Raw genomic sequence first — 104,527 nt, 5'->3', positions numbered from 1 at the left:
CCCGGAAGGAAGTGCGATGACCGAAGCCTGGCAGACCATCAACGGCATCACCTGGTCGACCACCTCCGCCGGGACCCGCTGGGAGACCGGCACCGGCTGGTGCCTCGACTACACCGTCATCGACGGTATCGACGGTTGGTACCTCACCGGGCCCGGAGTCGACCAGCGGTGGATGAGCATCCAGTTCGTGGAATCCGCTCGGCAGGCGAGCCACCTCATCGCCGGGGCCACCTGATGGGTGCCCTGCCGGTAGCGATCGCCATCGTCGGCGCCCTGTTCGTGGCGACCGGGATCGCCCGGAGGGCGCTGGCCGAGACGGAAGCCGAGAAGCCTCCAGCCACCTGCTGCTGCTTGCCGTGCCGTTGCGGATGCCGAAAGCAGTCCTAGACCGCCGGGGCGCGGAAACCCTCACCGCGCCCCGGCACCCCAGCCCCGGCCAAGCCGCGACGGTGCCCGAGCGAATCGGGCCCAGGGCACGCACCAGCATCCGATCACCGATCCGAGAGGCATCACATGCCCAAGAAGACCAAGAAGACCAACCAGATGGACCCGCGCGAGGGGATCGCGCGTCGGCTGCAGCAGATCGGCCTCACCGTGGCCGGGGAGCGCGGCAGCCGGGCCGCCAACCGGGTGTCCGAGGCCATCGGCTGCGGACGTATCACCCTCTGCGACGACCCGAACTGCCCGGACTGCGCGCCCGTCAAGCGGGAGGCGTGATCGCTGTGCCGGTCACGTTCCGTAAGAGCTTCCGGATCCTGCCCGGGGTTCGCATCAACCTGAACCGCCGGTCCTGGTCGATCACCGTCGGACCCCGGGGCGGGCCCAAGCGCACCTGGTCCAACACCGGCCAGACCACCACCAGCTATGACCTGCCCGGCCCGTTCGGCTACCGCTCCACCCGCCGCCGCAACCCCCGCTGATCGAAAGGACTTCGACCGTCATGACTGCCAGCCCGCCGAAGGTGAACGGCCACGCCCGGCCGCCGGCCCTGCAAGTACTGGGGGACTGGCAGCCCGTCGCCACAGAGCCGGAGCCCGCCGAGGAGCAGCGCAACCCCGAACCCGAGCCGGCCAACCCCGAGCCCACAGCCGCCGACGTTGAGGTAGCGCGCGCCAGGGCGTGGGCCGAGGCTGAGGAACGGCGCGTCGCCGCCGAAGCCGCCAAGGAAGAGCGGCGGATCAAGGCCGAGGCCGAAGCCGAAGCCATCCGCGCCAAGGCGGAGGAGGACGCCCGCAAGGCCCGCCTCGCCAACGACCGTGCCGAACGCAAAGCCGCCGAGGAGCAGGCCGCCTCGGAGGCGCGGATCGCCGAACACCAGCGGCGCCGCGACGACGCCGACCGGGCCCGCGAGCGCGCCGCCCGCGAGGACGCCGAGCAGCAGCAGACAGAGACCGACAAGGCGGCGGTCGTCGCCAAGTCCAGCAAGCGGTGGCGCCGCGTCGCCCTCGGCTTCTACGCCCTGTGCGCCACCGTCGCCCTGCCCGTGCAGATGGCCGCGTTCTGGGACCCGAACGCCAAGTACCTCCTCGTCGCCCCGATCTTCATCGAGGTCATCGCCCTCGTCGCTCTCGTCGGCGCCGCAGCCGCCGTCACCGACGGCCGCCCGCAGTGGCACTACCGGCTCGTCGCCTGGGCCGGCGCCCTCACCGCCGCCACCATCAACGCCGTCCACGGCCTCGGCGCGTTCGACGCAGCCACCGCGTTCGGCACCGCCCTCGCATCCGTCGCCGGCCCCGGCATGTGGGACCTCCACGAGCACGGCCGCATCCGCAAGCGCGACGGCGTGCCCACCCGCGGAGAGCGGAAGGCGGCCGAGAAGGAGGCCAAGCGGATCGCCGCCGAGAAGGCCGCGGAGGAGAAGCGGCGGGCCGCCGAGAAGAAGGCCGCCGAAGAGGCTGCGGCGGAGGCGGCCGAGATCCTTGCCGGTGCCCGCGCGGAGGAGTTTCCCGAGGTGTGGGACGAGGCCGAGAAGATCGCTGCCGCGGTCGGCGAAGTGACCGTGACCGAGAAGGTCTGGGCGCGCGCCTACCGGAACATTCAGGGCTGCGAGCCGGGCGAGTCCATCGAGTCCATCACCGCCCGCAGCAAGGCCGAGAAGCGCGTCCAGTCAGCCCTCACTGGCACCCCCGTGAGCACCCTCAGCAAGACCACAAACGCGCAGCGTGCTGCTCAAATGCCCCCCGGTCCGAATCGGGTCCTGAAGACGCGCGCGACACGCCGTCCTGGCGACACCCCGAGGTACGTCGGAGCCGCCCGGAAGCAGGCCGCCATCACAGCTCAGAACTCAGTCAAGAGCACTCGCCCGAACGCCAACTAACCCACCTCCTGGAGAAGATCGAAATGACCAGCACCCTTCGTCGTGTCGCCGTGTCGGGCAGTGCCGCGGTCGCCGTCCTCGGCGGCGCCGCCACCATCACGATGGCCGCCCCCGCCCCGGCTTCCGCCGCTGTCTCCGAGCACGTGGTCGAGCGGGCGGTGACCGCCCCCGTCACCCTGCCCGATGGGCGGACGATGCGGATCACCGGCATGGGCGGCTACGGCCACCACGCCACCGACACGCACGTCGCCACCGTCGCCGGGTTCAAGGCGGACACCGAGCCCGGCAGCGGCGACGGCATCACCAACGGCCTCACCCCCGACAGCGGCAGCGGCAGTCAGCTCGTCAACCCGCAGCAGCAGATGCCCGCCGGAACCCAGCAGCAGTACCAGACCCAGGCCGGCGGAGGCGCCATCGGAGTCGGCGTCGTCACCATCCTCATCCTGGCGATCATCGTGTTCGTCAAGGTCAAGCACAGTGGCCTCAAGGCTGGCGACGCGGTCCTCGGTGGCCTGCTCGGGATCGCCCTGTCCGGGACCGTCGTCGGCGCCATGGGCAGCCAGCTCACGAACTCGCTCGTCGGATCGCTGGGCACCATGCTCGGCAACCTCGGCTGACCACACCCCGGCGGGGCCCCAACCCGGGGCCCCGCCCCCGACCCAGGAAAGGACAGCTTGTGGCCACCGAGACCGAACCCTTCGAGCAGATCCCGCCCATGCCCGTCAACCCGCCCACCATCCCCCGTAAGCGGCGGATTGACACCGTGAAGCTGCAGGCCAAGGCCGCCTACGGTGAGCAGAAGCAGAACGTCCGGCAGCGCCTCGCCGGCTGGTTCGCCACCGCCGACATCGACGACCAGAAGCTCGCCGAACAGGTCGTCGACAGCAAGCGTCGCCAGGCGCAGCGCCAAGATGACGAACTCCTGCGCCAGGTCGGCCGAGTCAACAGCCGCCTCGCACAGGCCCGCATCGACGCCGCCCGGCAGGGCGAGGAGACCAGCCCCCAGATCGAGCGGCTCAAGGGCGAGCTCGCCGCGCTCCAGGCCCGCGTCGAAACCCGCGCTGCGGAAGGACCCGCGGTCGCCGTCATGCCGCCCACCAACCGGGAACTGGACCGTGCCCGCTGGACGAAGAAGGCCACCCGCGTAGCCGCCGTCCTCGCGGGAGGCTACGGCTACCTGCACGGCATCGCCGCCGAACCCGCCCTCCTGCTGCTGTCGATCCCGGCCGGCGGCTTCGGCTGGTGGTTCCTGGCCCGCCCGCACGTCGAAGAGGCCAAGGAGGTGGGGGCCCCTTTCGGTCAGGCCCCGGTCAGCCTGCCCGCCACGTTCCTGGCGGACCCGACGCAGGCCGGGGGAGCGATGAGCGTCGGATCGCACGTCGTCATGAACGTCGAGCAGCTCGACGAAGGCGCCAAGCCGTTCCCGCTCAGGAACGTGTCCACGCCGCAGCAGCTCGCTGAATGCGTCCTCCTCGCCGCCCGCGCCGAGAACGTGCCGATCGTCGAGGTCGCCGATGTGCAGCGGCAGCCGTGGGGCTGGCAGTGCGTCGTCCGCGTCGGCGAAGGCACCCCCGAAGCGATCATCGCGAAGAGCGGGGACCTCGAGACCCGCTTCGACCTGAAAGCCAACGGTGTCCGGCCCCAGCCCATCCTGGAGCGACGGGCGTGCGCGGTCCTGCGCCTCGTCGAGGGAGACCCGTTCGCCACCGCCCCCGGGCTGCCCCATCGCGCCCCCAAGTCGATCTCCATCACGGGCAAGAGCCGTCTCGGATCCTCTGTGGGCGGCGAACCCCTCGACGCCGCGTTCGCTGGGGTCATGGGGCTCGTCGTTGCGGCGTCAGGCGGCGGCAAGACCGGCCTGCTGCAGGCCATCGGTGAGATCACCACCGCCTGCTACGACAACATCACCATCGACCTCGACCCCCACGGCGACGGTCTGGAGGACCTCCACGACGCCGTCCGGGTCACCGGGCGCAGCCACGAGCAGATCGAAGCAGTCCTGCTGTTCTTCCTGATGCTGTCCAAGGGTCGCGCCCGGCTGCGGGCGAAGCTCGGCATGGGCAAGAAGTGGAAGGTCAGTAAGGAGCACCCGCACTTCACGATCATCTTCGACGAGTTCCCCAAGGGATCCGAGCTGGCGAAGAAGCTGGCCTTCGATCTGCTGCTGGTCGGCCGCAAGGAGGCCGTCACGCTGATCATCGCTTCGCAGGGCGGCACCAAGCTGTACCTCGGCGAGAACATCGCCCAGATGATCGCCTTCAAGGCGGTCGGGCCCTGCAAGGTCGGCGACACCCGCGCCGTCTTCGGAGACGGGGCAGTCGCCGAGGGCTGGATGCCACACAAGCTGTCTCCCGCCACCGACACCGACCCTAAGGACGCTGGCCACGTCTACATCCAGGGCGTGCCCGGCCGACCGGACGAGCCGATCGAGTACGCCGTCCACGAGACGCCCTCCGCCACGCTGCGCAAGCTGGCGCAGGAGAGGTGCGACGCCGGCCTGGTCGAGCCCGACCAGGACAGCCTCGACGCGATGAAGAACGTCGACCTCCCCGAGTACTGCGAGCCCGAGTACGACAAGGACGACCAGATCAAGAAGCCGGCGCCCGTCAAGCTTCTCACCTGGGAGCAACTGCTGCGCCTGTGCGACGCAGAGCCGCCCGCCGGCTCGGAGCTGACGGACGGGCCGGCACGGGCTGCGGTCGAGGATGCGGTCGACGTGATGGAGAAGGCGGACGTCGACCGGATGATCACCGAGCCGCTTCTTGCCGCGCTGCAGGAGTACGACCCGGATGCCTACGGCGACATGGATGCCGTCGCGTTCAAGGCCCTGATGAAGCAGGCGGGTGCTGGGTCGCCGATCACGCTGGGTCCGATCGGCGAGGAGAAGAATCCGCGCGGCTTCAAGCGTGATCGGCTCCGCCACCTGCTGTGACCGCTATGCGAAGTATGTACCCCTGATCAGGGCCTGCTCAGCCCTGATCAGGCCACAAACCCGCAGGTCACAGCTGCTCAGGCTGCTGCTCACGACCTGCTCAGCGTCTGCTCTGAGCAGCGCCTGATCAGGCGGCTGAGCAGACCCGACCTGCACTTTCTCCCGCTGAGCAGTCCTGAGCAGCGAGAGCAAACCATCCCATACCGGAAACGGAGATCATCTATGTCGAAGTCGTGGAGTGCCAGCCAGGCGAAGAAGTTCGCCCGCGATGTGGAGCTTGGGAAGTCGTACTACGTCGTGTACGACATCAGCCGGCGGGCCGCGCCCTACGAGGACGCGCACCTGTACGGCGAGTACCGGTTCACGTCCCGGCTTCCGTTCACGGGGAGCCCGTGCACGGAGTCCGGGTACAGCGCGGTGACGCTGTGCCAGACCCGCGGCCCGGTGTTCGACGCGCCGCCGCGCGGCATGCGGAACATCGCCGACCCGGCCCCGCAGGTTGCGGGCCCGATGGGCTCGGACAACTACGAGGGGATCTTGGACGAGGCCGAGTTGCGGGGTCTGGAGAAGCAGGCCGCGCAGACGTCCAACCCGAAGACGCGTCGCCGCCTCGGCGGCTGGCGCATCTGACCCACCCCAACCCGAAGGAGATCACCGTGCAGTACACCCACCAGTCCGTCCGTGACCTGGTCGACGCCAAGCAGCGCGGCGACCGAGCAGCGGCCGACCGCATCACAGCCGACGTCACCAGTCGCTACGACGCCGGGCAGGCCACCGGCGACGAGATCATCGAACTGGGTCAGGCCGACGCGCGCGTCCCCTTCGGAACGGGGGAGTGACCGCAATGCCCACCGAGTACAAGCACCAGTCCGTGCAGGACTACGTGGCGGCGAAGCGGCGCGGCGACCGCGCCACCACGGACCGGATCATCCGCGAGGTCACGGCCCGCTTCAACACCCGCGCCACCGACGGCAGCGAGGCTGCCGAACTCCACGAGGCCACCATGACCGTCCGCTTCGGCGAAGACCTGTAGCTCCGCCCGGGGCGCCCCTCGAATGCCTGGCAGCGACCAGGGGCGCCCCGGTCTCACCCGCCCACCAGAAGATCGACGGAGAGATCCCCATCATGCCCACGACCACCCGCGCGCCCGCAACCCGGCAGGCGCCGCCAGTCCTCGACCTGGACGCCCGACTCGCCCTGACCGGCGCCGCCATGACCGCCCGCCTCGACGAAGCCGCGGTCGAGTTCGAGGTCAACACCGCGCACCTGCCCGGCGCCGGGCAGGTTCCGCACATCACCGAAGCACCCCTGCCCGCACCGGCCGCCTCGCCGTCCCCGTACCGGACGCCCGTCGCCGACCTCCTCCACCGGGCCCGCGTTCGGATCGAGACCGCGGGCTGGTGCCGGGACGCCGTCCGCGACGAAGCGGGCGCCGTCTGCCCCATCCAAGCGATCCGCCTCGAATCCCGCGGCGACCGGGATGCCGCGCACGACGCGTGCGTGGCCCTCCTCGACGCCATCCAAGACCAGTTCCCCGCGGCCGAGACGATCCCCAGCTGGAACGCCCAGCAGCGAACCGCCGCACCCGTGCTCGCCGCCTTCGACCGCGCCACCCGACACGCCCACACCCACAACAAGTAGGAGACCCATCATGTCCAAGCCCACCCGTGAAGAACTCGACGTGTACGCCGAAGAGAACCGTCTGATCGCCGACTACCACAAGGCGTCGGCCGCCCTCGCCGAGAGCACCGCCCGTGAAGCCGCCGCCGGAATCACCCACGAAACGCCCGAGTACCAGCGCCTCAACCAGGCCGTCATCGACGCCGAGGAGCAGTTGCCGAAGAGGTTCCGGAAGGCCGCAAGGAAGGGCCTCTGATGGGCGTCAGCATCAGCCACGGCGTGCCGTCCACCAGGTCCGCGACGACCATCGCCAACCTCGGCCAGCACCTCGCCCACGCACTCACCAGCAGCGAGTGGCGGGAGGTCGCCTACCTCTTCGACGGCAAGCTGTACACGCCCGTCCACACCCCGCCGCAGCAGGCCGGACGGGTCGCCGCCCTCCTCGCCAAGGCCGCCAACAGCCGGGCCATGGACCGGGAATGGGCGCAGCTCGCCACGCTCCTCGCCGCATCCGCCCGCCGCGCCCACACCGCCAACGAGACCTGGGAGTGGAACTGACCATGCCCGACACCTGGAACGGCAAGCCCCTGCCCGTCCGCCGTCAGACGCACACCAACCTGCACTACCGGCTGTACGACCGGCGCACCGGCAAGTTGCTGTCGTTCAACTCCACGAACAGCATCGACAGTCTCGTCACCGACGTCCTCCGCACCCAGCAGGAGAACCCGTCCGCCCAGATCACCGCCGTCGAATACGACGGACCCGCCTACCAGTAGGAGACCCATGGCCAGCAGGCAGCAGCTCGAACGCAAGGCGGTCGCCGCCCTCGTCGACTTGAACAAGAAGGAGCGGGCCGGCGAGCGCACCGGCGACTTCTACCGCGGCACCGTGCAGCCCGCCGTAGAAGCCGCCGTCGCCGCCGGAAGCGACCGGACAGGCATCCACGCCGACGCCGACCGCGCATACGGCCGGTGGCTCATCGACAACGCGGGCCGGTGACCCCCATGCCCGCCGCGTTCACTGTCGACGGTCTCGTCCAGCAGCATGCGCACACCGTCGCCTACCTCGCCCACGAACCCGCCCCCGCCACCACCGCGGCCGGGTTCATCGCCCAGTTGGGTGCGGTCGCCGCCCATCTGGAGGTGGCCGGGATCGTCGGACACCACGACCTCAAATCCGCCGCCCGCCTGATCTCCGAAGCCGCCGACGAGCAGTCCCAACGCCGTGAGGTACTCCTGCAGTGCGCGGCACTGTGCCTCGCGGGGCTGGGCGACATGGCCGACGAGTACCGGGACATGGCCACCTGATCAACCCGAAACGACAGGGCCCCGACCGCCACCCGCGGCCGGGGCCTTCGTCGTTGGTGCCGGCACCGCCCGCGCCATCCAGCGGCCGTCGGTGAGGTAGCGGGGCAGCATCACCGGCAGAAACCCGGCATCCACGAGGCGGGCGAGGCCCTCGACGCACTCGTCCTCCGTCGCCGCCTGGACGCTCACCCGGATCGCCATGACGGCAGTCTGCCGGGAGTCGGCTGCGGGCGGAGCGTTACGCGGGAAGTTGGCTGTCGCAGTCGGGGCAGAGGCGAGCTAAGAGTTCGCCTGTGACGCTGCTGCGCACCTCGACGGCGGCAGGATGACGGCAAGTCTGGGAGTCCGGGCTACCTGAAGCGGTGGAGTGCAGACAGGGTGAGGACGACTGATCAATGACTGCCACCCGTTCCATCATCCAGTCGATGGTGACCCTTTCTTGGGCGTTGTCGGGTGTGTCAGCCAGCCCGCTGAGTTCGGCCTGGCGTTTCGCAAGTTGGTCGCGCAGCCACTCAGGAACGCTAGCGGTCACGGCTGCTCCTCGTTCTGAGCCTTCTTGAGTCGTGCTGCCCGTTCTGCGTAGCGCTCGTCGGCCTCGATGCCCGCGTCTCGCGCCATCTTGCGGACGTGGGCGCCGGTCCAGCCGGAGGCTTTGGCGACCTCGGTGGGCTTGAGGTGGCCTTCACGGAGAGCTGTGAGGACGAGTTCCCGGAGGTCGTCGCTGGACTTCTTGAGGCGGTCGGCGTCGCGCTGTCGGCGGGTGCCGGCTGCGGTGATCTCTTCGAGGGTGGGCGGCTCGTCGGCGGGGGTCGGCGTCATGGCATCAATCTAGCGCAAGGGACTTGCGGTGCCTATGCCTCATGGGTACTGTCTGAGGTGTCGCCAGCGCAACACATGATCGCTAGCTAATTGCGATCACGCTCGGTGAAGGGGGAGACCGCACGATGATCCGCTCGAACCGCATCCGCAGGCAGACGCTGAAAGCCCGCGCCCGCACCACCCGCGCCGCCGCCCGCATCAACCGCCGCGGAACCGGCACCCTCGCCTCGCACGCCATCGCCCAGGGACTCGCCCCGCGCGACGCCCGCAGCATGGTCGGCACGTTGCGCAAAGTCGCCGCCAAGCTGGGGGTCGCCGGCATCCCGGGCCGCATCCACCGCGGCCGGCGGATGCGGGACTGCACCCGGTACACGCCCGCCGCCGTCGCCCTCATCGCCGCCGCCTACCGGCCCCGCCGGCTCGCGTTCAAGCTCGCCGCCGCCCGACTCGCCCTCGCCGCCTGACCACGAAGGAGTCGTCATGGGTTTCATCACCGAGGTTGCCGCCTGGGCCCGCACTGGGGAGGTGCAGGTCGCTGCGGTTGTTGCGGTCGCCGTCATGGCCGTCACCGAAACCGCCCGCTGGGCCGCCCGCCGCGCCCGCCGCTGACCCCCGCCCACCACCCCGCGAAGGAGCCCGCCGTGAACCCCGACCTCAACCCCGACTGGGTCGACACGACGCTCACCCCCGCCGGTCAGGCTCTGTACCTGTCCGAGCTGCCCACCGACGACCTGGTCACCCCGCACGACGTGCGACTCATCCGCGAACAGGCGGTCACCGAGTTCGGGTTCGACGGTCTGCGGCGGGCGCAGTTCATCGCGGCGCTCCGCAACGCGGTCCTGATCTCCGACGGGCACGACGCCCGGCACCACTGGGCGCGCACCACCGCCCGATTCGCCGACCCCGAAGGCCTCCTGTAACCACCCGCAGCCGGGCCGAGGGCCTCCAAGGCCCCCACCGCCCGCAATCCTGGGCTCACCGTGCGGTGGGCCAACATCCCAACCCTGATCACGAAGGAGGAGCGATGAGCGCTCCCACGATCGTCGCCCAGCGGCCCGTCTTCCACGGAGACAAGCAGCTCACCGTCTCCACGATCCGGATCGCCGCCGACTACTACGACACCGTCATCTTCGACGCCAGCCCCGACAAGCGACACCGGGGCATGCTCCTCGGCGGCTACGTCATCGACTCCTCGTCGAAGCGAGCCCTCGACCGGGAGGCGGCGATGGAGAACCACCGCGAGGCGCTCATCGCCGCCCGCGAAGAGACGCCCAGGAGGACGTCGTGACCATCGCAGCCTGGCCGTTCGGCACCGATGCCGCCGAACACGACCCGCTGACCAAGCTCCGCATCCCCGTCGTCACCAGCTTCAACCCGGAGTGGAAGTACATCGCCGCCTACATCGACGTCGACACCAGCCGCTACAGCTGGGGCAGCGCCGAACGGCCCACCGGCGCCGAAGCGGCGATGCTGCGGTCCTACATCGACGAGTACATCCACTACTTCCTCGGCGACCGCGAACGGCAGCGGATGCTCAAGCGGCCCCTCGACGTCGAAGGCCGAGTCGTCACCCGCGTCTTCATCAAGTACGGCACCGACGACTGGGGATACCGCGTCGTCACCTGGCAGAACGGGCCCACCTACGTGCCGTCCAGTCCCAAGACCCGGGGCACCGAACACGAGTACACGAAGCACCCCGGCCCGCTCTCGCTGGAACAGGTCATGGACCTCTGCCACACCATCGGCGACGAGCCGATGCCGCACTGGCTGGACTGGAAGGCCGCCCACCCGGAGGTGTTCCCGACGTGACCGCCCAGCCGCCTGCCCCGCTGGTCGAGCCGGGGCCTCCCGCCGACTGGTGGGACGAAACCCCCGCCGAAGCAGCCCGCTACGACCGCGCACACTTCGACCGAGACGAGGACTGACCCGTGACCGTGGACCGCCGCTACGACGTCGACTGGACCGACGAGAACAACCCGCGCATCGTCATCGCCCAACCCGGCGACCAGCACGCCATGACCCTGGCCGAGGCGCAGGCCATCATCAACGAAGCCCGAGACGAGGACTGATGAACGCCCGAGACGAGCTGTACAACTACGCCGACGACGCCCACCTCGGCGGGGAATACCTCGACGAGCTCCTCGACCGCGTCGAGAAGGAAGCGGCGGCGAAGGCGGTCACCGACACCCGAAAGCAGGCCGCACGCGAGATCTTCGCCGAGAAGATCACCGAGACGCCCAAGGGGTGGTCCGAGCGCTACGTTGCCGGATGGAACGACGCCATCGACTCTGCCGCCGACAAGGTGCGATACGGCGGACAGCCATGACCGACACCGAACCCCGCACCGAGGCCGCCTTCGAGGCCGGCGGCCAGCAGTACGCGGCAGGCGACCGGGTGCGGTTCCCGCGCGCCGGGATGCGCAGGAACCGGAAGTGCGTCTACGAGATCACCGAAGCGAGTCCCGGCGGGATCACCACCGAGGCCGACGGATGCCGCTACCAGCTCAGCCGGGGCGACATCGCCGCCATCGGCATCATGCACGCAGACCAGAAACGAGGACACCATGATCGATGATCTGACCCGCCGTGTCGTGACCAACCAAATCAGCGCCGAAGCCGCCGCCGTAGTCCACGACGCGGAGCGCCTAGCCCAGGCGTACAGCCAACTCGCACAGGATGTCGCCGCCGGCCGGACCCTGAGCGGGGAGGCGTACCGCCTGACGCAGACCGCGACCGAGATCCTGCGGCGTGCAGCGCGCCTCGACGGGCTCCGGGAAACCGCCAAGGTCGCCGGGTTGATCGCGCCCGCCGCACCGGACACCGAGAAGTGAGGACCCCGACCATGGCCAGTCACGGCGAGCCCCGGTACCCGCTGCACGTCGCCCTCCCCGGCGGTCGGGTCAGGCACTCCGCCCGGCTCATCGGCGACGGCCCCGCTGTCGCCACCCTGTGCCGCAAGCGCGGTACCCCCGTCGACGACGGAAACACCCTCGCCTACTGCCGGGCGTGCGCCGCCCGCCCCAACCCCATGCCCCTGGTAGGGGCCCACCCCGCCACCGAGGAGTGAGAACCATGACCGTGCTGATCGACAGATGCGTCGACGCCTACGGCAACGAACGCACCGCAGGCCACATCCGCCAAGACGGGCACACCCGCTGCGCCCGATGCGGCAGGCCACTACCCGCCGAGAAGTGACCGCCCCGCCGAGGGCCCGCACCAGACCAGTGCGGGCCCTCACGCATGTCCGACTGTGCCAACGGACCAGTGTGTCAACCGGATCGTGCACTATTGGCTCAAGCGTCACCCTGCTTCCCGCACCATGAGGAGCCTGCCGTGCACGACAACCCCACCAATGGCCTCGACGGATATGACTGGCCGGTCTGTACCGCCCCGAACTGTGGCCGTCAGCTTTGGGTCAACGAGACCGGCCGCTGGGCCTGCCGCCCCTGCGAGGACGCGACGAGCCAGCGGATAGCCGAACTGCCCGCCCTGTTCCGCCGGCTCGACAGCACGGCGATGTTGATGCGGGGTGCGCGCCGGCCCGGCGGATCCGGTGGCACCGGGTCGAAGACGCCGCCGATCCCGCCCCGGCTGGAAGTCCTCGCCCTTGTCGGTCCTGGTGGTGTGGCCGCTCGCTTGTCGGCGATCGAGGATGCGTGGCGGGCCGCGCTCGGCTGGACCGTCGCCCCGTGGCGTGGCTCCCCGGCGCAGTCGGTGCCGCTGCTGATCGGCTTCCTGGCCAACAACCTCCTGTGGGCGTGCTCCAGCTACGAGGAGGTCGGCCAGGACATCGACGACCTGCGGCGGCTGCACGCCGAGTGCAAGGCGATCGTCGACGGTGACCGGCGGCCCGGCCGCGTCAAGATCGGTGTGTGCCCGGTACGTGTCGACGACCAGTCGTGCGGGACGCCGTTGACCGCGACCGCCGCCAGCCACCGCGTCCGATGCGCAGGCTGCGGGGCCCGGTGGGAAACCCTGGGGGAATGGCGGGAACTCCGGGCCGCACAGGATGCTGTCACCGAGCAGCAGCAGCGGGAGCAGACAGAGGTGGCAGCGTGAACGAACCGGACTACATCGTCATCCGTCCCGCGCCCGATCTGCCGGAGGGGTTCCTGCCCGAGCGGGAGAACGGCCGCTGGTACGACCGTGCCGACATGCCGCAGGCGGGTGTCGAAAGCAGCGTGGATGCCCTGATCCGGTACGGCGGTGGAGTGGCTGTGGCGACCGATCGGTTCGAGGTGAGGGACTACGACGGCGCCGTGGCCGAGGTGTACGAGGTTCGTCCGTGACTGCCCCGCTGCCGCATGCGGCGGACAGCATGCCGATCGTGACCGCCAACGACGGGCAGCCGTACCTGCCGTGCGAAGCCGTCACGATCCTGCTGCGGGCCATCGCCACGTCCTGCCGGAACCTCGCCGACGACCCCGACTGCGACCTCCACACCGCCGGGGCCGCCATCGATGTTGAAGCCGACACCCTCGAATTCCGCGCCATCGCAGCCACCCGGGAGACACCGTGAGCGACATCGCCGACTTCCTCCGCGCCCGGTACGCCGAACAGCGGGCCATCGCTGAGGCCGCAGCCGAACAGGCTGGAACCGGAGACTGGCGCTACCAGCCAGGCAGCGACCACGTGGCCGCCGTGCAGACCTTCCCCAACGACGTACCCGCCCGCCGCGAGCTGTGGACGCCGCTCGTCACCGAAGCCGGGTCATATATCGGCGACACCATCGACGCCGAGATCGGCAACCACGTCGCCACCCACGACCCAGACGCCGTACTCGCCGACCTGGACGCCAAGCTCGGCATCGTCGACCTCATGGACCGGACACTCGACGCCGCCGAAGGGGACACCGAAGTCGACCACTACGGCGGACTCGGCGCGGCGGAAGAGACCCTGTGCCGCCTCGCCCAGCCGTTTGCCGGGCATCTCGAGCACAAGGGTCAGGCGTGGACGCCGTAGCGTTGCCATGGACAGACACGATCCCGCCTGGACGTGGCCGGTACTTGACGGACAGTCTTGGGATCTGTAATCGTGATCCTTGATCGTGGAACACGAGTCACCACACGCTTCTGGAGCCCCCGCCGTGAACACCCCGGCGGGGGCCTTCTCGTATCCGGGGGAGGTGTTGTGGTCGCCTACCCCAACCCGCCGCTGGACGAGATCCACTTCGCGCAGGTCGAAGGCAACGACGACATCGGTGATCTCTGGGAAGCCGCCAAGGTTGCCGAGGTGAAGCCCGGAACCATCCGCGTATGGGTCACCCGAGGCAAGATCGAACCCATCCTCGACGGCGAAGCAGGCCAGTACTTCCACCTCCCCACCATCCGACGAGCAGCAGAAGGCGGCGCCAAACACCGGCCCGCCGACCCCGCCGCCAACAGTCGCGGCCCCCACGCCCACGCCGCCTGATGCTCCCTGCGTGACGGCTCCCGCAGGGTTGGGCCTTGCAGCGCCCCTGCGCTCGGCCCACCACGTCCGCCCGGTCCACGTGGGGTGGCCGGGCGGACAACAACCACGTCCCGCCGCCCGATGCCCCCCGTCCAGGCGGCGGGGCACCCCAACCACGCGCCGCGCGGCGCCCCCGCCCGAGGAGGGCAGTCGCCATCGCAGACAACCTTTCGAACACGGCCGAGAACCGCACCGTCGACTGGCTGTTTGGGGTAGACGTGGAAGGGCCCGTCGTTCCCCTGAAGATGGCGCTGGTCACCGCGGCAGGCAGCGACTCCGCCGCAGGTACCGAGGTCACCGGCGGTTCCTACGCCCGCAAGAACATCTCCGTGGCTGCCGCCGTCAACGGCGCCGTCTCCAACAGTGCGGACCTGATCTTCACCGGCATGCCCGCCTGCACGGTCGTCGGCTGGGAAATCTGGGACTCGGCCGGGAGCCCGGTCCGCTGGTCCTACGGCCCGTTCGACGCTTCCAAGACCGTCGCCGCCGGCGACGAGTTCAAGGTCGCCGCCGGGGCGTGGACGTTCTCCGCGTCGTGAGGAGACCCTGATGGCGCTCCTCACCACCCTCGTCGACACCTTCAACGACGGCGTCATCGGCGCCAACTGGGGCAACTCCTACGGCGGCGCGACCGAGACCGGCGGCCAAGCCCGCGTTCCCTGCGCTGCTGGCGTCTATGCCGGCTACCAGACGGGGCGGGCCTGGACCCTCGCCGGCGCCTCCATCTACCTGAAGCTGGTCACCCGGCCCGCAGCGTCGACGGGCACGGACGTGTCCGCAAACTTCTTGATCACTTCGGCTGTTGAGGGCACGAGCATCGGCTTCAAGTACAACGCGGTCACCAGCAAGCTCAGGTTGCAGTCGAACGTCGACTACTACGACGCTGCGGCTGTCGAGCTCACCTATTCGGCGACGGATCATCTGTGGCTGCGGCTCCGTGAAGACGGCACCAACGTGTACTGGGACACCAGCACGAACGGCAGCACGTGGACCAACCGCCGGACGCTCGCCACCCCTGCCTGGATCACCGCAGCCGTCGACACGTGCGCTGTTGACCTGTACGCCTACCGCGACGCCGGAACCACCGACCACGCCGCCTACGACAACGTCAACACCCTCGCCGACGGCGCCGTCGTAACCGCCACCGGCACCGGCACCATGACCACCACAGCCACCGCCACACCCGGGCGGGCAGCCACCGGAACCGGAGCGGGCAGCGCCGACACCGACGTGACCGCCAACTCCTCCGCCATCTACCACGCCACCGGCGCCGGCAGCCTCGATACAGACGCCACCGCCACCGCTGGCGGCACCGACCGCAACGACATCGACTTCCAGCTCGGACGGCCACACAGCGGATGGGTGGTGAGCGCGCCGTGGAGATAGCCGCATCGAGCACCGAATACGTGCGGGTCACCGCCGTCAGCGCCGCCGGCGGCAGCACGATCAGCCCCGCCGCGCCGCCGCAGTTCGCGTTCCAGCCCACCTCGGCCGCAGGCAACCCGGCCGCCGAGGACTGGTGGACGGGGGAGTGGGCCAGCCCGCACGCCCGCATCCTGCTCGGCCCCAACGGCGGGGTCACGAGCCTGGACCCGGGCGAGTACCGGGTGTGGCTCACCTGGGCTGCCGGGCTCGAAACCCCGGTCTACCGGGCCGGAACACTCACCGTCTACTAGGAAGCGCCCGCGCCATGGCCGACGACCTGCTCGTCATCATCCCGACCCGAGGCCGACCCCACACCGTGCCCGAGATCATGGCCGCGTGGGACGAGACCGGCGCTACCGCGCACGTCCTGTTCGCCGTCGACACCGACGACCCCGAGCTGGCCGCGTACAAGAAGCAGGCTGCCGCCTACAAGGCGGACGGGCGGGCGCGGTTCACGTTCAGCAAGCGGCGGCGCCTCGTCGGCACCCTCAACCAGCAGGCCGTGAAGGCAGCCGGCTCCTACCGGTTCCTGGCGTTCATGGGCGACGACCACCGCCCGCGCCCGGCGGCGATGCCGTGGGATGCCCGCATCCGGGAGTGCCTGTCCGGTGGGCCCGGCATCGTCTACGGCAACGACCTGCTGCAGGGCGAGAAGATGGCCACCGCCGTCGCCATGACCAGCGACATCGTCACCGCCCTTGGCTACATGGCGCCCCCGGCCATGGTGCATCTCTGTGTAGACCTGGTGTGGGTCGAATGGGGCCGTGGCATGCAGCGGATCACCTACCTCGACGACATGGTGATCGAGCACCTGCACCCGGCCGCGTCGAAGGCCGAGCTGGATGCCGTGTACGAGGAGTGCAACAGCGAGCAGCAGGTGTCCGCCGACACGGCCGCCTACTACGAGTACCGCGATGCCGGCGGGTTGGAAGCCGACCTGGCCAAGCTGCGGAAGCTCGTCGAGGAGGCATCGTGACCGCCGAAGCCGTCATCCAAGCGTGGGACCGAGCCGACCCGACCGCGATCCACCCGCTGCGGCAGGTCTCCGAAGAGGCGTACTGGGAGTCCGGGAAGGTGCAGGCCGACATGCTCGCCGGCGTCGTCCCCGACGGGGCGAAGGTCATGGACTTCGGCTGCGGTGATGGGCGGGTCGCCATCCCGATGGCCGCACTCGGCTACGAGGTCACGGCTGTCGACTCGTCACAACGGATGCTCGACCGGATCACTGAACGCACCCCGGACGTCACCACCGTGCAAGCGGACGCCGACGGTATGGCCTCGCACCTCGGCCGCCGCCGCATGGACGCCGTGTACGCGCTGGCCGTCCTCATCCACCACAGCTACACGGACTGCCTGCACATCATCAGCCGGCTTCGCGCGGCGACCAAGCTCGGCGGCATCCTGATCCTCGACTGGCCTGTCTCCGGCCAGCCGGCCGAAGCCGACTCGTGGATCGGCGTCACCACCTGGTCCCGGCAGCAGCAGGCCGACGCGTGCGCCGAGATCGGACTGGAGGCCGTCGACAGCGGGCTGCCGTGGGGCGTCTACCGGGCCGTGAAGGTGGCGTCGTGACCGAATGGAAACTGTTCGACGGCGACACCCCGTATGTGGCCACCCTCGACTTCCACCGCGGCCGCGAACGTGCGCCCCACCTCGAGCAGCCCGACCACCGAGCCCGCCTCAAGCGATGCGCCCGGCTCATTCGAGGTATCGCGCCCGCCTCCGTCGTCGACCTCGGCTGCGGTGACGGAGGACTCCTCAGCCTCATCAAGGACATTCCGTCCTGGGGCTACGACTTCCAGCCCAGCAACGAAGCCGCCTGGGCGGAGCGAGGCGTCACCGCCGAACGGCGTGACGTGTTCAACGCCCGCGACGTTCCCCGGTGGGGTGAACTCGCCGTGCTAACCGAGGTGCTGGAGCATCTCACCGATCCGCACGGCACCGTCAAGTGGGTCGCCCGCAACGCGAAGTGGATCGTTGCCTCGTCGCCCCGGCACGAGACGGCCGCCCATCATGGCGACTGCCACGCCTGGGCATGGGACGAAGACGGTTACCGGACCCTCATCGAACCGTACTTCGAGATCACTACACACCTCGGCCTGGACTGGTCGCAGATCATCGTGGGAAGGAGCCGACGCCATGGCGCTGTGGGCTGAGGACGAGACCGGCAACTACATCAACCTCGACCACTTCTTCAAGGTCACGGCGAACGACGAAGGCGGCGGCACCATCCGCCTCTACGCACTGCTGGCGGACGAGACCACCACGACATCCGAGGACTACGTCAAGCTCGCCGGGACGTGGTCCTCGCTGGCTGACGCCAGGGAAGCCTTCCGGCGGCTCTCGCGCGCTGAGGATCCCTCCACCTACGGCGATCTGGACTGAGCCTTGCGAGTCCTGCTGACCGGCGCGTCCGGTTTCGTCGGTCGCCACCTGCACCAGGCGCTGGCAGCTCGTGGCGATGACGTGTTCGCCCTCGACCTGCGGCCCACGCCGGGCGTGGAGTCGGGGGATGCGTTGGACTTCTTCCGCTATGACGACACCCACATGGATCTCGCGATCCACTGTGCGGCGATCGTCGGCGGCCGGGCGTCCATCGACGGCTCTCCGCTCGGTGTCGCCACCAACCTGGCGTTGGACTCCTGGTACATGCGGTGGCTGGTCCGCACCGGCACCCCGCGAGCCGTCTACTTCTCCAGCAGCGCCGCTTACCCGGTGGAGCTTCAGCAGCCCGGCGACGTGCGGAAGCTGTACGAAGAGGACATCGACCTGGACCGGCCTGAGCAGCCCGACGCCACCTACGGCTGGGCGAAGCTGACCGGGGAGAAGCTCGTCAGGTATGCGGAGACGGAGGGCTGCCGCATCCTCGTGCCGCGCCCGTTCTCCGGGTACGGCGAGGATCAGGACAACTGCTACCCGTTTCCGGCGTTCGCCCGGCGGGCCCGCGAGCATCAGGACCCGTTCGAGATCTGGGGTTCCGGCGACTCCACCCGCGACTGGATCCACGTGGATGACCTTGTCGGCGCCACCCTCGCCCTCCTCGACGCCGACGTCACCGGCCCCGTCAACCTCGGCTGGGGCAGGGCGACCAGCTTCAACGACCTCGCCCGGATCATGTGCGCCGAAGCGGGCTACCGGCCGGCGCTCAAGCACCGGCACGACGCCCCGCAAGGCGTCCACCACCGCGTATCCGACCCCTCCCGGATGCTCGACCACTACACGCCCACGATCACGCTGGAAGAAGGCGTGCGACGGGCCGTCAACGTCTGACCCCACGGAAGGCCCGCGCTCATGGCTTCCCCTGTCCCTGACCTGCCCCTCTGGGCATGGAATCTGATCATCGCCATGCAGCAGCACGAAGAGCTGCACGGCAACAGCGACACCTGCCTGAACGGTGTCCTGCACGCCGTCCCGCCCGAAGTCCGCCAGCAGGCCGAAGCGATCAGCTGCTACGTGAAGAAGGCCAGCGGCCAGCAGATCGCCGACAAAGCCGCCGAGACGTGGGGCGACCTCATGGACGCCTTCTTCGGGACACCGAAGGACGAGGCCGGAGCGGAGGCGACGTCGTGATCCGCCGCTTCGCCGGGTGGTGCGTGCTCGCACTGATCCCGCTCACGCTCGTACTCCTCGCTGGCCTTGCCGATCAACTCGCCGAACTCGCCGTCGGCACCGGGATCGCCGTGTTCCTCATGGCGCTAGCCATCGTCGGCAACCACCTGCTGACCGAAGCCGATCGGCGCCGGAACTGACCGATCTTTGACCCCACCCGGAGCCCGCGCCATGGATCTCTACGCCTGGATCACCCAGCAAGTCGACACCGTGGAAGCCGCCGCCCAGGCGGAGCTGGAGTGCCGCCGCGTCGTCTTCGAACCCCACAGTGGCGGGCCCGCCATCACCGGCATCGTCACCAGCGTCACCCAGACCCCCGACGGCATGCAGCTCAACGTCGCCCAGTACGGCGTCGAAGCTCGCGACGACACGCCCGCGCCCGTGCAGGCCGTGGCCGCCATCCTGCGCCGCTGCGAAGCCGACCGGCGCATCCTCGCCCGGCACCGGCTCGACCCCGGGCAGGCAGACAGCGTCACCTACGCGGCAGCCTGCGAAGGCTGCGGGCTGGACGACTGGGGACTCCCCAACATCGACAACCTCAACGACTGCCCCGAACTCCTCGACCTAGCCCACGCCCACGGGCTCACCTACGAGACCCTCACCGGACTCGACCGGCCGCAGCCCAGCGAACCCTGCACCCGCATGCAGACCGCGCCCGCACAGACCGGAATCAGAGGCCTCGCCCACGTCCTCGGCATCAAACCCATCACCACCAGCGACGTGCCCGCCGCACTACGCGGACCCCGCTGGAAACCCTGACCCCACAGGAGCCCGCGCCGAATGGGTACCAACTACTACGTCCAAACCGAGCCCTGCCCCACCGCCTGCGAACACTGCTCCGCCAGCGAACACATCCACCTCGGCAAGGCGTCGGCAGGCTGGCGGTTCAGCTTCCAAGCCCAACCCGACTGGGGCCCCCTCAACGGGTTCACCGAGTGGATGAAGCTCGCCATGAGCGGCGTGATCACTGACGAGTACGGCAGCGCCCACAGCCTCGCCGACCTGCTCCGCCTCATCCACGACCGGCAACAACTGCGAAGCCACATGGAACCCCAGCCCGACCTCGGGGTATTCCGCGCCGATCACGGCTGGTTCGTCAGCGACGGACACGAGTTCAGCACCAACGACTTCACCTGACCACCACCCCGCAGGAGCCCGCGCCATGGCCCAGTACACGATCAACTACATGACTGGCGACGAAGAGATCGTCCACGCCGCCAAGGTCGACAAGAGCATCGACGGAGACGACTACCGCTTCCACGACGCCAACGGCCGCGTGGTCGCCTACGTCCCCAGCGGCAACGTCCTCAGCATCGTCCTCGTCGACGAGCCCCAGGCGGTGACCGACTGATGGCCCGCCTGCAGATCCTCGAACTCCCCGAAGGCAGCAGCGACGACCGGCCGCCGTTCCTGCTCGTCGTCGACCAGGTGCCCGCCAACGGGGACGGATTCGAAGCCCTCCGACGCGACCTGATGGACGACTACCTCGCCGCGCGCACCGGCGCCCGCGCCGTCCTCGTCTTCGAAGACACCATCGACATCCCCGCCAACGACACCAGCGGATACCTCGCCGCGCCCGCCACCAAGCAGGAACTCGTCGTCGAACTCAACGGAGACCCGGTGAGCGCCAAGCCCCGGCGCGACTGGTGCTGCAGCCTCGCCTTCCAAACCCTCGGCAAGCAGCACATCGACGACTGCCGCCAGCCGCAATGAGCGGCGGGTGGGAAGGGTCGGACCGCAAGAGCCGGCTGCCCCGCGGATGGGACAAGATCCGCGCACGGATCCTGGAACGGGATCGGGTCTGCGTCCTGTGTGGGGTCCGACCCAGTCGGTTCTGCGATCACATCGAGGCCAAGGCCGACAGGAACGGGCCCGAGGATCTACAAGGCGTCTGCGGCCCCTGCCATGATCAGAAGTCGTCACGTGAAGGCAACGCCGCCCAGCGCGCCAACCCTCGGCCCGGACGACGACGGCCAGACGAACCGCACCCCGGGATGAGGTGAGCAGCGTGCCCGCCTACCTCGTCATCCACTCCGAACGGCACGGCGACGACACCCTCATCGAAGATCCCAACCTCACCGTCGAGTTCGTCGACGGCTGGGCCCTCTTCAAAGACCGGGACCTCATCCAGTCGAACCGGGTCGCCATCGCCATCCCCGCCACACAAGTCCGCCGCATCGAACGGGTAGACGAACCAGAGGAGCCCGCGCCGCAGAAGGAGTGATGACCTGTGGCATCCAAAGGACGCGGCCGGCGCGGCAACGCCGCCCAGCTGAAGCAGTACTGGGCCACCGGCGCAGGCTCGGCCAAGATCAGATGGAACACGGCCGGTGATCACCGAAGGTGTTCACGTCAGCTGGCGAAGTACCTTGGTCCGCGAGCCAAGGCGTACTGCGCCCGCCTCCACTTCGAACGCACCGGGGTCTGGCCGGGCGACCGGCGCAACGTCGGCCGACGACGGTGACCACACTCCACGTCACCCCGATCGGCGACCAGGCCGACCACGACACCAGCACCGCCGAGTGCGTGTGCGGACCGGAGACCAGACCAGCCCTCCAGGCCGGCGGGTCGGTCGGCTGGCTGCTGGTGCACCACTCCCTCGACGGCCGGGAGCACGCGCTCCGGTAGCCGGCTGCCCACCGGACGGTGCCAGCCCACCAGGGCGCGGCCGACGGGGTAGGGCAGGCGGCCACGGGGTGAGGCGTGGTGACGCGGTCACGGTGATCGTCAGCGTCGTGATGGTGATCGCGAACGGCGACAGGACCAAGATCGATGCGAGCCGATCAGAGCCCTGTGGATCAAGGATGGCAAGATCACCAAGCCTCCAAATCTCATGATCAAAAAGGGCGTTTCAAGATCACGCCAACCATGATCCAACCTGGGGGTGATCACCCCTCCCGGTGATCATTCCGGATCGGGGCCGTGTAGCTCGCCTGGATCTGTACGGGTTCCCTAGGTCCCTGACCTGCGGTGATGCAGGCCGGCCTGTCGGCGGGGCGTGCCGCATGTGCGGCACGGAACGGTAACGGTGCAGGTGGAGAGCCTGTAGCCGTAACGCGGTGGCGCTAGACTGGGGTCATGACCTCGACGACCTGCCGCACTGAGTGCGAGCGCTGCGTGGGTCCGATGCCGTTGACGGCTCGGGCTGATGCGCGGTTCTGCTCGTCGGCGTGCAGGCAGGCCGCGTACCGCGAGCGTCACCGTCTGGAGCGGCAGCGGGTGGTGTCGGAGCAGGTGGCGCGGGTGCCGGTCGAGTTGCGGACGAAGGCGCGGTGGGTTCGGTACTCGTCGCGGAAGGTGCCGCTGCGGGGCGACGGCCGCTTCGCTTCGGTGGATGACCCGTCGTCGTGGTCGAACTACTCGGCGGCGGCGAGGGCGTCGGCTGGTGAGGGTGTTGGCTTCGTGCTGACGGCCGGCGACGGGATCGTCGTTGTAGACCTGGACCACGCTGTCGAGGGCGGTCGGGTGTTGCCGTGGGCGCAGGCCATCCTGGATCGGCTGCCTGCGACGTACATGGAACGCGGCCGTTCCGGCCGAGGCCTGCACTTGTGGTTCCGGGGTGCGGTGTCGCACGGCCGGCGGATCCGCCGCGGGGAGTTGGCGGTCGAGGTGTACTCGGATCGCCGCTACATGATCGTGGGTGACCGGGTTCCTGGTACCCCTCTTGAGCTTGCCGAGCTGCCTGACGCGGCCGGTTTGATCGCCTCGCTCTGACGCCCTGGCGGCGTCCCTGCGAGCGTCGTTGTTTCCAGCCCTTCGTGCGCCCTGGTGGCGTGCATTGACCCTGGAGGTCGTCATGGGCGCACACGGACCTATCCCGAAGCGTTCCGAGGAACGTCGTCGCCGCAACAAGGACGACGGGCCCGAACTGATCCAAGCCCCCTCTGGAGCCCCCAGCGACCTGCCGGACCTGCCCGGCGCAGACCCGCTGTGGCATCCGATCGCCGCGGACTGGTACCTCTCGCTCAGAGAGTCGGGGCAGGCCGCGTTCTACGAGCCGTCGGACTGGGCGGTCGCCCGGTATGCAGCCGACCTGATGTCGAAGGTGCTGCAGTCAGAGCGCGGGCCGAACGGCCAGCTGGTAGCCGCACTGAACTCGGTGATGTCGTCGCTGCTGACGACCGAGGGCGATCGCCGCCGGGCTCGTATGGAGCTGGAGCGGAAGAAGCCCGCTGGCCCTCAGTTGGCGTCGGTGAGCCCGCTGGACTCGTACCGTGACATCGCAGGGGGCTGACGTGGTCAAGTACGTCGTCTGCGCGGGCAGCCAGGACGAGGCGCAGGCCTGGGCCCGACTTCACGACATCCCGCAACAGCAGTGTCTGTACGCCGGTTCGCTGAGGCGAATCGAGGGCCTCCGGGACTTCGCTGTGGTTCGGCTGCGGGGCTTCTTCGATCGGCCGGATCGGGGCGACATTGAGGCATGCCTTCTGCGCAACGAGCTGAAGCGGCGCTCCCCGCTGCGCGACATTCGCGGCGATGGAGGCTGAGGAGCAGGTCCCCGACGTCGTCGAACCCTTCACGCTCGGCCCGACGTGGAAGCGCGGCCCAGATGGAAAGTTCATCCTGCCCGAGTACACGCTGGGCTGGCAGTGCCTCGCCTGGACCAAGACATACCTGCAGCACTACGTCGGGAAGGCCTGGCAGTACACGCCCGAGCAAGCTCGCCTGACCTTGTGGTGGTACGCGATGGACCCGGAGACGAACCGGTTCCTTTGGCGGGACGGCGTGATCCAGCGGCTGAAGGGCTGGGGCAAGGACCCACTGATCGCCACGTGGTCGGCGTTCGAGTTCGTCGGCCCGTGCCGGCTCGCTGGGGTTGCGGACGAGGGCAACGAGTGGGGTGTCCGGGCGGGGCAGCCGCTCGGCACGCAGCATCCGGCGGCCTGGGTGCAGATCGCGGCGGTGTCGCAGGACCAGACGCGGAACACGATGACGCTCTTCCCGAGCATCTTCACTAAGCGGGCCCTCGAGGAGTTCCGGATCGACCTCGGCAAGGAGATCATCTACGCCGACAAGGGACGGGCCCGGATCGAGGCGGTCACGTCCTCGCCGCGTGCTCTGGAAGGTGGCCGACCGACGTTCGTTTCGCTGGGGGAGACGCACCACTGGGTGGAGTCGAATCAGGGGCACGAGATGGCGGCGGTAATCGAGCGTAACGCCACCAAGTCGGCGGATGGCCAAGCGCGGACGCTGGCGAACACGAACGCCTACGAGCCCGGCGAGGACAGCGTCGCCGAGCGGACCCGGGAGGCGTTCGAGTCGGCGGAGGCCGGGCGCGCGGCGGACACCGGACTGTTCTACGACTCGCTGGAGGCTCCGGCCGAGGCCAAGCTGACCGAGGCGTGGATCGTGCCGACGCTGAAGGCGGTCCGCGGGGATTCGGTGTGGCTGGACGTGGACCGGCTCAAGGCGTCGATCCTCGACATCCGTAACCCGCCCAGCAGGTCGCGCCGGTTCTGGTTCAACCAGATCGCGGCGGCCGAGGACGCCTACTTGGCGCCATACGAATGGGATGCCAATCCGCATGAGGGCCTCGCTTTGGAAGAGGGCGACGGGATCGTCCTGTTCTTCGATGGCTCCAAGTCAGACGACGCTACGGGCTTGGTCGGCTGCCGGATGTCAGACGGGTTCGTGAGGACTTTGGGGGTCTGGCAGCGGCCGGCGAACTGGCCATCGGACGTGCCCTATCGGGTGCCGCGAGAGGAGGCCGACGGCGTGGTGGACCAGGTGTTCGCCCGGTACAAGCCGCTGGCGTTCTTCGCGGACCCTGGCGCTGGATATGACGATGCGGATGGAGAACGCTACTGGGATGGCTATGTCGACGCGTGGGCTCAGCGGTATGGGAAGCGGCTGAAGCTGAAGGCAGTGCCGTCTGGGCATGGGCAGCACGCGGTGATGTGGGACATGGGTGACCGTCGGCGCCAGCAGGTGTTCACGGAGGCCGTGGACCGCTTCTACCGGGACGTTTTGGAACGGCAGGTGCCGCATGACGGACACAAGGTTCTGCGACAGCACGTCGCGAACGCCCGACGCCGGACGAACGCATGGGGTTACACGATCGGCAAGGAGCACCGTGAGTCGGCGCGAAAGATCGACCTTGTGGTGTGCGCGATCGGGGCCCGGATGCTGCGTCGCATGGTCATGAACTCGCCCGCGTGGGCCAAGCGCTCGAAGGCTACGGGCAAGGGGAGGGTTGTGGTGCTGCGATGACCCTGTCCATTCCTGAGTTGCCGCTGGTGTATCTCTCGGACGAGGAGCAGGCGCTGATCAACCTGCTGCGGGCTGACATGCTGCGGGACCGGTACGCGCTGCAACTCCGGGACGCCTACTTCAACGGCGAGCAACTGATCCGCGACCTCGGCATCTCCATCCCGCCGCAGCTCAAAGGGCTGCATACGGTGATTGGCTGGCCGCGGGTGGGTGTGGAGTCGCTGGAGGAGCGCCTGGACTTGGAGGCGTTCCGGTGGGCAGATGGCTCGAATTCCAGTGAGCTGACGGAGATCGCCGAGGCGAATGACCTGTTCGACGAGTCGTCGCTGGCTCACCTGGACGCGTTCGTGTACGGCCGGGAGTATCTGGCGGTCGGGTCGGGTGGTTGCGGAACGGACGAGTGCCCGCCGTTGATCACCGCCGAGTCGCCGTTGGACATGACGCTGATGTGGGATGCCCGCATGCGCATGGGTACGGCTGCGCTCCGAGAGTGCGCCGCCGACTCGTACATCGAGGCGGGTCCTGAGGAGCGGATGCTGGTCTTGTATCTGCCGGATCAGACGGTGATGTGTCTGCCGTCGGCGTCTGGCGGCTGGGAGGTCGTCGACCGGGACATGCACGGGCTCGGCGTCGTGCCGGTCGTGCGTCTGGCGAACCGGCAGCGGACCGCAGACCGGGTCGGCAAGTCGGAGATCACTCCTGAGGTTATGTCGATCACGGATGCGGCGTGCCGCCGGCTGATGGGTATGGAGGTGGCTGCCGAGTTCTTCGGCGCCCCGCAGCGCTACATTCTGGGCGCGTCGGAGTCGGCGTTTCAGGACGCGGACGGTACGGCTAAGAGCGCCTGGGAGACGTACATCGGTCGTGTGCTCGCGTTGGAGCGGGACGAGGACGGCAACGTGCCGGACGTCGGCCAGTTCGCTGCGCACGATCCGACCGGCATGACGAAGATCATCGATCTGTACGCCAGGATCATGGCGTCGCAGATGTCGGTGGCCCCGCACGTCCTCGGCTACAGCAGCGACAACCCCGCCTCCGCGGACGCGATCCGCTTCGCCGACAACCGGCAGGTCAAGAAGGCCGAACGGCGTATCCGCCGGTTCGGCGCCGGGTGGCAGCAGGCCATGCGGCTCGCCCTGTGGATCCGAGACGGCGAACCCCCGGACAAGACCCGCCGCATCGAGACGGTGTGGCGGAACCCTGCGACACCGACGGTAGCGGCCCAGGTGGACGCCACGGTCAAGCTGGTGCAGGCCGGGGTACTGCCCGCGGACTCCGACGTCACCCTGGAGATGGCTGGGTTCACGGAGCCGCAGCGGCAGCGGATCGCTGCGGACCGGCGCCGCGGCGTCGGCCGGGCGGCCAGCAGCGCACTGCTGGACCGTTTCGCTGAGATTCGGTCTGGCTCGTCTACGGCGAGTACGGAGCCGTCGGAGGCCGACGTTGGCGTCGACGACCTCGGATAGTTCGCCTGGCGCGGCGCGTTGGCGGTCTGCACAGCAGGGCCTGACAGCGCTGCTGTTGCGGGATTTGCGAACGCTGCGGCGGCTGATCAATCCGCGCCGGTTGCAGGCGACGGTGCCGCCGTGGATTGAGGCGGTGGCCGTTGTGGTGGGCCAGTATGCGGAGGTGTCGGCGGCTCTTGCCGCGGACTTTTACGACGGGCAGCGCGCAGACGCTGATGTGCCGGGTGGGTTCACGGCACGGTTGGCTGATCCGCCGCCGGGCGAGCAGGTGGATGCGTCGATGCGCTGGGCCACGAAGGACGTGTGGGACCGGGACGCCGACGTGGCGACGCCCGCACAGCTGGAACCCCTCGATGTTCGACTGGAGGCCGCGTTCGTAAAAGCAGACATGGCCACACAGCGTCTTGTGGCTGATGTGGGCCGGGAGACGGTCCGGCAGGCGGTCCGGCAGGATCGGCAGGCTGTGGCGTATGCCCGGGTGGCAGCGCTCGGCGCCTGCTCCTTCTGCAAGCTCATGGCATCCCGCGGGTCGGTCTATGCCACGGCAGAAACCGCAGGTCGGGATGCGAATGACCGGTTCTCAGGTGACGCGTCGGTGGTGAAGTTCCACAACAACTGCCACTGCGGAATCCTGCCGGTCTTCCGCGGCCAGCGCTTCCAGTTGTCGCCGCATGCGGCTCGCTGGGATGAGATCTATCGCGAGTACGCGCAAGGTCATCCGGGAGACCAGTTGCGCCTGTTCAGGCGTGCGCTGGCGGAGCACGACGAGTATCCGCTTCCCGGATCTCACTGATCAACGGGTCGCCCTGGTGGCGGCCTTCCCCTTTTCGACAGCCCCTGGAGGGCCGATTCGTCATGCCCGAAGAGACCGAGACGACCGAGCAGCAGACCGACTCCGGCACTGAGGAGACCGTCGACGAGACGGCCACCGAGGAGAGCGGCACCGAGCAGCAGGAGACCGCCCAGGAGGCGGACACCAGCAGCGAGGAGAAGCCGTTCGACCGGAAGCAGGCCGAGGCGAAGATCCGGAAGGCGAACTCAGAGGCCGCGAACCTCCGCAAGCGCCTGAAGGAGCAGGAGCCTCTGCTCGCCGAGCTGCAGAAGCGCAAGGACGCGGAACTCTCCGAGTCCGAACGCCTCAACGAGCAGCTCACTGCCGCGCAGGATCAGATCGCGAAGACCCGGCAGCGACTGGTCCGCAGCCAGGTGCAGGCGCTCGCCGGCACGGCCACCGAGGGCCGGGCGGCGTTCGCCGATCCGGCTGACGCGTTCGGCGAGCTCGATCTGGACTCGTACATCGACGACTCGGGCGACATCAACGAGTCCGCCATCGAGGCGGATCTCCAGGCGCTGTTGGAGCGCAAGCCGCACTGGGCGAAGACCCAGCCCCCGGAGGGCCCGCGGCGACCCGCACCGGACCGCACACAGGCATCCGGTGCCAACAAGAAGCAGGCCCCCAACCCTCGCGACGAGTTCGCCGGGTGGCTGAGTTCGAAGCTCACGTAGCTTCGGGAGAAGAGACATCATGGCGGTCACCGCCCCCCTGACGCTGTCCAACGTGGACGGCGCGCTCCTGCCCCGCACGATCACCGCGCCGATCTTCGAGAAGTCCGTCGAAGCGTCCGCGGTCATGCAGCTGGCACGCCCGGCGCCGCTCGCCCTGGACGCCACCACTTCGGTGCCGATCCCGATGGACGTCCCGGTCGCCGACTGGGTCGGCCAGGCGGCCAAGAAGCCCCTGTCGACCGGCGGCGTGGACGTCAAGCAGATGCAGGCGAAGAAGGTCGCCGTGCTCATCCCGGTCGCCATGGAGGTCGCGAAGACCAACGCGGGCGGCCTGTACGACCAGCTGCAGAAGGATCTGCCGACCGCGTTCGCCCGCGCCTTCGACCACGCGACGATCCACGGCAAGACCATGAAGGGCGCGGCAGGCCCGTTCACCGAGTACCTCGCCGCCACCACCAACTCGGTGGCGCTGGGCACGGCCACCCAGGCGCAGGGCGGCATCTGGGCCGACTTCGTCAACGGCATGGCCGAGGTCGTCGACTCCGACTGGGACTACACCGGCACCGTGGCGGACCACCGGCTGAAGCCGTCGCTGCTGCTGGCGACGGACACCACGGGCCGTCCGATCCTCGTGGACACGCAGACGCCGGGCACGAACATGGCGGCGGCGGGCACGCTGATCGGTGAGCCGCTCGCCTACTCGCGGTCCGTGTCGGGCAAGCAGCGCCGGCAGTCGGCATCGGTGGACTCGGGGCTGCGGGCGATTGGCGGCGACTGGTCGCAGGCCGCCTACGGCGTGGGCATGGACATCACGGTGCGGATCTCCGACCAGGCCACCTACGTCGACGAGGAGGGCGGCGTCCACTCGGCGTTCCAGGAGAACCTGGTGCTGATCCTGGCGGAGGCGTACTACGGCTTCGTCCTCGGTGACGTCGACGCGTTCGTCAAGTACACGGGCACGCCGTCCGGTAGCGCCTGATGAGCAGGGCTGTCTCGGCTTCCGCGCCGGGCGGGGCAGCCAAGCCCCTGAAGGTCGTGGCCCGCTTCCATGCGATGCCGCCGGAGCACAATGCGGGCGCCGAGCACATGCTTGTGTCGATGCTGCGTCCGCTGGTGGAGCGTGGCCACGATGTGCAGGTGTGGCTGTCCCGCTACGGCAAGGCCCACCAGGAGTACGAGTACCGCGGCATCCATGTCGTCCCGTTGGAGTCGCGGCTGGACTTTCCGACTGCGGTGCGCCGGGCGGATGTGCTGGTGGCGCATCTGGAGACGGTGCCGTCGACGGCGTCGTTGGCCCGCGGCTACGGCAAGCCGCTGGTGGTGGTCTGCCACAACACGCACCGGCCCACCTTCCGCGATGCTGCGGCGGGCGGGACGGCACTGGCGGTCTACAACAGCCGGTGGATGGCCCGTGAGGCGGAGCTGTTCTTCGCCGAGTACCCGAAGGCCGTCCGCCCGGCCGAGTCGCTGATCGTGCGGCCTCCGGTGTTCGCCGCCGAGTATGCGACGAAGCCCGGCAAGGCCATCACGCTGATCAACTGCAACCCGGAGAAGGGCGGCAAGGTTCTTCGAGCCCTCGCCGAGCGGATGCCGGATCAGCAGTTCCTGGCAGTGCGGGGCGCCTACGGGGAGCAGATCCTCCCGGACTTGCCCAACGTCGAGGTCGTCGACCACGTCCGCGGCGAGGACATGCGAGATCGGGTGTATGCCCGCACTCGGGTGCTGCTGATGCCGTCGTCCTACGAGTCGTGGGGCCGTGCCGGCTGCGAGGCGTTGGCCTCCGGTATCCCGGTCGTCGCGCACCCCACCCCGGGGCTGTGCGAGTCCCTCGGTGAGGCCGGGATCTTCGTGGACCGGAACGATGTCGACGGCTACGAGGCGGTGCTGCGGAAGTTGATGCAGCCTGCCGAGTTCCGGCTGGCGTCGAAGCGGGCGCGGGCCCGGTCTGCCGAACTGGATCCTGCCGCCGATCTGGCGGCGTGGTGTTCGGCTGTGGAGTCTCTGGCTTGAGGAGGGTGTTATGGCATTCGTCCCTCCGACCGCCGAGCAGCTCGGCCTATACCTGGGCATGGGTGAGATCGACGGTGCGCGCGCTGACCTGCTGCTCTCGACGGCGGCGTCGCTGTGTCAGACGGTCGTGAAACCGCTCCCTGAGGGTGCGGAGGCGGTCGTCCTGTCGGTGGCGGGCCGCGCCTACGTCAACCCGCAGCAGGTGAGCTACGAGACGATCGGCCCGATGTCGGTGCAGCGCCCCCAGGGGTCTGGCGGCCTGTACCTGACGAAGGCCGACAAGTCGGCGCTGAAGTCGCTGGCGGGCCGGGGTGGGGCGTTCACGATCGATCCGACTCCGGAGACGGCTGATCCGTCGCCAACGTGGCCGATCGACGACATGGGCTTCGCCGACGAGTTCGAACCGGGCTGGGGGTACTCCTGATGCCGGCGCCGTACCCGTTCGGGGAGACCGTGCGGATCGTCCGCACCGGCCAGTCGCCAGGCCGGGATCCTCGTGGCCAGCCGCTGCCTGGGCCCGATGAGTCGTTCGACCTACCGGGCTGTGTGGTGACGCCGCGTGCGGAGACGCCGCAGGTGGGCGGCCCGGAGCAGCAGGAGCGGGACACGGTCATCGTCGGCTGGACCGTGTACGCGCCCGCCGACCAGCCCGGCATGCCGCTGCGCACTACGGACAAGGCCCGGATCCGCGGTGTCGACTGCGACATCACTGGCGAACCCGGCGACTGGGGACGGTCCCCGTTCACCGGCACCCGCGGCGTCATCCAGTTCGCCGCCGACCGCGTCACCGGCTGACCGAGGGAGGTACTGGTGGCTGCCAGGTTCAAGCCGAAGCGGAAGGGCATCGGGCAGATGCTGCGCATGCCCGGCATGGAAGCGGAGATGCTGCGCCGCGCGGAGGTCATCAAGAGCGTCGCCGTCGCCCTCTCCCCGGTCGACCAGAACAGTCCTGACCCGGGGCACTACAAGGAGTCGTGGGAGACGGACAGCACGAGGCGCGGCGGCCGACGCCGAGACCGCGCTGTCGGCTACGTTCGCAACACCGCCTACTACGCCCGCTGGGTGGAGTACGGCACCGAGAAAGTCACCGCCCACCACGTGCTGCTGCGGGCCGCGCAGATCGGTGGGCGGAACCAGTGATCGTCGTCGTTGACATCGAGGGCGAACTGATTCCTCGGGCTCAGGCCCGCTGGCCCGCCGCTGTGGTCCGCGACGAGTTGGACAACAGCCTGTTGGACGAGCTGCCGACGATCCAGATCACGCAGGTCCCGGGCGGTGACCTTGCGGCCAGCCGGCTGGCGCGGATGCTCGTCGACATCGACGTGTACGCGGCCACCCGCCAGGCGGCGTTCGACCTGGCCCGCGAGACCGTCGCTTGGGTGGAGCGGGAGCTGCGTGGCTCGACCACCAGCACGCTGACCATCGGCCGCGCCGATGTCGTCACCCTGCCCGCCGCCCGGCCCTACGAGAACACCGCCCTGCGCCGCGTCGGCGGCACCTTCGAGATCTTCTGTCACCCGGTTTCCTGACCGGCTGTTCGGCCCGCGCCAGGCCCCTTTCACCACCCGCCCGTGCGCGGGCTTCACGCATGTCTGGAGACATCATGGTCAACATCACCCGCGCTGCGGATCTGCTGGAGGTCGGCGCGAACGGGGCCGGCTGGACGGCGCCGCTGGGCACGTCGTCGCCCGGGGATCCGGCGATTCAGCCGGTGGGCCCGTGGCTGCCGCTCGGCGCCATCAGCGACGACGGTCTGGTGCAGGGCTTCGAGGAGGACTCGGAGTCGTTCACGCCGTGGGGGTACACGGCGCCGATCCGCACCACCATCACCAGCTCGCTGCGGACGTTCGGGCTGACGGTGTGGGAGACCGGACGGACGACCGTGCAGGCCCTGCAGTACCGACTCGACTCGGCGGACCTGACCCCGGTCGACGGTCTCACGTCGTTCGCGGAGACCGCGTCCCCGGAGCCGGACCGCAGGGCGTTCTGGTTCATCGTCCTCGACGGCGACAACTTCCAGCGCGGCTTCTACGTGCCGGAGGGGGAGATCACGGAGCGGTCGGACGTAAATCACCAGCAGTCTGAGGTCGCCGGCTACGAGTGGACGATCACCGCCTACCCGGACCTCGCCGGGAACACGGTCTATCACTTCGACCGGGTGCCTGAGACCGAGGCGTACACCGGGTCCTGAGCTGGTGGGCGGGCCGATCACCGTCGGCGCGGGCCCGGCCCGCCCACCTTCACCACCATCCTTGCCCGCGCCCTGACATGAAGGAGCCCGCGCCGTGGCCACCACGAGCAAGAGCACCAGCAGGAAGCCGCGCACTGCGGCCCGTGCCGCATCCCGCCCCGCCACCCGGCGGGCGGTCGAGCCGGACGTGGAGCCGGAGACCGATGACGTTGAAGTGTCGGCTGCCGAAGCGCAGGAGATCGAAGCCGACGGCTACGTCACCGCTGACCTGTGCGGCGAGGACGTGCAGGTGGTGCCGCCGTCGATGTGGCGGGCCTCCTGGACACGCGCCCTCAACCAGGGGCAGATCGACACCTTCGCGCAGAAGATCCTCCACCCGGACGACTACGAGTTCTACCTCGACATCGACCCGACGCTCGAGGAGTGGAACGCGTTCGTCGAGGACGCCAGCGCCAAGTCGGGGGAGTCCCTGGGAAAGTCCAGGGGACGATCGCGATCTGGCAGGCCCACCCGGAGGCGGTAGAAGCCGACCTCATCGAGCGGCACTACGACATCGCGGACGTCCTCACCGGCAGGCGTTCGTGGCGGTGGCTGCGCGTCTTCATCGAGCACCTGCCACCCGAATCGCACACCATGACCGCCCTCCGCAACGGGCTCACGCCGCAGCAGCTCGCCGAGCAGGCCGACAAGGGCGAGCCGGAGAAGGCCCCCTGGTCACAGCAGGAGCAGTTGCTGGCCTCCGCCGTGGATGCGGTCCGCCACATGGAGTGGACGCTGATCTGCCTGAACGTCGACAAGAAGTCGAAGCGACCGGATCCGCCCGAGGCGATGCGCCGGCCGGGCGCGGGGCCGCGGAAGAAGGCGCAGCTCACCAACAAGTCCGCGAACACCCTGTTTGAGCTGCTGCAAGGGGGCGCCGCATAGGGCGCCGGGAGGAGGCTCCTGGTGCCTGCTATCTCCGTCGGCTCCGTCGAAGTCGATGTTCTGCCCAATGCGCGCGGTATCCACCGCCGGCTCCGGTCGGCGCTGGTGCCTACGGCGTCACAGATCGGCGACGAGGTCGGCCGGATCATCGGCCAGCAGCTTGCCGCCCGGATCGCTCCGGCGGTTCGTGACGGTGTCCAGAACGGGGCGCGGGCCGCCCGGCCTTCGGCGGCTCGGGGTGGCGAGGAGACGGGTGGGGCGTTCGCCCGGTCGCTGCGGGCCCGGCTGGAGGCCGCGTTCCGCAGCATGCCCAAGCTCAACGTCGGTCTGAACGACACCGGCGTCGACGCGGACCTGGCCCGGCTGCGGGCCAAGCTGGAGTCGCTGGCCGGCAAGACCATCGGCATCGATATCGACGCTGAGACGGCCCGCGCTCAGGCTGCGGACATCGAGGAGCGGCTGCGCCGGATAGGGGCCGCCCATCCGGACGTCGCGGTCAGGGCTGACACGGCGCGGGCGATCGCACAGTTGCGGCTGCTGCGGGAGCAGATCGACGAAGTGTCTGCTGATCCTCTGCGGATTCGCGTAGAGACGGACGGCGCGTTTGGCCAGCGTCTCCGGGCGCAGATTCAGGCGGCCGAGGAATCCCTTCCCAACATCAACATCACGGCCGACTCGTCTCGCGTCGACGTCGAGATCGCCCGGCTGCGCGCCAAGCTGACGGAACTCAAGGACAAGCGGATCGGCATCGACATTGATGCCGCGACGGCGCAGGCTCAGCTCGCTGAGATCCGCGACCGTTTGTTCCGCATTTCGGGGCAGCGCGCCCAGGCCCGGGTGGATGCGGACACAGGTGCCGCAGACGCGGCGCTCTACAACATTGGTGTGCGCCTGGACCGCCTTCGTGGGCGGCGGGCCGAGGTCAACGTGCGGGCGGATGCGGCGTCTGCCTACGCCCAGCTTGCGACGGTCCAGGCGGCCGTCAACCGGTTGGACGGGCAGACGGCGAGCGTCAACGTCCGCGTGAATGGCATGCAGTTGCTGATCGGTGCGGCGGTCGCGCTCGGTCCGGCGCTGCTGCCTGTGCTGCCGGTGGCGGCGGCCGGTTTGGGCGCGATCGCGGCTGCGGCGACGGCCGCCGCGGTCGGTATCGGTTCGATCGCGCTGGTGGCTGTGCCTGCGTTCATGCAGATGAGCAAGGTGATGCAGGCGCAGAAGGCCGCCCAGGATGCGGCGACGCAGGCGTCACTGCAGGGCGGGCAGGCGTCCGCGCAGGGCGCCCAGAAGGCCATGCAGATGGCGGGCGCCCAGCAGTCTTTGGCGACCGCGCACCGCAACGCCGCACGGCAGATCCGGCAGGCCGAGCAGTCCGTCGGCGACGCGGTACGGACCGCGGCGGAGGCCAACGAGCGGGCCGCCGGCCAGGTCGCGCAGGCGAAGCGGGCACTGTCCGATGCGGTGCAGCAGGCTGCGGACCGGCAGCGGCAGGCCGCCGAACAGGTCGCGACGGCTGAGGAGTCCCTGGCGGACGCGCAGCGGGACGCGATCCGGGCCCAGGAGGATCTGACCGATGCCCGCGCGGCGGCGGCTCAGGAACTCGCCGACATGGAGTCCCGGCTCGCCAACGCGAAGCTGTCGGAGCGGGACGCCACGCTGTCGGTGCAGGAGGCGGAGCAGAAGCTTCGCGCCGTGCAGGCGGCGGGCGCCAACGCTTCGGAGCTGGACCGGCAGCGCGCCCAGCTCGCCTACGACCAGGCCGTGCAGCGACTCAAGGACCAGCGGTCCGAGACGAAGGATCTGGCGGCGGAGAAGAAGGCCGCCGACGCTGCCGGGGTCGACGGATCCGAACGAGTCCGGGATGCACAGGAGCGTCTTCAGGACGCCGAGAAGCGCGTCACCGACCAGCAGAAGACTCTGACCAAGGCCCGGCAGGAGGCGGCCCGCCAGCAGGTGCAGGCCCAGCGGGACATCGCCGACGCCCAGGGCAAGGTTGCTGAGGCGCAGCGCAACGTCGCCCGCACCCAGGAAGACGGGGCCCGCTCGGTGGCCCGCGCCCAGGACCAGTTGGCGCAGGCGCAGCAGTCGGCCGCCGACTCGATCGCCTCTGCCCAGCGCCAGATCGCCTCCGCGTCGCTTTCGGCGGCCGGGGGCGTTGATCAGGCTGCCATCGCGCAGGCCAAGTACCAGGCCGAGTTGGCGAAGCTGACGCCGGCGGCCAGGGAAACGTATGACGCGGTCCTCGGGTTGAAGGACGCGTTCTCGGCGTGGTCACGCAGCTTGCAGCCTGCGGTGATGCCGCTGTTCACGCGGGCGATCAACGGGCTGAAGAATAGCTTGCCGGGATTGACGCCGTTTGTGCTGGCGGCGGCGGGCGCGATCGGCCGTCTACAGGACCGGGTGTCGCGGGGCTTCAAGTCGCCCTGGTGGAAGGGCTTCAAGCAGGACTTGCAGGGCTCGGTGGATCCGGCGATCGAGGGCTTGGGTGTGTCCTTCGGCCGGGTCTTCAAGGGCATGGCCGGGGTGGTGCAGGCCTTCCTGCCGCACATGGATTCGATCTCATCGCGGATGCAGGACCTGACGGGCCGCTTCGCGACCTGGGGCACGGGCCTCAAGGGCAGCCCGGAGTTTGAGCGGTTTCTGGACTACAGCGCGGAGATGGGGCCACGGCTGGGGGCTGCACTGCGGGAGTTGGCGGGGGCGGCTGTGTCGGTGGCTCAGGCGCTCATTCCGGTGCAGAGGCTGGTGCTGTCCGCTGTGGAGCAGACGGCTGCGGGTATCGGCTGGATCGCCGATAAGGCCCCGTGGGTCATCCAGGGCATCTACGGGATTGTCGTCGCGATGACTGCGTGGCGGCTCGGCCTCGTCCTGTGGCGGGGCGCTATGACGCTGGCGTCTGCCGCGATGGCCGCCTTCAACTTGGTGACGGCGGCCGGGCCGTGGGGCTGGATCGTGATCGCGGTCGCCGCGGTCGTCGCGGTGATCGTGCTGCTGTACACGAAGTGCGAGTGGTTCCGGGATGCGGTCAAGGCCGTGTGGCTGGCCATTCAGTTGGGCGCGAAGGTCGTGAAGGACTGGTTGGCGGGCCCGTTCGCGACCTTCTGGACGAGGACGCTGCCCGCCGTTTTCAAGGCCGGCTGGGTCCTCGTCAAGACGTGGGTGATCTACCCGATCCGTGACTACTTCACGAAGACGATCCCGGGCTGGGCGAACACGCTGAAGAGCAGGTTCGTCAAGGCGTGGGTGGACGTGTCGGTCGGCGCCCTCAACGCGTGGCGAAACCTGAAGTCGTCGGTGATCTGGCCGATCCGGGACTTCTTCACCAAGACCATCCCCGGGTGGGGTCGGACGTTGAAGAGCAACATGGTTGAGGCGTTCGCGTCGGCCGCGGTCGGCATCAAGAACGCCTTCAACAAGATCCGCGGCTATGCGAAGGATCCTGTCCAGTTCGTCGTCGACACCGTGTATAACAACGGCATCCGCGGCGTCTGGAACAAGATCGCGGGCGCCTTCGGTGCGAAGAAGCTGCCCTGGTTCAAGTTCGCTTCCGGCGGCGTCATGCCCGGCTATACGCCTGGCCGTGACGTGCACACCTTCTACTCGCCGACCGGCGGCGGCCTCGCCCTCTCCGGCGGCGAGGCCATCATGCGGCCAGAGTTCACCAGGGCTGTCGGCTCCGGCTTCGTCAACACCATGAACTCGGTCGCCAAATCGCAGGGCACGCAGGGCGTGAAGGCGGCCCTCGCCCCCGTGTTCGGCGGCAACCCGATGACGCCGACGGACCGGTCCCTGAAGTACGCGTCCGGCGGCACCTACCCGATGCAGCGCTTCGCGGACGGCGGCATCTTCGGCTGGATCAAGGATGCTGCATCGTCGGCGGTCGGCGCCGGATCGAAGGCCTGGAATGCGATCAAGGCGGGGGCGTCGTGGCTGAAGGACGGCCTCGAGAACTCTGCCCGCGCCGGGGTGAAACATGTCGTGGACCCGCTGCTGAAGCGGTTCCCCGGCATGGACACCGGCTTCGGCCAGATGATCCGCAAAGTCCCCGACAAGATCATTGACGCGCTGTTCGGGTACTCGAAGGAGGCGGACAAGAAGGGCGGCGGCGGCATCGGCGGCCCCCGCATCCAAGCCGCCCTGAAGTGGGTGAAGACCCAGAACGGCTTGCCCTACCAGTGGGCGGGCAACGGGAATCCCAGCTGGGACTGCTCGGGCCTCATGTCGGCGATCGAGTCCGTCATCCGCGGCCAGAAGCCACACCGCAGGTGGGCGACGATGGCGTTCTCCGGCCGCACAGCCCCGCCCGGGTGGGTGTACCACGGCAACAGCCCCTTCAAGATCGGCATCACGAATGCCGGTGTGGGCCACACCGCAGGCACCCTCGGCAAAACCAACGTCGAGTCGAGGGGCGGCGATGGTGTCGTCGTCGGCCCCCGGGCCCGCTCCTACAAGGACAGCCTGTTCACCTCCTGGTACGGCTTCCAGCCCGGCAAGTACGACAACGGCGGCATGCTCCAGCCCGGCTTCAACCTCGCCTACAACGGCACGGGGCGGCCCGAGCCGGTGCTCACCGGGCGCCAGTTCAATGACCTGGCCCGGGGCGGCGGAGACAACCCCGTCACCGTCGAAATCCACACCCAGGACCGGGCGCTCGCCGACTTCATCGACGTCCGCGTCCTCGACTCCCAGCAGCAGCTCATCCAGGTCATCAAAGCGAACTGAGGAGGCCCACCTTGGCGATCCCCGGGAACCTCCTCAGCCCGACCACCGAGATGGTCGATCCGAACATCTCCGGCTGGACGACCAAGTCGAACTGCCTGCCCGCGAAGGGGGCAGGCGGCCGAAACGGAGACGGCTGCCTCCTCGTCCGATCTCTCGCAGCAGGCGAGGCACAGGTCCGCACCGTCTCCTCCTACACCATCATCCCTGGCGTCACCTATCAGGCGTTCGCCGACGCTTCCGGAGCCACCGTCCCCGAACGCATCGGCATCCGCTGGCTCACCGCGGCCGGAGCGGAGATCAGCATCACGTGGTCGCTGGTCACCATGGCCGCCGCCGCAGCATGGCACCGCATCAGCGTCGCCGGAACCGCCCCCGTCGGGGCAGCGAAGGCGCAGGTAGTGCTGTCGATGATGACGCCGGCCGCCGCGGGCGTTGTGTCCTACTTCGAGAACGTGTACCTGGGTTTGCCTGTCCGCACGACGGGCAACCTGTTCGGCTTCGGAACCGAATCCACCGAGCTGGACGCGTCCGGCTGGACACCGGAAGTCAACGCGACGATCTCCCGGCAGGTGCCGGTCGTGTCCTGGGCCGTCGACTGGTACTACGCGGGCGGCCACACCCTCGCCGTCACCGCCAGCGCAGCAGGCAATGCCGCGGTCGGCTCCGTGGACCGGCCGACGGTCACCCCAGGCGCCGAGTACCTCTGCTACGCCTATCTGCAGCCGCCGACGATGGCGTCGGCCTGCTGGATCGAGCTGCGGTTCTTCGACAGCAACGGCAACCAGATCCAGGCGACGCGGGCGGCGCTTGCGGCTCCGGGCACCGGCTTCTACCGGCAGCTTCTGTCGGCCGTCGCCCCTGCGGGCGCCGCCAGTTGCGGGTTCGCTGCGGGCATTGACGGTGCCGCCGCAGGGCAGGTGCTGCGCCTGGAGACCGTCGTCGTCCGAGCCCTCATTCCGCTCGTCACCGGCACCGTCCTGCCCTACGCGAGCAGCAGCTTCGAGCAGGGCATCGGCGGATGGACGGTCACCGCAGGCGCCGCAACCCTGGCCCGTACCACACCGTGGGGCGCCGCAGGCTGGGCCGGGAACTACGCGCTGGCCGCCACCACGCCGACCGCAACCACATCGACCATCCGGTCTCCGCTGGCCCCGGTCACGGAGGGCGTGAACTGGCGGGCGCGGATCATCGTCCGGCAAGGCGCCGGATCCTGGACGTCGGTCCGGGTCCGCACCCACTGGTACGACGGCGGCGGCGGCGACCTCGGCACCAGCACCGGCCTCGCCTACGCGCTCCCGGCGGGCAGCTGGTATCAGCTGACATCGGATGCGGTGGCCCCGGCCGGTACTGCGCAGGCGGCCGTGGAGGTGGTCGCCGCTGCGGGGGCTGCAGCGTCGGTGCTGTGGGTGGACGCGGTCGCCCTGTGGCAGGTTCTGCCACTCAGCTCCGTGACGGCAGTCCCGACAGACGGCTACATCCAGCTGACGCTGCGGGAACTGCCCGACGGATACCTGTACAGCGTGTACCGGATCACCCCGGACGGCCTACGGGCCCTGGTCCGAGGCCCGTCGGGGCTCATCGACCAGCAGCCCATCACCAGCGACGCCATGATCCTGGAGGACCACGAAGCACCGCTCGGCGTCCAGGTCTACTACCGCATCGAGCTGTACAGCAGCCCAGGTGTGATCGCATCCACGCGCTCTACGGATCCGGTACTCCTCACCTTGGCCGACATCAACACGGCCTGGATCAAGGACCCGGGGAATCCGCAACGGAACTGCTTGGTCGTGGTCCAGACGGCCCCGGGCTGGGAGCGGCCCATCGAGCAGGCCGTGCATGTGGTCCGCGGGCGACGCAACAAGGTTGTGCTGAGCGGTAGAAGGCAGGGCTTGGAGGGCGACCTTGCCATCTGGACCCGCACCGACGCCGAACGGGCAGCCCTCCACCTATTGCTGGACTCCGGCAACACCCTGCTGTGGCAGGCCGCGCCCGGCATGGGCGTCGCCGACATGTACATCGCCGTCGCCAACGTCTCCGAGGACCGCGTCACCCGGCTCGCCCAGGAGCAGTGGCGGGCCTGGACGCTCCCGCTGACCGAGCAGGACATGCCCGTCACTACCGGCGTCAACGGAGCGGCAGGCCGCACCTGGCAGGACGTGGTCGCCGAGTTCGCCACCTGCGCCGACCTGCTGCCCGTGTACGCCACCAGCGAGGATCTGCTGCTCGACCGCCGAACGGGGTGACCGCATGTACCCCGTCTCGGACCGCTTTCTCGCACGGCTCGCCGAATCGCACCGCGTCGCCACCAGCGTGCAGCTGTTCCTGACAACCGGGGAGGTCGTCGACCTGGAGCACACGGGCGGGTCGGTCACGGTCGACCGCGGACAGGCCATCCGCCGCACCTGCACCGTCACCGTCGCCGACCCCTCCGTCATCCCGAGGACGCCAACCGACCAACTCGCCACCTACGGCGCCCGGCTCCGCATCTCCCGCGGCGTCGACTACGGCAACCCCGACGCCCCGGAGCTGGTGCCGCTGGGCGTGTTCCGCCTCGACTCCGTCGACGGCGACGTCAACGAAGGCCCGGTCAACCTGCAGGGCGTCGACCTGTCCGGGTGCGTCGCCGACGACAAACTCACCGAACCGTGGACGGCCACCGGCACCGTAGTCGGCGCGGTCACCGCCCTCATCCAGCGCAGCCTCCCCGACGCCGACATCATCAGCCTCATCGACGACACCATCATCGGCACCCGCACCTTCGACGTCGAGGCCGACCCGTGGGCCGGCGCCCAGGAGATCGCCGCTGCGGCCGGCGCTGAGGTGTACGCGAACGCGGACGGAGTGTTCGTGATCGCTACCCTGCCGGACCTGCTGGAGACGGAACCGGTGTGGGCGGTGGAGGCCGTCGAGGGCGGCGTCTACATCAAAGGCAACCGGGCCATGAGCAGCGAGAAGGTCCACAACGGGATCTTGGCGCGGGGCGAGAACACGTCGGAGAACATCCCGCCGGTGTCGTGGCTGGCCGTCGACGACGACCCCGGCTCCCCAACGTACTGGGGTGGCCCGTTCGGGCGCCGCCCCGACTTCTACTCCTCCAGCACCCTCACGTCGGAGAACGCCTGCCAGCAGGCCGCCATCCTCAAGCTGCGGCAGGCCAAGACCCCCAACGCCACCGGCGACATCAGCTCGCTGCCCAACCCGGCTTTGGAGCCGGGGGACGTCATCCGCGTCACCCACGAGGACGGCACCAGAGAGTTGCACCAGGTCGCCGCGTTCACCGTACCCCTGTCCGAGGAGGGGGACCTGCCGATCTCCACGATCGCAGCGAAGGAGGACGCCTGATGCCGGAGAAACCCGCCCTGGCAGTGCACCGCGACCTCGCCTGGGCACTCAAACAGCAGGCCACCAGGGCGGGGGAGTCCGCCCCGTCCGTCCGCGGCTCCGACTGGCGACTCGCCACCGTCACCGCCGTCAACGCGGACGGCACCGTCGCCGTCGCCGGTATTCCGGCAGTGCGCTGCATGGAAACATGCCGCCTGCTCGCCGTCGGAAACACCATCGTCATCAGCCAAAACAGTGCAGGAAACTGGATCACCTGGGGGCGTAACGCCACCACCGAATCCGTGTGGACGCTACTCACGCTCGCCTCCGGGTACACCAACCCGGGCCACGGCTACAACGCCGCCTACCTGCGGGAAGGCCGCCGCATCTGGCTCCGCGGACGCATCGGACCCACATCCGGCACGATCGCCAACGCCTCCACCCTTCTCACGCTGCCCGCAGCCATACGACCCGGCGTAGAGATCGGATGGGCCGCAGCCAGGGACCAGAACACCAACCCCGCCGTCGCCCGCGTCGAGATCACCCCGACGGGCGTCATCCGCACCTACGACGCTTCATCACCCCTGCCGTCGTGGATCGCCCTCGACGGCGTCAGCTACACCATCTAGGAGGGGCGCGTGCCCAAACCTGACGGCTGGGGGCAGGGCATCAGCCTTTGGCAGATGACCGATGCCCCCTCCATCCCGGACGCCATCGCAGCGCTCGCAGCAGGCGTCATCCCCCGCGGCGTGCTCCGGTTCGCTTCCGCGTCCGAACGCGGCGCGACTCTCGTCGGCGACTACACGCCCGTCGACGGCATGCTGACCTGGCTGGAGGACGTGGGCCGCCTCGAACTCCGCGTCGACAGCGTGTGGGTCGTCGTCGCCGTCGGCAACCGGGCCTGGACCACCGTGCCGCTCGCATCCGGCTGGACCCAGAACGGCAACAGCCAGGGGACCTTCCAGTACCGGGTCGTCAACTTGTTCGGCGAAGACTCGATCATGTTCCGGGGCGGCATCAGCAGGTCGAGCTACCCGACGACGATCCCCGGCTACTTCGAACTCAACACCACCGCCCTGCCCACCACGGCCCGACCCGCCTCCCTGCGGACCATCACCGTGCCCTGCTCCGACATCGGCTCCAGCCGCATCTCCCTGAAGATGGACGTCACCACCGCCGGCTGGATTCGCCTGTATGGCATCTCCAGGCCGTCCGACCTGCCTGTGTGGGTCGGCTTCAACGGCTGCTTCACCAGCCTCTGACCAGCCCGAGTATCCAGTCCGCCCCCGCAGTGTCGGGGGCTTCCGCATGAGAGGGGGGCCCGTGGCTCGCACCGGTCCTCAGCGCTATCCCGGCGCCAGCACCACCTACTGGTACGGCTCGAAGTACCCGGGTTCGGCGATGGAGTCGAACGTCGTGGTGTGGCACACCACCGAGGGCACCAGCCTCCCGACCTACGGCGGCGGCGGCTCGGCGCCGAACTTCACCGCCAAGCCGGACTTCTCGGCCCAGCAGCTCGTCTGGTACCAGCACTTCGACTTCGACACGTCCGCCCGCGCCCTCGTCAACCAGCCGGGCGGCGTGGAGACGAACACCCTCAACGCGGTGCAGGTGGAGATCGTCGGCACCTGCGACCCGGCCGCCCACAAGAAGTGGGGCAGCACCCCGCACCTGTACACCCCGGAGCTGCCGGACTGGGCGATCCGCGACCTGGCCGCATTCGCCCGGTGGGCGCACGAGCAGCACGGCATCCCGCTGTCGAGCGGCCTCACCTTCAAGCCCTACCCCAGCAGCTACGGCGCCAACGGCGTCCGCATGAGCAACGCCAAGTGGTCCTCCTTCAAGGGCCACTGCGGGCACCAGCACGTCGCCGAAAACCAGCACGGGGATCCGGGCGCCCTGCCGATGGCGGCGATCCTCGCCCGCGCCGCCGGCACCGCCCCCGACACCACGCCCACGAAGGAGGCCGACGTGCCCGCCTACACGAGCCTCGGCATGACGAAGCCGATGACCCTCCAGCCCGACACCTGGAAGACCATCGCGTTCGACACCGAATGGGTCGACGACCTCAAGCAGCACTACGACGGCGGGCAGACCTTCGCCACCAGCGCCCACTACAACGGCGTCCTCTACGTCTACACCGACGACCTGGCCCGCGGCGACGAGCTCCAGATCCGCCTCGTCGAAGACAGCATCGCCGCGGGCCGGACCGTGAAGGCGTTCCCGCCGACCGAGGTCATCGGCTCCAGCGGCGGCACCTACAGCTACATCCCCGCCGTCGGCGTCATCGGCAAGGACCGCCGCGTCAAGTTCCAGGTCGCCCACTACGGCACCGGCCCCCTCGTGCTCAAGCGGGCCGAGCTCAAGGCCCACCTCTGGGCCCTCTGACCCACCCGACCCCTACCAGGAGCAACCATGAAGATCTTCGGCAGAGAGCCTGCCCTCATCATCGCCGGCGTGTCCGCGGGCCTCAGCCTGCTCGTCACGTTCGGGTTCGGCCTGTCCGCGGAACAGGCCGGCGCGATCGTCGCCGTCATCAGCGCCGTGTTCGCCGCCGCCACCGCCGCGATCACCCGGCCGATCGCACCGGCCGCGTTCACCGGCCTCGTCGCCGCCGTCGCCGCACTCCTCGCCGCCTACGGCCTCGACCTGTCCACCGAGAAGATCGGCGCCCTCAACGCCGTCGTCCTCGCCGGACTCGCCCTCCTCACCCGCGGCCAGGTCGCACCGTCCACCCCGAGCACGCCAGCCGCGGCCGAGCCGACACGGACGGTCTGATGGGATGCCGTGCGGCCCGGCGGCTACAGAAGAAGCTGGGCCGCCGCGGCGCATTCCTCGCCATCCTCGGCGTCGGACAAACCTGCTGGGGCATCTCGTTCCTCGTCGACCCTCCCGGCGACCACGGCCTCACCCTGCTCACCAGCGTGTGCAGCCTTCGCCACTGGGCGTGGCTGTGGATCGGCTGCGGCATCGGCACCCTCGCCGCAGCACTCGTCAAAGTTGGCCGGGACTGGCTCGGCTTCCTCGCCGCACTCGCTCCCCCCACCGTGTGGGCCCTCGCCTACACCGTCGCCGTCATCACCGGCGACTACTCACGCGGCGGCTTCGTCGCCATCTGGTATCTGACCTCGCACGTCGGGGTCATCATGTGGGCGGCCACGGTGCCCGAATACTCGGTCCCCCCAGCTCCGCGGCCCCGGAGAGGCAAGGCCGCATGAACGTCGGCGAATGGGCGGGAATCATCACGGCCGCCGGAAGCGTCCTCGGAGGCGGAGGCTGGTTCGTCTCCCGCGCCACCGTCCGCGCCGGCCAGGCCACAGCCGCAGCCACCGAAGCCGCGGCCCGAGCCAACGCCGCCCCCGCACAGCAGGCCGCCAACCTCGCCGTCCTCGAAGCCACCGTCCGCCGCGTCGACGAAGAGAACGGGCAGCTACGCGGCAAGATGTCCCGCCTGGAACGCGTCGTCAGCGCCTTCGCCTGGACCACCGACCGGTGGGCACGCCAGATGCTCCGCGCCGGCATCGACCCTGAGCCTGCGCATCCTCTGGTCGACGAGTACAACCGAACTGGAGTCTGACCATGTCCGACCCGGACCCGATTCCGTTGCAGCCCCGACCCGACCCGGGCGCCGCCGACGCCGGCAGCCTCGAGAGGATGGGCCGCATCGACCCGCAGCCCATCCCCGAACCCGCCACCCAGCCGTTCCAGGAACCGGTCTACCCCGACCTTCCCGACGAGCAGCCAGCATGACAGCGCCCCGCCCTCCATCACGGAGGGCGGGGCGCCTTCGACGTTTCCGGGTCAGTCCCAGCCGCCCAGCAGGCCACTGTTCAGCTGGGCTGTGCAGATGTTGTAGTCGCCCTCCGCGTGGCCCTTCTTCGTCTCGCCGCCGACCGTCACCGAGCAGTTGATATCGCCGCTACCCATCAGCTGCGCCGACACGTGGTAGTAGAGGGCGTCACCATCGAGCTTCAGCGTCTCCTCGAACGGCAGACCCTTACCGGAGCGACTGTCGGAGTCCGAGCCGTAGTTGATGTCGACCCCGGCCGGGCCCGACCCCCACGCCTTGAACACCACCTCACCCGACGGCGCCTCCTCCTTCTCGGCGGGCTTCTCCTCTGCCTTCGGCTTCACCGTCTTCGTCACCGTGACGGTCGGCGCCGGCTTCGCGTCGTCCTTCGCCGGCTTCGCCGGCTTCGCCGCGGCAGCGGACTCGGTGACGGTCACGGTCGGCTGCGGCTTCGCCTCGGCGCTCGTCTTCTCCTCGCCAGCACCTGCGGAGCCGATACCGACACCGATCAGCAGGGTGAGGACCGCGGCCGGGATCAGGATCCGCTTCCGCGCCCACTTCGGTCCTCCCCGCTGCGGGCCGGGCGGCATCGGAGGCTGCCCCGGCAACGGCGGCTGGGCAGACGGCGGCTGATTGAACGACATGGAACCCCCCTAGGTTGCGTGACGACACCGTAGAGCACATGTGATGAAAATGTGCACACGAGTCGCCGAACCGTGACAGGGGGGGGCTTGCCGGCGATAGCCGTGCTCCCGCTTTCAGGTGCGAGAGGCCCCGTCTGTCTGCCGGGGCGAATGGCCGACTGCCATCATCGGCCGATGGAGTACTTCACCCTGGTCGCGAAGAAGACAACGAGCCACGAACCCGGCGCCGTTGAGGCGGCCCTACGCCAGGCCTGGAACGCCTGCGCCGGCGCAGCGTGCCCCAAGTGCCACGTCCCGGCCGGGCAGTACTGCCGGAACAGCACCGCGGGCGTCATGTACGTAACCCGCTTCCACCGGCCCCGCCAAGACGCGGCCGGCGTCCCGCAGATCCTGCCACCGGTAGGGATCCACGGGCTGAACTGGGCGACGGGCAAGGGTCGCTACCGGTGGGACGACCGGCGCGTACCCACCGTGTGAGTCGCAGAGGTAGCGCATAACGTTCCCTAAAGTGCTGGAGTTACGGCCAGCTGGGCACCCTGGGCGCTGTCCGCTGCAGGTGTCGATCCAGTACAGGATGCGTTCGTCCCGCGCGCACACCGTTGATGTGCTCGCAGGTCTTCGCCCCGCCTGTGAATGAGGCCCCAGTACGGACCGCCATCACAGCGAAGAACGTCTTGCCTTCCGGTGATTGAGGGCTCGTCGTCCAGTCATAGGTAGGCCCGTCTCGCAGCGCACGGTCGATCAGGATGGCTCCGAGCCCCTGCCGTTGAACCTCAGGCGAGAGTGAGATCTTGGAGATCACGCCCCTGCGGCAGGTGTGGCAGACCTTCCAGACGAGCCGTGCATAGTCGAGGCCCTGACGGTCATAGACGCGGATGTTCTGGTGGCTTGCTGGCGTGGCGTCGGGCCAGTGAATGAAGAAGCGGTGCGTCCACGGGTGCCGGATGCGGATCCACTGCCACTCGGCGTCGTCCATCCCTTCCGGTGCTCTCACTTACTCCCCCAGGGTCGTGTCTCGGGATGGTGTCCCATAGCCCCGCAGTGTGCGCCAGCCCCGCCATTGGAGCGAGCGTGGGCTTGTGGTTGCGGGCTGGCTCCTCGATATCATGCACAACCGTGGCCCCGCTCCCATCGAGGAGCGGGGCCACGGTGTCGTGCTCAGCGGCTCTCGCGGATCGCGTCCGCCAGATCCTTGAGCGCGGCGCCGACTGTCAGGAGAGCATGCACCTGGGCCCTTGCCAGCATGGCCACCTGGTCCTCGGACCCGGCGTCGCCGGCATAGGTGTCGTCCAGGTTGTTCAGCGCCCGAGCCTGTAGCTGGTCATACCGTCGCTCCATCATGCCCACCCTTCGTCGCGTTCCGGCGTCGCGAGTCTGCCGAATCTGGAGTCGGCTGTCAGCAAGGCCTCCAGGTGGCTGTTCATCAATCGGTCGAGACGTGAATCTGAAGACGATCAGGCGGCAAGTCGCAAACTCCAAGTACCAGTTGTTCAGAAACCCGTTCATCTACTCGCTTCGTTCATCTACTATGGAGGCCCGTTAGATGAACGAAGGAGAGGTTCTATGGCCCTAGTTGGGCTCGTCCGGGTGAGCACCGACAAGCAGAACACCGAGCGGCAGCACGACGCCCTCGACCCGATCTGCATCAAGGTCTTCGAGGAGAAAATCAGCGGCAAGCTCGCCGCCGAAGAGCGCCCCGCCCTTTCGGTAGCCATCGAGTACCTGCGCGACGGCGACATGCTCTGCGTTCAGGAAGTCGACCGGCTCGGCCGCAACCTCCTCGAAGGGCTGATCGTTCTCAACGACCTCTTCGAACGCGGTATCGCCGTCAAGGTGCTCGAAGGCATCGCTGCCGGCGAGCACAAGGAACGTTCACTGATCCTCGACCTCGCCCTAGCGCTCGCCGAGGACCGCAGGCGCGACATCGTCAAGAAGACCAAAGACGGCCTGGAGTCCGCCCGTAAGCGCGGGCGCATCGGAGGCCGCAAGCCCGTCATGACCGAGACGCTCACCGTCCAGGCCGCCGCCCTGCGCGACCGAGGCTTCACCATCCGGCAGATTCAGCCCCACCTTCGCATCGCCGAGGGAGCCAACAGGGGCAAGAACCCGAGCGTTGGAGCCATCTCGCAGGCGCTCCGTCGGCATGACGAAGAGGAGGGGTGCACATGACGGACAACCCGTCGAAGTTCTGGGACATGGTCCCGGAGGCGGCCGTCCACATCGACGCGCTGATGGACCTCTTCCGTCAGGCGTGCCAGCGGCAGGGGTGGACGCTGTGTGCGGAGCGCGGCTTGATCGGCTGGGCCGAGGTCAGATGCGGTGTCGGGCACGAGTTCAGCGTGCGCGCGTGGGACCTCGTATCTGGGAGCAGGCCTCCCTCGATAAGCCCTAGTGAGCCCTGGTGTACGAAGTGCCGCAAGGCAGATTGGGTCGCCGAGTGCCTGGCCATCCTGGAGTCTGCAGCTGAAGCTCAAGGCGTAGAGCTCACGGCCACCGACGAGCAGGACGAGTCCGGGGAAGGGCATGTCGTGTTCGCGGCGACGTGCCCGAAGGGGCACCGCTCCCAGTTGTCTGGGCGTGACGCGAGGAGTTGGCGCGGCGAGCCGGTCGACATCCTGTGCCCCGACTGTCGGGTGGCTGCCAGGGCAGCGGAAGGGTTCGCCAAGATCGAGCAGGTTCTCCGAGAGACTCGATCTACCGTGGTGAAGAGGTATCGCAACGCCGCCGAAGTCAGATGCCGTCGCGGCCACCTGCACACGTTCTACGTCGACAGTCCGGATGGACGCGACGCCATCCGTTCGGACTTCTGTGGCGATTGCGGAAGGCTGGCCCAGTTCCAGGAGTTCCTGGAGCAGGCCAAGGATCTCGGGATCACGGTGCTTGAGTCACAGTGGATAGCCAAGTCCCGTGCCCACCGGGCGGTCTGCTTCGCCGGGCACGAGTTCGGCCTCATCCCGAACAAGATGAAGCGAGGGTGCCCCGAATGCCCGCGCGGGATGTACGGCGGCGCCGTCCCACCCCACGACGTCTACTACGTCGTGAGCGGGCTCGACGTCACCACCGGCAAGGAGACCGTGAAGCCCGGCATCAGCTCCGGCAAGGGCTACAACCGGCTGCGACAGCACGCCGAGGACGGCCTGAAGGCACAGCATCTTCGGATCCAGGGACTACCCCTCGGTATGGCGAGGGCGCTGGAGACGTTCGTCCTCGCCGGGCTCGACAGGAAGGGATGGGTGTCCACGCGAGGCGTCGAGTACTTCCCGGCGGCAGCCCTCACGGACGTCATAGATCTGGTGGGCGAGTGGTTCACGGCCCAGGCTGGGCTCTCCACCCGCCCGATCGTCGTCGACGCCGGCGACATCCTCGAAGCCGCCGGAACGCCTGGGTCGCCTGACGTGGTGGACCTCGACGTAGACACGGCCGTCGTCTTCGACTCCGACGACCTGAGGGCTGTCGCAGCGTTGACGCGCTGAGCGTCAGCCTCACGTGCCAGACTGGCTTTGACCCCGTCGCGCATCCCCCGTCGCGGCGGGGTCTCTGGTGGTCGCTCGCCGGTCTGATGAGTGCCTGCACTTGGGTGACGTGTCGTTGAACCTGCCGCTGGGGATGGCGTGTTCCGATATCACCGACGCATGATCACCGCACGCGGCCTGCTTGCTGCCGCTCTCCTCGCCCTGCCTCTCGCTGCTCCTGCTGCCGCCGCACCTGCGGAGGCGCTGCCGATCGCTGACGCGGTCGCCGCCCTACCGGTGGCCGACGAATCCCGCGACGGCTACACCCGCAGCGCCTTCAAGCACTGGGTCGACGCCGACAAGGACAGCTGCAACACGCGCATGGAGGTGCTGATCGCCGAGTCGCGGGTGCCGGCCACGGTCGGTTCGGGCTGCAAGGTGACGGCGGGGGAGTGGTTCTCGTACTACGACGGCGTGACGGTGACCGCCCCGGGTGGTTTGGACATCGACCACATGGTGCCGCTCGCCGAGGCGTGGGACTCGGGTGCAAGCGCGTGGTCGGCGGAACGGCGGGAGCAGTACGCCAACGACCTCGACGCCGAACGGTCCCTGGTGGCCGTGACTGCCCGCACCAACCGCAGCAAATCCGATCAGGACCCGGCGGACTGGCTGCCGCCTCTCGCGGACGCCCGCTGCACGTACCTCGCCGACTGGGTGGGCACGAAACTCCGCTGGGGCTTGAGCGTCGACGAGCCGGAGCGGGAGGCGCTCGCCGAGCTGGCCGGCGGGTGCGGGCAGGAGACCGTCGACTACGAGCCCGCACCGTAGGGCGCGCGTTCATCCCTCCAGCTTCGGCAGTTCCCCGGGCTTGACGGTCACCTCGTTGATGTCGCGGGCTCCGGCGGTCTCCAGCTCGCGGCGCTGCCGGTCGGCGGATACCCGGTCGTAGGCGACGGCTGAGGCCCGTCGGGTGCCGTCGGGGGCGGTCCAGGTGAAGCCGAAGCTCTGCATCGTTGCGGTCATGGGACGCATCTTGCCCGGTGGCACTGACAGTGGTTCCGGAGGAAGCGCCCGCCCCTTCCGTCAGAGGCGGGCGCTGCCACGGTGCCGGGGGCCGGCTGGCTCAGCTCTCGTGGATGTGGGTGAGGCTGCCGTCCTGCTGCTCGTAGTGGGAGAGGGCGAGGCCGAGGCCGAAGAAGGTGGGCGCCCATTCGCCGACGAAGAGGCCCCAGCGGTCGGCGCGGGCGACGCCGCCGACGGGTTCGGCTTTGAGACTGGCGGCCCAGGCGGCGACGGTGAGGCCGATGGACGCGAACGCGGCGAGGTAGGCGTGCTCGCTTTTGACGCCCGTGTCGTGCAGCTTCTTGACGATCATTGGTGGCTCCGTTCCTGTGGGGTCGGGAGTCGGAGTTCCACGTCTCCCTCACCCCATGCGCCGCTTTTGCGCCTAATCGCCTAGTCTGATGCTGCTCGGGGCTGCCTTGGAGGTTCGTCATGCCCCGCACCATCTGGTCCGGCGCCATCAGCTTCGGCCTGGTCACCGTGCCCATCCACGTCGTCAGTGCAACCGAGGACCGCAGCATCCACTTCCACCGGGTGCACCTGGAGGACATGGCCAGGGTGCGGACCCGGAAGGTGTGCGAGTTGGAGGACCGCGAGGTGTCCTCGGACGAGATCGGCAAGGGCTATGAGATCTCTCGCGACAACGTGGTGCCGATCTCCGACGAGGAGCTGCGGGATCTGCCCCTGCCGACGGCGAAGGCCATCGAAATCACGGCCTTCATGCCGTGGGAGGCGATCGACCCGATCCGGATCGGCGACGGCTACTACCTGGCACCGGACGGGCAGGTCGCCGCGAAGCCGTACAAGCTGCTGCGCCAGGCACTGGAGCGCAGCAGCCGCGTGGCGGTCGCCCGCTACGCCTGGTCGGGCCGCGAGCGCCTCGGCCTGCTCCGGGTCCGCGGCGAGGCGATCGTCCTGCACGCCATGCGCTGGCCGGACGAGATCCGCGACCCGTCCTCGCTACTCCCGCCGCCGGTGGAACTGTCCGAGGAAGAGATCGAGGGCGCCCTCGCACTGATGGACACCATGGCCCGCGACGACCTCGACAGCCCGGAGTTCCGCGACACGTACACCGAGGCCGTCGCCGAGCTGATCGAGGCGAAGCGCGAGCACCGCGAGCCGCCGGCCGCACCGGAGCTGGCCGCCGAGTCGGGGCAGCTCGTCGACCTCATGGCCGCCCTGCAGCAGTCGGTGTCGAAGGCGAAGGAGTCCCGCGGCGAGGACGCAGGGCAAGCGGACGTGCACGAGATGCCGAAGAAGCGGGCCGCGAAGAAGCAGCCGACCAAGAAGACCGCGGCGAAGAAGACGGCCCGGAAGCCGAAGAAGTCGGCCTAGCTCTCCAGGAACCCGAGCGCGGTGTCGGGCCGGCACGCGCCGCACGGTTTGATGCCGTCGCTGATGGCGTGCCGGGCTTCGTCGAGGCTGATGCCGCGGGTGCGCTTGCCCTTGTTCCAGCAGTCGCCAGCGTGCACCTGGACGGGCGGCGAGTCGCGGTTGAGTCCGAGTTCGAGGAGCCAGTCGGGCGGCGTGGGCCGTGCTTCCTGGCCGCGCTGCCGCTCGGTCTCCCGCTGCTCGGCTGCATCGATGGCGGCCCGCACCTGGTCGAGGGTGAGGGCGAGCCAGGTTTCCAGGGTGCGGAGTCGCGGCAGGTCGGGCGGCAGGTCGGTCACGGTCTCAGCTTGCCCCAATATTCGAACACGGGTTCTACTGGGGGTATGAGCAGGCACCGCGTCGACTACCTCACCCCACGCCAGGAGGAGATCCTCCGCCACATCCGCCTTGCGATCACCGACGAGGGTGACGCCCCGACCGTCGCCGAGATCGCCGCCGCGGTGAACCTGCGGCCGTCGTCCGTGCACTACCAGCTGCGGGAACTGGAGGCGAAGGGCGCCATACGCCGCGAGCCGCACCAGTCGCGCGGAATCCGGCTCGCATGACCGCCGGCCGCTACCGGGTGACCGTCAAAACCGACGGGGAGCCGCTGCTCCAGGGCTGGTGGGGGAGCGAGGCGACGGCCCGCCGGAAGTTCACGTCGTGGATCGGCGAGCACGGCAGCCGGCCGGGCGCCCGGGTCACCCTCGCGGATGAGGAGACGGGCAGGGTGCTGACGGAGTGGCCAGAGCATTCGTGATCTTCTGGAATGCTGCCGCCATGAACGTGAGACCGTTCCCGTCCCGTGCCCGCGCGCGCCGTCAGATCATGCGGCGCCACGGGAATCAGATCCCCACTTACCTGCTGCCTGTGTCACGTGAGGTGCGCATACAGCCGGGCGTGTACGTGTTGTCGACGCGGCGCCCCGGCACTGTCGGCGGCCCGGCGTAGGCTGGCGGCATCGATCCGACTAGCAAGTCGGGTTTGTTGTGGCTGAAGGCCCCGTCTGGTCACGCAGGCGGGGTCTGCTGCATAGGGAGGCGTGTTGGCGGGACAACCTGGCGACGGGTGCGACGATCCACGCCTGGTGCACTCGCACTGGTGCGGCATCTGCGGCGCGCAACGACTCTTCAGCAGCGAGGAGTGCAAGCTGGCGATGGTCACCCCACCTTGCCCTCGCTGCTATGGCGCGGACTGGAGGAGCGAGGTAGACGCGCTCACCTCCCCAGACCACCGCGAACGGGACCTCTAAGCCGCCTCGGGTTCGGGGTGCCGGACGGTCTTCTTCGCCGCCATCTCCACCTCGTACCGGCTGGTGCCTTCGGCTGCCGCGTGTTCGACGACGGCGGCCTGGAACGCGTCGGCGGCGGCCAGCCAGGCCGCGCGGGTGCCGTCGCCGGGGTTGGCGGTGTAGGCGGCGCGGGCTTCCTCGGCCAGCCGCTCCAGGGTTACGAGATCATCGAAAGTGTGGGGCACCCGGGGATCCTACGTGGAGACGCCGAGACCTCCTCGATTAGGAGGTGCTTAGGAGGTCGCGTCGCGGTGATCTACCAATCTGGGATCAGCTAGTAGATCACTAGTAGTTCAGCCGCCGTGGTCACGTCTCCGCGCTGGACCTGCTCCAGCTCGTCCAGCAGCGCCCGGTACTCCGCCCGCTCCGCATCCGACAGCCGGGCATCCCTGTGCGTGAACAGGGCGCGGATCGCCGCGTTCAGCTCCTCGGCAGACCGCAGCCCAGAGCGCGGTGAAGGGGAGGCAGGCATGGCGTCGATCCTACGGCGACGGTCCGACAACGGGCTACGACCCGTCGGGCGGCTGGCCGACGTAGGTGCCGCGCCCCTGCACCGTCCACACGACCCGCTCCTCGGCGAGTGCGGCGATCGCCCGGCGCACGGTCGTCCGGGCCAGCCCGTACTGCTGGACCAGGCTGTTCTCCGACGCCATTGGCCTGCCTTCCGCCCAGTCGCCGCGCGCGATCCGGGCCTTGAGGATCTCGGCGAGCTGCCGGTACGGAGTGACGGGCCCCTCGTGGTCGATCTCGGCGTCCGGATTCGTGGCCATGATCTCGACGCTAGGCAAGCCCCTACAGATCAGCACCTTGGGCTACGTATCGCTACGTGTCGAGACAGGGCGATACAAGTGTCGCTACCCTGCAATTGCACGCAGGTGCCCCGGCGGCCGTGCGACCGACCCCGGGGCTGGCCGACGAAGGAGCCGTCGACGTGGACGAGCGTAGAGACCCCCCGCCCGCCGCCGGTAGGCCGCGGTTAGTCGCCGCCCACACCGGCCTCACGCCCCCGCAGGAAGCCTGGGCCGCCTACACCCGGCACGCCATCGCCTGCAGCACCTGCGCCGACGTGGACCGCACCTGCACGATCGCCGGGGAGCTATACCGGGCGTGGGTGGCGATAAGCCGGGTTGCGTTCCGCCGGCTCGCCGAGGGCGGCGCGTAGGGGTTACCGGGCGGAACGTTTGGCCAGGGCTTGACCTGCGGTGATCGTTTCATGCCCCGTGTACGGCACGAGCGCAGACGCGTGCCGGCCGCACCCTTCCCTCAAGGTCACGACATGCTGTTGACTTTGATTCGATTAGGTAGCCAAGGTCACGGCGCGGTTGGCTACCGCCCTCAGCCGTGCAGGAGGTCAGCTACGTGCACCCGCAGAGCAGAGGCGACGTGAAGCAGGTGCGAGAGCTTCATCTCCCCACCGCCTTCCATGCGCTGAACGGTGCTGCGGTCGATGCCTGCCGCGTGGGCGAGCGACTCCTGGGTCATCTCGAGCCGGCGCCGACGCACGCGAATGCGGTCACCGACAGTCCGGCGGGCGTCGAGGATCCACTGCGGCTGATCGGCTGGCACCCGAGCAACGCTTTACCGATCATGATCATAAGTCAGCAGCAAATCTGAGGCATTCTTGGATCATGGAAGGGTGTCGCCCCGGGTGTCAGCTTGGGGTGGCGTCAGTGCTCCATGGCGTGCAAGATTCGAACGGGTATTCGCTCCTTTGGGTGAACTGCCACCTGGCCCTCCATGCCGTTTACCGGATGCAGGGTCAAGGAGGATGAGACGTGTCGGCCGGCCGCAAGATGGGTGCCCCCCTTTGTGGCCGCCGACGCGAACGCGCCCCCAGTCGACGGACTGGGGGCGCGTGCTGCCGTCAGGGGAGACCTGGGAGACGGATGGGAGACGAACCCCCACCCGCAACCCTGCGGAACACCCACACAACCCGACGCTACGCGCGGGCGGCACCCCACCCACCAGGCGAAATGACACAACACCACAGGTGACATGGTCACCGCAAAGCCGTCTCGGGCGACACGGGGGATCGTCCGAGACGGCCGGATCGCCCCGGCAGTTGCCTCGGGCTACGAAGTCGCGCCATGAGCACCACGAAGCCGTGGCCCGCGAACCGCTGCGGCGCCGGTCAGGGCACCAGGTCCAGCACGGGCCGCAGTCCGGCGGGGCGTTCGGCGACCGGCAGGTGGTCCACGAAGTGCACCGGGCAGCCGAGAGCGGCCGCGCCGCCGTCGGCGCCCCGGTCGTCACCGACCATCAGGGTCTCGACCGGCTCGGCGCCCAGCGCGTCGCAGGCCGCGGAGAACAGCCGCGCGTCCGGCTTGCGGATGCCGTGCTCGTAGGACAGGACGTACGTGTCCACGTACCGGTCGAGCCCGTGCGCGCGGAAGACCGGCCGCAGGTCCCAGCCGATGTTGCTGACCACGCCCACCGCCACCCCGCGCCCGCGCAGCGTCTCCAGCACCTCGGCGGCGTCCGGGTAGGGGCGCCACGCGTCCGGCGCCATGTGCCGCTCGTACAGCGCGTCGTGCAGACCGGGTCCGGGCAGCGGCACCTGCCGGGACAGACCGGTGTAGGCGGCCCGGTGAAGCGCGGAACTCTCGTCCCGGACCTCCCACACCCCGGCGAGTTCCCCGGGTACCCGCAGCGGCGGCGCGCCGCCCGGCAGCGCTCCCGCCGCGTGCAGGGCCCGTGCCGTACGGGCGAACTCCGGGGCGGGCAGGGCGATCCCGGCACCGTCGAGGGTCGCCCGCAGCCAGGCGTCGGTGGATTCGATCCGGAACAGGGTCCCGGAGAAGTCGAAGAGAACGGCGGCCATGGGCGGATCCCGGGTCGGGTCGTCGGCTTCCGGTCGTCCGCCCGGACGGCGGGCGTTCACGGATGCCGGCGCCGGTGCACCAGGACCGCCAGGGCCACGAGCAGCGTGCCCAGGAGCCAGCCGCCGAGGACGTCCGTGGCCCAGTGGACGCCGAGCCACACCCGGGTCACGCCGACGCCCGCCACGGAGACCACCGCCACGGTCAGGGCGGTCCGGCGCAGGCCGCGAGCGGCGCCGAGGTGGTGGAGCAGCCAGACCAGCAGGCCGCACACGAACGTCGCGGTCATGGCGTGTCCCGAGGGGAAGGCGGCGTAGTGCGCCGAGTCCACGGGGTCGGGCCATACCGGGCGAGGGCGGTCCACCAAAGCCTTCAGGACCTGCTGCAGGAGGCTGCCCGCCAGGCAGGTCGCTCCCAGCCACACCGCGGTCCACCGGTCCCCGCGTCGCCACCACAGCCACAGCACGGCGACCGCGCACAGCAGGCGCATCGTCCAGGTGTCCCACACCCAGTCGGTGAGGACGCGCATCGCGTGGGTCACGCCGGGTTGGTCGACGGCCCAGCGGTGCGTGGTGGACGCGATGCCGTCGTCCAGGCGGATCAGCGGGCCCCACTCGGCGGCCACCAGTGTCAGCAGCAGCGCGGAGCACACCGCCGACGCCCGGGCGAGACGGACGGCGGCGCGTGGCTGCGGCGGGGCGGGCGGGGAGTCGACCGGCGGCGTCTGCATGCTGCGATACTCGCCGACCCGGTGGCTCCGGGGCCAGTTCGGGATCCGCGTCCGGCGCCGGCGCCGACCGGGACCGTCCTAACCCAGCGCCCGCAGCCCCGGTGCGAGGGCCACGAGGACCGGTACCACCGGGACCAGGGCGGCCGCCGCCGTCAGCCGCAGCCGGCGGGAGGCGGGCAGGCGGTCCGGATCGGTGAGCAACCGGTTCACCCGCTGGGGCACTTGCCCGTGCGAGACCGGACAGGGGCCGAACACGCCCCGCTCCTCGTTGAGTTCGACCAGGGCCAGGGCGGTGGTCAGCCGTCCGAAGCGCCGGGAGGCGACGTCGTCGGCGGCGAGTTCGACCAGGCGGTGCATCTCGTCGCGGAACGCGGCGAAGACCGGAACCTGAGGGAACCCGTCCGCCAGCGCGGCGGAGCAGTGCAGCAGCCAGTCGTGCCGTGCCCGCGCGTGCCCCTTCTCGTGGGCGAGGACCGCGTCCAGCTGACGGCCCCTGAGGCGGCGCAGCGCGGCGGTCGTGACCACCAGCTGCGGGGGCGTTCCGGGCAGCCACCAGGCGTCCGGCCGCTCGCCCTCCAGGACGACGAGCCGGTCCGGGCCGGGCGTCTCGCCGGGCAGCAGCGGCGCCCGGTGCAGCAGTTCCGCCCGGCGCAGCCGGCGCCTGGCCCGCGCCCGCACGATCTCCCTGGCCAGCATCGCGGCGCTCCACAGCCCGGCGCAGGCCAGGGTGACGGCGGTGGTGCCGGCCCAGAGGCCGGACGTGCCGAGCGCGTAGGCCTCGACCACCGGGCCGGGCGCCGTCGCGAAGACGGGGCCGCCCACCGCGTGCCACGCCGCCGCCGCGCTGAACGTCATCGACAGCGCGCAGCACACGAGTACGGCCGCCACCGCGCACTGCCAGGCCCACAGCGCGACCACGGGTTCGCGGTCCGGCCAGTCCGCCCGGGCGAGCAGCCTCGGGGCGAGCACGGCCGTCAGGGCGCCGAGCAGCAGCAGTGCCGCGGGGAGAATCATGGGTGCAGCCTATGAGCGCCGTGCCGCCGGCAGTACGGCCCGCCGCGCAAAGTGACGCAGGCAACGATTGCGCACGGCGTACACCGGGCAGCCCGGACTCCCCGGCCGGCCGTGTCACATGGCCGGCAGCATGGCCAGCATCCCGATCGCCATGGCCAGCCGGCAGGCCCGCGCCAGCTCCGGACGGTCGCCCCACCCGGCCGTCGCGGCGCCGTCGCCGCCCGCACCGCCCCCGGCGACCGCCACGCCGGGTATCAGCCGCACGCCGGTCAGCAGCACGTATCCCGCGAAGTAGAGCAGCAGCGCCCCGGTCAGCACCGGCGTGCCGGACGTGCCGTGCCCGTGGGTGTGGGCGGCGGAACCGGCCGCGGGGGAGGCGGCCATCACCGCGGCCATGTAGACCATGGCGCCGGCCTCCACGAGGTGGTGGAGATGACGGCGCCCCGCCCGGGCCGCCCACAGGCCGCGCAGCCCGGCGGCCCCGAACACCACCGCACCGCCGGCCCACGCCCAGGCCGGTGGGGTGAACACCGCCGCGGGCACGGCCATGGCGGCCATGCCGAACCCCATGACGGCCTCGCCGCCCGCGGCGCGGCGCTGGTCCTCGACACCGCTGCGCATCCGCAGCAGGCAGTACGCGCCGGTCGCCGCGCAGAGCGCGACCAGCAGCCAGGCGGGCGACGCCGGTCCGTGCACACGCACCTCCCCGTTCGGTGGTCCACGGTCGGTCAAGGCCTGCCCGTCGCATGCGGCGCGCACGCGAGCGCAAGGACGCACACGGGGGTATTCGGGGGGAGCGCGACGGATCGCCGCCGGTCGGAAGCGGGGAGGCGCCGAGGTGCCAGCGGCCGGCTCTATAATTCATGAGTAAAACACCTGTTAAGCTAAATCTCATGAGCAGCACGAACCCCGCTTCCGGCACCTCGCTGGGCCGGCGTCTGTCCCTCGCCGGCGTGCTCCGCCTGCGCCGGCCCTCCGAGATCTGGTTCAAGCCCGCCCTCAGCTCGGTCGCCGCCGTCGCCCCGCCCAACCTCCTCCTGCTGGCGCTCGGCAGGCTCGACCTGGCGATGTACACGATGGCGGGGTCCCTGTGCGCGCTCTACGCCCACAACCGCCCCTACGCCGCCCGCGCCCGCACCCTGGCCGGGGTGGTCCTCGGCATGCTGGGCGGTGTCGCCGTCGCCCTGGGCACCGCCTCGCTCACCCGGAACGCCGTCGTCCTGGTCACCGTCGGCGCGCTGCTGGCGGCCGTGCAGAAGGCCCTGTGCGACGCCACCCGCGTCGGTCCGCCGGGCAACGTGATCCTCACCTTCGTCAGCTCCGCCGTCCTCTTCGTCCCGCAGACCCCCGACCGGATACCGGGACACCTGGCGCTGGCCGCCGCCGCGGGCGCCTGGGCCTGGCTCGTCGGCATGGCGCCCGCGCTCGTCCGCCCGCACGGCCCGGAGCGCCGGGCCACCGCCCAGGCTCTGAACGCCGCCGCCGCGTACGCCGCCACCCGCGGCACCGGCGACGGTCACGACGCCGCCCGCGCCGCCGGGTACGCCGCCGTGCAGTCCGCCTGGCAGACGCTGCTGTCCCTGCCCGCGACCGGGATCCGCGCCACCACCCGGCGCGCCCTGGAACACCTCGTCGTGCGCGCCGAGGTCGCGCTGGCCGCCCCCGCCGACACCGACCCGGAGCGGCTGCGCGCGTGGGCCCGCGCCCTGCGCGGCACCGGCCGCATCCCCCGTACCGGCGACGCCCCGGCGGACGCCGACGAACTCCTCGGCGCCGACGCCGAACTCACCGCCCGTCCCGCACCCCTGCGGCGCCGCCTCGGCCCCCTGGCCCCCATCGCCGTCCGCACCGCCCTCGGCTGCGCGCTGGCCGGCTACGCCTCCCTCGCCCTCGGCATCGGCCGTCCCTACTGGGCGCTGGTCACCGCCGCCGCGCTCTACCAGGCCAACCTGACCCTGACCTGGAGCCGGGCCGTGCAGCGTGTGGTCGGCAACGTCGCGGGGGTGCTGCTGTTCGCGGCACTCGTCCCGCTCGCCCACCTCGGGCAGGTGCTTCTCGTCCTGTTCTGCCTCGCCCTCAACTTCGGGGCCGAGGCACTCATCACCCGCAACTACTGGCTCGGCAGCGTCTGCGTGACGCCGATGGCCCTGCTCATCACCGAGTTCGCCGGCTACCAGCAGCCCGGCCGGCTGATCACGGAGCGAGTGGTGGACACCCTCGTCGGCGCCCTGGTCGGCTTCCTGGCCGCCGTCGCCGTCACCAACCGGCGCGCCGGGGACCGCGTCGAGCAGGCGGTGACCGCCGCCGACCTGGCCCGCGAGCGCGCCGCGCGCCTCCTCGCGGAAGCCGACCCCGCCCCCGCCGCCCTGGAGGCCGCCCGGCGGGGCCTCGCGGCCGCGCTGACCGAGCTGCGGGCCACCGCCGACGGGGCGGCCGGCGAATGGTGGGGGCGCGCACTGCCCCAGGAGAGGGTCGTGCTCGCCGAGCAGTCCGGACACCGTACGCTCGCCGAGGCGGTGCGACGCCAGCCAGCGCGTCGGGACCGGGACACGGCCACGAGAGCGGAGGACGTACGGCGATGACCGCAACCGACGGGGGCTCGGCGACCGAGGGCGACGGGGAAGCCGGCGGCAGGGGAGCCGGAGCCGGGGGAGCCGGGATCGGTGGAGTCGGAGACGGAAGAGCCGGAGCGGGGAGCGGCGGGCCGGGCGGGGACACCGTCGCCTCCGTCGTGCGGCAGTGGCGTGCCGTCCACCCGGACCTCGACACCGGGCCGATGGAGATCATCGGCCGCATCAACCGCTGCGCCGCCCTCCTCCAGCAGGCCGAGGACGCACCGCTGCGCCGGGCCGGCCTCAGCCGCGCCGAGTTCGACCTGCTCGGCGCGCTGCGGCGGACCGGGCACGAGCTGACCCCCGGCGAACTGGCCCGCGAGACGTTCTCCTCCGGCGCCGCCGTCACCAAGCGCCTCAAGCAGCTCAGCGAGCGGAGCCTCGTGGAGCGGCGCGGCGACACCCGCGACCGCCGCGTCGCCCACGTCCGCCTCACGGACACCGGACGCGACCTCGTCGACGGCCTGCTGCCCGACCAGCTCGCCTACGAGGCCGCCGTACTGTCCGGAGTGGAGGGCGCAAGCCAGGGCGAGCTGGCGGCGCTCCTGGCGGGACTGCTGGGCCAGTTGGAGGGCCGCCTGGACGCGCTGCGGGTCTGAGGTTCAGCCCCTGCCGGCCCCGGCCGCGGCCGCGGGAAGCCGTCCGGGCGAGGCGACGACCTCGGCGTCGGTGGCCGCGCGCACCTGGTCGAGGGTGACGCCGGGGGCGAGTTCGGCCACCGTCAGCGCGGGCGGCGTGATGTCGAAGACGCCGAGGTCGGTGATGACCCGGTCGACGCACGCCGTGCCGGTCAGCGGCAGCGTGCAGTCGCGCACGATCTTGGGGCTGCCGTCCTTGGCGGTGTGATCCATCAGCACGATGACCCGCCGGGCCCCGTGCACCAGGTCCATCGCCCCGCCCATGCCCTTGATCATTTTGCCGGGCACGGTCCAGTTGGCGAGGTCGCCGCGCGTGGAGACCTGCAGGCCCCCGAGGATCGCGGTGTCCAGGTGGCCGCCGCGGATCATGCCGAAGGAGAGCGCCGAGTCGAAGAACGACGCACCCGGCGCCGTGGTGACCGTCTCCTTGCCCGCGTTGATCAGGTCGGGGTCGACCTCGTCGGGCGTGGGATACGGCCCGACGCCGAGGATGCCGTTCTCCGAGTGGAGGACGACGTCGACGCCGGCCGGAAGGTGGCCGGGCACCAGCGTGGGCAGACCGATGCCCAGGTTGACGTAGGAGCCGTCGGTCAGCTCGGCCGCCGCGCGGGCGGCCATGTCGTCACGGTTCCAGGGCATCAGCGCACCGTCGCCTTCTCGATGGACTTGTCCGCGGCCTGCCCCGCGGTGAGCGGGACGACCCGCTGCACGAAGACGCCGGGCAGATGCACCTCGTCCGGGTGGAGGGCGCCGTCCACCAGTTCCTCGACCTCGGCGACCGCGACCTTGCCGGCCATGGCCGCGAGCGGGTTGAAATTGCGGGCGGAGCGCTGGAAGACGAGGTTGCCGTACCGGTCGCCGCGCACCGCCCGGACCAGGGCGAAGTCCGTGGTCACCGACTCCTCCAGCACGTACGTGCGGCCACGGAACGCGCGCTGCTCCTTCCTCGGCGACGCCACCTCCACGCCGCCGTCCGCCGTGTACTTCCACGGCAGGCCGCCGTCCGCGACCTGGCTGCCGACGCCGGCCGGGGTGTAGAACGCGGGTATGCCGCAGCCCCCGGCGCGCAGCCGCTCCGACAGCGTGCCCTGCGGAATCAGCTCCACCTCCAGCTCGCCGCCCAGGTACTGGCGGGCGAACTCCTTGTTCTCGCCCACGTAGGAGGCCGTGACCCGGCTGATCCGGCCGTCGGAGAGCAGGACGCCGAGGCCGTGTCCGTCGGTGCCGCAGTTGTTGGACACCACGGACAGACCACTGACCCCGCTCTGGTGCAGGGCTTCGAGCAGCACCGCGGGGATGCCGCACAGACCGAAGCCGCCGACGGCGAGCGACGCGCCGTCGCCGATGTCGGCCACGGCCTCACGCGCACTGGCGATGACCTTGTTCATGAGCCGTCGCCTCCCGCGACGATCCGGCCGCGGACCTCTCCGAAGCCGATGCGCGAGCCGTCGGGACCCGGCGCGGTCGCCGAGATGACGACCTCGTCGCCGTCCTGGAGGAAGGTGCGGGTGGAGCCGTCGGACAGCGTCACGGGCTCCTGACCGTTCCAGGTCAGTTCCATCAGGCAGCCGCGTTCGTGCGCGTCCGGGCCGCTGACCGTGCCCGAGGCGTAGAAGTCACCGGTGCGCAGCGAGGCGCCGTTGACGGTCAGGTGCGCCAGCATCTGGGCCGGCGTCCAGTACATCGAGGTGAACGACGGCCGGGAGACCACCTCCCCGTTGAGCCGTACCTCCAGGGCGAGGTCCAGACCCCAGTCCTCGCCGTCCCGGAGGTAGGGCCGCAGCTCCTCGGTGCGCTCGGGCGGGGCGGTGCGGGCCGCCTCCAGGGCGTCCAGCGGCACGATCCACGGCGACACGGACGTCGCGAACGACTTGGCGAGGAACGGGCCGAGCGGCACGTACTCCCAGGCCTGCAGGTCCCGCGCGCTCCAGTCGTTGACCAGGCACACCCCGAAGACGTGGTCGGCGAAGTCCCCGACGCCGACCCGGGTGCCCCGCGCGGACGGGGTGCCGACGACGAAGCCGACCTCCGCCTCGATGTCCAGCCGGGCGGACGGGCGGAACGGCGGTGCGCCGCCGTCGGGGCGGGTCTGGCCCCAGGGGCGGACGACGTCCGTGCCCGAGACGACCAGTGTGCCGGAGCGGCCGTGGTAGCCGATGGGGAGGTGCTTCCACTGCGGGGTCAGCGGCTCCTGGCCCGGGCGCAGCATCCGGCCGATGTTCGCCGCGTGGTGCTCGGAGGCGTAGAAGTCGACGTAGTCGGCCGGTTCGAACGGCATCAGCAGCCCTACGCGGTCGGCGCGGTGCAGCGCGGGCTCCACCGCCGCGCGGTGCGCGGAGTCGGTGAGCAGCTCGGTGACCCGGGCCCGCACCTCCTGCCAGCGGGCCCGGCCCTGGGCGAGGAAGGTGTTGAGCGAGGGCCGGGCGAAGGTGTCGTCGTCGCCGAGCGCGCGAGCCAGGTCGAGGACGTGGTCGCCGATGGCGACGCCGACCCTGGGGGCGCCGTCCTCGGGGGCGAAGACGCCGTAGGGGAGCGTGTGCGGGGTGAACGGGGAGCCCTCGGGCACCGGGACCCAGCTTGCGGAGGTCATCGTGGAACTGTCCTTTCAGGCGGTGCCGAGGAGGGTGCGGGCCTCGGACACCGGTGTGGCGGTGGAGCAGGAGCCGTAGGAGGTGAACAGCGCGCGGGCCGCGGCCGCAGCCGGGGCGGACAGGGCGGTCAGCTCGCGTACGAGGGTGTCGGGCGACGTCGTCTCCAGCGCGTCCGGCACGAGCGCCGCAGCGGTGGGACCGGCGGCGGAACGGGCGGCGGCCAGCAGGAGGTTGAGGTAGCCGTGGTGGGTGAAGCCGGTCTCCGGGTCCTGGTGCCGTACGGCGCGGTGGAGCCCGGCGGTCGCCTTGAAGGGCACCCCGGCCCGGGCGCAGGCGAGGACGAAGTGCGCGGCCTCGGCGGGGGAGGGGAACAGCTCGGCCCGTACGCCGCCGCAGCGCAGCTTCGCGCCGACCCCCGGGGCGCCCGCCACCGCGGTGAGCAGGGCGTCGATGCCGGACGGCGCCGCCGGTTCCAGGAACACGGGCACGCCGGCGTCCGCGGTGGCGGCGAGCACGGCGGGGGCCGCCGTCGCCGGATCGGCACCGAACACGGCGAGCGGCGCCTCGATCAGGGCGGTCTCCAGCCGGTCGTCGGCGGCCACCGTCGCCAGCGCGGACCGCAGCCGCTCGGCGGGGTCGCCCGGAACCGACGCGTCGGCGATCAGCCCGAGCACCAGCCGGTCGTCCGGCCGCAGTTCGCCCCGGATCTCCTCCAGCCGGCCCACCGGGACGAGGAACCGCAGGGTGTGCATCGGATGGGCGGCGGCCCGGTCGCGACGGTGCCGTGCCACCGCCTCGGCGGGCGGCAGCGCGGTCGGCGGGAACAGACCCGCGTCGTCGACGAGCCCGGCCAGCAGCGCGCTCACGCGGCCGGCCCCCGCCCCGCCCAGGTCCAGGCGTAGCCCGCGTCCTCCGCGGCGAGCGCGCCCTCGCCCAGCTCCAGCGGCCTGAACGTGTCGACCATGACCGCCAGTTCGTCGAAGAACTCGGCGCCGACGGACCGCTCGTAGGCGCCGGGCTGCGGTCCGTGCGCGTGTCCGCCGGGGTGCAGCGAGACCGAGCCCTGCCCGATGCCGGAGCCCTTGCGGGCCTCGTAGTCGCCGCCGCAGTAGAACATCACCTCGTCGCTGTCGACGTTGGAGTGGTAGTACGGCACCGGGATGGCCAGCGGGTGGTAGTCCACCTTGCGCGGCACGAAGTTGCAGATGACGAAGTTGTCGCCCTCGAAGACCTGGTGGGCGGGCGGCGGCTGGTGCACCCGGCCGGTGATCGGCTCGAAGTCGTGGACGCTGAAGGTGTAGGGGTACAGGCAGCCGTCCCAGCCGACCACGTCGAACGGGTGGGTGGCCTGCGTGAACACCGTGCCGAGCACCTCGCCGCGCGGGCCGCGGTGCTTGACGTACACGTCGATGTCGGTGCCCTCGGCCAGCAGCGGTCCGCCGGGCCCGTGCAGGTCCCGCTCGCAGAACGGGGCGTGTTCGAGGAGCTGCCCGTGGCGTGAGAGGTAGCGGCGGGCGGGGGAGATGTGCGAGTTGGCCTCCACACAGTACAGGCGCAGCGGCTCGTCGCCCTCGGGCAGCCAGCGGTGGGTGGTGGCCCGGGGCAGCAGCACGTAGTCACCGGCGCGCGCGGTCAGCGCGCCGAACACGGTCTCGACTCTCGCCGTGCCTGCCTCGACGTACACGCACTCGTCGCCGAGGCCGTTGCGGTAGAGCGGCGAGGCGGTACCGGCGACGACGTAGGAGAGGCGCACGTCGCCGTTGCCGAGCAGCAGCCGCCGGCCCGTCACGGCGTCGGTGTCGCGCCAGGCGTCACCGCGGAAGAGGCCGTGGAGCCTCAGGTGGCGCGGCTTGAGCGGGTGGTTGGCGGTGGTGTCCTGGCCGGTGAGGCCCCAGGTGCGGGAGTCGGTGATCGCCGAGGGGATCTCGCGGTGGTAGAGCAGCGAGGAGTCGGAGGAGAAGCCCTCCTCGCCCATCAGCTCCTCGAAGCGCAGGCGGCCTTCGGCGTCCCGGTGCTGGGTGTGCCGTTTGGGCGGGACGTCCCCGACACTGCGGTAGTAGGGCATGAGGTGTGGTTCCTTGCGTCGGCGGGTGAGTCGGCGGACGAGCTGGTCAGACGCCCGCCGTGGTGGCCCTGGCGGGGGACTCGGCGGGCTGCCGGTCGCGCGGCACCTTCAGGAAGGCGAGCATCACGGCGCAGACCACGAGGCAGACGATGGGGAAGTACAGGCCGACCGTGACGTCGTCGGCGGTGGCGTTCTTGCCGATGATGTACGGGCTGAAGAAACCGCCCAGCGCGGCGATCGAGTTGATGCCGGCCAGCCCCACCGCGGTCTGCCCGCGCGGCAGCACCCGCGCCGCCAGTGCCCAGTACGGAGCCATGTAGCCGAGCACGCCGATCGCCACCAGCGACAGGCAGATCATCGCCGGTACCGGGTCGTGGCGGAAGACGATGGTGCCGAACAGGCCGACCGCGGCGAGCAGCATCAGGCCGATGACGTGGAAGCGGCGCTCCCCCGTGCGGTCGGAGTTGCGTGCCACCAGCAGCATGCCGACCGCGCCCACCAGGTACGGGATGGTGCCGAGCACACCGATGTTGGTGGCCGAGTACGACGGGTCGAGCTGCTGGACGATCTTCGGCACGAAGAAGGTGAAGCCGTACAGGCCGCACGCCGCGAAGAAGTTGGCGAAGGCCAGGTAGAGCACCTTGCGGTTCTTCAGCGCCCGCAGCTGGTCGCGGACCGTCTCCTTGTGCGCGGGCCCGTCCGCGTACTCCTTGTCGATCTCCGACTCGAGCCAGCGGCTCTCGGCCGGCGTCAGGAACCGGGCGTCCGACGGCCGGTCCGGCAGCCACACCAGCGTGACCAGGCCGATCAGGATCGCGGGCGCGCCCTGGAGGATGAACACCCAGCGCCAGCCGCTCATGTCGGCCCAGTGCACGTGGTCGAGGATCCAGCCGCCGGTGAGGGAGCCGAGGACCATGGCGATGGGCTGCGCGAGCGCCATCATCGCGATGGCCCGGCCGCGCTCCCGGCCCCGGTACCAGAACGTCAGGTACAGCAGCAGACCCGGGAAGAGCCCGGCCTCCGCGATGCCCAGCGCGATCCGCGCGACGTACAGGTGGGTGACGCTCTCCACGAACCCGGTGACGACGGTCACCAGACCCCAGCTGATGGCGATCCGGGCCAGCCACAGCCGTGCCCCGACCTTCTTCAGCATCATGTTGCTGGGGATCTCCAGCACCACGTAGGCGAGGAAGAAGATCGCCGCGACGGCGCCGAACGTGGCCGTCGTGATGCCCAGTTCCTGCTCCATCCCGAGCTGGGCGTAACTGATGTTGGACCGGTCCATGTAGTTGAACACATACAACAGGCCCACGATCGGGAAGATCCGGTACGTGACCTTCCGGGTGACTCTGCTGCCCAGGGCTGCGGTGTCCTCGGCGTCGAGGTGCGCTCCCATGACGGCTCCTGAGGGGAAGAGGGGGAGAGGGGAGGTGAGAGGGTCAGCGGGCCGCGTTGCGGCCGGCGACGCGCCCCATGGTGAGGGCGTTGGCGACGGCGTTGCCGCCGCCGACGTAGCGCATGCCGAGCACACCGCCGCCGGCCTCGCCGGCGGCGAACAGCCCGGGTACGGGGGTTCCGGTGCGGTCCAGTACGGCCGCGTCGTGGTCGATCTCCAGGCCGGTGTGCGTGCACACCAGCTCCGCCGGCAGCACCCGCGCCGCGTAGTACGGCCCGGCGGCGATCGGCGCGGGCGGCTGCGGCGACCCCTTCGCGGCGAGGGAGTCCTCGCGCAGGAAGTCGGGGTCCGCGCCGCTCGCCGCGAGCCGCGCGTTCCACCGGGTGACGGTGGCGGACAGCGCGTCGGACGGTACGTCCATGGCGGCGGCCAGCTCGGTGAGGGTGGCGGCGCTCAGCGTCCGCCCGGCGCGCACCTCCTCGGCGACCCGCTCGGGCGTCCAGTCCGCGTACCCGGTGGGCAGGCCCAGCCGGGCCTTCTCGTCGAACACCGCCCACACCGGGCCGTCCTGGGCCAGGATGATGCCGGTGGAGACCGCGTAGGAGGCGTCCTCGTCCATGAAGCGCCGGCCGCTCCCGTTGACGTACACGCGGGACTTCGGCGGGAACCCGGCCTGCCAGTGGTGGTACCGCTGGAAGTACGCGGTCGGCAGCATCAAACCCCAGCCGTGCCCGGTGAGCGAGGCACCGGTCTGCTCGGCGAAGGCGAAGTGGTCGCCGCGGCTGCCGGGCGCCGCCACCACGAACAGCGAGTCGCCCGCCTCGTGCGCCTCGGGGTAGTACCGGTCGAGCAGCCCGGGGTCCTGGGCGAAGCCGCCGCTGGCGACGACGACCGCGCCGGCCCGGACCTCGATGCCGTCGGCGACCACGCCCGCGACCCGGCCCTCCTCGAACAGCAGCCGCTCGACACGGGTGTTGAGCACCGCCTCGACGCCGCGTTCGCGCCGGGCCCGGTCCAGGACCTGCACCAGGCCGTACCCCTGGTCGCGCGGTACGTGACCGCGCCACACGTCCTCCACTCCGGCCCGGCACAGGCCCGGGGTGTGCGCGTCGGGCGACACGGCGGCCGGGACGTCCAGGCCGAGGCCCAGCATCCACTCCAGGGTGGGACCGGCCGCCGCGCAGAACGCCCTGATCAGACCGGGCTTGAGCTGCCACTGGTTGAGGTCCATGTAGTGCTGGAAGTGCCGCTCGGCGGTGTCCTCGATGCCGAGGCCGCGCTGCACGCCGGTGCCGGCCGCGGTGAACAGGCCCGCGGAGAGCTGCGTGGAGCCGCCCAGTTCGCGTTCGGACTCGAAGAGCAGCACCCGGGCGCCCTGTTCGGCGGCGGCGACCGCGGCGGCCAGACCGGCGCCGCCGCCGCCCACCACGATCACGTCGAGTGCGTCGAGGTCGGTCATCACAGGGCTCCTTCGGCGTCGTCGAGAATGCGGTGGTACAGCCCGTTGGAGACCAGCCCGCCGTCGAGGGTGACCTCGGTGCCGGTCATGTAGGAGCTGCGGTCGGACAGCAGGAACAGCACCGCGTCCGTCACCTCGCCGACCTCACCGAGACGCCCCGCCGGGATGCTGCGCCTGGCCGACTCCACGAAGGCGTCCGAACCGGCGAGCAGACCCGTGCCGACCAGCCCCGGATGCAGCGAGTTGACCCGGATGCCCCAGGCGGCCAGCTCACCCGCGGCGGACTTCGACAGCCCGGTCAGGCCCCACTTGCTCGCCGAGTAGGACGGCGAGAAGTAGCCGATCTGCCCGGAGACCGAGGAGATGTTGACGACCGCCCCGCCACCGCTGTCGCGCATCAGCGGCGCGCAGGCGCGGATGCCGTGGAACGGGCCGTGGAGGTTGATCCTGAGGACCCGGTCCCACACCTCCTCGGTGGTGTCCATGAACCGCAGCCGCCGCGAGACGCCGGCGTTGTTGACCAGTCCGTCGAGACGGCCGTCGGACTCCCGGACGGCTTCCACGAGCGCGCGCCAGCCGTCGGGGTCGGTGACGTCCAGGGCGTGTCCGGTGGCCCGGCCGCCCGCCTCGGTGATGTCCCGTACGACGGGTGCCGTGTCGGCCACGTCGGCGAGGTGGACGTGGGCGCCGCGCCGGGCCAGGGCGCGGGCGTGCTCGGCGCCCATGCCGGCGGCGGCTCCGGTGACGACCACGACGGAGGGGTAGCGCACCGACTCCTGGTGGACCCCGGACGCGGAGTCCTCCCGGCGGGCGTCAGACATGACGCGAGCCGCCGTCGACGGCGATGCTGTGCCCGGTCACGTAGCGCGCGCTGTCGGAGAGCAGGAACAGCAGCACGCCGAGGACCTCCTGCGGCGAGCCCAGCCGGTGCAGCGGCACGCTGTCCAGCGCGTGCCGCAGGGCCGCCGGGTCCTCCTGCACCCACCGGGTCATCTCGGTGTCGATGTAGCCGGGCGCGATGGAGTTGACCCGCAGGCCCTCGTCGCCGAGTTCCACGGCGAGCGACTCGGTGAGGTGGGCGACCGACGCCTTGGAGGCGCAGTACGCGCCCCGGCCCTTGCGCACCCGGACCGCCGACACCGACGACATGTTCACGATGGCGCCGCCGGGCCGCATGTGCCGGGCGGCGGCCTGCGAACCGAACAGCACGCCCTGCACGTTCACCTTCAGTACGGCGTCGATCTGCTCCGGCGAGATGTCGCCCACGAAGGCGTGAGGGAAGACGCCGGCGTTGTTGACCCAGTGGTCCAGGCGGCCGAACTCTGCGTGCGCCAGCCGCGCCAGCTCCTCGTGCCCGGCCGGGTCCACCACGTCCACCGCGGCCGGCACGACCCGGCCCCGGGTGCCGCCGTCGGGCAGCGCGTCCTGCCCGGCGTTGATGGTCTCGGCGGTCGCCTTCACCGCGTCGAGGTCGATGTCGGCGGCGACGACGTTCACTCCGCGCAGCGCCAGGCCCTCGCTGAAGACGGCGCCCATGCCGCGGGCGGCGCCGGTGACGACGGCGGTGCTGCCCGCCAGTTCGGGGTAGACGGCGGCGGGCCGCCGGCCGACGACCCGGCCGGGACCTTCGGCGCCGGTGGCCGGCGGGTATGCGGTGTCGCTCATGGTGGTTCCGTTCCTTCGTCGTTGAAGTGCCGCCGTCGTGAGGTGCCGCTGCGGCGAGGGTCCGCCGGGCGGGCGGCGGGAGGGGATCGCTCAGGCGCCGGGGGTGTCGTCGCGGCGTACGGTCCGGGCGGCGATCCGCCAGCCGTCGCCGTCGCGCACCACCCGGTCGGTGAGGGTGGTGAACCGCTCGGTGCCCGGGGACCCGCCGGGCGGGGTCGCGACGATCTGCAGGTACGCCGCCACCCGCACCGTTCCCTCCCCGTCGGTGCCCGTCACGGCCACGTTCGAGACCACGTGCCGGCGGACCACGCCGTCGGCAACGCAGCCGGCGGCGAACCGCTCGGCGAACGCGGTGAGGGCGGCCGTCCCGGCCACGGGCTCCGGGTAGGTGGGGGAGTCGAAGGTGCCGTCCGCGGTGAAGGTCGCGGCCCACTCCGCGGCGCGGCCGCCGTCGATGAGGTGGCTCTGCAGGGCGTACAGGTGGTGAATTTCGGCCAGTGGTGCACCGGCCGGAAACGCGGGCGCGCTGGAGTCCATGCGGGCGTCCCTTCGGCTCGTGGTCCCCGGCCGACCGCTGTCCCGAGCGGGCGGGAGGGGGTTGCCGCACATCAAAGTACTGTGCGATAATCGCACTCACTGTGCGAATAATGGGAGCATAGGCAGCGTGGCTGAAACCCGTCAAGGGATGGATCCGTGAACCCACCAGTACCGACCCGGTCGGTCCCCGAGCTCGACGCCGGGATGTCCAAGACGCTCCACCACGGGCTGCTGATCCTCGGAGTCCTCTCCGAGCACCCGCGCGGTCTGACCGTCAGCGAGGTGGCCGACGCCGTCGGCGTGCACCGCACGGTCGCCCACCGCCTGGTGCGGACCCTGGAGGCCCACCAGCTCTGCCGGCGCGACCATCAGCGCCGCATCGTCCTGGGCACGGGCCTGGTCACCCTCGCCGAACCCGTCCAGCAGGACCTCCGCGCCCTGGCCCGCCCGGTCCTGGACGACCTGGCCGAGGCGACCCGCGCCACCGCGCACCTCATGGTCCGCGAGGGCGCCGCCGAGATGCGGGCGCTCATGGTCGTGGAGCCGCGCGGCGCCCGCGTCCACGTCTCCTTCCGCCCGGGGCAGACCCACTCCATCGAGCAGGGCTCCGGCGGCCTCGCCCTGCTCGCCCACGGCCCGCGGCGTGAGGGCGAGCGCCCCGAGGTCGCCGAGGCCCGCGCGCAGGGGTACGCCGTGACCATGGGGGAGGTGATCCCGGCCGTCACCGGCATCTCCGCCGCCGTGCCCGGCCGCGGCGGCGAAGCGACGACCAGCATCGGCATCTCGGTCTTCGAGCAGACGGCCCTCCACGACCTGGGGGCCACCGTCGCAGCCGCCGCCACCCGGCTGGGTGAACTGCTCGACTGACGGCGCCCGCCGCCCGGCCGCCCGGACGGCACCACGCGGGCCCCGGGCGGGTCAGTGCCTCAGCGCTCCCCGTCCGCCCGGTACACGCCGAACATCGCGCCCTGCGGGTCGCGCAGGACCGCGAGGCGCGGCCCGTCGGGGACGGAGGTGGGCTCCATGAGCACGGTCCCGCCGCCGTCGGTCGTGTCCACCGCGGCGGTGTTCACGTCCGCCACCGCGAAGTACGGCAGCCAGTGCGCCGGTACCTCGTGCGGGAACTTCTCGTCCATCGTCACCATGCCGCCGAAGTCCGCCCCGCCGATTCCCCACCGCGGAGAGCGCGCCGCGACGTCGACGCTCCAGCCGAACACCGTGGTGTAGAAGTCGGCGGCCCGGCCGGGCTCACGGGTCAGCAGCTCGACCCAGCCCAGGGAGCCGGGCGCGTTGAACAGCCCCGCCCCGGGGAAGGTGCCCGGCTGCCACAGCTGGAACAGCGCCCCCGTGGGATCGACGGCCACCGCGAAGCGGCCCGACTCGAAGACGTCCGTCGGGCCCTGCGTCACCGCACCGCCGGCCGCCGCCACCTGCCGCACGGCCGCGTCCGCGTCGCCGACGGCGAACGACACGTTCCACGCGACGGGCTGCTCGCGCTGGTACAGCGGGGTCAGGGCGGCGACCGCCCTACCGTCCAAGCGCGCGATCGTGTAACCGCCGGCCTGCTGCCGCGGATCCGTCTCGGGACGCCAGCCGAACAGCTTGGTGTAGAACCGCCGGGCCGCGCCCAGGTCGGTGGTCCCCAGCTCCGCCCAGCAGGGGCCGCCTGGCACCGGTTCGTGGAGCTTCATCGTGGGGCGTCCTTCCGCCGGGCCGCAGACCGTCCGTCCCCCTCCAGCACGCTAAGGCCGGGTGCGGGAGGCGGCCATCCGGCCCGGTGGGGCCCGGCGGGAGGAGTGGTCCGGCGTGGGGGAGCGGTGGGAGGACGCCGTCCGGCCGACTGTCCGACGGAAGGCCCGGCGGGGCCCGGAGGGAGAACGCCGTCCGGCCGGCTGGCCGGAGGCCCGGCGGGAGGGTGCCGTCCGGCGGGCTGCCCGACGGAAGGCCCGTCGGGAGGATGCCGTCCGGCCAAGGTGTCCGTGGAAGGCCCGGCGGAGCGAAGCCGTCCGGCGCGGAACCCGGCGACTCGGATCCGCGGCGGCTCAGATCCCCGGCCGGTAGCGCAGCGGATGCTCCGCGGGCACCTCCACCAGCACGATCCGCGTACCGTCCGGGTCCGCGATCCACATCTCGACCAGGCCCCACGGCTCCTGGACCGGCGGCCGGACGATCTCGACGCCCTTGGCCCGCAGCTCCTCGTGGGCCGCCGCCGCGTCCTCGACCTGGAGCCACACCTGGAGCGCGGGGGAGGGCGGGGTCTCGGAGCGGCCGGAGACCTCCAGGAACCCGCCGCCGAGGAAGTAGACGGTGCCCCGCTCGGGCCCGGTGCCGAACTCCCGGTGCACGGCGAGGCCGAGCTGCTCGCCGTAGAAGGCGCGGGAGCGGTCGGGGTCGGTGGGGCGGAGCAGGATCCGGCTGCTGAGTACGTGCACCATGCCTCCCGACCTTAGGGGGTGGACCCCGCCGTTAAGCTCGTCGGTGCCCGCGCCCGAGAACCCACCGGAGACGCTCCCATGGACACCGCCACCAGTCCCCTGACCTACCGCGACGCCACCGACGCCGACGTGGACGGGATCGTCGCGCTCATAGAGTCCGCCTACCGCGGGGACTCCAGCCGGGCCGGGTGGACCACCGAGGCGGACATCCTCCAGGGGCAGCGCACGGACCCGCAGGGAGTGCTGGAGGTCGTCGAGGCGCCGGACAGCCGGCTGCTGGCCGTGGAGCGGGACGGCCGGCTGGTGGCCTGCTGCCAGCTGGAGCACCGTGGTGCGCACGCCTACTTCGGGATGTTCGCGGTCAGCCCGGCGCTCCAGGGCGCGGGCCTGGGCAAGGCGATCATCGCGGAGGCCGAACGGCGGGCCCGCGAGACGTGGGGCGCGACGGAGATGCACATGACCGTGATCTCCGTGCGCGAGGACCTCATCGCCTGGTACGAACGCCGCGGCTACCGCCGTACGGGAGAGACGACCCCCTTCCCGTACGGCGACGAGCGCTTCGGCATCCCGCAGCGGGACGACCTCCGGTTCGAGCTGCTGGTCAAGCCGCTGACCTGAGCCCCGGACCGCGACTCAGGCGGTGAAGCGGCCGGTGCGTTTGATCTCCGGGTAGTCGGTCGTGGCGCCGTCGAGACCGAGGGCGCGCACCAGCCGCAGCTGGTCCTGGGTGTTCACGGTCCAGCAGAAGACCCTGAGCCCCGCCTTGCGGGCCCGCTGGACGATCTCCAGTGTGACCCGGTTGATGTCGAGGCACAGGGTCCCGGCGCCGGCCGCCACGGCCCGGTCCACCACCTCCGTGCCGTAGTACTGCGCGACCAGCGCGGTGCGCACCCCCGGCACCAGCCGGGCGATCTCGACGACGGCCTCGTCGTGGAACGAGATCACCTCCACCCGCTCGACCAGGTCCCGGCGGAGCATGACCTCGGCCAGCGTCCGCGCCGCCGCCGCGTCCTTGATCTCGGCCTGCAGCGGCACCGAGACGGCGTCGAGCACCTCCTCGAAGACCGGGACCCGCTCCCCGCGGCCCGCGTCCAGCGTGCGCAGCTCCTCGATGGTCTTGTCGGCGATCGCGCCCGTGCCGTCGGTGGTGCGGTCCACGGCCGCGTCGTGCATGACGACGAGCGCGCCGTCCTTGCTCAGGTGCAGGTCCAGTTCGACGACGTCGAGGCCGGCCTGCTCGGCGGCGACGAAGGAACGCAGGGTGTTCTCGGGTTCGAGACCCATCGCTCCGCGGTGACCGATGGTGAGGAAGTTCAAGGCTCGACTCGCTTCCGTCGACGTCGGCGTGGGCAGGGCGGCAGCCCAACGGCCCTGCGGGACCGTTTCCCCCGTGTGGCCCCGGGTATACGAATCCGGTGCTCGGCAGGAAAAAATGCGGCGAAGGGTGGGGTGGGGCAGGATAATTTACGGAGGAGTCCCTTGATTGGAGGAACCCTATATGCCTACGGTGTGACGACGGAAGCTTCTCCCGTGGAGGGTGGGACATGACGGAAATTCTTGTGCAGGTGGGTGTGGAGGGAAACGTTCCTCCTGTGAGCAGGGTGGTGGAGCACCCGGCGTGGCCCGTCCTCAAGGTTGCCGTGGAGCAGATCCGGCCGTGGCAGTCCAAGGACGGGTCGATCGACTTCGCCGCCGAGGACGCCCCCGGGCGCACCGTCGCCGAGGAGGCCGTGCGCCGGGTCGCCGAGGCCGTGCGCGAGCTGTCACCGCTCCTCCCGCACGACCGCGCGTACCACGAGGCACTGGTGACCGACCTCGGCCGCTGGGCCGACGGCGGCTTCGAGGTCCCCGACTTCCTCGACTCGCTGCTGGCCTTCCAGCCCGCCGCCCACCGCGCGGACGGCCTCCAGCACCTGGTCGTCTTCCCGATGTACACGCAGAACGGCAACCCCGACCGCAACCTCGAAGCGGTCGTGCTGCGCATGGTCTGGCCCGACTGGCTGGCCGAACTGGAGCGCACCCGCTACGACAACCCGCTGTTCTGCGGCATCACCTTCGAGGACTTCACCGCGGGCTACGACACCAACTCCGCCGTCCTCTTCCCGGAGACGATCGCCGTGCGCGAGGCGCCCGAACGCTTCTCCTGGGGCGGCATCTTCTGCGACCGCGAGGCCGCGCGCTTCCGCAGCGTCACGGAGGCCGCCGTGGACGTCCTCGGCGTCGAGCTGCCCGAGGACGTCGCCGCCATGGTCGACGACCAGAAGCGCTGCGAGGAGGCCTTCGTGCTGTGGGACATGGTCCACGACCGCACCCACAGCCACGGCGACCTGCCGTTCGACCCCTTCATGATCAAGCAGCGCCAGCCGTTCTGGATGTACGGCCTGGAGGAGCTGCGCTGCGACCTCACCGCGTTCAGGGAGGCCGTGAAGCTGGCGGCCGACGGCGTCCCGCAGGCCCGCGACGTGCAGTACGCGGTGCTCTTCGACCGCATGTTCCGCTTCCCGGTCACCGGCGAGCGGGTGCGCAACTACGACGGCCTCGGCGGCCAGCTCCTCTTCGCCTACCTGCACAAGCACGACGTCGTCCGCTGGACCGACAACAAGCTCCACATCGACTGGGAGCGCGCCCCGCAGGTCACCAACCAGCTGTGCGCCGAGATCGAGAAGCTCTACCGCGACGGCATCGACCGCCCGAAGATCGTCCACTGGTTCGCCGGCTACGAGCTGGTCTCCACCTACCTCGCCCCGCACCCCGGCTCGAAGTGGGCCAAGGGCCCCGACGCCCTGGACCTGACCCTGCCGCCGCGCAAACTCGTCGACGACGTGCTTCCGGACGAGTTTCCGCTGAGCATGTTCTACGAGGCCCTGTCCAAGAAGCTGAAGAAGGTCATCGCCGGAACTCGCGGCATCACGGCGGACCGCCCCGAGCGGGCCGCCGCGTGAGCGAAGGCGGCGGCCCGCACACCCACGCACAACAGGCACACGCACAACAGGCACGAGCACCACAGACACGCGCACGACAGGTACACGCGCGACAGACACAGGCTCAGCCGGCTCAGCGGAGCCGGCCGGCCCGGGAGGCGAGGACCATGGGGAACGGGGCGCTGGACGGCGCGGTGATCGCGGTGGCGGGGGCGGGCGGACCCGCCGGACGGGCGGCGCTGCTGCGGCTCGCCGAGGCGGGCGCGACCGTGGTCGGCGCGGACAACGACCCGGAGCGGCTGGCCGAGTCGGTGGACGCGGCGCGCTACGCCCACGGCGGAGCCACCGTCACCGGCGAGACCGTCGACCTGCTCGACCTCGACTCCACCCGGGCCTGGGCCGACCGCACCGAGGAGGAGTTCGGCCGGGTCGACGGCATGGTCCACCTCGTCGGCGGCTGGCGCGGCAGCCAGACCTTCACCAAGACCGACCTCGGCGACTGGGACCTGCTGGAGAAGCTGCTCATCCGCACCGTGCAGCACACCTCCCTCGCCTTCCACGAGGCGCTCCAGCGCAGCGACCGCGGCCGCTACGTCCTGGTCAGCGCCGCCGGCGCGAGCAGGCCCACCGCGGGCAACGCCGCCTACTCGGCCGCCAAGGCAGCCGCCGAGGCGTGGACGCTCGCGATGGCGGACTACTTCCGCAAGGCCGGGGGTGAGCAGGGGCCCGCATCGGCGGCTGCGATCCTGGTGGTCAAGGCGTTGGTGCACGACGCGATGCGCGCCGAGCGCCCCAACGCGAAGTTCGCGGGCTTCACGGACGTGCGTGACCTCGCCGAGGCCGTCGCCGGAGTCTGGGACAAGCCCGCCGCAGAAGTGAACGGAAACCGTCTGTGGCTGACCGAGAAGCCGTGAACCCACCGAAGACCGACGCGCGTCGCCACCACGACCCCGAGGTCCGCGGTTTCGCCAGCGACAACTACGCCGGCGCCCACCCGGAGGTGCTCGCCGCGCTGGCCCTGGCCAACGGCGGGCACCAGATCGCCTACGGCGAGGACGAGTACACCGAGAACCTCCAGCGCGTGATCCGCAGCCACTTCGGCGCGAGCGCCGAGGCGTTCCCGGTGTTCAACGGCACCGGTGCCAACGTCGTGGCGCTCCAGGCGGTCACCGACCGCTGGGGCGCGGTGATCTGCGCCGAGAGCGCGCACATCAACGTCGACGAGGGCGGCGCCCCCGAGCGGGTGGGCGGCCTCAAGCTGCTCACCGTCCCCACCCCGGACGGCAAGCTCACGCCCGACCTGATCGACCGGCAGGCGTACGGCTGGGACGACGAGCACCGCGCGATGCCGCAGGTCGTCTCGATCACCCAGAGCACCGAACTCGGCACCCTCTACACCCCGGACGAGATCCGCGCGATCTGCGAGCACGCCCACGCCCACGGCATGCGGGTGCACCTGGACGGTTCCCGGATAGCCAACGCCGCCGCCTCCCTGGACGTGCCCATGCGCACGTTCACCAACGCGGTCGGCGTCGACCTGCTCTCCCTGGGCGGCACCAAGAACGGCGCCCTGTACGGAGAGGCGGTCGTCGTCCTCGACCAGGACGCGGTGCGCCGCATGAAGCACCTGCGCAAGCTGTCCATGCAGCTCGCCTCCAAGATGCGCTTCGTGTCCGTGCAGTTGGAGGCGCTGCTCGCCAAGGACCTGTGGCTGCGCAACGCCCGCCACTCCAACGAGATGGCCCGGCGTCTGGCCGAGGGCGTGCGCGCCGTGCACGGCGTGGAGATCCTCTACCCGGTACAGGCCAACGCCGTTTTCGCACGCCTGCCGCACGAGGTGAGCGAGCGTCTGCAGAAGCGGTTCCGCTTCTACTTCTGGGACGAGACCGCCGGTGACGTGCGCTGGATGTGCGCCTTCGACACCACCGAGGACGACGTCGACGCGTTCGTGGCGGCGCTCAAGGAGGAGATGGCGCGCTGACAAGGAGGAGACGGCGCGCCGAGGGGCCCGCCCCTCGCGCCCGCACCCTCCCGGCTGCGCGCGGTTCTCAGTGTGCCTGGGCCGCGCGCACCTGTTCCGGCGTCGGAGCCGTGCCGCCGAGGTGGGCCGGCATCCACCAGGTGTCCTCGGCTCCCTTCGGGCGTACCGGATACGCGCGCTGCGCCGCCTCCAGCAGCTCCTGCACCCGCTCGCGCAGCCGGCGGGTGATGGCGCCCGCGTACTGCTCGCGGGAAGCCTCGATCGCCTCGCCGACCCGGATGGTGATGGGGGTGTGACTGCGCTTGAAGTTGCGCGGGTGGCCCTTGGTCCACAGCCGCTGGGTGCCCCACAGCGCCATCGGCACCAGCGGTACGTTGGCCTCCTGGGCCAGCCGCGCCGCACCCGACTTGAAGCCCTTCAGCGTGAAGGACTCCGAGATGGTCGCCTCCGGGAAGACGCCGACCACCTCTCCCGACCTCAGCGAGTCCAGGGCGTGCGCGTAGGCGGCCTCACCCTGCTTGCGGTCCACCGGGATGTGCTTCATGCCGCGCATCAGCGGACCCGAGATGCGGTGCCGGAAGACCGACTCCTTCGCCATGAAGCGCACCAGCCGCTTCTGCGGCAGGGCCGCCAGGCCGTCGAAAACGAAGTCCAGGTAGCTGATGTGGTTGCTCACCAGCACGGCGCCGCCCTCGCGCGGGATGTGCTCCGAACCCTGGCAATCGATCTTGAGATCCCACGCCTTGAACAGGGTGCGGGCGAGACCGATGACCGGACGGTAGACGAGTTCTGCCATGGGCGGGTCGGACCCTTCCTTGTCAGCCTGGGAAGGGGGGCTCCCAGTCGAAAGTTACGCAGCCGTAGGTTTACGGCTTGTCGCAGATCGTGCCCCAAGAACGGCCGGTGTACCAGCCTTGGTGCCCGGCCGTGGCGAGATCCTCATCACTCGGCCGGCGGAATCATGGCCGAAAAACGCCGGTGCGGTGGGAATCTTCGGCGTACCGCGGGCGCTGCATCCAAAGACGACCGACCCGGGCGCGTGCTTACGCACGCCCGGCGAGTGCCGCGGTGGCGGCGGGACGGGAGGCGCGCGGGTGCGCGGGCAGGGTGAGGGGCGGCCGGGGACTCCCGGTTCACGGCTCGGCGCGGCCGACCTCGGCGCGGAACTCGGCGCCCGCGCGACGCTCGTCCAGTTCTCCAGCGCCTTCTGCGCCCCCTGCCGGGCCACCCGCAGGGTCCTGGGCGAGGTGGCCGGCATGGTCCCCGGCGTCGCCCATGTCGAGATCGACGCCGAGGCCCGCCTGGAACTCGTCCGCACCCTCGACGTCCGGAAGACCCCGACGGTGCTCGTGCTCGACGCCGCGGGCCGCGTGGTACGGCGTGCCACGGGCCCGCCGCGCCGGGCGGACGTGATCGCGGCGCTCGGGGAGGCCGTGTGACCACTGCCACACCGCGGATGAGGCGTCCTCCACAGCTCCCGAGGTCCGGCAGGCGGTTGACTGGAACGGCTGCCTGCACCGTGCGCCACGCGCCATCGCCCGCCCGTACGCCCCGCAAGCGGTCCCGGGGTCCGATCACGACGCAGAAGGACATCCCGTTATGACGGCCACGCCCGATCTCGCCGCCTCCCGGACCGCCGCCGACGCCCTGCTGCGGTCCGTCTTCCGTCAGCACGCCGCGGGGGTCGCCGTGATCACCGCGCGCGGTGATCACGGTCCGGCCGGTTTCACGGCCACGTCCCTCGCCTCCGTCTCCGCCGCCCCGCCGCTGCTCTCCTTCGGCATCGGCACCGGATCCTCCAGCTGGCCCGCCGTGTCCGCCTCCGAGTACGTCGGAGTGCATCTGCTCGGCGACCACCAGGAGGAGCTGGCGACCACGTTCGCCCGCAGCGGCGCGGACCGCTTCGCCGCCCCCACCGCCTGGCGCGAGGGCCCGCACGGGGTGCCCGTGCTGGACGGCGTCCTCGCCTGGCTGGTGTGCCGCGTCGTCGGCCGGGTGCCCGCCGGGGACCACCGCATCGTGCTCGCCCAACTGCTCGTCGGCGACTGTGCGGGCATGGGTAGCCCTCTCCTCTACCACCAGGGCCGGTACAACGGCCTGCGCGACTGACCACCGCCCGGGCCACCGCTGCGGGGGCGTCGGGTTCCGGTTACGCTGCGTTGCGAAGGTCACAGTTCAAAGCGCTTGCTCAGCGGGCAGGAACTGGGTGTACTGACGAGTAATATTCCGGTGCGGAACGCAGGTCGCCCCGACCGGGATCGGCCGCTTGGGGCGCCTATGCTGCCTGCAAGAGGCAGCACAGAAATGTCGACGCAGTAGGAGAGCCGGCGTGAGCTTGAGGATCGTTGTCACTGTGAAGTACGTGCCCGACGCCACTGGCGACCGGCACTTCGCCGATGACCTGACCGTCGACCGGGACGACGTGGACGGTCTGCTCTCCGAGTTGGACGAGTACGCCGTCGAACAGGCGCTGCAGATCTCCGAGAATTCCGACGACGACGTGGAGATCACCGTCCTGACGGTGGGCCCCGAGGACGCCAAGGACGCCCTGCGCAAGGCGCTGTCCATGGGTGCGGACAAGGCGATCCACGTCGAGGACGACGACCTGCACGGCACCGATGCGATCGGCACCTCCCTGGTCCTGGCCAAGGCGGTCGAGAAGGCCGGTTACGACCTGGTCGTCTCCGGCATGGCCTCCACCGACGGCACTATGGGCATCGTGCCGGCGCTGCTCGCCGAGCGCCTGGGCGTGCCGCAGGTGACGCTGCTGTCCGAGGTCTCCGTCGAGGGCGGCACGGTCAAGGGACGCCGGGACGGCGACTCCGCCACCGAGCAGCTGGAGGCCTCCCTGCCGGCGGTCGTGTCCGTCACCGACCAGTCGGGCGAGGCGCGTTACCCCTCCTTCAAGGGCATCATGGCGGCCAAGAAGAAGCCGGTCGAGTCCTGGGACCTGTCCGACCTCGAGATCGACGAGGACGAGGTCGGTCTGGAGAACGCCTACACGGTCGTGGAGTCGGCCGCCGAGCGTCCGGCGCGGTCCGCGGGCACGATCGTCAAGGACGAGGGCGAGGGCGGCAAGCAGCTCGCCGAGTTCCTCGCGGGCCAGAAGTTCGTCTGAGGCCCCGCCGCCCCCACCGCCCCTCATCTTTCGCAAGCAGGAGAGAAGAAGTCCCATGGCTGAAGTTCTCGTCTACGTCGACCACGTGGACGGTGCCGTCCGCAAGCCGACCCTGGAGCTGCTGACGCTGGCCCGCCGCGTCGGCGAGCCCGTCGCCGTCGCCCTCGGCAACGGCGCCGGTGACACCGCCGCCGCTCTCGCCGAGCACGGCGCGGTGAAGGTCCTCACCAGCGAGGCCGCCGAGTACGCCGACTACCTCGTCGTCCCGAAGGTCGACGCCCTCCAGGCCGCCGTCGGGCAGGTGTCCCCGGCCGCGGTCCTCGTCCCCTCCTCGGCCGAGGGCAAGGAGATCGCCGCCCGCCTCGCGCTGCGCCTGGGCTCGGGCATCATCACGGACGCCGTCGACCTGGAGGCCGGCGACGAGGGCCCGGTGGCCACCCAGTCGGTGTTCGCCGCCGCCTTCTCCACCAAGTCCCGCGTGTCCAAGGGCACTCCGGTCATCACCGTCAAGCCCAACAGCGCCGCCGTCGAGCCCGCCCCGGCCGCCGGCGCGGTCGAGGCCCTGGCGGTCACCTTCTCCGACGCCGCCACCGGCACGAAGGTCACCGGGCGCACGCCGCGCGAGTCGACCGGCCGCCCCGAGCTGACCGAGGCCGCGATCGTCGTCTCCGGCGGCCGCGGCGTCAACGGCGCCGAGAACTTCGCGATCATCGAGGCGCTCGCCGACTCGCTCGGCGCGGCCGTCGGCGCCTCGCGCGCCGCGGTGGACGCGGGCTGGTACCCGCACACCAACCAGGTCGGCCAGACCGGCAAGTCCGTCTCGCCGCAGCTCTACATCGCCTCCGGCATCTCCGGGGCCATCCAGCACCGGGCCGGCATGCAGACCTCCAAGACGATCGTGGCGATCAACAAGGACGCCGAGGCCCCGATCTTCGAGCTGGTCGACTACGGCGTCGTCGGCGACCTCTTCGACGTCGTCCCCCAGCTCACCGAGGAAGTCAAGACCCGCAAGGGCTGAACCTTCCCGGACCGGCCGGGCCGATCCGCATGCCGAGGCCCCCGCGACCGTCAGTGGACGTCGCGGGGGCCTCGGCGTGTGCGCAGGATGGTGTTGACCGGCGAGGGACCGCCAGATAACTTCGCTCTACGGATAAGTGATTCCGGAAAGCGGAAAAGCGAATACCAGGAGGGTGTGGGATGGGGCAGCAGGAGAAGGTGGCGACCAGCCTCGCGGGCGCGGTGGGCGAGGAGATCAGCGCCTCCCTCGCGCCGGTGGACGCGGAGTTGGAGCGCCGCTACCCCGGAGACCCGGGCACCCGCCAGCCCGTCCACACCGTCTACGTCCCCGGTGACGCCTACGCCGCCGACACCGTCCGCTCCTGGGGCGACCGCGCTCTCGCCGCCCTCGACGAACACGCCCCCGACGCCGCGTCCCTCGCCGCCGTCCTCGGTCTCGCCGACGACCTCGCGGAGCCGGTGTACGCCCGCGTACGCGCCAAGCTGGAGCGCGAGCCGATCGAGGACCTGCGGATCGACTTCGAGGACGGCTACGGGGGCCGCACGGACGCCGAGGAGGACGAGGCCGCCGCCCGCGCGGCCCGGCTGACCGCCGAGGCGTACAAGCGGGGCACGGCGGCCCCGTACACGGGCATCCGTATGAAGTGCATGGAGGCTCCGGTGCGCGCCCGGGGCATCCGCACGCTCGACGTCTTCCTCAGCGGCCTGGTGGAGGCCGGCGGGCTGCCGGACGGGCTCGTCCTCACCCTGCCGAAGGTGACGTACCCCGAGCAGGTCACCGCCATGGTGCGGCTCCTCGAGGCGTTCGAGAAGGCGCGGGGTCTGGAGGCCGGCCGGATCGGGTTCGAGATCCAGATCGAGACCAGCCAGTCGATCCTCGCCGCCGACGGCACCGCCACCGTCGCCCGCCTGATCCAGGCCGCCGAGGGCCGCGCCACCGGCCTGCACTACGGCACCTTCGACTACAGCGCGTGCCTCGGCGTCTCCGCCGCCCACCAGGCCAGTGACCACCCGGCCGCCGATCACGCCAAGGCGGTCATGCAGGTCGCCGCCGCCGGCACCGGCGTACGCGTGTCGGACGGCTCCACCAACGTCCTGCCGGTCGGTCCGACGCCGAAGGTCCACGACGCCTGGCGCCTGCACTACGGTCTCACCCGCCGTGCGCTCGCCCGCGCCTACTACCAGGGCTGGGACATGCACCCCGGCCACCTGCCCACCCGCTACGCGGCCGTCTTCGCCTTCTACCGCGAGGGCTTCGAGCAGGCCGCCGCCCGCCTCGCCCGGTACGCGAACCGCACCGGCGGCGACGTCATGGACGAGCCCGCCACCGCCAAGGCCCTCAGCGGTTACCTGCTGCGCGGTCTGGACTGCGGCGCCCTCGACATCGGCGAGGTCGCCCGGCTGACCGGCCTGACCCGCGCCGACCTGGAGTCCTTCTCGGCGCCGCGCCGCGGCGACCTCACGGCGTCGGCCCAGTAGGTCCTGCCGACGGCGGCCGGGCCCCGGCGAACGGATCGTCGGGCCCGCCGCCCACGTACCGTTCCAGGCCGGACGCCGTCACCCGCTCCTCCTCCAGGAACAGCCGCGTCCCCCGGTCGCACAGCCGCCGGTCGGCCCGCGCCCGCGCGCAGAACTCGTCGGGCGTCGTCCCGAACAGCGCCCGCAGCCGCGCGGACCCGTGCAGCAACCCGGCGATCAGGGGCCGCTGCTCTCCCGGATGCCGCCGCGGTGCCCCGGTCCCGGTGCCGTCGTGCAGGACACCGTGGCGGTTGACGTACGCGTACGCGCCCGGCAGCACCGAGCCGTCACCCGGCTCCACCCGCACGTCGGGCGCGGGCAGCCAGGCGCGGTCGAAGTTGCCGCCCGCCACGGGCACGCCCTCGCTCGCGTCGACGACCGCGAGCTGTTCGGCGTCCAGCCACAGGACGAACAGCTCCCGTACGGCGCCGGGTGCGGCCACCGGCGACGCGGACACGTAGCCCATGCGGCTCACGTGCGCCGAGACGCCGATGCCGAGACCCGTGACCCGCGACCTGACCATCGGGACGGGCGAGCCGATGCCGAACTCCGCCATCTTGTGCCGCAGTTGGCCCGGACTCGCGTTCGAGCCGATCGCGAGCACCGGGACCCGGCCGCCCCCGTCGTCGTGCACCGCACCGGCCAGCGGCAGCAGCCGGTCCCCGTCCAGCAGCCCGGACTCCCGGGGCCACGCGCCCGGGTACAGCAGTGGCTCCTCCCGCGGCACCCCGGCGAGCCCGAGCGCCTCCAGCGTCCGGTCCTCGCCGGGCGGGCGCTCGGGGCCCCGGTCCCGCTCCGAGGGTCGTGACACGGTTCTCCTCCCTGAAGGTGGGGGTGGCGGGTGTCCGCGCGGTGGCCGCCCGGACACCGGGGGAACGGGCGGGGCCCGGTCCGGCACGGGGCCCGGGATGAGCGACGACGCCGGTGCCGTCCCCCCTGCGGGTGTCGTGCCCGCTGTCCGTGCAGGACCGATGTGTCGCGGTCCGGCTCAGTGCGCCGGAGGCAGCTCGCCCGAGCCCCGGGTGACGAGCCTGGTCGGCAGTTCGATGCGCTCGGGGGCGAGCAGCGTGCCGTCCAGTTGCCGGAAGAGGCGTTCGGCGGCGGTGCGGCCGAGGGCGGCGGCGTCCTGGGCGACCACGGTGACACCGGGCCGGAGCAGGTCGGCCAGCTCGATGTCGTCGAAGCCCACGAGGGCGGCGCCCGGCGGGTGCTCGGCGAGGACCCGGACCACGGTGACCGTCACCCGGTTGTTGCCGGTGAAGATCGCGGTGACCGGCCGCGGACCGGCGAGCATCTCCTCGGCGGCCCGGCGCACCCGCTCCGGGTCGGTGACGCCCAGGGACATCCAGGAGCCCTGCACCGTTATGCCGGCGTCCTCCATCGCGGCCCGGTAGCCGCGCAGGCGCTCGGCGGCGGTGTGGATGCGGGGCATGTCGCCGATGAAGCCGATCCTGCGGTGGCCGTGCGCGATCAGGTGGGCCACGCCGTCGCGTGCGCCGCCGAAGTTGTCGGAGACCACCACGTCCGCGTCGATCTGCCCCGCCGGACGGTCCACGAACACCGTGGCGACGCCCGCCTTCACCTCGGGCTCCAGATACCGGTGGTCGTCCCCGGCGGGGATCACCACCAGGCCGTCCACCCGGCGCGCGCACAACGCCAGTACCAGTTCCTGCTCGCGCTCCGGGTCCTCCGCGCTGGAGCCGTTGATCAGCAGGGCGCCGTGGGCGCGGGCCACCTCCTCCACGGCCCGGCTGAGCGGCCCGTAGAACGGGTCGGCGAGATCCTCCAGGACCAGCCCGATACTGGCGGTGCGGCCCTTGCGGAGCACCCGGGCGCTGTCGTTGCGGCGGAAGCCGAGGGCGTCGATGGCCTCCTGGACGCGGCGCTCGGTCTCCGGGGTGACCCCCGGCTCCCCGTTGACCACCCGGGAGACGGTCTTGAGACCGACACCGGCCCGCGCGGCGACGTCCTTCATGGTGGGGCGATTTCCGTAACGGTTCCCGGGGGTGCGGGCCGCGCGGCGGGTCGTGTCGGGCACGATGCGGTGTCCTGTCATGTCGTCCACGGGTGTGCGTCGGCTCCTGTTGTCCGCGGGGGATGTGTCGGTCATGGGGTTGTATGAGGATGTGGCGTCGAGCATAGAGCCTGGACAACGTTGTCAGATGCGGGAGACACTGTCCGGTGCACTATCGGTCCTCGTCCCCCAGGGCCTGTCCGACGATTCCCGCCCGCCTCGCGACGCCGTGCACGCACTCTCGCCGCCCCGGGCACCGACCACGTACAACCAGTACACCGGTCGGCGCCCGGCACGCCGAGAGCACGCACCCGACGCCGCGGGGCCGCCCTCCGGGCGGCGGCGGGAATGGTCGGAGAGGCCCTGGGCGGGAGCGGTCCGCTGCGCGCCCTGGGTACGTCATTTTCCGCTTTCGGTCCGACGGGGAGATCCGACTCTGATGCACACCGACCTCGTGGCAGCGCTGGACATCGGCGGCACCAAGATCGCCGGCGCGCTGGTGGACGGCGACGGCCGCATCCAGGCGCGCGCCCAGCGTGCGACCCCTGCCCGGGAGGACGGCGACACGGTGATGGGCGCCGTCGAGGCCGTGCTCGCGGAGCTGACCGCGTCGCCGCTGTGGGGGCGGGCCACGGCCGTCGGCATCGGCAGCGCGGGCCCGGTGGACGCCTCCGCCGGCACCGTCAGCCCGGTGAACGTGCCCGGCTGGCGCGACTACCCGCTGGTCCGGCGGGTCCGGGCCGCCGCCGGTGACCTGCCCGTGGAGCTGATCGGCGACGGAGTGGCCATCGCGGCGGCCGAGCACTGGCACGGCGCCGCCCGCGGGCACGACAACGCGCTCTGCATGGTCGTCTCCACGGGTGTGGGCGGCGGTCTGGTGCTGGGCGGCAGGCTGCACCCCGGACCGACCGGCAACGCGGGCCACATCGGCCACATCAGCGTCGACCTGGACGGCGACCCCTGCCCGTGCGGGGCGCGCGGATGCGTGGAGCGCATAGCGAGCGGCCCCAACATCGCCCGCCGGGCCCTGGAGGCCGGCTGGCTGCCGGGTCCGGACGGGGACGCCTCCGCCGCCGCGGTCGCCGCCTCCGCCCGTCTCGGCGACCCCGTCGCCGTCGCCTCCTTCGAACGCGCCGCGCAGGCCCTGGCCGCGGGCATCGCCGCGACCGCGACCCTCGTGGAGATCGACATCGCCGTGGTCGGCGGGGGTGTCGGAAAGGCGGGCGACGTGCTCTTCGCGCCGCTGCGCAAGGCCCTGACCGACTACGCGACCCTCTCCTTCGTCCGGCGCCTCGCGGTCGTCCCCGCCCAGACGGGCACGGACGCCGGCCTGGTCGGGGCGGCCGCGGCGGCCCTCACGAGGACGCCGGGCGCCCGGACGGCGCACGTCTGAGCCGCGGGCGGTACGGGCCCCGGGTTCCGGACGGCGCACGTCTGAGCCGCGGGCGGTACGGGTCCGGGTTCCGGACGGCGCGCGTCCGGGCCGCGGTCGGCGCGGGCTCGCGCGGCCGTACCCGTAACTCCCGGGCCGCCGCGTAGTTGAAAGGGGCATGAAAAAGCGCAGCATGCTCGCCCTCGCGTCCCTCGCCACCGGTTTCGTCGTCGCGGCCGTCACCCCGTCCCACGCCGCGCCGAGCGAGCTACCGCTCGGTCTGGACCTGCAGGACACCGTCAGCACCGTGCAGGACACCGTCGCCACCGACAGCCTGACCCTGGACGAGGGCTCCCTCGGACAGCTCGGCTGAGCCCTCCCCGCGTCCCACCCGCACCACCCGGACCGCACGGCGCCGGTGCCCCTTCCACGGGGGCGCCGGCGCCGCTGTCGTAGGTCCTCAACTGGACCTGGTTTCCGTGGCAGGGTGAAGCGGGCAAGCCACAGGGGGCCAACAGAAGAGGGGGACCTGTGACCGTCGTCTGGATCAACGGCGCGTTCGGTGCGGGAAAGACCACCACCGCACGGGAACTGATCGACCTGATCCCGAACAGCACACTCTTCGACCCCGAGGTCGTCGGCGGGGCGCTCGCGCAGTTGCTGCCGCCCAAACGCCTGGCCGAGGTGGGCGACTTCCAGGACCTGCCGATCTGGCGGCGCCTGGTGATCGACACGGCGGCCGCGATGCTCGCCGACCTCGGCGGGACCCTCGTGGTGCCGATGACCCTGCTGCGCCAGGAGTACCGGGACGAGATCTTCGGTGGCCTCGCCGCCCGCCGGATCGATGTCCGCCATGTCCTGCTGGCTCCGGCCGAAACGATCCTGCGGGAGCGGATGGCGAGACGCGAGATACCCGACGGTCTGCCGGACGACGGGATACGGTTCCGGCAGTGGTCCCACGACCACCTCGAGCCCTACCGTTCGGCCCTCGCCTCCTGGCTCACCGCCGACGCGCATCCGGTCGACACCGGTGCCCTCACCCCGCGCGAGGCCGCGGCGCGGGTGGCCGAGGCCGTCGGCACCGGCGCCGTGCCGGCCTGCGGAATCGTGCAGACCCCGGAACCGACCGGCGAGACGGTCGCCGCCGGCGTCCTGCTCTTCGACGAGCAGGACCGGGTCCTGCTCGTCGACCCCACCTACAAGCCCGGCTGGGAGTTCCCCGGCGGCGTCGTCGAACCCGGCGAGGCACCGGCCAGGGCCGGCGTCCGCGAGGTCGCCGAGGAGACCGGCATCCGCCTCGACGACGTACCGGCGCTGCTGGTCGTCGACTGGGAGCCGCCCGCGCCCCCCGCCTACGGAGGGCTGCGGATGCTCTTCGACGGCGGCCGGCTCGGTTCCGCCGGCGCCGGCCGGGTCCTGCTGCCCGGGGCCGAGCTGCGCGCCTGGCGCTTCGTCACCGAGGACGAGGCCGCCGACCTGCTGCCCCCGGTGCGCTACGAGCGGCTGCGCTGGGCGCTCAGGGCCCGGGAGCGCGGTGCCGCGCTCTATCTGGAGGCGGGCACCCCGGTCGGCTGACGCCGTGCGGCGGCCGGTGGCCGAGCGCCGAGCCGACCCGGCACCGCGTCCGGCCCGGCCACCGCGCCTGCTCCCGGCTCAGCTCGCCGCGTAATTGAGCAGGAAGTGCGCCTCGGCCACCGACAGCCGCTCCAGCTCCTCGGGGGACACGCTCTCGTTGACGGCGTGGATCTGGGCGTCCGGCTCGCTCAGCCCGATGAGCAGGATCTCCGCCTGCGGATACAGCGCCGCGAGGGTGTTGCACAGCGGGATGGAGCCGCCCTGACCGGCGTACTGCATCTCCTCGCCGGGGTACGCCACGGCCATCGCGTCCGCCATGGCCCGGTAGGCCGGGCTGGTGGTGTCGGCGCGGAACGCCTGGCCCTGGCCGATCTGCTCCACGTCGACCCGGGCACCCCACGGCGTCCGAGCCTCCAGGTGGGCCCGGAGCAGCTTGGTGGCCGCGGTCGCGTCCACGCCCGGCGGCAGCCTGAGGCTCACCAGTGCCCGCGCGCTCGCCTGCACGGACGGCGTGGCGCCCACGACCGGCGGGCAGTCGATGCCGAGCACCGTGACGGCCGGCCGCGCCCAGACGCGGTCGGCGACCGTGCCGGAGCCGATCAGCTCCACGCCGTCCAGGACCCGCGCGTCCCGGCGGAACTGCTCGTCGTCGTAGGCCAGCCCCTCCCACACGCTGTCCGCCGCCAGCCCGTCCACGGTCGTCGAGCCGTCCTCGGCCCGCAACGAGTCCAGTACGCGGATCAGGGCGGCCAGCGCGTCGGGTGCCGCGCCGCCGAACTGGCCGGAATGCAGGTTGCCTTCGAGCGTGTCGACCCGCACCCGGAGCATCGTCATGCCGCGCAGCGTGGCGGTCACCGTCGGCAGGCCGACGCGGAAGTTGCCCGTGTCGCCGATGACGACGGTGTCCGCCGCCAGCAGCTCGGGGTGCGCCTCGGCGTACCGCTCCAGACCGCCCGTGCCCTGCTCCTCCGAGCCCTCGGCTATCACCTTGACGTGCACCGGCACGCCGCCGTTCGCCTTCAGGGCGCGCAGCGCCAGCAGGTGCATGATCACGCCGCCCTTGCAGTCGGCGGCCCCGCGCCCGTACCAGCGGCCGTCGCGCTCGGTCAGCTCGAAGGGCGGGCTGACCCAGGCCGCCTCGTCCAGCGGCGGCTGCACGTCGTAGTGGGCGTAGAGCAGCACCGTCTTCGCGCCCTCGGGGCCGGGCAGGTACCCGTACACCGACTGCGTGCCGTCCGGGGTGTCGAGCAGGGCCACGTCCTGGAAACCCTCGGCGCGCAGGGCCGCCGCCGTCCACTCGGCGGCACCCACGCTCTCGCTGCGCGGGAACTGTTCGAAGTCGGCCACCGACCTGAAGGCCACCAGCGCGGCGAGTTCCTCCTTCGCGCGGGGCATCAGCGAGGCGACGGTCTCGGCGACCGGATTGGACGACATGGGCACGCTCCTTGTGGGTGCGACGTTGTACCAAGGAGTACTTGGATGAAATGAATGGGCCGATCCTCCCACAGTGGCCTGCGGCGATGCCCGCCGTAGGATGCGGGGGTCAGGTGCGGCATGCGGTTTGATCGGAGCAGTAGACCATCGTGAGCAGCGAGAACTCTTCGGCGGGCGACGCGCGTCAGGTCTGGGACGTGGTCGTGGTGGGCGCGGGACCCGCGGGGGCCTCGGCCGCCTACGCGGCGGCGGTCGCGGGGCGGCGCGTGCTGTTGCTGGAGAAGGCGGAGCTGCCCCGCTACAAAACATGTGGCGGCGGCATCATCGGACCCTCGCGCGACACCCTCCCGCCCGGCTTCGAACTGCCCTTCCGGGACCGCGTACACGCCGTCACCTTCTCGAACAACGGACGTTTCACCCGGACCCGGCGCTCCCGCCAGATGCTGTTCGGCCTGATCAACCGGCCCGAGTTCGACCAGCAGCTCGTCGAGCACGCCCAGAAGGCGGGCGCCGAGCTGCGCACCGGGGCGACGGTCACGCGTGTGGAGCAGCACGGGTCGGCGGTGCCGGACCGGCGTACGGTCGCCGTCGTCCTCCAGGGCGGCGAGACGGTGCTGGCCCGCGCCGTCGTCGGCGCGGACGGCAGCGCCAGCCGGATAGGCGCGCACGTCGGGGTCAAGCTGGACCAGGTCGACCTCGGCCTGGAGGCGGAGATCCCGGTGCCCGAGACGGTCGCCGACGACTGGAAGGGGCGGGTGCTCATCGACTGGGGGCCGCTGCCCGGCAGTTACGGCTGGGTGTTCCCCAAGGGCGACACGCTCACGGTCGGGGTGATCTCGGCGCGCGGCGAGGGAGCGGCGACCAAGCGGTACCTGGAGGACTTCGTCGGCCGGCTCGGGCTCGCCGGCTTCGAGCCGAGCATCTCCTCCGGGCACCTGACGCGCTGCCGCGCCGACGACTCGCCGCTGTCGCGCGGCCGGGTCCTGGTGTGCGGGGACGCGGCCGGGCTCCTGGAGCCGTGGACCCGCGAGGGCATCTCCTTCGCGCTGCGGTCGGGCCGGCTCGCCGGCGAGTGGGCGGTGCGGATCGCCGAGTCCCACGACGCCGTGGACGCCCGCAAGCAGGCTCTGAACTACGCCTTCGCCATCAAGGCCGGGCTGGGTGTCGAGATGAGCGTCGGCAAGCGGATGCTGGCGGTCTTCGAGCGCCGGCCCGGGCTCTTCCACGCGGCGCTGACCGGATTCCGGCCCGCCTGGAAGGCGTTCAAGGACATCACCCAGGGGTCGACGACGCTGGGCGAGCTGGTCCGCGGACACCCGCTGGCGCAGCGGGCGCTGGCCGCGATGGACCGCCGTCCCGCGGGCGGCGAGGACACGGCGCCCTCCGCTCCCGCGGACACGGTGCCCGCCACCGCACCGGCCCGCGCCGACGACGAGGCGGGTGCCTGAGCCTCGGGGCCCCAATGCCCCAATGCCCCAAGGCTCCCAAGGCTCCGAGGCCCGGATGGGTCCCCGCGGAACCGACGGGCGCGGCGGGCGTACTTCCCCGGGAGTACGTGTGATCACTACGCGCGGGTGACGCCGCCACCGGCAGCCGGCGTCTAGCGTGGCGGCCATGGACGCGAAGCGTGGGCGCGGGGGAGGGCAGCCCCGGTGGCGGCGGCACGGGCCCCCGCGGTGGGACCGGTGGGGCGACGAGGAGCGCCGTCACCGGTGGCCCTGGCGCTCCACGGTGCTGGTCACGGCGTTCGTCCTGGTCGGCACGGGCTTCGCCGCCCACGCCCAGGAGGGCGAGCGGTCCGCGCCCGACCCCTTCGCGCACGCGCTGCTGTTCGTCACCGGCGCCGCCCTGCTGTGGCGGCAGCGGTACCCGGTGCCGGTCGTGTTCGGCACGGCGGTCACCACCCTGGTCTACCTGGGCGCCGGATACCCCTACGGGCCGGTGTTCCTGGCCGTCGCGGTGGCCTGCTTCAGCGCCGTCGTCGCCGGGCACCGCCGGGCCGCGTGGACCGCGATGGGCGTGCTGTGGGCCGGGCACGCACTGGTCGCGCACTGGCTCTACCGGTGGCTGCCGCCGTCCGGGGACTCGGCCGCGTCCTGGGGGCAGGAGGCCGTGATCGCCACCTGGGTGGTCGCGATCGCGGCCCTGTCCGAGCTGGCCCGGGTCCGGCGCGAGCAGTGGGCGCGCATGCGTGCCGAGCGGATCCGGGCGGCGAGACGCCGGGCGGACGAGGAGCGGCTGCGGATCGCCAGGGAGTTGCACGACGTCCTCGCGCACAGCATCTCCGTCATCAACGTGCAGGCGGGCGTCGGACTCGCCCTCCTCGACACGGACCCCGAGCAGGCACGCACCGCGCTCACGACCATCAAGGCCCAGAGCAAGGAGGCGCTCGGCGAGGTGCGCACGGTCCTCGACACCCTGCGCACCCCCGGCGACGCGCCCCGCGCCCCGGCCCCCGGCCTCGACCGGCTGCCCGAACTGGTCGAGCAGGCGGCAGCCGCGGGTCTGACCGTCGAGGTCGAGGGGGAGGTGCCGCGCCTGTCGCCCGGTACCGGCCTGGCCGTGTTCCGCATCGTCCAGGAGGCGCTCACCAACGTGGTACGGCACTCGGGTTCCCGGCACGCGCGCGTACGCCTCGGCCGGGAGGGCGGCACGCTGCGGCTGTGCGTCGACGACGACGGACCGGCGACGGGGACCGACGCGGGCGGCAGCGGCAACGGGCTGGCGGGGATGCGGGAGCGGGCGGCGGCGCTGGGCGGCACCATCGAGGCGGGCCCGCGCCCGGACGGCGGGTTCCGGGTGCTCGCGACCCTGCCGGCCGACGTCGGGCACGGTACGCGTCCGGAGGAGGAGGACCGGTGATCCGCGTACTGCTCGCCGACGACCAGTCACTGGTGCGGGCCGGCTTCCGCGCGCTGCTGGACGCGCAGCCGGACATCGAGGTGGTCGCGGAGGCCGCCGACGGGGAGCGGGCGGTACGCACCGTCCGCGAACTGCGTCCCGACGTCGTCCTGATGGACATCCGCATGCCCGTGCTGGACGGCCTCGCGGCGACCCGCCGGATCACCGGCGACGACGGGCTGCGGGACGTGCGGGTCGTCATGCTCACCACGTTCGAACTCGACGAGTACGTCTTCGAGGCGATCCGCTCCGGCGCCTCCGGCTTCCTGGTCAAGGACACCGAACCCGACGAACTCCTGCGCGCCGTGCGGGCGGTGGTGGACGGCGACGCACTGCTCTCGCCGGGGGTGACCCGGCGCCTGATCGCCGAGTTCGCGGCCCGCTCCAAGGAACCCGCGGCCCTGCCGGAGCTGGCCCGGCTGACCGAGCGGGAGCGCGAGGTGATGGCCCTGGTCGGCATCGGCCTGTCCAACGAGGAGATCGCCCGCCGCCTGGTCGTCAGCCCGCTGACCGCCAAGACCCACGTCAGCCGCACGATGGTGAAGCTGGGAGCCCGCGACCGGGCTCAACTCGTCGTGCTCGCCTACGAGTCCGGACTGGTCCGGCCGGGCTGGCTCGGCTGACGGGCCCCGCCGTCGTGCCGACGAGAACCCACCGGACCGGGACCGCTCCCGCGCCGACGAGAACCACTGGGCGGGTTCCGCTCCCGCGCCGACGAGGACCCACCGGACCGGTTCCGCTCAACGCCACGTGACGCCCGACCGCTCGCGCCACAGGGCCGCGAGCGAGGCGTCGCCGTGCACCGTCGGGAACGCGCGGCGGTTCCAGAGAGCCGGGTAGAGCACCGCGGCCGGCCCGGTCACCTCGCAGTGGGCGCCCCCGGTGCCGTCCCGTTCCGTCACGGGCGGCTGCGCGGAGAGCCGTACGGTCCACACGGCGTCCGGGACGTCCGTCGCGCGCACCCGCAGCGTGCGGGGCCCGTCGGTGCGCACGGCGCTCTTCGGGCGGGTGTGGAAGGCGCACAGCAACTCGTCGATGCCGTCCACCGCGAAGTCCGAGCCGATGCCGGTGGGTACGCCGCCCGCGGCCGCCTCGGCGTCGAGCCGGTGCACGGTCGTCTCGTGAGCCTGCCGCCGCGCCCAGAAGGCCAGTGGGGACGGCGCGGGCAGGAAGTGCCAGCACCGTACGTCGGGGGAGGCGCCGGCGAGGGTGTCGACGAGCCGTCCGTGCCCCTCCCGGAACCAGGCCAGGAGCGGAGCGCCGTCCAGGTCGGGCAGGGGGCCGCCGGGCCGGGGTCCGGTGTACCCCTCCGCGACGAACGCCGTCGCCCAGCGGTGCACCATCCCCGTGTGCCGCAGCAGGTCCCGTACCCGCCAGGCGGGGCAGGTCGGCACCTCGGCGTCGCCGCCCGCGGCCTCGGCCGCCGCGGCCAGCAACGCCCCTTCGCGGTCCAGCGTCTCGACGTACGCGGTGGTCTGCATGGCAGGGAGTGTGCCGGACGGGGCGGGTGGGAGAACAGGGTCCCGGGCGGGTCGGGGACGGGGCGGAACTCCGGACGGGGCGGAACCCCGGTCGGGCGGTGGCCGGCTCAGGCGGGAACCGTCGCGCGGCGGGTCGCGACCGCGACCAGCACCGCCACCGCCGCGAGGACCGCCACGCTGGTGAGCGCGGCGGGCAGCGAGAACCAGTCGGCCATGAAGCCGATCGCGGGCGGTCCGAGCAGCATCCCGCCGTAGCCCAGGGTGGACGCGGTCGCCACGCCGCTCGGTCCGCCCAGCGCACCGGCCCGCTCGATCGCGACCGGGAAGATGTTGGCGAGCCCGAGCCCGGTGATCGCGAAGCCGAACAGGGCCGCCCACACGGACGGGGCGAGCGCACCGGTCAGCATCCCGGCCACCGCCGTGGTGCCGCCCGCCACCACCGTGGCCGTCCGGCCGAGGCGTTCGAGCAGCGTCGTCCCGGTCAGCCGGCCGACGGTCATGGCGAGGGCGAAGCAGGAGTACCCCGCCGCCGCCAGGCCCGGGGACGCGTCGAGGTCCTGCTCCAGGTGCAGGGCGCCCCAGTCGGCCATGGCGCCCTCGCCGTAGGCCGTGCACAGGGCGATCAGGCCGAAGGTGACGACGAGGCGACGGGTCCGGCGGTCCGGGCGGCGCCCGGCACCCTCCTTCTCCGCGGCGCCCTCCTCCTCGGCGGCGCGCTCGGCCGGCGCGAGGGGCTCGATGCGCAGCAGAACGCGGCCGGCGACGAGGGTGACCAGCAGCCCCGTCACGGTGAGCGCGAGCAGGTGCCGCGTCGGCGACAGCGAACCGGCGACCAGGCCGCCCAGCCCGGCGCCCACCATGCCGCCGAGGCTGAACGCGGCGTGGAAGCTCGGCATGATGGGGCGCCGCAGCTCGGCCACCAGGTCGACGGCGGCGCTGTTGAAGGCGACGTTGATCCCGCCGTAGGCGCTGCCGAAGACGAGCAGGACGGCGCCGAGGGCGAGCGCCGAGTGGGTGAGCGGGGGCAGGGCGATGCTGAGGCAGAGCAGGACCGCGCAGGCGACGGTGACGCGGTGGCTGTCGTAGCGCCGGACCAGCCGTCCGGTGAGCGTCATGGTGACGACGGCGCCGGCCGACACCCCGAGCAGGGCCAGCCCGAGGGCACTGGCGGAGGCGCCGGTCTGTTCCTTGATGGCGGGGATCCGGACCACCCACCCGGCGAACACGAAGCCGTCGAGGGCGAAGAAGGCGGTCAGGGCGGCACGGAGGCGGGTGAGGTCGTCGCGTCGGCCCGGCACGGCGCTGTGCGATCGGGCTTTGTTTATTTGCGGCACAAAGTCAGGCTAGGCTCGGTGCGGAAGCGGGGCAAGGCCCGTGGGCCGCCGGGAGACCGGGCGGAACCCGGACCCCGCGAAGGGGCCGGGCTCCGCTCAGCCGCTCGGCCCCTCAGCCGCGGTTCGCGGCGATCATCTCCCGGTACCAGCGGTAGCTGTCCTTCGGCGTGCGCTCCTGCGTGTCGTAGTCGACCCGCACGATGCCGAAGCGCTTGTCGTAGCCGTACGCCCACTCGAAGTTGTCCAGCAGCGACCACACGTAGTACCCGCGCACGTCCACGCCCGCGTCGATCGCGGACTTCAGGGCGGTGAGGTGGTCGTGCAGGTAGGCCACGCGGTCGGTGTCGTGCACCGCGCCGTCGGCGGCGGGCGCGTCGTCCTCCGCCGAGCCGTTCTCCGTGATGTGGACCGGCGGGAGGGCGTCGCCGTACTGCTGCTTCAGCGCCACCAGGAGATCGGTGAAGCTGTCCGGGACGACCGGCCAGCCCATCGCGGTCTCCCGGACGCCGGGGAGACGGACCTCCTGGTAGCGGTTGTCCGTCGCCACCCGCCGGGCCGGGTCGCTCTCGCGGTGCGGGGCGTCGGCGACCACGATCGGGCGGTAGTAGTTGACGCCGAGGAAGTCCAGCGGCTGGGAGATCAGTTCCAGGTCGCCGTCCTGCCGGAAGTCCGCCCCGGTGATCAGCTCGCCCCAGGTCTCCTCCTCCGCGGCCGGGTAGCGGCCCGCGAGGATCGGCTCGGTCCACACCAGGTTGTGCTGGGTGTCGGCGCGCACCACCGCGGCCAGGTCGGCGGCGGAGTCGGTGGCCGGCAGGTTGCGGTCCAGGTTGAGCGTGACGCCCACCTCGCGCACCCCGGCCGCGCGCAGCGCCTTCACCGCCAGCCCGTGACCGACCAGGAGGTGGTGGGCGGCGGCCAGCGCGCCCCGGCCCTCCTTGGCGCCGGGGGCGTGCCGGCCGACGGAGTAGCCGAGGAAGGAGCTGCACCACGGTTCGTTGAGGGTGATCCAGCGCGGCACCCGGTCGCCCAGGTGCTCGGCGACCACGGCCGTGTACTCGGCGAACCGCTCCGCCGTCTCCCGTACCCGCCAGCCTCCCCGGTCCTCCAGGGCCTGCGGAAGGTCCCAGTGGTACAGGGTGGCGGCCGGCTCGATGCCCGCCGTCAGCAGCTCGTCGACCAGGCGGGAGTAGAAGTCGAGGCCCTTCCGGTTCACCGGGCCCGAACCGTCCGGGACGATACGCGGCCAGGCGATCGAGAAGCGGTAGGAGTGCACGCCGAGGTCGCGCAGCAGTGCCACGTCCTCGGGGTAGCGGTGGTAGTGGTCGCAGGCCACGTCACCCGTGTCGCCGTTCGCCACCAGGCCCGGGGTGTGGCTGTAGGTGTCCCAGATCGACGGGCCGCGGCCGTCCTCCTGGGCCGCGCCCTCGATCTGGTACGAGGCGGTCGCGGCGCCGAGGACGAAGCCGGGCGGGAAGCCGGGGTAGTCGCTCATACTGTGCTGCTCATCTCCGTTTGTACGAGGTGTACGGGGTTCACTTGACGGAACCGCCGGTGATCCCGGCGGCGATGTACTTCTGGGCGAGGACGAGAAGGATCGCGGCGGGCACCGCCGACAGCACGGACGCGGCCATCACCGAGCCCCAGTCGCCGACGTGCGCGCCGATGTACTGGTAGATACCCAGAGTGATGGGCTTGACGTCGTCGGTCGTGTTCAGGGTGAGCGCGAACATGAAGTCGCTCCACGCGAAGAGGAACGCGAAGAGCCCCGACGTGATCAGCGAGTTGCGGCTCATCGGCAGCACCACCCGCACGAACGTCCGCACGGGCCCGGCCCCGTCGATCTGCGCGGCCTCGATCACCTCGCCCGGGATCGACACCATGAAGGAGCGCATCAGCACGATGGAGAACGGTATGCCCAGCGAGGCGTCCGCCAGCATGAGGCCGAAGTAGGAGTTGACCAGGCCCAGGTCGACGTAGGAGTTGTAGAGCGCGTTGGCGATGACGATGCCCGGCACCATCTGGGTGATCAGCGTGCCGAAGACGATCGTGCGCGAGCCGCGCAGTCCGAACCGGGCGAGCCCGTACGCGGCCGGTGCCGAGACCGCCAGGCAGATGGCGACCGCGCCGAGCGAGACCGCCAGCGAGGTCAGCAGATGCCCGCCCTGGTCGGTGACCGCCTTGGAGAACCCGGACAGGTCCAGGCCGCCCGGCACCGGGTCGACCTGGAGCAGCCCCGAGTCGGGCTGGAGCGCGGTGTTGAGCATCCAGTACAGCGGGAACAGCATCACGCACAGGATCAGAACGCCGGCGACGGTGGAGCCCCAGCGGCGCCGCGAGGCGGTGGGAGTGTGGGAGGCCATGGACGTCACTTCCCCTCGGTGCGGTTGGCCCGCAGGTAGAACACCGCGAAGACGGCGGAGATCAGGATGAGTACGTTGCCGACGACGGCGCCCGCGCCGAAGTCCAGCTGCACGAACGAGTTCTGGTACGTCAGGGTGCCCAGCGTCTGGGTGGCGTCGGCCGGGCCGCCGTCGGTCAGCGCGAGGATCAGGTCGAGGATCTTGACCGTCGACATGAAGCCGAGCACCAGGACCACCGTGACGACCGGCTTGAGCATCGGCAGGGTGACCGAGCGGAAGGTCCGCCAGGCCGAGGCGCCGTCCAGGGCGGCCGCCTCGTGCAGTTCCTTGGGGATCTCCTGCAGACCGCCGTACAGGATGACCATGTTGAACGGGATGCCGATCCAGATGTTGACCAGGATCACCGAGACCAGCGCCATCTCGGGGCTGGTCAGCCACGGTGTGTGACCGGCGATCCCGAGCGTGTCCAGGAACGAGTTGAGCACGCCGGTGTCCTGGTCGAGGATGCGCCGCCAGACGATGCCGGAGACCACCATGGGCACCAGCCAGGGCAGCAGGATCAGCGAGCGCAGCACCCCGTTCAGCGGGAAGCGGCGGCTGAAGAACACCGCGAGCGCGAGACCGATGCAGAACTGGCCGAGCAGGGAGCCCGCCGTGAACACGAGCGTGTGCCACAGCGCCTTGCCGAACAGGGCGTCCTGGAACACGTTGGACCAGTTGTCGGCGCCGTTGAAGGGCGCCTCACCGGTGAAGAAGGTCTTCGGCGTGTAGTCCTGGAAGCTCATCACGACGTTGCGCACGAGCGGATAGCCGAAGAACAGCAGCATGAAGACGACGGCGGGGGCGACGAACCCCCACTGGGCGAGCCTGCGCCGGCGCGCGATCCGGCCCGGGTCCGGTGCGGCGGCCGGCTCGGGGGCCTCGGCGGGCGTCCGCGCGGTGACGGCGGACGTGGGCATGGGCGTGGTCATGGGGACGTACCTCAGTTCCCGCTCGTGGCCCGCTGCTGGGCGCGCTTCAGGGCGGTCTCACTGGACTGGCCGGTCAGGGCGGACTGGAAGGCGCTCTGCAGGGCGAGCGACACGCTCGACCAGCCGGCGCCGAGCTTGCCCGTCCGGGACCGGGCGACCGCCACCTGGTCGGCCAGGGAGTCCAGTTCGGGCACTTTCTCGCGCCAGACCGCGGCGGCCCGGGCGTTGGCCGGGACCATCCAGCTGTTGAGCGCGTAGGTCAGCTGCTCCTTCTCGCTCGCGAGGCAGGCGACGATCCTGGCGGCCGTCTTCTCCCGCGCCTCGTCACCGGTGTTGGGCACGGTGAGCACCGCTCCGCCGAGCGGTCCCACCGAGTCGTCGCCCGCCTCGGGCACCGGGATCGGCGCGATGCCCCAGTGCAGCGACGTGTCGCTGTTGAGGGTCTCCACCTGCCAGGGGCCGTTGATCATCATCGCCGCGTTGCCCGCCATGAACTGGTCGTTGACGTCCGCCTGCGTCCAGTTGACCGTCGACTTCGAGAGCGAGCCGTCCTGCAGCAGGCCCTTCCAGTAGTCCAGGGCCTCGACCACCTGCGGACCGTCCAGGTCGGTCTCGTCGCCGCCGTTGGACCACATGAAGGGCGTGAACTGGAAGACGCCGTCCTCCGCGCCGCCCGCGCTGAGTGCCAGCCCGTACTGCTTGCCCTGGGTGAGCCGCTTCGCGGTCTCCCGCAACCCGGCCCAGGTGGTGGGCACTTCGACGCCCGCCCGGTCGAGCACGTCCTTGTTGTAGAAGAGGGCCAGCGTGTTCACGGAGCGGGCCGCGCCGTAGTACGTCCCCTTGTACGAGCCGAAGTCGACGATGCCGTCGGGGATGTCGCCGGTGCTCAGCCCCAGGGTCCTGAGGTCCACCAGGCCGCCCGCGTCGGCGAACGTCGGCATCTCGGAGGCGTCGAACTGCACGATGTCGGGCAGCGACTTGGACGAGGCCATGCGCAGGGCCTTCGTCATCACCTGCGCCGCAGGCACGCTCTGCTGCTCGATCGTGATGCCCAGCTGCTTGCCGCAGCGAGCCATCGCCTCCGCGTCCCAGCGGTGGTAGGACTCGTCGGTCGAGGAGTTCATCACGGTGTACACGTCGGCGTCCCGCTGCTGTCCGCAGCCGGTCAGTGCCGCCCCGGCGACCAGCACGGACACGGCGGCGAACGGGGCGACGACGCGGCGTGCGCGTTCCCGTCCCCGATGCGTGGCAGCCGGAGGGTGTGCTGTCAAGGCGAGCGAAGTGAAGCGCTTCGACATGGGTGCGGCCCTTGCTGTCGTACCGTCCGGCTCCTTCGCCGGACCGTTTTGTTTGATGTGATGACTAATACGTCACGGACCCGCTTCCGCGCTAGACCAAAGCGGCCCCGGTCTGTTCACCGCGCACGGTGAAGAGGTCGATCTCTTCTGTGATAATGCCAGTTCAGGAGGTTGTCAGCCGGTCGGACCCCTCGGCGCCCGGAAGCGTGCTGTGTACGATCAAACCGCTGTGAGACGGCCTCCGTGCTCCCCGCCCGACCGCTACCGCCGCACCCGAGGAAGATCATGAAGTTCACCGACGGCTTCTGGCTCGTCCGCGAGGGTGTGCATCTCTCGTACGCAACCGAGGTACGCGATGTACGCCCCGAATCGAAGCGCTTCACTGCCCATGCCGCCGTGCAGAAGGTGACGCGGAGGGGGGACACGCTCAACGCGCCGCTCCTCACGGTCGAGTGCTTCTCGCCCGTCGAGGGCGTCATCGGCGTCCGCGTCACCCACCACGCCGGAAAGCGCCGAGCGGGCCCCGAGTTCGCCCTCGCGGACCCGGCGGACGGCGCCGGCGAGGTGCGCCAGGAGGGCACCTTCACCGAGCTGACCAGCGGCCCCCTCACCCTGCGCCTGGACCGCGAGGGCCCGTGGGGCCTCACCTTCCGCGACGCGGACGGACGCGAGCTGACCCGGGCGAACGCCAAGGGCACCGCGTTCGCCACCACCGACGACGGCGCACACCACATGCTCGGCCGGCTGGCGCTCGGCGTCGGCGAGCAGGTCTACGGCCTCGGCGAGCGCTTCACCCCGTTCGTCAAGAACGGCCAGGCCGTCGACATGTGGCAGGCCGACGGCGGCACCAGCAGCGAGCAGGCGTACAAGAACGTCCCGTTCTACCTCTCCTCGCGCGGCTACGGCGTCTTCGTCAACCACCCCGGCGCGGTCTCCTTCGAGGTCGGCTCCGAGTCCGTCGGGCAGGTGCAGTTCAGCGTCGAGGACCAGACGCTGGAGTACTACGTCGTCGCCGGGCCCACCCCCAAGGACGTCCTCACCCGCTACACCGCGCTCACCGGCCGCCCCGCGCTGCCGCCCGCCTGGTCCTTCGGCCTGTGGCTCACCACGTCCTTCACCACGTCGTACGACGAGACGACGGTGACGTCCTTCGTCGACGGGATGGCCGAGCGCGACATCCCGCTCTCGGTCTTCCACTTCGACTGCTTCTGGATGCGCGAGTACCAGTGGTGCGACTTCCGGTGGGACCCGGACGTCTTCCCCGATCCGGACGGCATGCTCGCCCGGCTCAAGGCCAAGGGGCTGCGGATCAGTGTCTGGATCAACCCCTACATCGGCCAGAAGTCCCCGCTCTTCGAGGAGGCCGCCGCCCTCGGGCACCTGGTGCGGCGGGCCAACGGCGACATCTGGCAGTGGGACCTGTGGCAGGCCGGGATGGGCCTGGTCGACTTCACCAGCCCGGCCGCCCGCGACTGGTTCGCGGCCAAGCTCAAGCCGCTGCTCGACCAGGGAGTGGACTGCTTCAAGACCGACTTCGGCGAGCGGATCCCCACCGACGTCGTCTGGCACGACGGCTCCGACCCGGAGCGGATGCACAACTACTACACCCACCTGTTCAACCGCACCGTCTTCGAACTCCTGGAGAAGGAGCGCGGTCGGGGCGAGGCCGTCCTCTTCGCCCGCTCCGCGACCGCGGGCGGCCAGCAGTACCCCGTGCACTGGGGCGGCGACTGCTTCTCGTCCTTCGAGGCCATGGCCGAGTCCCTGCGCGGCGGCCTGTCCCTGTCGCTGTCCGGCTTCGGCTTCTGGAGCCACGACATCGGCGGCTTCGAGGGCACGCCCGACGCGGCGGTCTTCAAGCGCTGGCTGGCCTTCGGCCTGCTCTCCTCGCACAGCAGGCTGCACGGTTCCTCGTCCTACCGGGTGCCGTGGGAGTTCGGCGAGGAGGCGGTCGGGGTGGCCCGCGACTTCACCCGCCTCAAGCACCGACTGATGCCCTACCTCTACGGCGTCGCCGCCGAGGCCCACCGCACCGGCGTGCCCATGATGCGGCCGATGGTCCTCGAGTACCCGCACGACCCGGGCTGCCGCCCGCTGGACCGCCAGTACATGCTCGGCCCCGACCTCCTCGTCGCCCCGGTCTTCACCGAGGACGGCGAGGTCGAGGTGTACCTCCCGGAAGGCACCTGGACCCACCTCCTGACCGGCGAACGCGTCACGGGCCCGGTCTGGCGCACCGAACGGCACGGCTACGACAGCCTGCCGCTCTACGTCCGTGAGGGCGCCGTACTGCCGCTGGCCCGCGACGACCGGCGCCCCGACGGCGACTGGCTGGACGCCCCCACCCTGCTGGTCCACCCGCCCGCCCGGGCGGACTGGACGGCCGAGGTCACCGTGCCCGATCTGCTGGGCACCGCGGCGGCGGCCTTCCGGGTACGGCGCGAGGGCGACGTCCTGCGGGTCACCGCGAGCGGCACCGACCGCCCGTTCACCGTGCGGGTCGCGGGCGGCGCGAGCGCGGACGGCACCGGCGAGGTGACGGTGCCGCTGGGGTGAGGCCTCCCGGCGGCCGGCGGAACCCGTCGGTTCCGCCGGCCGGGACGGGCCCCGGGTCAGCCGGTGAGGGTGCCCAGCGCCGTCAACAGGCGGTCCACGTCGTCCGTGTCGGTGTACGGCGCGAGTCCGACGCGGACGCCGCCCTCGTCGCCCAGACCCAGGCGGCGCGAGGCCTCCAGGGCGTAGAACGTACCGGCGGGCGCGTCGACCCCGTGGTCGGCGAGGTGCCGGTAGACCTCGGCGGGACGCAGGCCGGCCACGGTGAACAGCAGGGTCGGCGTGCGCCGGGCGGCCCGTGAGTACACGGTGATCCCGTCGAGCGCGGCCAGCCCCTGCTCGATCCGCCCGCGCAGCGCGTCCTCGTGGGCCTCCAGCGCGGCGAAGGAGGCGACGAGCCGGTCCCGGCGGCTGCCCCGCGCCTCCGGGTCGAGACCGGCGAGGAAGTCCACCGCGGCACGCGTCCCGGCCAGCAGCTCGTACGGCAGCGTGCCCAGCTCGAACCGCTCGGGGACGGCGTCGCTGGAGGGCAGCAGTTTGTCGGGGCGCAGGCTCTCCAGGAACTCCGGCCGCGCCGCCAGCACCCCCATGTGCGGGCCGAGGAACTTGTACGGCGAGCACACCAGGGTGTCCGCGCCGAGGGCCGCGGGGTCGACCACGGCGTGCGAGGCGTAGTGCACCGCGTCGACGTGCACCAGCGCGCCGACGCCGTGCGCCAGACGGGCGACGGCCGGCAGGTCGGGCATGGCGCCGACGAGGTTCGAGGCGGCCGTCACCGCGACCAGCCGGGTGCGCGGGGAGAGCACCGCCTCGACGTGTTCGGGACGCAGCTCGCCGGTGGCCGGGTCGAAGTCGGCCGTGCGCACGCTCGCCCCGGCCGCCTCGGCGGCCTGGACCCAGGGCCGGATGTTGGAGTCGTGGTCGAGCCGGGTGACGACGACCTCGTCCCCGGGGCCCCACGACTTGGCGAGCGTCCGGGACAGGTCGTAGGCGAGCTGGGTGGCGCTGCGCCCGAGGACGATCCCCCGCGGGTCGGTGGCCAGCAGGTCGCCGAGCGCGGCACGGGCCTCGGACACGATGCCGTCCGCGTTGCGTTTGCCCTCGGTCGTCCGCCCCCGGTTGGCCAGCGGGTTGGCCAGTGCCTCGCCGATGGCGTCGATGACGGGCTGCGGGGTCTGGGTGCCGCCCGGCGCGTCGAAGCGGGCGGAGCCGGACTTCAGGGCGGGTATCTGTGCGCGGATCGCTTCGACGTCGAGGGCCATGTGCACTCCAACCGGGGGGC

At 71.0% G+C, this 104,527-nt stretch carries 139 protein-coding genes; 99 read left to right on the top strand and 40 right to left on the bottom strand.

What is annotated here, in order from left to right; all coding sequences use genetic code 11:
• Window positions 1-16 precede the first annotated feature (16 nt).
• The 15 genes from IG94_RS0101745 to IG94_RS0101675 all read left to right on the top strand — a co-directional run bounded on the left by IG94_RS0101745 (window position 17) and on the right by IG94_RS0101675 (window position 8,176).
• Entirely contained in the window at window positions 17-235 is a 219-nt protein-coding gene (locus IG94_RS0101745) for a hypothetical protein (RefSeq protein ID WP_031029793.1), read from the top strand.
• Between the two features lie 278 nt (window positions 236-513).
• Window positions 514-717 carry a hypothetical protein gene (locus IG94_RS0101740; protein ID WP_031029791.1) on the top strand — a complete coding sequence of 68 codons (204 nt, stop codon included), beginning with the start codon at window positions 514-516 and terminating at the stop codon, window positions 715-717.
• 5 nt (window positions 718-722) lie between these two features.
• Window positions 723-920, top strand: coding sequence for a DUF4236 domain-containing protein (locus IG94_RS0101735; protein ID WP_031029789.1), 198 nt, complete (start codon window positions 723-725; stop codon window positions 918-920).
• A gap of 20 nt (window positions 921-940) precedes the next feature.
• On the top strand, window positions 941-2,317 hold the full coding sequence (locus IG94_RS43060; protein ID WP_031029788.1) for a hypothetical protein: 1,377 nt from the start codon (window positions 941-943) through the stop codon (window positions 2,315-2,317).
• Window positions 2,318-2,340: 23 nt separating this feature from the next.
• Window positions 2,341-2,934: a hypothetical protein gene (locus IG94_RS40110; RefSeq protein ID WP_157852168.1), complete on the top strand. Its 594-nt coding sequence runs from the start codon at window positions 2,341-2,343 to the stop codon at window positions 2,932-2,934.
• A 59-nt stretch (window positions 2,935-2,993) separates the two neighbouring features.
• Entirely contained in the window at window positions 2,994-5,249 is a 2,256-nt protein-coding gene (locus IG94_RS39595) for a P-loop NTPase family protein (RefSeq protein WP_052410513.1), read from the top strand.
• Between the two features lie 222 nt (window positions 5,250-5,471).
• Complete coding sequence (locus IG94_RS0101715) at window positions 5,472-5,879, top strand: hypothetical protein (RefSeq protein ID WP_031029782.1); 408 nt, start codon at window positions 5,472-5,474, stop codon at window positions 5,877-5,879.
• 26 nt (window positions 5,880-5,905) lie between these two features.
• Entirely contained in the window at window positions 5,906-6,088 is a 183-nt protein-coding gene (locus tag IG94_RS0101710; protein WP_031029780.1) for a hypothetical protein, read from the top strand.
• Between the two features lie 5 nt (window positions 6,089-6,093).
• Window positions 6,094-6,282 (top strand): hypothetical protein, encoded by a 189-nt coding sequence (locus IG94_RS0101705; RefSeq protein ID WP_031029777.1) that lies wholly within the window; start codon window positions 6,094-6,096, stop codon window positions 6,280-6,282.
• Window positions 6,283-6,374: 92 nt separating this feature from the next.
• Window positions 6,375-6,890, top strand: a complete 516-nt coding sequence (locus IG94_RS0101700; RefSeq protein ID WP_052410512.1) for a DUF6197 family protein — start codon at window positions 6,375-6,377, stop codon at window positions 6,888-6,890.
• Window positions 6,891-6,900: 10 nt separating this feature from the next.
• The gene (locus tag IG94_RS42785) at window positions 6,901-7,125 is read left to right on the top strand and encodes a hypothetical protein (RefSeq protein ID WP_031029771.1); all 225 of its coding nucleotides are present in this window, start codon (window positions 6,901-6,903) and stop codon (window positions 7,123-7,125) included.
• Complete coding sequence (locus tag IG94_RS0101690; protein ID WP_031029768.1) at window positions 7,125-7,427, top strand: DUF7739 domain-containing protein; 303 nt, start codon at window positions 7,125-7,127, stop codon at window positions 7,425-7,427. The genes IG94_RS42785 and IG94_RS0101690 overlap by 1 nt, the downstream gene beginning before the upstream one ends.
• 2 nt (window positions 7,428-7,429) lie before the next feature.
• Entirely contained in the window at window positions 7,430-7,645 is a 216-nt protein-coding gene (locus IG94_RS0101685) for a hypothetical protein (protein ID WP_157852165.1), read from the top strand.
• Window positions 7,646-7,652: 7 nt separating this feature from the next.
• Entirely contained in the window at window positions 7,653-7,868 is a 216-nt protein-coding gene (locus IG94_RS0101680; RefSeq protein ID WP_031029763.1) for a hypothetical protein, read from the top strand.
• A 5-nt stretch (window positions 7,869-7,873) separates the two neighbouring features.
• Window positions 7,874-8,176 carry a hypothetical protein gene (locus IG94_RS0101675; protein ID WP_031029759.1) on the top strand — a complete coding sequence of 101 codons (303 nt, stop codon included), beginning with the start codon at window positions 7,874-7,876 and terminating at the stop codon, window positions 8,174-8,176.
• Here IG94_RS0101675 and IG94_RS0101670 read toward each other — a convergent pair whose 3' ends face one another.
• Complete coding sequence (locus tag IG94_RS0101670; RefSeq protein ID WP_031029755.1) at window positions 8,177-8,377, bottom strand: hypothetical protein; 201 nt, start codon at window positions 8,375-8,377, stop codon at window positions 8,177-8,179.
• A 327-nt stretch (window positions 8,378-8,704) separates the two neighbouring features.
• Window positions 8,705-8,995 (bottom strand): hypothetical protein, encoded by a 291-nt coding sequence (locus IG94_RS0101665; RefSeq protein ID WP_031029754.1) that lies wholly within the window; start codon window positions 8,993-8,995, stop codon window positions 8,705-8,707.
• Between the two features lie 125 nt (window positions 8,996-9,120).
• Here IG94_RS0101665 and IG94_RS41440 point away from each other — a divergent pair, with 125 nt between their 5' ends.
• The 58 genes from IG94_RS41440 (at window position 9,121) to IG94_RS0101380 (ending at window position 45,403) form a co-directional block, all read left to right on the top strand.
• Window positions 9,121-9,459, top strand: coding sequence for a hypothetical protein (locus tag IG94_RS41440; RefSeq protein WP_031029749.1), 339 nt, complete (start codon window positions 9,121-9,123; stop codon window positions 9,457-9,459).
• Between the two features lie 16 nt (window positions 9,460-9,475).
• A complete protein-coding gene (locus IG94_RS44010; protein ID WP_263446305.1) occupies window positions 9,476-9,604 on the top strand; it encodes a hypothetical protein in 129 nt (42 codons plus the stop codon).
• Window positions 9,605-9,636: 32 nt separating this feature from the next.
• Window positions 9,637-9,915 (top strand): hypothetical protein, encoded by a 279-nt coding sequence (locus tag IG94_RS0101650; RefSeq protein ID WP_031029747.1) that lies wholly within the window; start codon window positions 9,637-9,639, stop codon window positions 9,913-9,915.
• A 104-nt stretch (window positions 9,916-10,019) separates the two neighbouring features.
• Window positions 10,020-10,283, top strand: a complete 264-nt coding sequence (locus tag IG94_RS0101645; RefSeq protein WP_031029745.1) for a hypothetical protein — start codon at window positions 10,020-10,022, stop codon at window positions 10,281-10,283.
• Window positions 10,280-10,804: a hypothetical protein gene (locus IG94_RS0101640; RefSeq protein ID WP_031029743.1), complete on the top strand. Its 525-nt coding sequence runs from the start codon at window positions 10,280-10,282 to the stop codon at window positions 10,802-10,804. Before IG94_RS0101645 ends, IG94_RS0101640 begins: the two co-directional genes overlap by 4 nt.
• A gap of 119 nt (window positions 10,805-10,923) precedes the next feature.
• Window positions 10,924-11,064, top strand: a complete 141-nt coding sequence (locus tag IG94_RS42460; RefSeq protein WP_157852162.1) for a hypothetical protein — start codon at window positions 10,924-10,926, stop codon at window positions 11,062-11,064.
• A complete protein-coding gene (locus IG94_RS0101630; RefSeq protein WP_031029739.1) occupies window positions 11,064-11,321 on the top strand; it encodes a hypothetical protein in 258 nt (85 codons plus the stop codon). The genes IG94_RS42460 and IG94_RS0101630 overlap by 1 nt, the downstream gene beginning before the upstream one ends.
• Window positions 11,318-11,569 (top strand): hypothetical protein, encoded by a 252-nt coding sequence (locus IG94_RS0101625; RefSeq protein ID WP_031029738.1) that lies wholly within the window; start codon window positions 11,318-11,320, stop codon window positions 11,567-11,569. The genes IG94_RS0101630 and IG94_RS0101625 overlap by 4 nt, the downstream gene beginning before the upstream one ends.
• The gene (locus tag IG94_RS0101620) at window positions 11,559-11,825 is read left to right on the top strand and encodes a hypothetical protein (RefSeq protein WP_031029735.1); all 267 of its coding nucleotides are present in this window, start codon (window positions 11,559-11,561) and stop codon (window positions 11,823-11,825) included. The genes IG94_RS0101625 and IG94_RS0101620 overlap by 11 nt, the downstream gene beginning before the upstream one ends.
• Before the next feature lie 11 nt (window positions 11,826-11,836).
• The gene (locus IG94_RS0101615; protein WP_031029732.1) at window positions 11,837-12,061 is read left to right on the top strand and encodes a hypothetical protein; all 225 of its coding nucleotides are present in this window, start codon (window positions 11,837-11,839) and stop codon (window positions 12,059-12,061) included.
• 5 nt (window positions 12,062-12,066) lie between these two features.
• Window positions 12,067-12,189 carry a hypothetical protein gene (locus IG94_RS44005; protein ID WP_263446304.1) on the top strand — a complete coding sequence of 41 codons (123 nt, stop codon included), beginning with the start codon at window positions 12,067-12,069 and terminating at the stop codon, window positions 12,187-12,189.
• Between the two features lie 138 nt (window positions 12,190-12,327).
• Window positions 12,328-13,053, top strand: coding sequence for a hypothetical protein (locus IG94_RS0101610; RefSeq protein ID WP_031029729.1), 726 nt, complete (start codon window positions 12,328-12,330; stop codon window positions 13,051-13,053).
• Window positions 13,050-13,283: a hypothetical protein gene (locus IG94_RS0101605; protein WP_031029727.1), complete on the top strand. Its 234-nt coding sequence runs from the start codon at window positions 13,050-13,052 to the stop codon at window positions 13,281-13,283. Before IG94_RS0101610 ends, IG94_RS0101605 begins: the two co-directional genes overlap by 4 nt.
• Before the next feature lie 38 nt (window positions 13,284-13,321).
• A complete protein-coding gene (locus IG94_RS0101600) occupies window positions 13,322-13,513 on the top strand; it encodes a hypothetical protein (protein WP_157852159.1) in 192 nt (63 codons plus the stop codon).
• Window positions 13,510-13,956 (top strand): DUF6221 family protein, encoded by a 447-nt coding sequence (locus tag IG94_RS0101595; protein WP_031029722.1) that lies wholly within the window; start codon window positions 13,510-13,512, stop codon window positions 13,954-13,956. The genes IG94_RS0101600 and IG94_RS0101595 overlap by 4 nt, the downstream gene beginning before the upstream one ends.
• 168 nt (window positions 13,957-14,124) lie before the next feature.
• Window positions 14,125-14,406, top strand: coding sequence for a hypothetical protein (locus tag IG94_RS0101590; protein WP_031029720.1), 282 nt, complete (start codon window positions 14,125-14,127; stop codon window positions 14,404-14,406).
• A gap of 35 nt (window positions 14,407-14,441) precedes the next feature.
• Window positions 14,442-14,984 carry a phage tail fiber protein gene (locus IG94_RS44275; RefSeq protein ID WP_428837404.1) on the top strand — a complete coding sequence of 181 codons (543 nt, stop codon included), beginning with the start codon at window positions 14,442-14,444 and terminating at the stop codon, window positions 14,982-14,984.
• 10 nt (window positions 14,985-14,994) lie between these two features.
• On the top strand, window positions 14,995-15,831 hold the full coding sequence (locus IG94_RS0101580; RefSeq protein WP_031029714.1) for a hypothetical protein: 837 nt from the start codon (window positions 14,995-14,997) through the stop codon (window positions 15,829-15,831).
• Window positions 15,822-16,121, top strand: a complete 300-nt coding sequence (locus IG94_RS0101575; RefSeq protein WP_157852153.1) for a hypothetical protein — start codon at window positions 15,822-15,824, stop codon at window positions 16,119-16,121. Before IG94_RS0101580 ends, IG94_RS0101575 begins: the two co-directional genes overlap by 10 nt.
• A gap of 14 nt (window positions 16,122-16,135) precedes the next feature.
• Window positions 16,136-16,846 carry a hypothetical protein gene (locus IG94_RS42455; RefSeq protein ID WP_031029710.1) on the top strand — a complete coding sequence of 237 codons (711 nt, stop codon included), beginning with the start codon at window positions 16,136-16,138 and terminating at the stop codon, window positions 16,844-16,846.
• Entirely contained in the window at window positions 16,843-17,442 is a 600-nt protein-coding gene (locus IG94_RS0101565; RefSeq protein ID WP_031029706.1) for a class I SAM-dependent methyltransferase, read from the top strand. The genes IG94_RS42455 and IG94_RS0101565 overlap by 4 nt, the downstream gene beginning before the upstream one ends.
• Window positions 17,439-18,026 (top strand): methyltransferase domain-containing protein, encoded by a 588-nt coding sequence (locus IG94_RS0101560; protein ID WP_031029703.1) that lies wholly within the window; start codon window positions 17,439-17,441, stop codon window positions 18,024-18,026. The genes IG94_RS0101565 and IG94_RS0101560 overlap by 4 nt, the downstream gene beginning before the upstream one ends.
• Window positions 18,010-18,255: a hypothetical protein gene (locus IG94_RS0101555; protein WP_031029701.1), complete on the top strand. Its 246-nt coding sequence runs from the start codon at window positions 18,010-18,012 to the stop codon at window positions 18,253-18,255. Before IG94_RS0101560 ends, IG94_RS0101555 begins: the two co-directional genes overlap by 17 nt.
• Window positions 18,256-18,258: 3 nt before the next feature.
• The gene (locus tag IG94_RS0101550; RefSeq protein ID WP_031029698.1) at window positions 18,259-19,140 is read left to right on the top strand and encodes an NAD-dependent epimerase/dehydratase family protein; all 882 of its coding nucleotides are present in this window, start codon (window positions 18,259-18,261) and stop codon (window positions 19,138-19,140) included.
• Between the two features lie 75 nt (window positions 19,141-19,215).
• The gene (locus IG94_RS0101545; RefSeq protein WP_031029695.1) at window positions 19,216-19,440 is read left to right on the top strand and encodes a hypothetical protein; all 225 of its coding nucleotides are present in this window, start codon (window positions 19,216-19,218) and stop codon (window positions 19,438-19,440) included.
• Window positions 19,437-19,619 carry a hypothetical protein gene (locus tag IG94_RS0101540; RefSeq protein WP_031029692.1) on the top strand — a complete coding sequence of 61 codons (183 nt, stop codon included), beginning with the start codon at window positions 19,437-19,439 and terminating at the stop codon, window positions 19,617-19,619. Before IG94_RS0101545 ends, IG94_RS0101540 begins: the two co-directional genes overlap by 4 nt.
• Window positions 19,620-19,650: 31 nt before the next feature.
• Entirely contained in the window at window positions 19,651-20,238 is a 588-nt protein-coding gene (locus tag IG94_RS0101535; RefSeq protein WP_031029689.1) for a hypothetical protein, read from the top strand.
• A 21-nt stretch (window positions 20,239-20,259) separates the two neighbouring features.
• The gene (locus tag IG94_RS0101530) at window positions 20,260-20,616 is read left to right on the top strand and encodes a hypothetical protein (protein ID WP_031029686.1); all 357 of its coding nucleotides are present in this window, start codon (window positions 20,260-20,262) and stop codon (window positions 20,614-20,616) included.
• Between the two features lie 25 nt (window positions 20,617-20,641).
• On the top strand, window positions 20,642-20,830 hold the full coding sequence (locus IG94_RS0101525) for a hypothetical protein (RefSeq protein WP_031029684.1): 189 nt from the start codon (window positions 20,642-20,644) through the stop codon (window positions 20,828-20,830).
• Entirely contained in the window at window positions 20,830-21,192 is a 363-nt protein-coding gene (locus tag IG94_RS39590; protein ID WP_052410511.1) for a hypothetical protein, read from the top strand. Before IG94_RS0101525 ends, IG94_RS39590 begins: the two co-directional genes overlap by 1 nt.
• A 295-nt stretch (window positions 21,193-21,487) precedes the next feature.
• Complete coding sequence (locus IG94_RS0101510) at window positions 21,488-21,703, top strand: hypothetical protein (RefSeq protein WP_052410510.1); 216 nt, start codon at window positions 21,488-21,490, stop codon at window positions 21,701-21,703.
• Between the two features lie 6 nt (window positions 21,704-21,709).
• Window positions 21,710-21,943, top strand: a complete 234-nt coding sequence (locus IG94_RS40095; protein WP_078892127.1) for a hypothetical protein — start codon at window positions 21,710-21,712, stop codon at window positions 21,941-21,943.
• Entirely contained in the window at window positions 21,940-22,107 is a 168-nt protein-coding gene (locus tag IG94_RS42780; protein WP_169752305.1) for a hypothetical protein, read from the top strand. Before IG94_RS40095 ends, IG94_RS42780 begins: the two co-directional genes overlap by 4 nt.
• Before the next feature lie 450 nt (window positions 22,108-22,557).
• Entirely contained in the window at window positions 22,558-23,193 is a 636-nt protein-coding gene (locus tag IG94_RS0101500; protein ID WP_031029675.1) for a bifunctional DNA primase/polymerase, read from the top strand.
• 64 nt (window positions 23,194-23,257) lie between these two features.
• Window positions 23,258-23,713, top strand: coding sequence for a phage terminase small subunit (locus IG94_RS0101495; RefSeq protein WP_224326219.1), 456 nt, complete (start codon window positions 23,258-23,260; stop codon window positions 23,711-23,713).
• Window position 23,714: 1 nt separating this feature from the next.
• A complete protein-coding gene (locus IG94_RS0101490) occupies window positions 23,715-23,966 on the top strand; it encodes a hypothetical protein (protein WP_031029665.1) in 252 nt (83 codons plus the stop codon).
• Window positions 23,956-25,689: a terminase gene (locus tag IG94_RS0101485; protein ID WP_031029663.1), complete on the top strand. Its 1,734-nt coding sequence runs from the start codon at window positions 23,956-23,958 to the stop codon at window positions 25,687-25,689. The genes IG94_RS0101490 and IG94_RS0101485 overlap by 11 nt, the downstream gene beginning before the upstream one ends.
• A complete protein-coding gene (locus IG94_RS0101480) occupies window positions 25,686-27,155 on the top strand; it encodes a phage portal protein (RefSeq protein ID WP_078892124.1) in 1,470 nt (489 codons plus the stop codon). The genes IG94_RS0101485 and IG94_RS0101480 overlap by 4 nt, the downstream gene beginning before the upstream one ends.
• Entirely contained in the window at window positions 27,133-27,948 is an 816-nt protein-coding gene (locus IG94_RS0101475) for a VG15 protein (protein WP_031029658.1), read from the top strand. The genes IG94_RS0101480 and IG94_RS0101475 overlap by 23 nt, the downstream gene beginning before the upstream one ends.
• A gap of 62 nt (window positions 27,949-28,010) precedes the next feature.
• Window positions 28,011-28,661 carry a hypothetical protein gene (locus IG94_RS0101470; RefSeq protein ID WP_031029655.1) on the top strand — a complete coding sequence of 217 codons (651 nt, stop codon included), beginning with the start codon at window positions 28,011-28,013 and terminating at the stop codon, window positions 28,659-28,661.
• A 19-nt stretch (window positions 28,662-28,680) separates the two neighbouring features.
• Complete coding sequence (locus tag IG94_RS0101465) at window positions 28,681-29,640, top strand: phage major capsid protein (RefSeq protein WP_031029652.1); 960 nt, start codon at window positions 28,681-28,683, stop codon at window positions 29,638-29,640.
• Window positions 29,640-30,671 carry a glycosyltransferase family 4 protein gene (locus IG94_RS0101460; RefSeq protein ID WP_052410508.1) on the top strand — a complete coding sequence of 344 codons (1,032 nt, stop codon included), beginning with the start codon at window positions 29,640-29,642 and terminating at the stop codon, window positions 30,669-30,671. The genes IG94_RS0101465 and IG94_RS0101460 overlap by 1 nt, the downstream gene beginning before the upstream one ends.
• A gap of 10 nt (window positions 30,672-30,681) precedes the next feature.
• Complete coding sequence (locus IG94_RS0101455) at window positions 30,682-31,095, top strand: hypothetical protein (RefSeq protein ID WP_031029648.1); 414 nt, start codon at window positions 30,682-30,684, stop codon at window positions 31,093-31,095.
• 125 nt (window positions 31,096-31,220) lie between these two features.
• The gene (locus IG94_RS0101450; RefSeq protein WP_224326217.1) at window positions 31,221-31,466 is read left to right on the top strand and encodes a hypothetical protein; all 246 of its coding nucleotides are present in this window, start codon (window positions 31,221-31,223) and stop codon (window positions 31,464-31,466) included.
• 15 nt (window positions 31,467-31,481) lie between these two features.
• Entirely contained in the window at window positions 31,482-31,811 is a 330-nt protein-coding gene (locus tag IG94_RS0101445) for an HK97 gp10 family phage protein (RefSeq protein ID WP_031029640.1), read from the top strand.
• The gene (locus IG94_RS0101440) at window positions 31,808-32,200 is read left to right on the top strand and encodes a hypothetical protein (RefSeq protein ID WP_031029637.1); all 393 of its coding nucleotides are present in this window, start codon (window positions 31,808-31,810) and stop codon (window positions 32,198-32,200) included. The genes IG94_RS0101445 and IG94_RS0101440 overlap by 4 nt, the downstream gene beginning before the upstream one ends.
• A gap of 59 nt (window positions 32,201-32,259) precedes the next feature.
• Complete coding sequence (locus tag IG94_RS0101435) at window positions 32,260-32,862, top strand: phage tail tube protein (protein WP_224326215.1); 603 nt, start codon at window positions 32,260-32,262, stop codon at window positions 32,860-32,862.
• A 94-nt stretch (window positions 32,863-32,956) separates the two neighbouring features.
• A complete protein-coding gene (locus tag IG94_RS0101430; protein WP_052410507.1) occupies window positions 32,957-33,385 on the top strand; it encodes a hypothetical protein in 429 nt (142 codons plus the stop codon).
• The gene (locus IG94_RS43270; protein WP_224326213.1) at window positions 33,286-33,786 is read left to right on the top strand and encodes a hypothetical protein; all 501 of its coding nucleotides are present in this window, start codon (window positions 33,286-33,288) and stop codon (window positions 33,784-33,786) included. The genes IG94_RS0101430 and IG94_RS43270 overlap by 100 nt, the downstream gene beginning before the upstream one ends.
• Before the next feature lie 21 nt (window positions 33,787-33,807).
• Entirely contained in the window at window positions 33,808-38,505 is a 4,698-nt protein-coding gene (locus IG94_RS42450) for a hypothetical protein (RefSeq protein ID WP_031029626.1), read from the top strand.
• Window positions 38,506-38,516: 11 nt separating this feature from the next.
• Window positions 38,517-40,748: a hypothetical protein gene (locus IG94_RS0101415; protein ID WP_031029623.1), complete on the top strand. Its 2,232-nt coding sequence runs from the start codon at window positions 38,517-38,519 to the stop codon at window positions 40,746-40,748.
• Between the two features lie 4 nt (window positions 40,749-40,752).
• Window positions 40,753-41,847: a DUF5047 domain-containing protein gene (locus IG94_RS0101410; protein ID WP_031029621.1), complete on the top strand. Its 1,095-nt coding sequence runs from the start codon at window positions 40,753-40,755 to the stop codon at window positions 41,845-41,847.
• Window positions 41,847-42,455, top strand: coding sequence for a hypothetical protein (locus IG94_RS0101405; RefSeq protein ID WP_031029619.1), 609 nt, complete (start codon window positions 41,847-41,849; stop codon window positions 42,453-42,455). Before IG94_RS0101410 ends, IG94_RS0101405 begins: the two co-directional genes overlap by 1 nt.
• A gap of 9 nt (window positions 42,456-42,464) precedes the next feature.
• Window positions 42,465-43,088: a hypothetical protein gene (locus IG94_RS0101400; protein ID WP_031029617.1), complete on the top strand. Its 624-nt coding sequence runs from the start codon at window positions 42,465-42,467 to the stop codon at window positions 43,086-43,088.
• A gap of 61 nt (window positions 43,089-43,149) precedes the next feature.
• Window positions 43,150-44,214, top strand: coding sequence for a hypothetical protein (locus tag IG94_RS43055; RefSeq protein WP_211269644.1), 1,065 nt, complete (start codon window positions 43,150-43,152; stop codon window positions 44,212-44,214).
• Window positions 44,215-44,241: 27 nt separating this feature from the next.
• Complete coding sequence (locus IG94_RS0101390; protein ID WP_031029613.1) at window positions 44,242-44,604, top strand: hypothetical protein; 363 nt, start codon at window positions 44,242-44,244, stop codon at window positions 44,602-44,604.
• On the top strand, window positions 44,604-45,044 hold the full coding sequence (locus IG94_RS0101385) for a hypothetical protein (protein WP_031029611.1): 441 nt from the start codon (window positions 44,604-44,606) through the stop codon (window positions 45,042-45,044). Before IG94_RS0101390 ends, IG94_RS0101385 begins: the two co-directional genes overlap by 1 nt.
• Window positions 45,041-45,403, top strand: coding sequence for a hypothetical protein (locus IG94_RS0101380; RefSeq protein WP_031029609.1), 363 nt, complete (start codon window positions 45,041-45,043; stop codon window positions 45,401-45,403). The genes IG94_RS0101385 and IG94_RS0101380 overlap by 4 nt, the downstream gene beginning before the upstream one ends.
• A 224-nt stretch (window positions 45,404-45,627) precedes the next feature.
• Here the strand turns inward: IG94_RS0101380 and IG94_RS43265 are convergent, their stop codons facing one another.
• Complete coding sequence (locus IG94_RS43265) at window positions 45,628-46,260, bottom strand: hypothetical protein (RefSeq protein WP_224326211.1); 633 nt, start codon at window positions 46,258-46,260, stop codon at window positions 45,628-45,630.
• A gap of 174 nt (window positions 46,261-46,434) precedes the next feature.
• Here IG94_RS43265 and IG94_RS0101360 point away from each other — a divergent pair, with 174 nt between their 5' ends.
• Window positions 46,435-46,737 (top strand): hypothetical protein, encoded by a 303-nt coding sequence (locus tag IG94_RS0101360; RefSeq protein ID WP_157852147.1) that lies wholly within the window; start codon window positions 46,435-46,437, stop codon window positions 46,735-46,737.
• Window positions 46,738-46,777: 40 nt separating this feature from the next.
• Here IG94_RS0101360 and IG94_RS0101355 read toward each other — a convergent pair whose 3' ends face one another.
• Together IG94_RS0101355 and IG94_RS0101350 are read right to left on the bottom strand one after the other, a co-directional pair.
• Entirely contained in the window at window positions 46,778-47,236 is a 459-nt protein-coding gene (locus IG94_RS0101355) for a hypothetical protein (protein WP_031029604.1), read from the bottom strand.
• A gap of 182 nt (window positions 47,237-47,418) precedes the next feature.
• Window positions 47,419-47,601: a hypothetical protein gene (locus IG94_RS0101350; protein WP_031029602.1), complete on the bottom strand. Its 183-nt coding sequence runs from the start codon at window positions 47,599-47,601 to the stop codon at window positions 47,419-47,421.
• Between the two features lie 222 nt (window positions 47,602-47,823).
• Between IG94_RS0101350 and IG94_RS0101345 the strand changes: the two genes are divergently transcribed.
• From IG94_RS0101345 to IG94_RS0101335, 3 genes are all read left to right on the top strand, one after another.
• On the top strand, window positions 47,824-48,429 hold the full coding sequence (locus IG94_RS0101345) for a recombinase family protein (protein WP_031029598.1): 606 nt from the start codon (window positions 47,824-47,826) through the stop codon (window positions 48,427-48,429).
• Entirely contained in the window at window positions 48,426-49,733 is a 1,308-nt protein-coding gene (locus IG94_RS0101340; protein ID WP_031029595.1) for a hypothetical protein, read from the top strand. The genes IG94_RS0101345 and IG94_RS0101340 overlap by 4 nt, the downstream gene beginning before the upstream one ends.
• A 159-nt stretch (window positions 49,734-49,892) precedes the next feature.
• On the top strand, window positions 49,893-50,540 hold the full coding sequence (locus IG94_RS0101335) for an HNH endonuclease family protein (RefSeq protein ID WP_031029592.1): 648 nt from the start codon (window positions 49,893-49,895) through the stop codon (window positions 50,538-50,540).
• Between the two features lie 9 nt (window positions 50,541-50,549).
• Here IG94_RS0101335 and IG94_RS42440 read toward each other — a convergent pair whose 3' ends face one another.
• Both IG94_RS42440 and IG94_RS0101325 read right to left on the bottom strand, forming a co-directional pair.
• Window positions 50,550-50,735, bottom strand: a complete 186-nt coding sequence (locus IG94_RS42440) for a hypothetical protein (RefSeq protein ID WP_157852144.1) — start codon at window positions 50,733-50,735, stop codon at window positions 50,550-50,552.
• A gap of 100 nt (window positions 50,736-50,835) precedes the next feature.
• Window positions 50,836-51,087 carry a hypothetical protein gene (locus IG94_RS0101325; RefSeq protein WP_031029587.1) on the bottom strand — a complete coding sequence of 84 codons (252 nt, stop codon included), beginning with the start codon at window positions 51,085-51,087 and terminating at the stop codon, window positions 50,836-50,838.
• Window positions 51,088-51,206: 119 nt separating this feature from the next.
• Between IG94_RS0101325 and ku the strand changes: the two genes are divergently transcribed.
• A complete protein-coding gene (gene ku / locus IG94_RS0101320) occupies window positions 51,207-52,109 on the top strand; it encodes a non-homologous end joining protein Ku (RefSeq protein WP_031029584.1) in 903 nt (300 codons plus the stop codon).
• Here the strand turns inward: ku and IG94_RS0101315 are convergent.
• Window positions 52,106-52,444, bottom strand: a complete 339-nt coding sequence (locus tag IG94_RS0101315; protein ID WP_031029581.1) for a DUF6233 domain-containing protein — start codon at window positions 52,442-52,444, stop codon at window positions 52,106-52,108. The two genes, ku and IG94_RS0101315, sit on opposite strands and share 4 nt — an antisense overlap.
• A gap of 45 nt (window positions 52,445-52,489) precedes the next feature.
• Between IG94_RS0101315 and IG94_RS38385 the strand changes: the two genes are divergently transcribed.
• A complete protein-coding gene (locus IG94_RS38385; protein WP_052410505.1) occupies window positions 52,490-52,711 on the top strand; it encodes a LexA family protein in 222 nt (73 codons plus the stop codon).
• Window positions 52,708-52,905 carry a hypothetical protein gene (locus IG94_RS0101305; protein WP_031029579.1) on the top strand — a complete coding sequence of 66 codons (198 nt, stop codon included), beginning with the start codon at window positions 52,708-52,710 and terminating at the stop codon, window positions 52,903-52,905. Before IG94_RS38385 ends, IG94_RS0101305 begins: the two co-directional genes overlap by 4 nt.
• A gap of 488 nt (window positions 52,906-53,393) precedes the next feature.
• Here the strand turns inward: IG94_RS0101305 and IG94_RS0101300 are convergent, their stop codons facing one another.
• From IG94_RS0101300 to IG94_RS0101255, 8 genes are all read right to left on the bottom strand, one after another.
• Window positions 53,394-53,621, bottom strand: a complete 228-nt coding sequence (locus IG94_RS0101300) for a hypothetical protein (RefSeq protein ID WP_052410504.1) — start codon at window positions 53,619-53,621, stop codon at window positions 53,394-53,396.
• Between the two features lie 89 nt (window positions 53,622-53,710).
• Window positions 53,711-53,908 carry a hypothetical protein gene (locus IG94_RS0101295; protein ID WP_031029574.1) on the bottom strand — a complete coding sequence of 66 codons (198 nt, stop codon included), beginning with the start codon at window positions 53,906-53,908 and terminating at the stop codon, window positions 53,711-53,713.
• A 34-nt stretch (window positions 53,909-53,942) separates the two neighbouring features.
• On the bottom strand, window positions 53,943-54,206 hold the full coding sequence (locus IG94_RS0101290) for a GntR family transcriptional regulator (protein WP_031029571.1): 264 nt from the start codon (window positions 54,204-54,206) through the stop codon (window positions 53,943-53,945).
• 565 nt (window positions 54,207-54,771) lie between these two features.
• Window positions 54,772-54,918 (bottom strand): helix-turn-helix domain-containing protein, encoded by a 147-nt coding sequence (locus IG94_RS43260; RefSeq protein WP_248783057.1) that lies wholly within the window; start codon window positions 54,916-54,918, stop codon window positions 54,772-54,774.
• Window positions 54,919-55,567: 649 nt separating this feature from the next.
• A complete protein-coding gene (locus tag IG94_RS0101275; protein ID WP_031030452.1) occupies window positions 55,568-56,257 on the bottom strand; it encodes an HAD family hydrolase in 690 nt (229 codons plus the stop codon).
• A 56-nt stretch (window positions 56,258-56,313) separates the two neighbouring features.
• Window positions 56,314-56,985, bottom strand: coding sequence for a phosphatase PAP2 family protein (locus IG94_RS0101270; RefSeq protein ID WP_031029562.1), 672 nt, complete (start codon window positions 56,983-56,985; stop codon window positions 56,314-56,316).
• Between the two features lie 78 nt (window positions 56,986-57,063).
• Window positions 57,064-57,999: a M56 family metallopeptidase gene (locus IG94_RS0101260; protein ID WP_031029559.1), complete on the bottom strand. Its 936-nt coding sequence runs from the start codon at window positions 57,997-57,999 to the stop codon at window positions 57,064-57,066.
• Window positions 58,000-58,113: 114 nt separating this feature from the next.
• Complete coding sequence (locus tag IG94_RS0101255; protein WP_031029557.1) at window positions 58,114-58,695, bottom strand: DUF5134 domain-containing protein; 582 nt, start codon at window positions 58,693-58,695, stop codon at window positions 58,114-58,116.
• Window positions 58,696-58,892: 197 nt separating this feature from the next.
• Here IG94_RS0101255 and IG94_RS0101250 point away from each other — a divergent pair, with 197 nt between their 5' ends.
• Window positions 58,893-60,581, top strand: a complete 1,689-nt coding sequence (locus IG94_RS0101250; protein WP_043482733.1) for an FUSC family protein — start codon at window positions 58,893-58,895, stop codon at window positions 60,579-60,581.
• Window positions 60,578-61,210, top strand: coding sequence for a MarR family winged helix-turn-helix transcriptional regulator (locus IG94_RS0101245; RefSeq protein WP_107060386.1), 633 nt, complete (start codon window positions 60,578-60,580; stop codon window positions 61,208-61,210). The genes IG94_RS0101250 and IG94_RS0101245 overlap by 4 nt, the downstream gene beginning before the upstream one ends.
• A 3-nt stretch (window positions 61,211-61,213) precedes the next feature.
• On the opposite strand, the gene IG94_RS0101240 is transcribed toward IG94_RS0101245, so the two are convergent.
• From IG94_RS0101240 to IG94_RS0101195, 10 genes are all read right to left on the bottom strand, one after another.
• Window positions 61,214-61,888, bottom strand: coding sequence for a 3-oxoacid CoA-transferase subunit B (locus tag IG94_RS0101240; protein WP_031029549.1), 675 nt, complete (start codon window positions 61,886-61,888; stop codon window positions 61,214-61,216).
• Window positions 61,888-62,637 (bottom strand): CoA transferase subunit A, encoded by a 750-nt coding sequence (locus IG94_RS0101235; RefSeq protein ID WP_031029547.1) that lies wholly within the window; start codon window positions 62,635-62,637, stop codon window positions 61,888-61,890. The genes IG94_RS0101240 and IG94_RS0101235 overlap by 1 nt, the downstream gene beginning before the upstream one ends.
• A complete protein-coding gene (gene fahA / locus IG94_RS0101230) occupies window positions 62,634-63,839 on the bottom strand; it encodes a fumarylacetoacetase (RefSeq protein WP_031029546.1) in 1,206 nt (401 codons plus the stop codon). The genes IG94_RS0101235 and fahA overlap by 4 nt, the downstream gene beginning before the upstream one ends.
• Before the next feature lie 15 nt (window positions 63,840-63,854).
• Complete coding sequence (locus IG94_RS0101225) at window positions 63,855-64,706, bottom strand: hypothetical protein (protein ID WP_224220283.1); 852 nt, start codon at window positions 64,704-64,706, stop codon at window positions 63,855-63,857.
• Window positions 64,703-65,905 (bottom strand): homogentisate 1,2-dioxygenase, encoded by a 1,203-nt coding sequence (locus IG94_RS0101220; protein ID WP_031029542.1) that lies wholly within the window; start codon window positions 65,903-65,905, stop codon window positions 64,703-64,705. The genes IG94_RS0101225 and IG94_RS0101220 overlap by 4 nt, the downstream gene beginning before the upstream one ends.
• Before the next feature lie 46 nt (window positions 65,906-65,951).
• On the bottom strand, window positions 65,952-67,301 hold the full coding sequence (locus IG94_RS0101215; RefSeq protein WP_031029540.1) for an MFS transporter: 1,350 nt from the start codon (window positions 67,299-67,301) through the stop codon (window positions 65,952-65,954).
• 43 nt (window positions 67,302-67,344) lie between these two features.
• A complete protein-coding gene (locus IG94_RS0101210) occupies window positions 67,345-68,760 on the bottom strand; it encodes an FAD-dependent oxidoreductase (protein WP_031029536.1) in 1,416 nt (471 codons plus the stop codon).
• Window positions 68,760-69,530: an SDR family NAD(P)-dependent oxidoreductase gene (locus tag IG94_RS0101205; protein WP_031029534.1), complete on the bottom strand. Its 771-nt coding sequence runs from the start codon at window positions 69,528-69,530 to the stop codon at window positions 68,760-68,762. Before IG94_RS0101205 ends, IG94_RS0101210 begins: the two co-directional genes overlap by 1 nt.
• 43 nt (window positions 69,531-69,573) lie before the next feature.
• The gene (locus IG94_RS0101200) at window positions 69,574-70,425 is read right to left on the bottom strand and encodes an SDR family NAD(P)-dependent oxidoreductase (protein ID WP_031029532.1); all 852 of its coding nucleotides are present in this window, start codon (window positions 70,423-70,425) and stop codon (window positions 69,574-69,576) included.
• 90 nt (window positions 70,426-70,515) lie between these two features.
• Window positions 70,516-70,962 carry a nuclear transport factor 2 family protein gene (locus tag IG94_RS0101195; RefSeq protein WP_031029530.1) on the bottom strand — a complete coding sequence of 149 codons (447 nt, stop codon included), beginning with the start codon at window positions 70,960-70,962 and terminating at the stop codon, window positions 70,516-70,518.
• A gap of 204 nt (window positions 70,963-71,166) precedes the next feature.
• On the opposite strand from IG94_RS0101195, the gene IG94_RS0101190 reads away from it, so the two are divergent.
• Complete coding sequence (locus IG94_RS0101190; RefSeq protein WP_031029527.1) at window positions 71,167-71,829, top strand: IclR family transcriptional regulator; 663 nt, start codon at window positions 71,167-71,169, stop codon at window positions 71,827-71,829.
• A gap of 59 nt (window positions 71,830-71,888) precedes the next feature.
• Here the strand turns inward: IG94_RS0101190 and IG94_RS0101185 are convergent, their stop codons facing one another.
• Together IG94_RS0101185 and IG94_RS0101180 are read right to left on the bottom strand one after the other, a co-directional pair.
• Window positions 71,889-72,653: a VOC family protein gene (locus tag IG94_RS0101185; protein ID WP_031029525.1), complete on the bottom strand. Its 765-nt coding sequence runs from the start codon at window positions 72,651-72,653 to the stop codon at window positions 71,889-71,891.
• 351 nt (window positions 72,654-73,004) lie between these two features.
• Window positions 73,005-73,397: a VOC family protein gene (locus tag IG94_RS0101180; protein WP_031029523.1), complete on the bottom strand. Its 393-nt coding sequence runs from the start codon at window positions 73,395-73,397 to the stop codon at window positions 73,005-73,007.
• 78 nt (window positions 73,398-73,475) lie between these two features.
• Here IG94_RS0101180 and IG94_RS0101175 point away from each other — a divergent pair, with 78 nt between their 5' ends.
• The gene (locus IG94_RS0101175) at window positions 73,476-74,015 is read left to right on the top strand and encodes a GNAT family N-acetyltransferase (RefSeq protein WP_031029522.1); all 540 of its coding nucleotides are present in this window, start codon (window positions 73,476-73,478) and stop codon (window positions 74,013-74,015) included.
• A gap of 15 nt (window positions 74,016-74,030) precedes the next feature.
• Here IG94_RS0101175 and IG94_RS0101170 read toward each other — a convergent pair whose 3' ends face one another.
• Complete coding sequence (locus IG94_RS0101170; protein WP_031029520.1) at window positions 74,031-74,714, bottom strand: glycerophosphodiester phosphodiesterase; 684 nt, start codon at window positions 74,712-74,714, stop codon at window positions 74,031-74,033.
• A 227-nt stretch (window positions 74,715-74,941) separates the two neighbouring features.
• Here IG94_RS0101170 and IG94_RS0101165 point away from each other — a divergent pair, with 227 nt between their 5' ends.
• From IG94_RS0101165 to IG94_RS0101155, 3 genes are all read left to right on the top strand, one after another.
• Window positions 74,942-76,339 carry a DUF6421 family protein gene (locus tag IG94_RS0101165; protein WP_031029519.1) on the top strand — a complete coding sequence of 466 codons (1,398 nt, stop codon included), beginning with the start codon at window positions 74,942-74,944 and terminating at the stop codon, window positions 76,337-76,339.
• Window positions 76,340-76,485: 146 nt separating this feature from the next.
• Window positions 76,486-77,232 carry an SDR family NAD(P)-dependent oxidoreductase gene (locus tag IG94_RS0101160; protein WP_031029517.1) on the top strand — a complete coding sequence of 249 codons (747 nt, stop codon included), beginning with the start codon at window positions 76,486-76,488 and terminating at the stop codon, window positions 77,230-77,232.
• Entirely contained in the window at window positions 77,229-78,299 is a 1,071-nt protein-coding gene (locus IG94_RS0101155; RefSeq protein WP_031029515.1) for a threonine aldolase family protein, read from the top strand. The genes IG94_RS0101160 and IG94_RS0101155 overlap by 4 nt, the downstream gene beginning before the upstream one ends.
• A gap of 67 nt (window positions 78,300-78,366) precedes the next feature.
• Here IG94_RS0101155 and IG94_RS0101150 read toward each other — a convergent pair whose 3' ends face one another.
• The gene (locus tag IG94_RS0101150; RefSeq protein WP_031029511.1) at window positions 78,367-79,095 is read right to left on the bottom strand and encodes a lysophospholipid acyltransferase family protein; all 729 of its coding nucleotides are present in this window, start codon (window positions 79,093-79,095) and stop codon (window positions 78,367-78,369) included.
• Window positions 79,096-79,393: 298 nt separating this feature from the next.
• Between IG94_RS0101150 and IG94_RS0101145 the strand changes: the two genes are divergently transcribed.
• From IG94_RS0101145 to IG94_RS0101125, 5 genes are all read left to right on the top strand, one after another.
• A complete protein-coding gene (locus tag IG94_RS0101145; protein WP_031029508.1) occupies window positions 79,394-79,738 on the top strand; it encodes a TlpA family protein disulfide reductase in 345 nt (114 codons plus the stop codon).
• A gap of 160 nt (window positions 79,739-79,898) precedes the next feature.
• Window positions 79,899-80,408: a flavin reductase family protein gene (locus tag IG94_RS0101140; protein WP_031029506.1), complete on the top strand. Its 510-nt coding sequence runs from the start codon at window positions 79,899-79,901 to the stop codon at window positions 80,406-80,408.
• A 220-nt stretch (window positions 80,409-80,628) separates the two neighbouring features.
• Window positions 80,629-81,417: an electron transfer flavoprotein subunit beta/FixA family protein gene (locus tag IG94_RS0101135; protein ID WP_031029504.1), complete on the top strand. Its 789-nt coding sequence runs from the start codon at window positions 80,629-80,631 to the stop codon at window positions 81,415-81,417.
• A 55-nt stretch (window positions 81,418-81,472) separates the two neighbouring features.
• Entirely contained in the window at window positions 81,473-82,435 is a 963-nt protein-coding gene (locus tag IG94_RS0101130) for an electron transfer flavoprotein subunit alpha/FixB family protein (RefSeq protein ID WP_031029502.1), read from the top strand.
• Between the two features lie 179 nt (window positions 82,436-82,614).
• Window positions 82,615-83,913, top strand: coding sequence for a DUF6986 family protein (locus IG94_RS0101125; protein ID WP_031029500.1), 1,299 nt, complete (start codon window positions 82,615-82,617; stop codon window positions 83,911-83,913).
• Here the strand turns inward: IG94_RS0101125 and IG94_RS0101120 are convergent.
• Complete coding sequence (locus IG94_RS0101120; RefSeq protein WP_051159462.1) at window positions 83,894-84,763, bottom strand: hypothetical protein; 870 nt, start codon at window positions 84,761-84,763, stop codon at window positions 83,894-83,896. The two genes, IG94_RS0101125 and IG94_RS0101120, sit on opposite strands and share 20 nt — an antisense overlap.
• Before the next feature lie 177 nt (window positions 84,764-84,940).
• Entirely contained in the window at window positions 84,941-86,008 is a 1,068-nt protein-coding gene (locus IG94_RS0101115; RefSeq protein WP_195888712.1) for a LacI family DNA-binding transcriptional regulator, read from the bottom strand.
• A 397-nt stretch (window positions 86,009-86,405) separates the two neighbouring features.
• Here IG94_RS0101115 and IG94_RS0101110 point away from each other — a divergent pair, with 397 nt between their 5' ends.
• From IG94_RS0101110 to IG94_RS0101100, 3 genes are all read left to right on the top strand, one after another.
• Window positions 86,406-87,359 (top strand): ROK family protein, encoded by a 954-nt coding sequence (locus IG94_RS0101110; RefSeq protein ID WP_031029494.1) that lies wholly within the window; start codon window positions 86,406-86,408, stop codon window positions 87,357-87,359.
• Window positions 87,360-87,516: 157 nt separating this feature from the next.
• The gene (locus IG94_RS0101105) at window positions 87,517-87,711 is read left to right on the top strand and encodes a hypothetical protein (RefSeq protein WP_031029491.1); all 195 of its coding nucleotides are present in this window, start codon (window positions 87,517-87,519) and stop codon (window positions 87,709-87,711) included.
• 158 nt (window positions 87,712-87,869) lie between these two features.
• Window positions 87,870-88,913, top strand: a complete 1,044-nt coding sequence (locus tag IG94_RS0101100) for an NUDIX hydrolase (protein ID WP_031029488.1) — start codon at window positions 87,870-87,872, stop codon at window positions 88,911-88,913.
• Between the two features lie 78 nt (window positions 88,914-88,991).
• Here the strand turns inward: IG94_RS0101100 and IG94_RS0101095 are convergent, their stop codons facing one another.
• A complete protein-coding gene (locus tag IG94_RS0101095) occupies window positions 88,992-90,347 on the bottom strand; it encodes a dipeptidase (RefSeq protein ID WP_031029485.1) in 1,356 nt (451 codons plus the stop codon).
• Between the two features lie 149 nt (window positions 90,348-90,496).
• Here IG94_RS0101095 and IG94_RS0101090 point away from each other — a divergent pair, with 149 nt between their 5' ends.
• From IG94_RS0101090 to IG94_RS0101080, 3 genes are all read left to right on the top strand, one after another.
• A complete protein-coding gene (locus tag IG94_RS0101090) occupies window positions 90,497-91,795 on the top strand; it encodes a geranylgeranyl reductase family protein (protein WP_031029482.1) in 1,299 nt (432 codons plus the stop codon).
• 166 nt (window positions 91,796-91,961) lie between these two features.
• A complete protein-coding gene (locus tag IG94_RS0101085; protein ID WP_107060384.1) occupies window positions 91,962-93,209 on the top strand; it encodes a sensor histidine kinase in 1,248 nt (415 codons plus the stop codon).
• The gene (locus IG94_RS0101080) at window positions 93,206-93,871 is read left to right on the top strand and encodes a response regulator transcription factor (RefSeq protein ID WP_031029478.1); all 666 of its coding nucleotides are present in this window, start codon (window positions 93,206-93,208) and stop codon (window positions 93,869-93,871) included. Before IG94_RS0101085 ends, IG94_RS0101080 begins: the two co-directional genes overlap by 4 nt.
• A gap of 117 nt (window positions 93,872-93,988) precedes the next feature.
• On the opposite strand, the gene IG94_RS0101075 is transcribed toward IG94_RS0101080, so the two are convergent.
• The 6 genes from IG94_RS0101075 to IG94_RS0101050 form a co-directional block, all read right to left on the bottom strand.
• Complete coding sequence (locus IG94_RS0101075) at window positions 93,989-94,729, bottom strand: maleylpyruvate isomerase family mycothiol-dependent enzyme (RefSeq protein WP_031029476.1); 741 nt, start codon at window positions 94,727-94,729, stop codon at window positions 93,989-93,991.
• 107 nt (window positions 94,730-94,836) lie between these two features.
• Window positions 94,837-96,027 (bottom strand): MFS transporter, encoded by a 1,191-nt coding sequence (locus IG94_RS0101070; RefSeq protein WP_031029473.1) that lies wholly within the window; start codon window positions 96,025-96,027, stop codon window positions 94,837-94,839.
• A gap of 148 nt (window positions 96,028-96,175) precedes the next feature.
• A complete protein-coding gene (locus IG94_RS0101065; protein WP_031029471.1) occupies window positions 96,176-97,555 on the bottom strand; it encodes a GH1 family beta-glucosidase in 1,380 nt (459 codons plus the stop codon).
• Between the two features lie 40 nt (window positions 97,556-97,595).
• Entirely contained in the window at window positions 97,596-98,423 is an 828-nt protein-coding gene (locus IG94_RS0101060; protein ID WP_031029467.1) for a carbohydrate ABC transporter permease, read from the bottom strand.
• 5 nt (window positions 98,424-98,428) lie between these two features.
• Window positions 98,429-99,382, bottom strand: a complete 954-nt coding sequence (locus IG94_RS0101055; RefSeq protein ID WP_031029464.1) for a carbohydrate ABC transporter permease — start codon at window positions 99,380-99,382, stop codon at window positions 98,429-98,431.
• A 23-nt stretch (window positions 99,383-99,405) separates the two neighbouring features.
• Window positions 99,406-100,692 carry an ABC transporter substrate-binding protein gene (locus IG94_RS0101050; protein WP_031029461.1) on the bottom strand — a complete coding sequence of 429 codons (1,287 nt, stop codon included), beginning with the start codon at window positions 100,690-100,692 and terminating at the stop codon, window positions 99,406-99,408.
• Between the two features lie 285 nt (window positions 100,693-100,977).
• Between IG94_RS0101050 and yicI the strand changes: the two genes are divergently transcribed.
• On the top strand, window positions 100,978-103,248 hold the full coding sequence (yicI, locus tag IG94_RS0101045; RefSeq protein ID WP_031029459.1) for an alpha-xylosidase: 2,271 nt from the start codon (window positions 100,978-100,980) through the stop codon (window positions 103,246-103,248).
• 56 nt (window positions 103,249-103,304) lie between these two features.
• On the opposite strand, the gene IG94_RS0101040 is transcribed toward yicI, so the two are convergent.
• Window positions 103,305-104,507, bottom strand: coding sequence for a cysteine desulfurase-like protein (locus IG94_RS0101040; protein WP_031029455.1), 1,203 nt, complete (start codon window positions 104,505-104,507; stop codon window positions 103,305-103,307).
• Window positions 104,508-104,527: the final 20 nt, after the last annotated feature.

Origin of the sequence: Streptomyces olivaceus, from assembly GCF_000721235.1 — a bacterium.
GTDB classification, from domain to species: Bacteria; Actinomycetota; Actinomycetes; order Streptomycetales; family Streptomycetaceae; genus Streptomyces; species Streptomyces olivaceus.
The sequence above is the reverse complement of the archived record's forward strand: the minus strand, read 5'-3'. Positions and strand labels throughout refer to the sequence as shown.

What these genes read in the sequence shown, in the direction of transcription:
- IG94_RS0101675 (WP_031029759.1), top strand. Translation starts at nt 7,874, where the DNA reads ATGCCCGCCGCGTTCACTGTCGACGGTCTCGTCCAGCAGCATGCGCAC.
- IG94_RS38385 (WP_052410505.1), top strand. Translation starts at nt 52,490, where the DNA reads ATGAGCAGGCACCGCGTCGACTACCTCACCCCACGCCAGGAGGAGATC.
- IG94_RS0101535 (WP_031029689.1), top strand. Translation starts at nt 19,651, where the DNA reads ATGGATCTCTACGCCTGGATCACCCAGCAAGTCGACACCGTGGAAGCC.
- IG94_RS43060 (WP_031029788.1), top strand. Translation starts at nt 941, where the DNA reads ATGACTGCCAGCCCGCCGAAGGTGAACGGCCACGCCCGGCCGCCGGCC.
- IG94_RS0101085 (WP_107060384.1), top strand. Translation starts at nt 91,962, where the DNA reads ATGGACGCGAAGCGTGGGCGCGGGGGAGGGCAGCCCCGGTGGCGGCGG.
- IG94_RS0101050 (WP_031029461.1), bottom strand. Translation starts at nt 100,692, where the DNA reads ATGTCGAAGCGCTTCACTTCGCTCGCCTTGACAGCACACCCTCCGGCT.
- IG94_RS0101460 (WP_052410508.1), top strand. Translation starts at nt 29,640, where the DNA reads ATGAGCAGGGCTGTCTCGGCTTCCGCGCCGGGCGGGGCAGCCAAGCCC.
- IG94_RS0101405 (WP_031029619.1), top strand. Translation starts at nt 41,847, where the DNA reads ATGCCGGAGAAACCCGCCCTGGCAGTGCACCGCGACCTCGCCTGGGCA.
- IG94_RS0101355 (WP_031029604.1), bottom strand. Translation starts at nt 47,236, where the DNA reads ATGGACGACGCCGAGTGGCAGTGGATCCGCATCCGGCACCCGTGGACG.
- IG94_RS0101250 (WP_043482733.1), top strand. Translation starts at nt 58,893, where the DNA reads ATGAGCAGCACGAACCCCGCTTCCGGCACCTCGCTGGGCCGGCGTCTG.
- IG94_RS0101630 (WP_031029739.1), top strand. Translation starts at nt 11,064, where the DNA reads ATGAACGCCCGAGACGAGCTGTACAACTACGCCGACGACGCCCACCTC.
- IG94_RS0101645 (WP_031029745.1), top strand. Translation starts at nt 10,020, where the DNA reads ATGAGCGCTCCCACGATCGTCGCCCAGCGGCCCGTCTTCCACGGAGAC.
- IG94_RS0101740 (WP_031029791.1), top strand. Translation starts at nt 514, where the DNA reads ATGCCCAAGAAGACCAAGAAGACCAACCAGATGGACCCGCGCGAGGGG.
- IG94_RS0101455 (WP_031029648.1), top strand. Translation starts at nt 30,682, where the DNA reads ATGGCATTCGTCCCTCCGACCGCCGAGCAGCTCGGCCTATACCTGGGC.
- IG94_RS0101680 (WP_031029763.1), top strand. Translation starts at nt 7,653, where the DNA reads ATGGCCAGCAGGCAGCAGCTCGAACGCAAGGCGGTCGCCGCCCTCGTC.
- IG94_RS0101110 (WP_031029494.1), top strand. Translation starts at nt 86,406, where the DNA reads ATGCACACCGACCTCGTGGCAGCGCTGGACATCGGCGGCACCAAGATC.
- IG94_RS0101140 (WP_031029506.1), top strand. Translation starts at nt 79,899, where the DNA reads ATGACGGCCACGCCCGATCTCGCCGCCTCCCGGACCGCCGCCGACGCC.
- IG94_RS42455 (WP_031029710.1), top strand. Translation starts at nt 16,136, where the DNA reads ATGGCCGACGACCTGCTCGTCATCATCCCGACCCGAGGCCGACCCCAC.
- IG94_RS0101200 (WP_031029532.1), bottom strand. Translation starts at nt 70,425, where the DNA reads ATGAGCGACACCGCATACCCGCCGGCCACCGGCGCCGAAGGTCCCGGC.
- IG94_RS0101075 (WP_031029476.1), bottom strand. Translation starts at nt 94,729, where the DNA reads ATGCAGACCACCGCGTACGTCGAGACGCTGGACCGCGAAGGGGCGTTG.
- IG94_RS40110 (WP_157852168.1), top strand. Translation starts at nt 2,341, where the DNA reads ATGACCAGCACCCTTCGTCGTGTCGCCGTGTCGGGCAGTGCCGCGGTC.
- IG94_RS0101125 (WP_031029500.1), top strand. Translation starts at nt 82,615, where the DNA reads ATGGGGCAGCAGGAGAAGGTGGCGACCAGCCTCGCGGGCGCGGTGGGC.
- IG94_RS0101185 (WP_031029525.1), bottom strand. Translation starts at nt 72,653, where the DNA reads ATGAAGCTCCACGAACCGGTGCCAGGCGGCCCCTGCTGGGCGGAGCTG.
- IG94_RS0101620 (WP_031029735.1), top strand. Translation starts at nt 11,559, where the DNA reads ATGATCGATGATCTGACCCGCCGTGTCGTGACCAACCAAATCAGCGCC.
- IG94_RS0101665 (WP_031029754.1), bottom strand. Translation starts at nt 8,995, where the DNA reads ATGACGCCGACCCCCGCCGACGAGCCGCCCACCCTCGAAGAGATCACC.
- IG94_RS0101745 (WP_031029793.1), top strand. Translation starts at nt 17, where the DNA reads ATGACCGAAGCCTGGCAGACCATCAACGGCATCACCTGGTCGACCACC.
- ku (WP_031029584.1), top strand. Translation starts at nt 51,207, where the DNA reads ATGCCCCGCACCATCTGGTCCGGCGCCATCAGCTTCGGCCTGGTCACC.
- IG94_RS43265 (WP_224326211.1), bottom strand. Translation starts at nt 46,260, where the DNA reads ATGTCGTTCAATCAGCCGCCGTCTGCCCAGCCGCCGTTGCCGGGGCAG.
- IG94_RS0101270 (WP_031029562.1), bottom strand. Translation starts at nt 56,985, where the DNA reads ATGCAGACGCCGCCGGTCGACTCCCCGCCCGCCCCGCCGCAGCCACGC.
- IG94_RS0101685 (WP_157852165.1), top strand. Translation starts at nt 7,430, where the DNA reads ATGCCCGACACCTGGAACGGCAAGCCCCTGCCCGTCCGCCGTCAGACG.
- IG94_RS0101275 (WP_031030452.1), bottom strand. Translation starts at nt 56,257, where the DNA reads ATGGCCGCCGTTCTCTTCGACTTCTCCGGGACCCTGTTCCGGATCGAA.
- IG94_RS0101325 (WP_031029587.1), bottom strand. Translation starts at nt 51,087, where the DNA reads ATGATCGTCAAGAAGCTGCACGACACGGGCGTCAAAAGCGAGCACGCC.
- IG94_RS0101705 (WP_031029777.1), top strand. Translation starts at nt 6,094, where the DNA reads ATGCCCACCGAGTACAAGCACCAGTCCGTGCAGGACTACGTGGCGGCG.
- IG94_RS0101500 (WP_031029675.1), top strand. Translation starts at nt 22,558, where the DNA reads ATGACCTCGACGACCTGCCGCACTGAGTGCGAGCGCTGCGTGGGTCCG.
- IG94_RS43260 (WP_248783057.1), bottom strand. Translation starts at nt 54,918, where the DNA reads ATGACCCAGGAGTCGCTCGCCCACGCGGCAGGCATCGACCGCAGCACC.
- IG94_RS0101485 (WP_031029663.1), top strand. Translation starts at nt 23,956, where the DNA reads ATGGAGGCTGAGGAGCAGGTCCCCGACGTCGTCGAACCCTTCACGCTC.
- IG94_RS42785 (WP_031029771.1), top strand. Translation starts at nt 6,901, where the DNA reads ATGTCCAAGCCCACCCGTGAAGAACTCGACGTGTACGCCGAAGAGAAC.
- IG94_RS0101340 (WP_031029595.1), top strand. Translation starts at nt 48,426, where the DNA reads ATGACGGACAACCCGTCGAAGTTCTGGGACATGGTCCCGGAGGCGGCC.
- IG94_RS0101715 (WP_031029782.1), top strand. Translation starts at nt 5,472, where the DNA reads ATGTCGAAGTCGTGGAGTGCCAGCCAGGCGAAGAAGTTCGCCCGCGAT.
- IG94_RS0101240 (WP_031029549.1), bottom strand. Translation starts at nt 61,888, where the DNA reads ATGCCCTGGAACCGTGACGACATGGCCGCCCGCGCGGCGGCCGAGCTG.
- IG94_RS41440 (WP_031029749.1), top strand. Translation starts at nt 9,121, where the DNA reads ATGATCCGCTCGAACCGCATCCGCAGGCAGACGCTGAAAGCCCGCGCC.
- IG94_RS0101105 (WP_031029491.1), top strand. Translation starts at nt 87,517, where the DNA reads ATGAAAAAGCGCAGCATGCTCGCCCTCGCGTCCCTCGCCACCGGTTTC.
- IG94_RS0101290 (WP_031029571.1), bottom strand. Translation starts at nt 54,206, where the DNA reads ATGGCCACGAATCCGGACGCCGAGATCGACCACGAGGGGCCCGTCACT.
- IG94_RS0101385 (WP_031029611.1), top strand. Translation starts at nt 44,604, where the DNA reads ATGGGATGCCGTGCGGCCCGGCGGCTACAGAAGAAGCTGGGCCGCCGC.
- IG94_RS0101235 (WP_031029547.1), bottom strand. Translation starts at nt 62,637, where the DNA reads ATGAACAAGGTCATCGCCAGTGCGCGTGAGGCCGTGGCCGACATCGGC.
- IG94_RS0101095 (WP_031029485.1), bottom strand. Translation starts at nt 90,347, where the DNA reads ATGTCGTCCAATCCGGTCGCCGAGACCGTCGCCTCGCTGATGCCCCGC.
- IG94_RS0101215 (WP_031029540.1), bottom strand. Translation starts at nt 67,301, where the DNA reads ATGGGAGCGCACCTCGACGCCGAGGACACCGCAGCCCTGGGCAGCAGA.
- IG94_RS0101435 (WP_224326215.1), top strand. Translation starts at nt 32,260, where the DNA reads ATGTCTGGAGACATCATGGTCAACATCACCCGCGCTGCGGATCTGCTG.
- IG94_RS0101700 (WP_052410512.1), top strand. Translation starts at nt 6,375, where the DNA reads ATGCCCACGACCACCCGCGCGCCCGCAACCCGGCAGGCGCCGCCAGTC.
- IG94_RS0101220 (WP_031029542.1), bottom strand. Translation starts at nt 65,905, where the DNA reads ATGCCCTACTACCGCAGTGTCGGGGACGTCCCGCCCAAACGGCACACC.
- IG94_RS0101480 (WP_078892124.1), top strand. Translation starts at nt 25,686, where the DNA reads ATGACCCTGTCCATTCCTGAGTTGCCGCTGGTGTATCTCTCGGACGAG.
- IG94_RS0101165 (WP_031029519.1), top strand. Translation starts at nt 74,942, where the DNA reads ATGACGGAAATTCTTGTGCAGGTGGGTGTGGAGGGAAACGTTCCTCCT.
- IG94_RS0101470 (WP_031029655.1), top strand. Translation starts at nt 28,011, where the DNA reads ATGCCCGAAGAGACCGAGACGACCGAGCAGCAGACCGACTCCGGCACT.
- IG94_RS39590 (WP_052410511.1), top strand. Translation starts at nt 20,830, where the DNA reads ATGGCCCGCCTGCAGATCCTCGAACTCCCCGAAGGCAGCAGCGACGAC.
- IG94_RS0101380 (WP_031029609.1), top strand. Translation starts at nt 45,041, where the DNA reads ATGAACGTCGGCGAATGGGCGGGAATCATCACGGCCGCCGGAAGCGTC.
- IG94_RS0101350 (WP_031029602.1), bottom strand. Translation starts at nt 47,601, where the DNA reads ATGATGGAGCGACGGTATGACCAGCTACAGGCTCGGGCGCTGAACAAC.
- IG94_RS42440 (WP_157852144.1), bottom strand. Translation starts at nt 50,735, where the DNA reads ATGACCGCAACGATGCAGAGCTTCGGCTTCACCTGGACCGCCCCCGAC.
- IG94_RS0101625 (WP_031029738.1), top strand. Translation starts at nt 11,318, where the DNA reads ATGACCGACACCGAACCCCGCACCGAGGCCGCCTTCGAGGCCGGCGGC.
- IG94_RS0101130 (WP_031029502.1), top strand. Translation starts at nt 81,473, where the DNA reads ATGGCTGAAGTTCTCGTCTACGTCGACCACGTGGACGGTGCCGTCCGC.
- IG94_RS0101555 (WP_031029701.1), top strand. Translation starts at nt 18,010, where the DNA reads ATGGCGCTGTGGGCTGAGGACGAGACCGGCAACTACATCAACCTCGAC.
- yicI (WP_031029459.1), top strand. Translation starts at nt 100,978, where the DNA reads ATGAAGTTCACCGACGGCTTCTGGCTCGTCCGCGAGGGTGTGCATCTC.
- IG94_RS0101390 (WP_031029613.1), top strand. Translation starts at nt 44,242, where the DNA reads ATGAAGATCTTCGGCAGAGAGCCTGCCCTCATCATCGCCGGCGTGTCC.
- IG94_RS0101670 (WP_031029755.1), bottom strand. Translation starts at nt 8,377, where the DNA reads ATGGCGATCCGGGTGAGCGTCCAGGCGGCGACGGAGGACGAGTGCGTC.
- IG94_RS0101410 (WP_031029621.1), top strand. Translation starts at nt 40,753, where the DNA reads ATGTACCCCGTCTCGGACCGCTTTCTCGCACGGCTCGCCGAATCGCAC.
- IG94_RS0101210 (WP_031029536.1), bottom strand. Translation starts at nt 68,760, where the DNA reads ATGACCGACCTCGACGCACTCGACGTGATCGTGGTGGGCGGCGGCGGC.
- IG94_RS0101360 (WP_157852147.1), top strand. Translation starts at nt 46,435, where the DNA reads ATGGAGTACTTCACCCTGGTCGCGAAGAAGACAACGAGCCACGAACCC.
- IG94_RS0101580 (WP_031029714.1), top strand. Translation starts at nt 14,995, where the DNA reads ATGGCGCTCCTCACCACCCTCGTCGACACCTTCAACGACGGCGTCATC.
- IG94_RS0101615 (WP_031029732.1), top strand. Translation starts at nt 11,837, where the DNA reads ATGGCCAGTCACGGCGAGCCCCGGTACCCGCTGCACGTCGCCCTCCCC.
- IG94_RS0101525 (WP_031029684.1), top strand. Translation starts at nt 20,642, where the DNA reads ATGGCCCAGTACACGATCAACTACATGACTGGCGACGAAGAGATCGTC.
- IG94_RS0101115 (WP_195888712.1), bottom strand. Translation starts at nt 86,008, where the DNA reads ATGACAGGACACCGCATCGTGCCCGACACGACCCGCCGCGCGGCCCGC.
- IG94_RS0101195 (WP_031029530.1), bottom strand. Translation starts at nt 70,962, where the DNA reads ATGGACTCCAGCGCGCCCGCGTTTCCGGCCGGTGCACCACTGGCCGAA.
- IG94_RS0101055 (WP_031029464.1), bottom strand. Translation starts at nt 99,382, where the DNA reads ATGCCCACGTCCGCCGTCACCGCGCGGACGCCCGCCGAGGCCCCCGAG.
- IG94_RS0101150 (WP_031029511.1), bottom strand. Translation starts at nt 79,095, where the DNA reads ATGGCAGAACTCGTCTACCGTCCGGTCATCGGTCTCGCCCGCACCCTG.
- IG94_RS0101245 (WP_107060386.1), top strand. Translation starts at nt 60,578, where the DNA reads ATGACCGCAACCGACGGGGGCTCGGCGACCGAGGGCGACGGGGAAGCC.
- IG94_RS0101190 (WP_031029527.1), top strand. Translation starts at nt 71,167, where the DNA reads ATGTCCAAGACGCTCCACCACGGGCTGCTGATCCTCGGAGTCCTCTCC.
- IG94_RS0101175 (WP_031029522.1), top strand. Translation starts at nt 73,476, where the DNA reads ATGGACACCGCCACCAGTCCCCTGACCTACCGCGACGCCACCGACGCC.
- IG94_RS0101060 (WP_031029467.1), bottom strand. Translation starts at nt 98,423, where the DNA reads ATGGCCTCCCACACTCCCACCGCCTCGCGGCGCCGCTGGGGCTCCACC.
- IG94_RS0101305 (WP_031029579.1), top strand. Translation starts at nt 52,708, where the DNA reads ATGACCGCCGGCCGCTACCGGGTGACCGTCAAAACCGACGGGGAGCCG.
- fahA (WP_031029546.1), bottom strand. Translation starts at nt 63,839, where the DNA reads ATGACCTCCGCAAGCTGGGTCCCGGTGCCCGAGGGCTCCCCGTTCACC.
- IG94_RS0101345 (WP_031029598.1), top strand. Translation starts at nt 47,824, where the DNA reads ATGGCCCTAGTTGGGCTCGTCCGGGTGAGCACCGACAAGCAGAACACC.
- IG94_RS0101465 (WP_031029652.1), top strand. Translation starts at nt 28,681, where the DNA reads ATGGCGGTCACCGCCCCCCTGACGCTGTCCAACGTGGACGGCGCGCTC.
- IG94_RS0101180 (WP_031029523.1), bottom strand. Translation starts at nt 73,397, where the DNA reads ATGGTGCACGTACTCAGCAGCCGGATCCTGCTCCGCCCCACCGACCCC.
- IG94_RS0101530 (WP_031029686.1), top strand. Translation starts at nt 20,260, where the DNA reads ATGGGTACCAACTACTACGTCCAAACCGAGCCCTGCCCCACCGCCTGC.
- IG94_RS0101335 (WP_031029592.1), top strand. Translation starts at nt 49,893, where the DNA reads ATGATCACCGCACGCGGCCTGCTTGCTGCCGCTCTCCTCGCCCTGCCT.
- IG94_RS44010 (WP_263446305.1), top strand. Translation starts at nt 9,476, where the DNA reads ATGGGTTTCATCACCGAGGTTGCCGCCTGGGCCCGCACTGGGGAGGTG.
- IG94_RS0101040 (WP_031029455.1), bottom strand. Translation starts at nt 104,507, where the DNA reads ATGGCCCTCGACGTCGAAGCGATCCGCGCACAGATACCCGCCCTGAAG.
- IG94_RS0101545 (WP_031029695.1), top strand. Translation starts at nt 19,216, where the DNA reads ATGCAGCAGCACGAAGAGCTGCACGGCAACAGCGACACCTGCCTGAAC.
- IG94_RS0101160 (WP_031029517.1), top strand. Translation starts at nt 76,486, where the DNA reads ATGGGGAACGGGGCGCTGGACGGCGCGGTGATCGCGGTGGCGGGGGCG.
- IG94_RS0101260 (WP_031029559.1), bottom strand. Translation starts at nt 57,999, where the DNA reads ATGATTCTCCCCGCGGCACTGCTGCTGCTCGGCGCCCTGACGGCCGTG.
- IG94_RS0101690 (WP_031029768.1), top strand. Translation starts at nt 7,125, where the DNA reads ATGGGCGTCAGCATCAGCCACGGCGTGCCGTCCACCAGGTCCGCGACG.
- IG94_RS44005 (WP_263446304.1), top strand. Translation starts at nt 12,067, where the DNA reads ATGACCGTGCTGATCGACAGATGCGTCGACGCCTACGGCAACGAACGC.
- IG94_RS0101065 (WP_031029471.1), bottom strand. Translation starts at nt 97,555, where the DNA reads ATGAGCGACTACCCCGGCTTCCCGCCCGGCTTCGTCCTCGGCGCCGCG.
- IG94_RS0101295 (WP_031029574.1), bottom strand. Translation starts at nt 53,908, where the DNA reads ATGCCTGCCTCCCCTTCACCGCGCTCTGGGCTGCGGTCTGCCGAGGAG.